This is a genomic window from Streptomyces sp. NBC_00250 (assembly GCF_036192275.1).
Taxonomy (GTDB): domain Bacteria; phylum Actinomycetota; class Actinomycetes; order Streptomycetales; family Streptomycetaceae; genus Streptomyces.
Genome location: NZ_CP108088.1, coordinates 7605375 through 7717944, shown reverse-complemented (window position 1 = coordinate 7717944; position 112570 = coordinate 7605375). Strand labels below are relative to the sequence as shown.

The window sequence follows — 112570 nt, the reverse complement described above, 5'->3', positions numbered from 1 at the left end:
GGTCGTGCGGGGCGCCTGGAGCGGCCGGCCCTTCGACTACGAGGGCGAGCACTTCCGCATCGAGGGCGGGCTCACCGCACTGCCGCCGGACCCGCTGCCCGAGATCTTCTTCGGGGGCTCGTCCGCCGCGGCCGGTCCGGTCGCGGCGGAGCACGCGGACGTCTATCTGACCTGGGGCGAGCCGCCGTGGCAGGTCAAGGAGAAGATCGACTGGATCCGGGGCCTCGCGGAGGAGCGGGGCCGGACGGTCCGCTTCGGGATCCGGCTTCACACCATCTCCCGGGACTCCGCGCGCGAGGCCTGGGCGACGGCCGACCGGCTGCTCTCCGATCTCGACGCCGAGACGGTCGCCGCCGCGCAGCGGGTCCTCGGCCGGAGCGAGTCGGTGGGCCAGCAGCGGATGCTCGCCCTGCATCAGGGCGGCTCCCTCGGCCGCGACCGCCTGGAGATCTCGCCGAACCTGTGGGCCGGGGTGGGACTCGTCCGGGGCGGGGCGGGCACCGCGCTCGTCGGCAGCCACGCCGAGGTCGCTGACCGGATCGAGGAGTACCACGACCTGGGCGTGGAGCATTTCGTCCTGTCCGGCTACCCGCACCTGGAGGAGGCGTACTGGTTCGGCGAGGGCGTGCGGCCGGAGCTGGCGGCGCGCGGTCTGCTGCCGTCCGTCCCGCCGTCGCCGCTGCTCGGTGTCCCGGCGGCGAACGGCCGCCCGGCCTCGGCTCCGGGAGGCGCGCCGCTCCTGGTGTCCGGCGGACGGTAGGCCCCAGGGCACAGAGGCCGGGGCGGGGGCGCGGGAAGATCCGCGCCCCCACCTCGGTTGGTAGAACCGTGAACGATTACGGGGTCGAAGAAGCCGGGACCGTGACAGCGGCGGAGGGGCCGACGTCGGTGGACGTCGTCGTCATCGGCGCCGGACAGGCGGGGCTCTCCGCCGCCTTCCACCTGCGCCGCGCGGGCCTTGAGCCCGACCGGGACTTCGTCGTCCTCGACCACGCCCCGCGGCCGGGCGGCGCCTGGCAGTTCCGCTGGCCCTCGCTCACGTACGGCAAGGTCCACGGGATGCACGCGCTGCCCGGTATGGAGCTGACCGGCGCCGACCCCGCCCGCCCGTCCTCCGAGGTGATCGGCGCGTACTTCGACACGTACGAGCAGACCTTCGACCTGCGGATCCACCGCCCCGTCGACGTCACCGCCGTCCGGGAGGGGGACGACGCGCGGCTCCTGGTCGAGACCTCCGAGGGGACGTACGCCACCCGTGCCCTGATCAACGCCACCGGCACCTGGGACCGCCCCTTCTGGCCGCGCTACCCGGGCCAGGAGACCTTCCGGGGGCTCCAGCTGCACACCGCCGGATACCCCGGCCCGGAGGAGTTCGCCGGGAAGCGGGTCCTCGTCGTCGGCGGCGGGGCCTCCGGCACCCAGCACCTCATGGAGATCGCGGACGTCGCCGCCGAGACGTTCTGGGTGACCCGGCGCGAGCCCGTCTTCCGCGAGGGCCCCTTCGGGGAGGCGGAGGGCCGGGCGGCCGTCGCACTCGTCGAGGAACGCGTACGGCAAGGGCTGCCCCCGAAGAGCGTCGTCTCGGTCACCGGGCTCCCGCTCAACGACGCGATCCGGGCGGCACGCGCGCGCGGGGTCCTGGACCGCCTGCCGATGTTCGACCGGATCACCCCGACCGGAGTGGCCTGGGACGACGGCCGGATCGTCGACGTGGACGTGATCCTCTGGGCCACCGGTTTCCGGGCGGCGATCGACCATCTGACCCCGCTGCGGCTGCGCGAGCCGGGTGGCGGGATCCGGGTCGAGGGCACGCGCGCGGTCCGGGACGAACGCGTCCACCTCGTCGGCTACGGTCCCTCGGCGTCGACGATCGGCGCCAACCGGGCCGGGCGCGCGGCGGTCTCGGACATCCGGCGTCTGCTGCGCCGCTCGCCGGCCGACGCGGTGACCGCCTCGGCGTGACGGGACTCAGTTCTTCTCGGCGCCCCGGTTGGCGTTGAACTCGGCCACGTTCTCCTGGTGGGCCGCGTAGTCGGCGGTGAAGCGGGTGTCTCCCGGGGCCACCGTGACGAAGTAGAGCCAGTCGCCGTCCGCCGGCCGGATCACCGCGTCCACGGCCTGGTCCCCCGGGTTGCCGATGGGTGTCGGCGGCAGGCCCTTCCGCTCGTAGGTGTTGTACGGGCTCTTGATCCGCGTGTCCTCGAACGTGGTGTCCACGGTGCTGCGGCCGAGCGCGTAGTTGAGGGTCGAGTCCATCTGCAGGGCCATGCCCCGGGCGAGCCGGTTGTGGACGACCCGGGCGACCTTGGCCATGTCCTCCGGGTTGTCGGCCTCGGCCTGGACGATGCTGGCGGCGATCACCGTCTCGTACACGCTCATGCCGTGCGCCTTCGCCCCCTCGACGATCCGCGCGGCCCCGAAGCGCTTGCCGGCCGTGTCGACCATGAAGCGGAGCAGCCCGTCGGGGGTGGTGGCGTCGAGCACGGGATACGTCGCCGGGAAGAGGTAGCCCTCGGGGTTGCCTCCGGCCTCCGCGGGCAGCGGGAGGGCGGTGGCGGATGCGGTCGCGGTCTTCCGTGCCGTGCCTTCGGGCAGTCCGAGCGCCCGGTCGACGGCCGTGTAGACCTGGCCGGCCCGCCAACCCTCGGGGACGAGCAGCGGCCTGGGCTGTTCGACGGCCGGTTCGTCCCGCGTCAGGAGCAGCGGGAGGGTGATCGCCACGGCCACCGCGACGACGGCCCCGAGCAGCAGCGCGAGGCGCCCGCGCCGGGTGAGCCGGGGACGGCGACGGGGCGGCCGGAGACCCCGGGGAAGGGAGGGGCGGCGGCGTGGGGGTGCGTACGGGGACGGCGGCCGGTACGTCATGGCCGCACGCTAACCCGCCGCGCGGGGGAATCCCGGGAACCCGCGCACGCGGCGGCGCCGCCGGCTCCCTGGGACGGGGAACCGACGGCGCCGGGGCACTGCGATCGTCAGACGAGCCAGCCCAGGAAGTGGACGACGCCGGCGAGCAGGTTGGTGATGACGTTCATGGTGGTGCTTCTCCTCGTACAGGTACATCAGTGGGACCGGTGCTTCAGTGGGACCACGCGGTCACGGTCTGCAGCCCGTCGATCGCGCACCGCAATCATCCGACGTCGTAGAGGAGTTGAGCAACGAATCCCGGCACGATCACACGTTCTGGGGAACAACCGCTCCCACGTTCGCCTGTTCGGCCTTGGCGGTGAGGTCCACGGCCCTCCTGGCGTCGCGGCGGACCAGGGCCGCGTACTTCCCGTCCCGGGCGAGCAGCTCGTCGTGCGTGCCGCGCTCCGCGATCCGGCCCGCTTCCAGGACGACGATCTGGTCGGCGTCACGGACGGTGGAGAGCCGGTGGGCGATGGTGATCGTCGTGCGGCCCGCCGACAGGGCGTCGATGGCCTGCTGCACGGCGTGCTCCGTACGGGTGTCGAGGGCGCTGGTCGCCTCGTCGAGGATCAGTACGGGCGGGTCGCGCAGGATGGTGCGGGCGATGGCGAGGCGCTGCTTCTCACCGCCCGAGAAGCGGTAGCCGCGCTCGCCGACCAGGGTGTCGTACCCCTCGGGCAGCGAGGCGATGTGCTCGTGGATCTGGGCGGCTCGGGCGGCGGCCTCGATCTCCTCGTCGCTGGCGTCCGGCTTGGCGAAGCGGAGGTTGTCGGCGACGGAGGCGTGGAAGAGGTACGTCTCCTGGGAGACGACGCCGACCGCGCGGGCGAGGGTGTCGAAGTCCAGGTCGCGGACGTCGACCCCGTCGAGGGTGACGCGTCCGCCGGTGACGTCGTACAGCCGCGGCACCAGGTAGCTGAGGGTCGACTTCCCGGAGCCGGTGGGGCCGACGACGGCCAGGCTGCCCCCGGCGGGGACGGTCAGCTCGACGGAGTCGAGGGTCGGACGGCCGGCGCCCTCGGGGTCGTAGTGGAAGTCGACCTTCTCGAAGGCGACCTCACCGCGCACCTCGCGGAGCCGGACGGGCTCGGCGGGCTCGGTGATGTCCACGGGCAGGTCGAGGTACTCGAAGATGCGCTGGAAGAGCGCGAGGGACGTCTGCATCTGCACGCCGGTGGAGAGCAGGCTGACGGCGGGCCGGAAGAGGCCCTGCTGGAGGGAGACGAACGCGACGAGGGTGCCGAGCGAGATCGCGGCCCCGCCGGAGCCCAGGGCGATGCCGGCGGCCCAGTAGATCAGGGCGGGCATGGCGGCCATGACGATGCCGATGGTGGACATCCGCCACCGTCCGGCCATGGAGGAGCGCACTTCGAGGTCGACGAGGCGCTCGGACTCCTCGGCGAAGGACTTCGTCAGGGAGTCGGCACGGCCCATGGTGCGGCCGAGCAGGATGCCGCTGACCGAGAGGGACTCGGTGACGGTCGCGGCCATGGCGGCCATCTGCTTCTGGCGCTGGGTGGTGATCCGCTTGCGCTCACGGCCGACGCGCCGGCTGATCCAGACGAAGACGGGCAGCAGGAGCAGCGAGACGAGGGTGAGGCGCCAGTCGAGGGCGAGCATGGCGACGACCGTCGCGACGACGGCGGTGAGGTTGGAGACGAGCGAGGTGGCCGTGGAGGTCACGGTCGCCTGCATGCCGCCGATGTCGTTGGCGATGCGGGACTGGACCTCGCCGGTACGCGTGCGCGTGAAGAACGCGAGGGGCATCCGCTGGAGCTGCTCGTAGACCCCGGTGCGCAGGTCGTGCATGACGCGCTGGCCGACGGTGGTGGAGATCAGGGTCTGGAGCACACCGAAGACGCTGGTCAGCACGGCGGTGGCGATCATGCCGAGGGCGAGCAGGCTGAGCAGCCCGGTGCGGCCCTGGGGGATCGCGGTGTCGAGGATCTCCTTGAGCAGGAAGGGTGAGGCGACCGTGACGAGCGAGGCGGCGCCGACCAGGAGGCCGACGAGCACCAGGCGGGCCCGGTAGGGGCGGAAGAGTCGCAGGATGCGCCGCAGCTGCGCGGGCTCCTTCGGCTGCGAGGAGTCGCGGGGCGGGGGCGTCCAGTCGGACTGGTCGTGGGGGCGCATGGGCTCCTTCGAGGGTTCGGCGATGCCGATGAGATCTTAGCTCATTGTTACCTATGCTCACAATGAACCAGGTCCTGATATTGTTCCCGCATGAGCACCTCCGCCGTCCCGACCGGCCCCGGCGGCCGTTCGGGGGAACCCGACGCCGACGGCCTCCTCGCCGAGCAGCTGCTGCGCCTCACCCGGCGTCTGCACCGCATCCAGAAACGCCACCTGGAGCCGGTCGGCATCACGCCCGCCCAGTCCAGGCTGCTCCGCACCGTCGCGCACTTCGGGGAGCCGCCCCGGATGGCCGACCTGGCGGCCCGGCTGGAGGTCGTCCCGCGCGCGGTGACCAGTCTCGTCGACGGCCTGGAGGCCGGCGACCGGGTGCGCAGGGTGCCCGATCCGAGCAACCGCCGGGTCGTACGGATCGAGCTCACCGACGCGGGCCGCGCCACGCTGCGAGAGCTGCGCAGCGCGCGCCGGGCGGCCGCAGAGGACATCCTTGCTCCATTGACCGCCGCACAGCGCGAGGTGCTCGGGGGTCTGCTGACCGCCCTGGTCGACCCCGGCCCGGAGGGCGGCTGCTGACCCCTCGGGCACGGGGACGCGCCGAAGGGGAGCCGTGACATGCCGTTGTTCGAGCCGAACCCGCAGGCCCTTCGCCCCGGTACGAAGCGGAGTCCGGCCCCGGACCGCGTGCCGGAGCTCCAGGCACGGGGAACGCCGAAGCGGCTGCGCCAGGAGCTCACCGAGCTCCTGGGTCCGGAGAAGGTCCTCTCCACGATCTCGGACCTCGTCCGGTACGCCTCCGACGCCAGCCCCTACCGCTTCGTCCCGCAGGTGGTCGTGGTCGCCGAGGACATCGACGACATCTCCACGATCCTGTCGTACGCGCACGGAAAGGGACGCGAGGTGGTCTTCCGGGCCGCCGGGACCAGTCTCAACGGACAGGCCCAGGGCGAGGACATCCTGGTCGACGTACGCCGCCACTGGGCGGGCGTCGAGGTCCTGGACGGCGGCGCGCGCGCCCGGATCCGCCCCGGCACCACCGTCGTACGGGCCAACGCCGCACTCGCCCCGCACGGGCGGGTCCTGGGTCCCGATCCGGCCAGCGCCATCGCCTGCACGATCGGCGGAGTCGTCGCCAACAACGCCTCGGGCATGACGGCCGGGACGACGAGGAACTCGTACCGGACGGTCTCCTCGCTCACCTTCGTGCTGCCGAGCGGGACCGTGGTCGACACCGCCGACCCGGCCGCCGACGAGGCGCTGGCGCACGCCGAGCCCCGGCTCTGCGCCGAGCTGATGGAGCTCAGGGCGGAGATCGAGGCGGACACCGAGCTGACCGACCGGATCCGCGCCAAGTACGCCATCAAGAACACCAACGGCTACCGGCTCGACGCCTTCCTCGACGGCGACACCCCGGTGAAGATCCTGCGCGGCCTCATGGTCGGCTCCGAGGGCACCTTCGGCTTCATCTCCGAGGTCGTCTTCGACACGCTGCCGCTGGACCGCCAGGTGTCCTCGGCGCTGCTCTTCTTCCCCTCGCTGCCGGCGGCGGCGGAAGCGGTGCCCCTGTTCAACGGGGCGGGTGCGCTCGCCGTGGAGCTGATGGACGGCAACACGCTGCGGGCCTCGGTGAGCGTGGCCGGCGTCCCCGCGGACTGGGCGGAGCTGCCCAAGGAGACGGCGGCGCTCCTCGTCGAGTTCCGGGCCCCCGACACGTCGGCCCTCGGGGCGTACGAGGCGGCCGCGGAGAAGGTGCTCGCCGGGCTCGATCTGGTGGCCCCGGTGGCCTCCGTGGAGAACGCGTTCACCCGCGACCCGAAGAGGATCTCCGGCTACTGGAAGGCCCGCAAGGCCTTCGTGACGGCGGTCGGCGGCTCGCGCCCCTCCGGTACGACCCTGATCACCGAGGACTTCGCGGTGCCCCCGGCCCGGCTCGCGGAGGCCTGCGCGGCGCTGCTCGACCTGCAGGCCCGGCACGGATTCGACGCGGCCGTGGCCGGTCACGCGGCCCACGGCAACCTCCACTTCCTCCTCGCCTTCGACGCGGGCGACCCCACCGACGTCGAGCGGTACGCGGGCTTCATGGACGAGTTCTGCAAACTGACCGTGGAGCGCTTCGACGGCTCCCTGAAGGCGGAGCACGCCACCGGCCGCAACATCGCGCCGTTCCTGGAGCTGGAGTGGGGGACGAAGGCGACCGAGCTGATGTGGCGGGTCAAGGAGGCCATCGACCCCGACGGGGTGCTGGCCCCGCGGATCGTCCTGGACCGCGACCCGCACGCCCATCTGCGAGGGCTGAAGACGATCCCCACGGTGGAGCTGATCGCCGATCCCTGCATCGAGTGCGGCTTCTGCGAACCGACCTGTCCCAGCCACGACCTGACGACCACTCCGCGCCAGCGGATCGTGCTGCGCCGGGAGATGATGCGGCAGCGGGACGGCTCCCCGGTCGAGGCCCGGCTCCTGGAGTCGTACGGCTACGACGCCGTCGACACCTGCGCGGGCGACTCCACCTGCAAGCTGGCCTGTCCGGTCGGGATCGACACGGGCGCCCTGATGAAGGAGTTCCGGCACGAGCGGCACACCTCGCGCGAGGAGCGGATCGCCGCGCTGGCCGCCAAGAACTTCCGGGCGACCGAGGCGTCCGCGCGGCTCGCGGTCGCCGCGGCGGACCGGATCGGCGACCGGGTCCTGGCGTCGGTGACGGGCCTGGCCCGTCGGGCGGTCAGCACCGACCTCGTACCGGCATGGCTGCCGGAGATCCCCGGCGCGGCGGCGCGGCGGCTGCCCCGCACCCACCGCCCCGCGGCGGTCGCCGTCTACTACCCGGCCTGTGTGAACCGGATCTTCGGCAATCCGGACGGCGAGCGGGGCCCCTCGCTCCCGGAGGCCGTGGTCGCCGTGTCCGCGCGCGCGGGGAAGCCGGTGTGGATCCCGGACGACGTGGCCGGAACGTGCTGCGCGACGATCTGGCACTCCAAGGGGTACGAGCGCGGCAACGAGGTGATGGCGAACCGGATCGTCGAGGCGGCCTGGGGCTGGACCGCGGGCGGGACGCTGCCCCTGGTCGTGGACGCCTCCTCGTGCACCCTCGGCATCGCGCACGAGGTCGTGCCGTATCTGACGGAGGAGAACCGGGCGCTGCACGCCGAGATGACGGTGGTCGACTCGCTGGTGTGGGCGGCGGACGAGCTGCTCCCCCGGCTCGACGTACGCCGCCGGGTCGGCTCCGCCGTGGTCCATCCGACGTGCTCGATGCGGCACCTGGGCGACGAGGACAAGCTGACGGAACTCGCGCGGGCCTGCGCCGACGAGGTCGTCGTCCCCGCCGACGCGGGCTGCTGCGCCTTCGCGGGCGACCGGGGCATGCTGCACCCGGAGCTGACGGCCGCGGCGACGGCCCGTGAGGCGGCCGAGGTGACGGCCCGGCCGTTCGACGCGCACCTCTCGGCCAACCGGATGTGCGAGATCGGGATGGACCGGGCGACGGGCCGGAGCTACGGGTCGGTGCTCCTCGCCCTGGAGCACGCGACCCGGCCCTGACCACTCCTCGGCGTGACGCTTCCTGACGGCCCCTCACCCCTCGTGGTGAGGGGCCCTTCGTACGTTCGAGTGAGGGTCGGCGCCCGGTACGGCTCGACGCGAGATCCGGAACAGTAAAGTCCAACTACCCGTCGCAAGAGTCCTATCGGCGCCCTTGCGCACCATCGGCCACCGGGGCCAGGGTCCTGTGCGGGATTCATGAAACAGCCGTGCCCACAGCTCCGGGAGGTTCCATGAACGAGCAGTCATCGCACGACCCGAGCCGCCGCAGAGTCCTCAGGACCACCGCCGCCGCGGCGGGGGCGGGACTCGGTGTCGGCGCCCTCGGCGTCCCGGCCGCCGAGGCGGCGACCCCGGCGGCCGCTCAGGCCGCCGCTCCGGCGGCCGGGGCCGCAGCCGCGCCGAAACGCCTCGGAGCCACCATGGCCGGCGTCCCCTTCGCGGGCCGCTCCACCGTCCGGGTCGGCATCGTCGGCTTCGGCAACCGGGGCGCAAGCATGATCGGCCACTTCCTGTCGCACCCCTGGGTCCGGGTGAACGCCGTCTGCGACCCCGTGCGCGAGAAGGCCGAACGGGCCGCGGCTCAGGTCGTCGCCGCCGGGCAGCCCGCCCCCGCCGTCTACGCGAACGGCGAGAACGACTACGAGAAGCTCTGCGCCCGCACCGACCTCGACCTCGTGTACGTGGCCACGCCCTGGGAGACCCACTTCCCGATCGCCCGCGCGGCGATGCTGAACGGCAAGCACGTCGGCGTGGAGTGTCCGGTCGCGATGCGGCTCGACGAACTGTGGGAGCTCGTCGACCTGTCGGAGCAGACCCGCCGCCACTGCATGCAGCTGGAGAACTGCTGCTACGGCCGGAACGAGATGCGGGTGCTCCGGATGGCGCACGCCGGCAAGTTCGGCACGCTGCTGCACGGCGCGGGGGCGTACAACCACGATCTGCGCGGCCTGATGTTCTCCCCCACGTACTACGAGGGCCCCTGGCGCCGCCTCTGGCACACCCAGCTGAAGGGCGACCTCTATCCCAACCACGGCTTCGGTCCCGTCGCCAACTACATGGACGTCAACCGGGGCGACCGGGCGGTGAGCATCAGCAGCTTCGGCACACCGGCGCTCGGCCTCGCCGAGTACCGCGCGGAGCACATGCCGTCCGGCGACCCCAGCTGGAAGGAGTCGTACATCGGGAGCGACCGGACGATCAGCCTGATCCAGACGGCCAAGGGCCGGGTCATCCGCCTGGAGCACGACGTCTCCACCCCGCACCCGTACAGCAGGATCAACAGCCTGGGCGGCACCCGCGGCGTCTTCGAGGACTACCCGGCCCGGATCTATCTGGAGCCGGACCACAAGGACGACCAGTGGGCCGACTTCTCGGCGTACGCGGCCGAGTTCGACCACTGGCTCTGGAAGGAGCACGCCGATCCGCCGGGCGGTCACGGCGGCATGGACTACATCATGATCTACCGCCTGATGCAGTGCATGCGGCTCGGCCTCGTGCCGGACTTCGACGTGTACGACGCCGCCACGTGGACGGCGCCGGTGCCGCTGAGCCACGCGTCGATCAAGGCACAGGGCGCGCCTCAGGAGATCCCCGACTTCACGCGCGGCGAGTGGCGCAAGGCCCGCTCGGGCGTGGACTCGGCGAAGCCTGCCTGACGGACGAGGTGCCCGGCCCCTCTGTACGGGGCCGGGCACCGCCGTGTTCGGTCAGCAGCGCCGCAGATCCTGGGTGACCGTGCCCTGAACGGTCGTCAGGCTCCGGTCGTGGCAGCCCTCGGAGCCGTACAGCCGGTAGCGTTCGTTCGTGGTGCCGACCGCGTGCCGCTGGTCACGCGGGACACCGGTGGTGTACGTCGCGTCCCCGGTGTAGGTGTCGTCGAGCCGCGACCAGGAGAGCCGCCGTCCGTCGCGCAGGACGCTGGTGTCGGCGCGGTCCCCGAGCGTGAGGACGGTCCGCAGTCGGTCGCCCGCGCCGATCGTCGTCTCGCCGTCCATCGTGTACGTCCGGTCGGCGCGGGTGACGGTCCGGCCGCTGGTCACGGTCTCCCGGTCGGTCCAGCGCGCGGTGAACGCGTCCGGGTTCTCCCCCTCGCCCCAGCGGTGCGCGGAGCCGTGGGCGACGGTCCGGTCGACGGTGGTGGCGACCCGCCCGTGCGAGGTGTTCAGGTGTCCGGCGACGGTGAGGCGGTGCCCGGCGTCGGTGTCGAGCCGGTGGAGGGAGTCCGCGGTGGCCGCCGTGTAGACGGAGGAGTTGCGCGGGGCGGTCTCCTCGTGGCGGTCGAGGCCGCCGGTGACGACCCGGCTGCCCTCGTCCTGCCAGAGCAGCACGTTGGTGGGGGTGGACCAGCCCGCCTGCCCGGCCGGGACCCCGGCGACGGTGACCTCCACGCGGTGGGCGCGGCCGTCGTTGAGGACGGCGGCGAACGGGGTCAGGTCGTAGAGGATCGGCTGGACGTCGAAGGCGCGCGGCCCGGGGGTGACGTACCAGAGGAAGGGGTTCGACCAGCCGCCGGTCCAGACGGTGGGGAAGGGCGCGGCGATGCCGGCGAGGCGTCCGTCGACGGAGACCCGGACCTCACGGTGCGGTCCGTCGCCGGCCCGGCAGGAGTAGGGGGCGGCGTCGGGGACGGAGAGGTACCAGTACTCCTCGCAGCCGCCGCCGGAGCCGGTGGCGTACACCTCGGCGAGGACGCGTTCGGTGTTGCGCGGGGTCGTGAGGGTGGGGCCGGTGAGGGGGATCACCCGGTCGGGCGTACCGGCGGCGGGTTTCACCCGGCCCTGGGCGGTGTGGAAGGTGAGGGTGACGCGGACGTCGAGGACGCCGGTGTAGGTCTCGTTCACGACATTGCCGATGAGCATCTCGACGGCGCCGGGGCGGCTGAGGGTGTCGCGGTAGCGGGTGACGTCCTTCTCGACCGACCAGGTGATGCCGTCGGGCGAGGGCTGGGGCGTGGAGGTGCGGAGGATCTCGACGCCGCCGACGGTGAGGTACCCGAGGCGGTCGTACTGGCGGCCCTTCACGTTTCCTTCGAGGCGCAGGACGACCTTGTTCCAGCGGGTGCCGCACTCCTTCGGCGGGGCGTAACTCCCCTGGTAGGGGGTGAAGTCGCGGAACTGCGCGGCGGCCAGGGTCACCTCGCAGCTGCGGGTGCCGGGGGTCTCGACGGGCGGGGCGGCGGTGACCGGGTCGTGCCAGTCGGCGGTGAACTCGGCCGGGGGCGTCGGGCCGTTCGGACCGTCGGCGGCGGCCGGGTGGGCGGTGAGGAGCGCGCCCGCGGCGAGGACCAGACCGCTGAGCATGCTCATGATCTTGAGTGATCTCATGGGGCTGGAGTGAAGCGCGCTCGGTGCCGTGCGGTCCAGAGGACGATGAGCGGACATGGCGCGATCTGTTCCCTCATGGGGAAAATCGATTGCCGCCTCAGGGCGAAAAAGCGAACCTTGCACGGTTTCCCCCTGCCATCGCACCCGCTCGCCGTCGCGCACCCCTGCCTTCGCACATCCCCGCCTTCACACCCCACGCGTTCGCACATCCCCGCCTTCACCCCCCGTTCGCACATCCCCGCCTCACACCTTCCCGCCGTCGCACACCCTCGCCGTCGCACACCCCCGGCGCGCGTTCCCCCCAGACAAGACCCGGAGACCCTGGGACGCCATGCAGATTCGAGATCTTCCCTACGCCGACCCTGGGGTCCCCGATGTCCGCTCGGGCACCCGGTTCCTCGTCTGGCTCGGCCGTCAACAGCTCGGCGGGCAGGTGAAGTCCATGCTGTGGGGGCTCCTGCACCACCTGGGAATCGCCGGACTGCCACTCGGCATCGGCATCGCCGTACAGTCGGTCGTGGACCGCGACGGCGGGCGACTCGCGCTCGCCGGAGGCCTGCTCGTGGTCCTCGGCGTCGCGATCTCGGCCGGTGACGTGATGCTGCACCGCACCGCCGTCACCAACTGGATCACCGCGGCCGCCCGGGTGCAGCAGCTCCTGGCCCGCAAGACCGCCGAACTGGGCTCGGTCCTCACCCGGCGGGTCGCCGCGGGCGAGGTCGTCGCCGTCTCCACCGGAGACGTCGAGAAGATCGGCTGGTTCGTCGAGGCCCTGTCCCGGTTCGCCGCGGGCGCCGTCGTGCTCGTCGTCATCTGTGTGGGCCTCGTCGTCTACCAGCCCGCCCTGGGCGTCGTCGTGGCCGTCGGCATCCCGATCCTGGCCCTGGCCGTCCTGCCGCTCCTCCCCCGCGCGACCCGCCGGGCGGACACCCAGCGAGAGAAGGCGGGCAAGGCCACCGAGCTGGCCTCCGACACCGTCGCGGGACTCCGCGTGCTGCGCGGCATCGGCGGCGAGGAGCTGTTCCTCGGCCGCTACCGCGCCGCCTCCCAGGAGGTCCGCAAGGCCGCCGTCCGCAGCGCGCGGATGTGGGCGATGATCTCCGCGATCCAGGTCGTGCTGCCCGGCATCCTGCTCATCGTCGTGGTGGCGTACGGGGCGCGGCTCGCGTTCGACGGGCGGATCACCGTAGGTGAACTGGTCACCGTCTACAGCGCGGTGGCCCTCACGTACCACCCACTGCGCAACTTCGAGGAGATCGCCATGGCCTTCTCCTTCTCCCGGCCGTCCGCGAAGCGGGCCGCCCGGGTCCTCGGCCTCGCCCGTACGACCACCACCGCCGCGGACGAGGACCGGGACGAGGACCGCAAGGCCACCGGTGACCTGTACGACCCGCTGACCGGGCTGCTGGCTCCGGCGGGGCTCTTCACCGCGGTCGTCTGCGGAGACCCGGACCTGGCCGGGCGGCTCGCCGACCGGCTCGGCGGCCACCCGGCCGAACCGGGCGAGGACCACACCTCGGTCCTCCTCGGCGGGGTCCCCCTGGACGAACTGCCGCTGGGGTCCGCCCGTACGGCCGTCCTCGTCCAGGACAAGGAACCGGTCCTGCTCTCGGGCACGCTCAGCGAGCTGCTCGACGTGCCCCGCTCCGGCGAGGTGCCGCCGGAGCGGGCCCTGGCCGCCGCCCGGTGCGAGGACGTCCTCGACGCGCTCGCCCAGGCGTCCGTGGACACCGACGGCGATCCGATGCGCACCCGCATCACCGAGCGGGGCAGGTCGCTCTCGGGCGGCCAGCGCCAGCGGCTCGCCCTCGCCCGGTCCCTGGTGACCGACCCGGAGGTGCTCGTCCTCGACGAGCCCACCTCGGCGGTCGACGCGCACACCGAGGCCCGGGTCGCCGCCGGCATCCGCGAACTGCGCGAGGCGAGAACCACCGTGGTCCTCGCCTCCTCACCGCTGCTCCTGGACCGCGCCGACCGGGTCGTCCTGGTCGACGACGGCCAGGCGGTCGCCGTCGGCACCCACCGCGAGCTGCTCGCCCGGGAGCCCCGCTACCGCGCGGTCGTCACCCGCGAGACCGACGAGGAGCTCGCCGCGGCGGCGCCGAGGGTCGGCACGGCCGCTGCTGTCGGCGACGTCGAAGCCGTCGGTGAACTCGAAGCACTGGAAGGGGAATCGGCATGATCGGCCTGGCGCCACCGGAGTACGACCCGGCGGCCCCGACGACGGCGACGACACTGCCCGTCGCCGCCGACTCGACGGTCCGCACCTATGTACGCGAGCTGCTGAGCCGCCACCGCCGGGCGTTCGCGCTGCTCATCGGGGTGAACGCGGTCGCCGTGATCGCCTCGATGGCCGGCCCGTACCTGCTCGGTTCGCTGGTGGACGAGCTGGCCACGGGCGCGCGTGAGCTCCATCTGGAGCGCACGATCGCGCTGTTCGCGGTCGCGCTGCTCGTCCAGACCGCGTTCGTCCGGCTCGTCCGGCTGCGCGGGGCGATGCTCGGCGAGGAGATGCTCGCCGATCTGCGGGAGGACTTCCTCGTCCGCGCGGTCGGCCTGCCGCCCGGCGTGCTCGAACGGGCCGGCACGGGTGACCTGCTGTCCCGTATCACCACGGACGTCGACCGGCTCTCCAACGCGATGCGCGAGGCCGTGCCCCAGCTGGCCATCGGCGTCGTGTGGGCCGGTCTGCTGCTCGGCGGCCTCGCGGTCACCGCGCCGCCGCTGGCGCTCGCCGCGCTGCTCGCGGCGCCGCTGCTCGTCGTGGGCTCCCGGTGGTACTTCCGGCGGGCGCCGGCCGCGTACCGCTCGGAGTCCGCGGGGTACGCGGCGGTGGCCGCCGCCCTCGCCGAGACGGTCGACGCGGGTCGCACAGTCGAGGCGCACCGCCTCGGCGGTCGCCGGATCGCCCTGTCGAACCGGCGCATCTCGGAATGGGTCGCATGGGAGAGGTACACCCTCTTCCTCCGCTCGGTGCTCTTCCCCGTCGTCAACATCACCCATACGACGGTCCTCTGTTCCGTGCTGCTGCTCGGCGGGGTGTTCGTGCTCCAGGGCTGGATCGACGTCGGTCAGCTGACGACGGGCGCCCTGCTCGCGCAGATGCTGGTGGACCCGATCGGGATCGTGCTCCGCTGGTACGACGAACTCCAGGTCGCGCAGGTGTCGCTGGCCCGGCTCGTCGGTGTCCGCGACATCGAGCCGGACGCGGGCGACAAGGAGGTACGGCCGGAGGGCCGGGCCGTCCGGGCGGACGAGGTCCGGTTCGGGTACCGCGAGGGCGTCGACGTGCTGCACGAGGTGTCCCTGAAGGTGGCGCCCGGCACCCGGCTCGCCCTGGTCGGCCCGTCCGGCGCGGGCAAGTCCACCCTCGGCCGCCTCCTCGCGGGCATCTACGCCCCGAGGACGGGCTCGGTCACCCTCGGCGCGGCCGAGCTGGCCCGGATGCCCGCCGAGCGGGTCCGCGAGCACGTGGCCCTGGTCAACCAGGAGCACCACGTCTTCGTGGGCTCCCTCCGGGACAATCTGCTCCTCGCCAAGAACGGGGCCACGGACACCGAGCTGTGGGCGGCGCTCACGGCGGTGGACGCCGAGGTGTGGGCCCGTGGTCTCGACGAGGGCCTGGACACGGAGGTCGGCTCGGGCGGCCGCTCGCTGACCCCGGCGCAGGCGCAGCAGATCGCACTGGCCCGGCTGGTCCTCGCGGACCCGCACACGCTGGTCCTGGACGAGGCGACCTCGCTGCTCGACCCGCGGGCGGCCCGGCACCTGGAGCGCTCCCTCGGACGCGTCCTGGACGGCCGTACGGTCGTGGCCATCGCGCACCGGCTGCACACCGCGCACGACGCCGATCTGATCGCGGTGGTCGAGTCCGGCCGGATCAGCGAACTCGGCAGCCACGCGGAACTGGTCGCGGCGGACGGGGCGTACGCGGCGCTGTGGAGGTCGTGGCACGGCTGACACCGGACTGGAGCGGGCCGGGCCGGGGCGTCGTACGACGTCTCGGCCCGGCCCGCTTCCGTCGGATTCCGCTCAGTAGCCGATCGTGAACCGGCGCTGGACGAAGCGGGGCAGTTCCGCCTCGTCGACGAGGGCCACGGCCGCGTCCTCCGCCGAGACGCGGCTGCGTCCTTCGGCGTCGCGAACCGGCTGGTCCTCGCCGACGCGGAAGCGGCCGGTGCGCTCGCCGGGTGCGATGTCCTCGGCCGGGCTGAAGTAGGTCCAGCGGCGGTTGGAGGTGCGCAGCACGTTCAGGGCGTCGCGGTGGCCCCGTACCGCCGCCGCGTAGGCGCGCGGAAGGCCGACGCCGTCGAGGGTCTCGTGGAGGCGTTCCTCCGCGTCGGCGAGCACCACACCCGGCTCGATCTCCAGGCTGCCCGCGCCACCGATCACGATGAGCCGGGTCCTGGGGTGACTTTCGAGTGCCTTGAGCAGGGCGCGCGCCGCGGTGGCGTAGATCCCGGCGTCGGCGATCGAGCGCCGGACGGTGTCCGCCATGTCCTGGGCGGCGTTTCCGGGCTGGAAGGCGCTGATGAGGACGTCGAGTCCGGGCAGGACGGCTGCGATGCCCGCGGGGTCGAGGACGTCGAGGCTCGCCCAGGTGATGTTCTCGCGGGTCTCCCGCGCCGCCGCCTCCGTGGCGTCGCGGCTGAAGGCCCTGATGTGGTGCCCGCGCTCCAGGGCCTCCGCGACGACGCGGCTGCCGATGGTGCCGGTGGCTCCGATGACGCCGATGTGCATGGCTCTCCCCCTGTGATCACAGCTCTGGCGCATCACTGACGTGACGCCGTGCGAAAACTATACGCCGTGAAGTTCACGCCGTGCAGTTTCCGTACACCCACCAAAGCAGCGATAGGCTGCCCGCATGACCGGGACATCGGAAGCACGGACAGAGGCGGCTCCGGCCGGGCGCGGGCGCCGTGAGCGGCTCCGGGCCGAGACCACGGCCGAGATCAAGGACACGGCCCTGCGCCTGATGACCTCGGGCGGTCCCGACGCGATCACCCTCCGGGCGATCGCCCGTGAGATGGGCATGACGGCGAACGCGATCTACGGCTACTTCGCCACCCGCGACGACCTGGTCACCACGCTCATCGACGACGTGTACTCGGCGCTCGCCGACGCGGTGGAGACGGCCTGGGCCACCGCGTCCGCCGAGACCTCCGCCGGGGACCCCGGCCCGAACCCCACCGCCCGGATCCTCGCCTGGGCCCACGCCTTCCGCACCTGGGCCCTGACCCATCCCGAGGGCTTCCGGCTCGTGTACGGCGATCCCGTGCCCGGCTACCGGGCCCCCGAGGAAGGCGCCGCCCCGGACGCGGCCCGCCGCGTCTGCACCGGCCTCGCCGGCCTCGCCGCGGCGGCCTGGCCGTACGCCGAACCCCTCTACCGGGACAGCGCGTTCACCTGGTCCGACTTCGACGCCGGACTCCTCGACAAGGTCCGCCCCGCCTTCCCCGAACTGCCGCCGGCCGGTGTCGCCCTCGCGCTACGCCTCTGGGGTCACCTGCACGGGCTCGTGGCCCTGGAGGTGTACGGACACCTCGGCCGCCAGACGGCCAGCCCGGACAAGCTCTTCCAGGAGGAACTGTCCCGGCTCGTGACGACGCTCGGCGTCCCGCGACGCGCGGACGGCGAGGACTGACCCCGGCCCCGGGCCGACCGGAACCGGATCAGGCGGTCGCCCACCGCCGCACCGTGTCGTCGTCGCGGGTGAGCCAGGTGCCGTCGCCGAGCGGCACGGCGGTGACGCCCGGCGGCCACGGGTAGTCGAGCTCGGCGAGGGGCATGAGCGTGCGGGCGTCGAGAAGGACGTGGACGCCCTCCTCCGCCCACTGTTCCTCGGCCGTCACGACCAGGATCCGCCGGTCGTCGACGAAGCCAGGGGTGTAGCCGATGAACATCCGGTCCGGGGGCAGAACCTCGCCGGCCTCCACCAGGACCTCGTCGGTACCGTCCTGGGTACGGATCAGGTATCCGCCGCCGACGTCCTGGATGACCAGCGCCCCCTCCGTGCCGACGCCGACGCAGGCTTCCGTGACGATGCCCGTCGCACGGACGTCGAGGCCGCCGTCCGTGCGGGTGACCAGGAAGCACAGGGTGCCGTCCTGTCCCATGGAGGCGGTGAGCAGGACGTCGGGGCTCCCTTCGGGAAACCCCTGGAACTCGTACGCCGCGACGCGGGACGGCAGGACGTGCTCGCCGAGCACCTCGCCGGTGGCCAGGTCGAGGGCCAGGCAGACGTCCCCCGCGTACGGTCTGCCGGGTTCGAAGGGCCCGGCCATGGCCACCAGAAGGACCCGGCCGGCCGGGTCTGGCGCGCACGCGCCGGAAGAAGCCCCGGTCCCCTGCGGCCGGTGCCGGTGCTCCCAGCGGACGGCCCCGTCGGCCTCGTGGACAGTGACGGACTCCGGGCCGCTGAAGGCCATGGCGCCGCCGGGCAGGGGCGAGCAGTACGTGTCGGACGTGCCCGGCTCCGGGTCCGTCCACGTCGCACGGTCGCCGAGCACCCGGGACGGATCGGCGTCGACCTTGCCGATGGTGATCGTGCCCTCGCCCCGGACGACGAGCCAGTGCGCCCCGTCGCGCCGCATCGAGCCGTCCAGGCGCCCCCAGGCCTCGGCGACCCCGGGTACGGGCTCACTGGCGAGCAGCCGTACGGGTACACGGGGACAGTTCACGGAACCCCCATTCCAGGGAACGTCTCAGAAGAGAAGGAACGTCTCAGAAGAAACCGAGCGCCGAGGCGCCGCCCACCCCGCCGAGCACCATGAACGCGGGCATCAGGACCTTGAGCTCCACCCAGCTGCCGGCCCGGAAGCGCATGCCCTTCGGCGGGCCGATCGGGTACCAGCGCTTCCGACCGACGGGGATGGGCCAGAGGATCGGGCAGCCGGAGACGGTCAGGGCGTCGCCGATGTCGTGGACGAGGGCGCCGAGCACGATCGGAAGCCCGAGCCACAGGTACTCCTGGCCGGGGCCGGTGAAGAACCAGTCCGAGCCGTTGCCGGGCTTGTCGAGGACGCCCGCCAGGATCCAGGCGCTGGTCGCGCCGAGCAGCCAGACCAGGACGTCGCTGGACATCCGGGCGGCCCGCCACAGCAGGCCTTCCACGGCGAGGACCAGGTGCACGAAGAGGATGGCGAGCACCGCCCACCGGCCACCGGTGATCGCCGCGACGGAGGCGCCGCCGCCGATCAGGACCGCCCAGAGCCAGGTGTGGGTGAGGGTCCGGTGGCCGCCGGACCTGCGGGGGTCGGCGGAGGAGCGGGTCGCCTTGTAGACGGCGTACGACAGCTTGTCGACGATCTCGCACAGCCCCTTGGAGACCGGTCCGAAGGCCCGCGAGATGGTCGCCGACTTGTGGTCCAGGTCGGGGGCGAGGGCCGCGCCCGCGCAGATGAGCGCGCCGACGACGAGAACCGGCCATGGCATCGGGCGGTCGAAGGCCGCCGCTGCCGCTCCGACACCCAGCCAGGCCGCCGCTCCGGACAGCGAGTGTGCCGGTCCCATCATGGTTGGCCCGCCCCGTTTCTCCCCTGCCGGCGCTCAGTTGACGACCGGTCGACGGACGAGCCTATCGTCCGTGATCTTCGTTCCGGTGGCCGGTTCCCTCATCCGAGCGGAATCCAGGCAAGATGGGGGCGTGACCCTTATCGATCAGCTGCCGCCGACCGCCGACCCCGACGCCCTCTTCGAGGCCTTCTCCTCCTGGGCCGAGGACCGGGGCATCACGCTCTACCCGGCCCAGGAAGAGGCGCTGATCGAGGTCGTCTCCGGGGCCAACGTGATCTTGTCCACGCCCACCGGATCGGGAAAGTCGCTGGTCGCCGCGGCCGCGCACTTCACCGCGCTCGCGAACGACCAGGTGACCTTCTACACCGCGCCGATCAAGGCGCTGGTGTCGGAGAAGTTCTTCGATCTCTGCAAGATCTTCGGCACCGAGAACGTCGGCATGCTGACCGGCGACGCCTCCGTGAACGCGGACGCACCGGTGATCTGCTGTACGGCCGAGGTGCTGGCCTCGATCGCGCTGCGGGACGGCAAGTACGCGGACATCAACCAGGTCGTGATGGACGAGTTCCACTTCTACGCCGAGCAGGACCGCGGCTGGGCGTGGCAGATCCCGATCCTGGAGCTCCCCCAGGCGCAGTTCATCCTGATGTCGGCGACGCTCGGCGACGTGTCGATGTTCGAGAAGGACCTGACCCGGCGCACGGGCAAGCCGACCTCGGTGGTCCGCTCGGCGACCCGGCCGGTGCCGCTCTCGTACGAGTACGTGCTCACCCCGATCACGGAGACCCTGACGGAGCTCCTGGAGACCAAGCAGGCGCCGGTCTACATCGTCCACTTCACGCAGGCGCAGGCCGTCGAGCGGGCGCAGTCGCTGATGAGCATCAACATGTGCACGCGCGAGGAGAAGGACAAGATCGCCGAGCTGATCGGCAACTTCCGCTTCACCACCAAGTTCGGCCAGAACCTCTCGCGTTACGTCCGGCACGGCATCGGCGTGCACCACGCGGGCATGCTGCCGAAGTACCGCCGGCTCGTCGAGAAGCTGGCGCAGGCCGGTCTCCTGAAGGTGATCTGCGGGACCGACACCCTCGGCGTGGGCGTGAACGTTCCCATCCGTACGGTGCTCTTCACCGCCCTCACGAAGTACGACGGCAACCGGGTGCGCACGCTGCGCGCCCGTGAGTTCCACCAGATCGCGGGCCGGGCCGGCCGGGCCGGCTTCGACACCGCCGGCTACGTGGTCGCCCAGGCCCCCGAGCACGTCATCGAGAACGAGAAGGCGCTCGCCAAGGCCGGCGACGACCCGAAGAAGCGCCGCAAGGTGGTCCGCAAGAAGGCCCCCGAGGGATTCGTCGCCTGGAGCGACACCACCTTCGAGCGGCTCATCGACGCCGAGCCGGAGCCGCTGACCTCCCGCTTCAAGGTCACCAACATCATGCTGCTCTCGGTGATCGCCCGCCCGGGCAACGCCTTCGAGGCGATGCGCAAGCTCCTGGAGGACAACCACGAGCCGCGCAAGGCCCAGCTGCGGCACATCCGCCGGGCCATCGCCATCTACCGCTCGCTGCTCGACGGCGGGGTCGTGGAGCAGCTGGACACTCCGGACGCCGAGGGCCGCACGATCCGCCTGACGGTCGACCTCCAGCAGGACTTCGCGCTGAACCAGCCGCTGTCGACGTTCGCGCTCGCCGCCTTCGACCTGCTCGACCCGGAGTCCCCCTCGTACGCCCTGGACATGGTCTCCGTCGTCGAGTCGACGCTCGACGACCCGCGCCAGATCCTCGCCGCCATGCAGAACAAGGCGCGCGGCGAGGCCGTCGGGCAGATGAAGGCGGACGGCGTCGAGTACGAGGAGCGGATGGAACGGCTCCAGGACATCTCCTACCCGAAGCCGCTCGATGAACTGCTCTGGCACGCGTACAACGTCTACCGGAAGTCGCACCCGTGGGTCGGCGACCACCCGGTCTCGCCGAAGTCGATCATCCGTGACATGTACGAACGGGCGCTGACCTTCACCGAGTTCACCTCCTGGTACGAGCTGTCGCGCACCGAGGGCATCGTCCTGCGGTACCTCGCGAGCGCGTACAAGGCGCTCGACCACACCATCCCGGACGACCTCAAGACCGAGGACCTGGAGGACCTGATCGCCTGGCTGGGCGAGATGGTCCGTCAGGTGGACTCCTCGCTGCTCGACGAGTGGGAGCAGCTGGCCAACCCCGAGATCCAGACGGCCGAGGAGGCCCAGGAGAAGGCCGACCAGGTCAAGCCGGTCACGGCCAACGCCCGCGCCTTCCGGGTACTGGTGCGCAACGCGATGTTCCGCCGGGTGGAGCTCGCGGCCCTCGACAACGTGGACGCGCTCGGCGAGATGGACGCCGAGGCCGGCTGGGACGCGGACGCGTGGGGCGAGGCGATGGACGCCTACTGGGACGAGTACGACGACCTCGGTACGGGCCCCGACGCGCGCGGCCCGAAGCTGCTCGCCATCGAGGAGGACGCGGCCCACGGCCTGTGGCGCGTCCGGCAGACCTTCGCCGACCCGAACAAGGACCATGACTGGGGCATCAGCGCGGAGGTGGATCTCGCGGCCTCCGACGAAGAGGGCCGCGCGGTCGTCCGCGTGACGGCCGTCGGACAGCTGTAGAGGAGAGACCTGACGTGACCAACCCCGCCGAGAGGCTCGTCGATCTGCTCGACCTGGAGCAGATCGAGGTCAACATCTTCCGTGGGCGGAGCCCGCAGGAGTCGCTGCAGCGGGTCTTCGGCGGGCAGGTCGCCGGGCAGGCCCTCGTCGCCGCCGGCCGCACCACCGAGGGCGGCCGGCCGGTGCACTCGCTGCACGCCTACTTCCTGCGGCCGGGCCGGCCGGGCGTGCCGATCGTCTACCAGGTGGAGCGGGTGCGGGACGGGCGCTCGTTCACGACCCGCCGGGTCACGGCGGTGCAGGAAGGGCGGACGATCTTCAATCTGACGGCCTCCTTCCACCAGCCCGAGGAGGGTGCCTTCGAGCATCAGCTGCCGCCGAGGCACCTGACGGACCCGGAGAGCCTGCCGAACCTCGCGGACGAGATCCGCGAACACCTGGGTGCGCTGCCGGAGGCCCTGGAGCGGATGGCCCGTCGGCAGCCGTTCGACGTCCGTTACGTGGACCGGCTGCGCTGGACCCAGGCCGAGGTCAAGGGCGCGGACCCGCGCTCCGCGGTGTGGATGCGGGCCGTGGGGCCGCTGGGCGACGACCCGCTGATCCACACCTGCGCCCTCACCTACGCCTCGGACATGACGCTCCTGGACGCGGTACGCATCCCGATCGAACCCCTGTGGGGCCCGCGGGGCTTCGACATGGCGTCGCTGGACCACGCGATGTGGTTCCACCGGCCGTTCCGCGCGGACGAGTGGTTCCTGTACGACCAGGAGTCCCCGATCGCGACGGGCGGTCGGGGACTCGCGCGGGGCCGGATCTACGACCGCGAGGGGCAGCTCCTGGTGTCGGTGGTCCAGGAGGGCCTGTTCAGGAAGCTCTGAGCGGGACGTGGCCGGGGCCGTGCCTGGCCCCGGCGACGTCCGACCCGGTCCGACCCGGCCCGGTCACTCGTACTCGGTGCCGCCCTTCCGCGTCAGGTAGGCCGGGCTGACCGCCTTGGCGATGGCCCGGCCGCCGACGACCGGGCTGTACCGCTCGGTCGCGGGCCGGATCACGACACCCTCCCGCAGGTGCGCCTCCCGCCCGGAGACGGTCTCCCGGCCGCTGGCGTGGGCGAGGACCGTGTCCAGGTCGTACGGGCCGGAGTACAGCCGCGGTACGAGCGGGACCTCACCGTCCTCCAGGACCTCGGCCGGGTCCAGCCACTCCACGCGGCCGTCGATCTCGGCCGACACGTCGAAGAGCGCGTACCCGACGGTCTCGGACCGGGCGTCGGCGCCGTACGCGAGGTCCTGCACCCCGGAGCCGTACACCTCGCCGAAGAACCCGACGCGGCGGGCGCCGAGGCGTTTCGCCAGCCGCTCGGCGACGGAGGGCAGCCCGTGACCGTGGACGGCGCGCCAGTACAGGTTGCGCGGGTCCTCCTGGAGGGCCAGGCCCTTCGAGCCGAAGCCCTTGGACGAGACCTGGACGCGGCCCTCCTCGGCGAGGTAGGTCATCAGACAGGCCGTGCCGTGGAGCTTCTCCGTCAGGACGACGTGCTCGCCGGGCTCGAAGATCTCCGGGTAGCGCTGGAGGTTCTCGATGTCGACCCAGGGCAGCAGGTCGGGCGCGACCTCCACGTCACCGCTCATGGTCGGCGGTATCGGCGGCACCCACTTGGTGATCCCCAGCGCCTCCGCGAAGTCGGCGCCCTCGGCGGCCGCCCGCGCCAGGTCGGTGCCGGCCAGCGCGCCCGGACGACAGACGATGCCCTGCGACAGCTCCCCGCGCAGCCGCACCGCCTTGACCCGGTCCGACTTCCCGCCGGCGAGCCGCCCGGTGAGCCCGAGCTCTTCGATGAGTCCGGCGGGCAGCACCGCCTGCTCCGGGATGTAGACGGCGGCATCGCCGGTCCGATAGGCACCCTTGGCGACCACGGCCCGATAGAGGCCGACCTGGGCCAGCTCAAGGGCGTCGGCGTTGGGGTGGGGATGGACGGTCAGGACTTCGGCGGTGACGCGCAGGGTCGACATATCAGCACTCCGGATGCTCGGGTTTCCTTCTCATCGCGGGTCACTGTGCCGGGCCACGAATCAGTTGGCCCAATGGTTTTGACGGCTGATAGCGTCGTGATCTTCGCCGGCGGGGTCCCGTCGGAGTCACATCGGGATCCGCTCACGACCTCTGCCGTCCCCTCCCCCGCCCTCGCCTCCGCGCTCCGCCGCGTCGAGGCCGTCTTCGGCGGGATGACAGCACCGCGTACGCCGAGCTCATCGCCTCAGCCGGCTGACGGGTCCAGGCCCGGCAGCGTGTCCTGGTCCACCTCGTGGCGGCGGGTGCGGATGTCGGGGGCCGGCGGGTGGAGCTTGGCGTCACATGTCGGACCGAGGCCGGTGCGGCGGGAGTCGGCGCCGGTGAGCGGGCGGCCGCAGAGGCGGCAGACAACCCGGCGCGGACCTTCCTCAGGTGCGGAATCGATCGAGATTGCCAGTGGTTCATCTCCCATGCTGAGATCAAACCTCATTCCGACGAGGAGCTGTCCATGAGCCTGTACGAGATTCCGCTGAAGAGCCTGACCGGTGATCCGGTCTCCCTTGCCGACTACCGGGACCGCGCGGTCCTGGTCGTGAACGTCGCCTCCAAGTGCGGTCTGACCCCGCAGTACGCGGGTCTGGAGAAGCTGCAGAAGGAGTACGGCGACCGCGGCTTCACCGTGCTCGGTGTGCCCTGCAACCAGTTCGCGGGCCAGGAGCCCGGCAGCGCCGACGAGATCCAGACCTTCTGCTCGACGACGTACGGCGTGTCCTTCCCGCTCCTGGAGAAGATCGACGTCAACGGCGAGGCCCGCCACCCGCTCTACAGCGAGCTGGTCAAGGTCGCCGACGCCGAGGGCGAGGCCGGTGACGTGCAGTGGAACTTCGAGAAGTTCCTGATCGGCCGCGACGGCCAGGTCACGCGCTTCCGTCCGCGCACCGAGCCCGACGCCCCCGAGATCGTCTCCGCGATCGAGGCCCAGCTTGTCTGACGTCGTGAGCGGTACGGGGGTCGTCGAGCGGCTGCGGGCCGCGGGCTGTGTCTTCGCCGAGGAAGAGGCGGAGATGCTGCTCGCGGCGGCGACCGGACCCGCCGAACTCGACCTGATGGTCGAGCGGCGGGCCTCGGGCCTGCCCCTGGAGCACGTCGTGGGCTGGGCCGAGTTCGCCGGGCTGCGCATCGAGGTCGACAGCGGGGTGTTCGTCCCCCGGCGGCGTACGGAGTTCCTGGTCGGGCACGCGGTGGACCTGGCCCGTCCGGGCGCCGTCTGCGTCGACCTGTGCTGCGGCTCGGGCGCGGCGGGCGCGGTTCTCCTCGACCGGGTCGAGGGCGCGGAGGTGCACGCCTCGGACATCGAGCCGGCGGCGGTGCGCTGCGCCCGCCGGAACGTCGAACCGCGCGGCGGCCGGGTCTACGAGGGCGACCTCTTCGCCCCGCTGCCCGCGGAGCTGCGGGGCCGGGTCGAGATCCTGGTCGCCAACGTGCCGTACGTACCGACCGAGGACATCGCACTGCTGCCCCCGGAGGCACGCGACCACGAACCGCACGTCACGCTCGACGGCGGCCCGGACGGTCTGGACGTGCTGCGGCGGGTCGCCGCCGAGGCGCCGGAGTGGCTGGCACCGGGCGGACGCCTCTTCGTGGAGACGAGCGAGCGGCAGGCCGAGCGGGCCGTGGAGGCCGTCGCGGAGGAGTCCGGGGGCCTGCTCGCGCCCGAGGTGATCACCTCCGAGGAGTGGTGGGCGACGGTGGTCGTCGCGACCCGGCGGTAGAGGCCCGCGCTCCTATGCCTCGGCTCCGGGCGAGCTCGGGACCGCCCGGGGCTTGAGGCGGCAGCGGGCCGGGCCGGCCGCCTGGAGGGTGATCGCGGGGGCGACCGGCACCACGGTGTCGACGGCCTCGAACTCGTGGCGCTGGAGGATCATCGCCAGCGCGATCACCGACTCCAGCATCGAGAAGTGCTGGCCGATGCACGCGCGCGGGCCGCCGCCGAAGGGGAACCAGGCGTAGCGGGGGCGGGCGGCCTCCGCCTCGGGCGTGAAGCGGTCGGGGTCGAAGCGCTCCGCGTCCTCCCAGTAGTCGGGGTGGCGGTGGGTGACCCAGGGGGCGACGATGACGTCCGCGCCGGCCGGGATGGTGACGCCGCCGATCTGCGTGGCGGCGACGGCGCGGCGCCCGATGGCCGGGGCGGCCGGGTAGAGCCGCATGGCCTCCTTGAGGACCTGGGTGACGTAGGGCAGCGCGTCGAGGTCGGCGGCGCCGGGCGTACGGCCTCCGAGGACCCGGTCGACCTCTTCGTGGGCCCGCTTCTGCTCCTCCGGGTGGAGGGCGAGGAGATGGAGGGCGAAGCCGAGGGAGGTGGCGGTCGTCTCGTGTCCGGCGAGGAGGAAGACGAGGACCTGCTCGCGCAGTTCGGTCGCGTCGAAGCTGCCGTCCTCGGCGCTCTCGGCCTCGACGAGGAGGGTGAGCAGGTCCTGGCCGTCGCCGGAGGCCTCGCCGGAGGTCCGCCGCTGGGCGATGATGCGGTCGCAGACCTCGTACAGCGCCTGGTGGACGGCGCCGGCGCGGCGGTTGCCGGGGGTGGGCCAGTCCCGGGGGACGTTGAGCGGGGAGTAGCCGCGGCGCAGGACGTAGGCGCCGAGTTCGGGGAAGCTCTTCTCGACGATCTCGACGGCCGTGTCGACGTCCGTGCCGAAGAGGATGCGGGCGACGGCGCGCAGGGCGAGGCGGGCCATGTCCTGGAGGACGTCGACGGATTCGGCGCCGCCGTCCCGCCACTCCTCGGTGAGGGTGGTGACCTCGGCGGCGATGGCGGAGGCGTAGCTGTCGACGCGGCGGCGGGTGAAGAGGGGCTGGACGAGCCGGCGCTGGCGCAGGTAGTCCTCGTCCTGGCTGGTGAGCAGCCCGTTGCCGAAGGAATCGCGGACCTCCTGGTAGAAGGCGTTGTCCTTGCGGAAGTTGGCCGACTCGCCGGCGAGGACCTGCTGGACTCCGTCGGCGGAGAAGACGCCGTAGACGGTGGCGCGGATGCCGGGCGGTCCCGCGACGATCCGTACGACGTCGCCGTGCTCGCGTTGGGCGCGCAGGAAGGTGCCGAGGGAGTCGTTCCTGAGGTCGAACATGGAGCCGAGGAGCGGGAGTCCCGGGAGTTCGGGCGCTTCGGTTCCGGTGGTGATGGTCATGAGCGGTTCCCCTCGATCGTCACCTGACGCGTGATTGTCCCCCCAGGAGGTGACCCACGGGTAGGGATGCCCGAACCGCCGACCGGTTCTGGCCTTGTTGGCTCGAATCAGCCGACTGTCAGTGGTGTCTGGGAAGCTCGTCGTATGGAACGCCCCGAGCTCACGCTGCAACTGACCATCGACTGCGCCGACCCTCAGCGGCTCGTGCCGTTCTGGCTGGAGGCCCTGCGGTACGTCCCCGACCCGCCGCCCGAGGGCCACGCCACCTGGCGGGCGTACTGGGAGGCGATCGGCGTCCCCGAGGACGAGCTGGGCCAGGACGCCGGGGAGCTTCCGGAATCCATCGTCGACCCGAAGGGCGTGGGCCCCCGGATCTGGTTCCAGGCCGTCCCGGAACCGAAGACCGTCAAGAACCGCGTCCATCTGGACCTCAAGGTCGGCGGCGGCCGCGGGGTGCCGCTCGCTGTGCGCCGCGAGCGGGTGGACGGCGAGGTGTCCCGGCTGACGGCGATCGGCGCGACGATCCTGTACTCGATGGACGAGCCGAACGGCATGGACTACTACGCGGTGGTCCTCCAGGACCCGGAGGGCAACGAGTTCTGTCTCGTCTGACCTCCCGCCCGGCAGGGCGGGCCGAGTCCGTGGCAGACCTGATCGCGCGGGATCTCGCGGGATCACGCGGGTGAGAGGAGCGGGAGACAAGGTGGCCGAGACGACGGTGGCCGAGGTGATGGCCGAGCTGGCCGCGCTGGAGGACCCGAAGGCGCGCGCGGTGAACGAGAGACACGGTGACGACCACGGTGTGAACCTCGGCAAGCTGCGCGCGCTCGCGAAGCGGCTGAAGACACAGCAGGACCTCGCGGAACGGCTATGGGAGACGGGCGACACCGCGGCGAGACTGCTGGCGATCCTGATCTGCCGCCCGAAGGCCTTCGGGCGGGACGAGCTGGACGCCATGCTCCGCGGGGCACGCACGCCCAAGGTGCACGACTGGCTCGTGAACTACGTGGTGAAGAAGAGCCCCCACGCCGAGGAGCTGCGTCTGGCGTGGACCGCCGACCCGGATCCGGTGGTCGCGAGCGCCGGCTGGGCACTGACCACCGAGCGGGTGGCGAAGAAGCCCGAAGGCCTCGACCTCGACGGACTGCTCGACGTCGTCGAGGCGGAGATGAAGGACGCCCCGGACCGTCTCCAGTGGGCGATGAACCACTGCCTGGCCCAGATCGGGATCGAGCACCCCGAGCAGCGCGCCCGGGCACTGGGCATCGGTGAGCGCCTGGAGGTCCTCAAGGACTACCCGACGCCCCCGGGCTGCACGTCTCCGTTCGCGCCCGTCTGGATCACCGAGATGGTGCGCCGCCGGGAGGCGAAGTAGCGCGGTCCGGGCCGTCCGGCTCTGCGGCGGCCCGGAAGGGCAGCACCCTCCACAGAGCCGGATCGGCCACGGCCGGGTTACTTCGCGATGGCCCGGCTGATCACCATGCGCTGGATCTCGCTGGTGCCCTCGAAGATCGTGTAGATGGCCGCGTCGCGGTGCATGCGCTCCACCGGGTACTCGCGGGTGTAGCCGTTGCCGCCGAGGATCTGGATGGCCTGGGCCGTGACCTTCTTGGCGACCTCGCTCGCGTACAGCTTGGACATGGAGCCCTCCGCCGCGGTGAAGGGCTTGCCGGCCGTCGCCATCCAGGAGGCGCGCCAGACCAGGAGGCGGGCCGCGTCGATCTGGGTGGCCATGTCGGCGAGCTGGAAGGCGACGCCCTGGTTCTCGATGATCGGGCGGCCGAACTGGACACGGGTCTTCGCGTAGTCGAGGGCGACCTCGTACGCGGCGCGGGCGGTGCCGACGGCCATGGCGCCGACCGCCGGGCGGGAGGCCTCGAAGGTGGCCATGGCGGCGTTCTTCACGCGCTCGCCGCCACCGGCCTTGGCCTTCTCGCGGGCCCGGGCCAGGCGCTCGTCCAGCTTCTCCTTGCCGCCGAGGAGGCAGTGGCCGGGGACGCGGACGTCCTCCAGGACGACCTCGGCGGTGTGGGAGGCACGGATGCCGTGCTTCTGGAACTTCTGGCCCTGGGAGAGACCGGGGGTGTTCGGCGGCACGATGAAGGACGCGTGGCCCTTGGAGCCGAGCTCGGGGTCGACGACCGCGACGACGACGTGGACGTTGGCGATGCCGCCGTTGGTCGCCCAGGTCTTGGTGCCGTTGAGCACCCACTCGTCGGTGGCCTGGTCGTAGACGGCACGGGTACGCATCGAGGCGACGTCCGAGCCGGCGTCGGGCTCGGACGAGCAGAACGCGGCGACCTTGACGTCGTTGGCGTCGCCGTACATCTGCGGGACCCAGGTGCCGATCTGCTCCTCGGTGCCGTTGGCGAGGACGCCGACGGCGGCGAGGCCCGTGCCCACGATGGAGAGCGCGATGCCGGCGTCGCCCCAGAAGAGCTCCTCCATCGCCATGGGGATGCCGAGGCCCGTCGGGTCGAAGAACTGCTGGGCATAGAAATCGAGAGAGTAGATGCCGATCTTGGCCGCTTCCTGGATGATCGGCCAGGGAGTCTCCTCACGCTCGTCCCATTCGGCGGCCGCGGGGCGCATCACATCGGCGGCGAAGCCGTGGAGCCAGTCGCGGACCTGCTTCTGGTCATCGTTGAGTTCGAGCGTGAACTCGCCCATAGTCCCTCCCAGCTGTACGTTACTTGCGGTAACACCAGTGTGTTACCGACGGGTACAGGCTGTCAACCTGCGGGGAAGCGGTTCGGCCCGATCGGCACCGAGGACCGGCCGGGTGTTACGTTGCGACAGCCTCACGGAATCGCACGGGCGGGGAGACACGCTTATGGACATCGCACACCGGACCACCGACCAGCAGACGCCCGCCGAACAGCGGCGCCGCGAGCTGCTGGAGGCGGCGGACCGGGTGGTGCTCCGGGACGGCCCCAAGGCATCGATGAACGCGATCGCGGCCGAGGCCGGCATCACCAAGCCGATCCTCTACCGCCACTTCGGCGACAAGGGCGGCCTCTACCGCGCCCTCGCCATCCGGCACACGGACGCCCTCCTCGCCGCCCTGCGGGCCGCGCTCGACGCGCCCTCCGACCGCCGTCGCCGCGTCGAATCCACCCTCGACACCTACCTCGCCTCGATCGAGGCGATGCCCCAGGTCTACCGCTTCCTCATGCACCCGGCGGAGGAACCGCACCAGACCGAGCAGGGCTTCGACGTGGGCCGCCACTCCGCCCCGCTGCTCCGGCGGATGGGCGAGGAGCTCGGCCAGGTCATCGCCGAACGCGTCGACCTCGGCCCCGGCGCGGAGGCCCAGGCCCGGATCTGGGGACACGGCATCGTCGGCATGATGCACGCGGCCGGAGACTGGTGGCTCGGCGAGCGCCCCTGCTCCCGCGCCGACCTCGTCCGCAGCCTGGCGGACCTCCTGTGGGGCCGGCTCGCCCAGGCACCGGACCTCCCGGGCGGACCCGGGTTCTAGATGCCTGCCAGACGTCGCGGGCCAGGCGGGACTCTCCGGACACGACCTGGCTTCCCGCCGGGACCTTCGGGCCCCCGCCCTCGGGCTTCCGGGCCCGCGAACCCCGAGAGGCCTCCGGGCCCCTCGGACTTCCGGCTCCCGTCAGCCCTCCAGCACCCCGGCCCCACTCCCCCACGGCTGCTTGCGGATCGCGCGGATCAGACGTGACTTGCGCCACCCCGTGACGTGGTCCGCGTAGACCCCACCCTCCAGGTGATCGGTCTCGTGCTGGAGGCAGCGGGCGAAGAAACCCGTGCCCTCCACCCGTACCGGAGTCCCGTCCACCCGTACGCCCTCGACCACCGCACGGTCGTAACGGGGCGTCGGGGCCTCAAGGCCCGGCAGGGAGAGGCAGCCCTCCGCACCCCGGAACAGGTCACCGTCCGCCTCCACCAGGCGCGGGTTCACGACATGTCCCAGGTGGCGGGTGTCCTCGTCGTCGGGGCAGTCGTACACGAAGACGCGCAGTCCGACGCCCACCTGGTTCGCCGCCAGGCCTACGCCGTTCGCCGCGTACATCGTGGCGAACATGTCCTCGACGAGCAGGGCCAGTTCGGGCCCGAAGTCGGTGACGGGCGCGCAGGGAGTGTGCAGCACGGGGTCGCCGAGCAGAGTCATCGCTCGGACCTGACCGGAACTGCCGGGGATGGGGCGGTTTCGCATGGCGGTAAGGGTACGGTCCGCCGTGACCTGGCTGTTTCGCGCGGCCGCTCGGCGGTGCCGCTGTTCGGGCTGCTGGCCGGATCTCGATAGGCTGAGCCCGGACCGACGCAAGGAGGAACAAGAACGATGTCAGGACACCCCGGTAATCCAGAGCCGCTGTCGCCGCGCGCCAAGCTGGCCGTGACGGCGGGCAGGGCCGCGGCCGCGGTGTCGCGTGCGGCGGGACGCGGCAGCGGATCGGTGATCGGCGGCAAGGTGGCGCTGAAGCTCGACCCCGACCTGCTCGGCCGGCTCGCACAGCATCTGGACGTCGTCCTGGTGTCGGCGACCAACGGCAAGACGACGACGACCCGGCTGATCGCGGAGGCCCTGCGCGCCGCCGGCCCCGTCGTCTCGAACGCCCTCGGCGCCAACATGCCCGCCGGCATCACCTCGGCGCTGGCCGGCGGCTCGGACTCCAAGTTCGGCGTCATCGAGGTCGACGAGAAGTACCTCGCCGGCGTCGCCCGTGACACCACGCCCAAGGTGATCGCGCTGCTCAACCTCTCGCGCGACCAGCTCGACCGTGCCGCCGAGACCCGGATGCTCGCCGAGAAGTGGCGCGAGGGTCTCAACGGCACGAAGGCCGTCGTCGTCGCGAACGCCGACGACCCGCTCATCGTGTGGGCCGCCTCCTCCTCCCCGAACGTGGTGTGGGTGGCAGCCGGCCAGGAGTGGAAGGACGACGCCTGGTCGTGCCCCGCCTGTGGCGGTGTGATGCAGCGACCGGGCGACGACTGGTTCTGCGGCGAGTGCGGCTTCCGCCGTCCCGCGCCGAGCTGGGCGCTCAGCGGCGACCACGTGCTCGACCCGCACGGTTCGGCCTGGCCGATCCGTCTGCAGCTGCCCGGCCGCGCCAACAAGGCGAACGCCGCGACCTCGGCCGCCGTCGCCGCCGTCTTCGGGGTCCCGCCGCAGGTGGCCCTGGAGCGCATGTACCAGGTGCAGGCCGTCGCCGGACGCTACGACGTCGTGTCCTTCCAGGGCCGTGAGCTGCGTCTGCTGCTCGCGAAGAACCCGGCCGGCTGGCTCGAAACGTTTTCCCTCATCGACGGGCCGCCCGCTCCGGTGATCCTCTCCGTCAACGCGCGCGGCGCCGACGGCACGGACACCTCCTGGCTGTGGGACGTGGACTACGGCCGGCTCGCCGGCCACCCGATCATGGTGATCGGCGACCGGAAGCTGGACCTCGCGGTCCGCCTGGAGGTCGCGGGTGTGGACTTCCGCGTCTGCGAGACGCTGGACGAGGCCGTCGCGATGGCCCCGCCCGGGCAGATCGAGCTGATCGCCAACTACACCGCCTTCCAGGACGTCCGCCGCCGCGTCGGCAACTGACCCGTAGAGGACTTGCAGCATGAGTGACAGCAGCCTGCGCCTGGTCTGGGTCTACCCGGACCTGCTCAGCACCTACGGCGACCAGGGCAACGTCCTCGTCGTCCAGCGCCGTGCCGAACAGCGCGGCCTCAGCGTCGAGCGCGTCGACGTCCGCAGCGACCAGCCGGTGCCGACCTCGGGCGACATCTATCTGATCGGCGGCGGCGAGGACCGTCCGCAGCGGCTCGCGGCCGAGCGGCTGCGGCGGGACGGCGGCCTGAGCCGGGCCGCCTCCAACGGCGCGATCATCTTCTCGGTCTGCGCCGGGTACCAGATCCTGGGCCACGAGTTCATCAACGACCTCGGCGAGCGCGAGGCCGGTCTCGGCCTCATCGACGTGATCTCGACCCGTGGCGAGGGCGCCCGCTGCGTCGGCGACGTCCTCGCGGACATCGACCCGCGACTGGGCCTTCCCCAGCTGACGGGCTTCGAGAACCACCAGGGCATCACCCATCTCGGCCCGACGGCCCGGCCGTTCGCACGGACCGTCTTCGGCAACGGCAACGGGACCGGCGACGGCACCGAGGGCGCGTACAACGACACCGTCTTCGGTACGTACATGCACGGCCCCGTCATGGCCCGTAACCCGCAGATCGCGGACCTGCTCCTGAAGCTGGCCCTCGATGTGAACGCGCTGCCGCCGACCGACGACCGCTGGTACGAGGCACTGCGCGCCGAGCGCATCGCGGCCGCCACCCAGCCCGCCTAGGACAGGTCCGAAGGCAACACACGCACCGCCGTTGGTCCCTCGTACGAACGTACGTTGTCCACTGTGCGGACATCCGGTTCGGCCCCGCCACCCTGCGGCGATAGGGTGGCGGGGATCCAGCCGGACGACGTGGTCCGGGAGTCGGCCCACGTTGCAAAGGTTTTTGGGCTATGCGCATTGGCGTGCTCACCTCCGGCGGAGACTGCCCCGGTCTGAACGCTGTCATCCGTTCCGTCGTGCACCGAGCCGTCGTCGACCACGGCGACGAGGTCATCGGCTTCCTCGACGGATGGAAGGGCCTGCTGGAGTGCGACTACCGCAAGCTCGATCTCGAAGCGGTGGGCGGCATCCTGGCCCGTGGCGGCACCATCCTCGGTTCCTCGCGGGTCCAGCCCGCGCACCTGGTCGACGGCGTCGAGCGCGCCCGCGGCCATGTCGCCGACCTGGGACTCGACGCGATCATCCCGATCGGCGGCGAGGGCACCCTCAAGGCGGCGAACCTGCTCTCCGAAGCGGGCCTCCCGATCGTCGGTGTCCCGAAGACCATCGACAACGACATCGCCTCCACCGACGTCACCTTCGGCTTCGACACGGCCGTGACCGTCGCCACCGAGGCCCTCGACCGGCTGAAGACCACCGCCGAGTCCCACCAGCGGGTCCTCGTCGTCGAGGTCATGGGCCGTCACACCGGCTGGATAGCGCTGCACTCCGGCATGGCCGCCGGCGCGCACGCCGTGGTGGTCCCCGAGCGTCCCTTCGACATGGACGAGCTGACCGCCCGGGTCGGCGAGCGGTTCGAGGCCGGCAAGCGGTTCGCGATCGTGGTCGTCGCCGAGGGCGCGAAGCCGCGTGAGGGCTCGATGGAGTTCAAGACCGCCGGTACCGACATCTACGGCCACGAGCGCTTCACCGGGATCGCAAACCAGCTCTCCGTCGAGCTGGAGCGGCGGCTCGGCAAGGAGGCCCGTCCGGTGATCCTGGGTCACGTCCAGCGCGGCGGCACCCCGACCGCGTACGACCGTGTCCTCGCGACCCGCTTCGGCTGGCACGCGGTCGAGGCCGCGCACCGCGGCGAGTTCGGCATGCTGACGGCGCTGCGCGGCACGGACATCACGATGGTCCCGCTGGCCCAGGCCGTGGAGAGCCTCAAGACGGTCCCCGCCGACCGCTACGCCGAGGCCGAGTGCGTGATCTGAGCCACGCCCGCCAGTGACACCGCCCCCGGTCGCAGTCGCGGCCGGGGGCGGTTCTAGTCTGGTGCGGACAACAAGCGCGAATCGGGCTCCAGGAGTGCACACGATGGATCACAGCGGGCACGGCATGACCACGGATCTGCCGCCGTTCACGCTGGGACGGGGCCTGGAGTTCTCTCCCGACCTGTTCTTCCTGATCGGCTGCCTCGCGGCGCTCGGTCTGTACGGCTGGGGCGTGGCGCGGCTGCGGCGGCGCGGGGACGCGTGGCCGGTGAGCCGGACGGTGTTCTTCGCGGTCGGCGTGCTGACCATCGCGCTCGTCATGTGCACCAAGCTCAACGACTACGGCATGGTCATGTTCAGCGTGCACATGGTCCAGCACATGGTGATCTCCATGCTGTCGCCGATCCTGCTGCTGCTCGGTGCGCCGGTGACGCTGGCCCTGCGGGCGCTGCCGGTGGCGGGCCGGGGCTCGACGGGGCCGCGCGAGCTGCTCCTGAAGCTGCTGCACAGCCGGTACATGAAGGTGATCACGCACCCCGGCTTCACGATCCCGATGTTCATCGCGAGCCTGTACGCGCTGTACTTCACGCCGCTGTTCGACTTCCTGATGGGCTCGAAGCCGGGCCACATCGGGATGATGGTCCACTTCCTGATGGTGGGCGTGGTCTTCTTCTGGCCGATCATGGGCGTCGACCCGGGTCCGCACCGGCCGGGCTATGTGATGCGGATGCTGGAGCTGTTCGCGGGCATGCCGTTCCACGCCTTCTTCGGCATCGCGCTGATGATGGCCTCGGAGCCGATGGTCAAGGCGTACCAGAGCCCGCCGGCCTCGCTGGGGATCGACGCCCTCACCGACCAGAACGCGGCGGGCGGCATCGCCTGGGCGTTCAGCGAGATCCCGTCGGTGCTGGTGCTGATCGCGCTGGTCTACCAGTGGTACCACTCCGAGCAGCGGCAGGCGGTCCGTCTGGACCGGGCAGCCGACCGGGACGGGGACAAGGAGCTGGAGGCGTACAACGCGTACCTCGCCTCGCTCCGGACCGGTGGTCGGTGACGATCCGCGTGCGGTGAGCGGTCCCGTGCCGGGCCCGGTGTCGGGACCGGGCCCGGTCCCGTTTCCGGCGCACGCCGGAGCGTCCGGGGAGTAGCGCGCGCCCCTCTCGGGGGGTCACGATGGCCTGGACGGCTTCCACGACCTCGGTCGGGAGGAGGGCGGACTGATGTCCGGTGGCACGAAGACGATGGCGGTGCTCACCTGCGCCGCAGTGGTGCTGACCACGGCGTACACGGTGGCGCTCGGCAGCAGCGGCTGGCTCTGGTTCGGCTCGGTGGTCCTCGCCGTGGCGACGATCGGCCTGGCCGCGTCGGACAGCGCGACCCCGTCCGGGCCGCAACCGCGGCCACCGGCCGGCCCGGGGGCCGCACGCCCTTAGGGACGCCCCTGGGCGGTCCGGCGAGGTGGATGTCCCCGGGCGGTCCCACAGCGGTCCGGCGGAGGCGAGTGTCCCCGGGTGCGGTCCCTCAGCGGTCCGGCGAGGCCGACCCTGCCCCGGTGGCCCCGTCCGGCCGTCCGGCGCCGAAGGTCACGTGCGGCCGAGGTCCGCCTCAGGACGGCAGGTTCTGCTCCGCCCAGACGACCTTGCCCGAGACCGTACGGCAGGATCCCCATCTGCGGCACAGCATGTTGATCAGCTGGAGGCCCCGGCCACCCTCGTCGCTGAGGTCCGCGTGCTGGATCTGGGGCAGGTCCGGGCCCGTGTCCGAGACCTCCACGACGAGCCGGTCGCCGCGCAGCAGCCGGAGCTCACCGGGGCCGTTGCCGTAGCGCAGCGCGTTGCCGACCAGCTCGGAGACGACGAGCTCGCACACGTCGGCCAGCTCCGCGAGGCCCCACGCGGCGAGCTGGTCCGTGACCAGGCCCCGCGCCACGGACGCGGCCCGACCCTCCTGGGGCAACCGCCAGACGCGGAGGTCGGCCGGGTCGGCCGGGGTGGTCGTCGCTCCGAGGAGCACCGCCTCGTCGAAGCGCGAGGCACCGGCCGGCGCCCGCTCCACCAGTCCGCCGCTCTCCACGGCGGCGGGCCCCAGGCCGCGCGCCGCCGTGCGCAGGAGGTCCAGCTGATGGTCCAGGTCCGCGTGCCGGGACTTGACGAGGCCGTCCGTGTACATGACCAGATGGCTGCTCTCCGGCACTGTCAGGCGCACCGGGTCGTAGGGGATCACACCCGCGCCGAGCGGGGCGCCGACCGGCACGTCCACGAAGTCGGCGCCGCCCCGTCCGTCGAGCAGCAGCGGCGGCAGATGACCCGCGCTGGCGAGCGTGTACGTGGAGTCGACCGGATCGTAGACCGCGCAGAGACAGGTGGCGACCTGCTCGTCCTCCAGGTCCCGGGTGGCGAGGTCGAGCCGGGCCAGGACGCGTTCAGGAGCCATGTCCAGGGCGATCAGGGTGCGGCCGACCGCGCGCAGCCGCCCCATCGTCGCGGCGGCGGCCAGACCGTGCCCCATGACGTCACCCACCATGAGGGCCGTACGGCCGCTGGGCAGGGCCATCACGTCGTACCAGTCGCCGCCCACCCCGTGCTGGGCCGCCGAGGGCGCGTACTCGGCGTTCACCCGTAGTCCGGGGGTGACCGGCGTCGCGCGCGGCAGCAGGCTGCGCTGCAGCGCGACGACGTGGGCGCGCTCGCGTCCGTAGAGCCGGGCGTTGTCGATGAAGACGGCGGCCTGCGAGGCGAGCTGCTCCGCGAGTGCCAGGTCCGTGGAGGAGAACGGGGGCGTGCCCGGACCGCGCACGAAGTCGGCACTGCCCAGGAGCAGCCCGCGGGCGATCAGCGGCACCGCCAGGTAGCTGTGCACCCCGGCGGCACGCATCTTCTCCGCGGCGCTCCGGGTCGGCGCGACCTTGATGAAGTCGTCCTGCCGCATGCGGCTCAGGAGGACCGGTCTCCCCTGCCGCAGGCAGTACCGGTGGAGCAGCGTCTCGTGCTGCTCCACGCGGACGGCGGAGGTCTCGCCCACCGGCGTGGGCTCCAGGGAGGTCAGCGACTCGATGGCACAGATGGCGGTGGCGCGCATCGGGGGGATGCCGGTGCCCGTCCACCGGGAGCCCTCCTCGCCCCGCAGGACGCCCTCCAGGATGTCCACGGCGGCGCCGTCGGCGAAGTCGGGGACGGTGAACTCGGCCAGCTCCTGGGCGGTGCGCTCCAGGTCGAGGGTGGTCCCGATGCTGGCGCTGGCCGAATTCAGCCAGGCGAGCCGCCCGCGGGTGGAGAGCGGGTCGAAGCCGGCTCCTTCACCGTTCCGGCCGGGCCTCCCGCGCCGCACGGCCGAGCGCAGCGCTGCGCTGCTTCCGGCCGTGACCCTGCTGGTCAGGCGCCGTCGCCGGTTGCCGCCGTACACTCTCTCGGCCTCCAGACGGGTACGTGACGCATCGTGATGCACAGCATGCACCGGAAGGGGCCGTTGTGCACAGACATACGGATTGGCCGGTATTCGTTTGGCCCCTCACCGTCTACGCCCGCGGTGCGAGGACCACCCAGACCTGGCCCGGGGCGAAGGTCATCGGCGCTCCGCTCGGGGTCGTGAACGTCGTGCCCGCCGTCGCCGAGGACCGGGACCAGCGGGCCTCGTGGGCGCGCCCGTCGCGCAGGACGAGCGCGGTGCCGCTGCCGACGGTCTCGGTGTACGGGGAGACGTTGCCGAGGAAGTCGTGGAAGCGCGAGGGGTGGATGTCGACGTACTGGACCACGACGGTCGTCGGCTTCAGCGACCCGGCGTCGGTGGTCCGGGCCGGGCGGCCGTCCATCGCGACCCGCCAGGCCTTGTCAGCCGGGGCCCAGGTGAAGGTGTACCGGGCGGCGGGATAGCGCACGGTGCGTTCGTGGACCGGGGTACCGCCCTCGGGAGCCGGGCCGAAGCGGAAGCCGATGTCCTGGGCCGTGCCGACTCCGGGGGCCGCCGCGAGGGCCCGTCCGGGCAGCAGGTACAGGTTGTGGGGTGCGGGCCGGGCCTCGCTGCGGACGAAGGCCCGGGGCGCGTCCTCCGGGGGCAGTGCGTGCAGCGGCGCCGCCTTGAGCAGCGGTTTGAGGGCGGTCTGGGAGCCGGAGTAGGCGAGTGCCGGGTCGTCGAACTGCGCCAGCAGCTCCATGTCGGACTCGCGGGCGCTGCGGACGGGACCCGTCCTGTCCGGGAGCCGGGAGGAGAAGACCGCGAGGAGCCGCGTCTGGCCGCCCTCGACCTGCTCGACGTAGACCAGGTCGGCCGCGCCGAGTCCGGTGTGGGGGCGGGCGGCGGCCACGTTGTCGATCTTGACGGCGAGGACCGGCGCCGGGCGCGCGGGAAGACCGGTGAAGGGGGAGCGCCCGGCGGGCACGGGGGTGGTCGGCGCGGGCGTGGTGGGAGTGGGGCTCGTGGTGGCGGGAACGGGAGTCGGCGTGGGGGCCGGTTCCGGCGGGCCCGAGTCGGAGCAGCCGTACAGCCCGGCCGCCGCCACCGCGCACAGCAGCGCGGTGAGGACGCGGCCGGGACGCCTGGTTCCGCGCTCGCCCGTCATGGTGACGCTCCCCCACCAGTGGACCACGGGCCCTCGCACGGATACAACGGGCTTGACGGACGACGAACGGGGGTCGCGGGTGTTCTACCACCTGATGAAGCACGTACTGCTCGGACCGCTCCTCAAGCTGCTGTTCAGGCCGCGGATCGAAGGTCTTGAGCACATCCCGGAGGAGGGCGCGGCGATCGTCGCGGGCAATCACCTCTCCTTCTCGGACCACTTCCTGATGCCGGTCGTCCTCGACCGGCGGATCACGTTCCTCGCGAAGCAGGAGTACTTCACGGGGCCGGGGATCAAGGGCCGGCTGACGGCCGCCTTCTTCCGGGCGGCCGGCCAGATCCCGGTCGACCGCTCGGGCAAGGAGGCGGGGAAGGCGGCGATCCGGGAGGGCCTCGGTGTGCTCGACAAGGGCGAGCTGCTGGGCATCTATCCGGAGGGGACGCGCTCGCACGACGGGCGGCTCTACAAGGGGAAGGTGGGCGTGGCGGTGATGGCGCTGACGGCCGGGGTGCCGGTGGTGCCCTGCGCGATGGTGGGGACCTTCGAGATCCAGCCGCCGGGGAAGGTCGTGCCGAGGATCCGCCGGGTCACGATCCGGTTCGGGGCGCCGCTGGACTTCTCCCGGTTCGCCGGGTCGGCGGGTGAGCGGGCGGTGGTCCGTGCGGTGACGGACGAGATCATGTACGAGATCCTCCGGTTGTCCGGACAGGAGTACGTGGACGACTACGCGGCGGTGGTGAAGGCGGCGGAGGCGGAGGGCTGAGCCGGGCGGGAAAGTTCCCGTGCCCCGAACGCTGTGAGCGGATCCGCGCTCGGCGCAAACCCTGGGCCGCCGCACCGGGCGGTCGTAGCGTCACGATCATGACCAAGGGAACCGCGTTCGTGCTGGGTGGATCGGGACAGGTGGGGCGGGCGGCCGTGCGGGCGCTCGTCGTGGACGGCTGGGAGGTGACGGCCGCCTCGCGGGGCGGCGGCAGGGACGAGAGGTGGCCGGCCGAGGTCCGGTCGGTGGCGCTCGACCGGACCGAGGAGGGCGCGCTCGCGGCGGGCCTGGGCGAGGGCGTCGACGTGCTCGTCGACATCGTCGCGTACGACGCCGGGCACGGGCGGCAGCTGACGGGGCTCGCGGACCGGATCGGTTCGGCGGTGGTGGTGTCCAGCGGCGCCGTCTACGAGGACGAGCAGGGGCGCAGCTTCGACACCCAGGACCGGCCGGACGGCTTCCCCGACTACCCGCTGCCGATCCCGGAGGACTGGCGGACGGTGGCGCCCGGCGACGGCACCTACGGCACCCGGAAGGTGGCGCTTGAGCGGGAGTTGCTGGCGGCGGGCGACGCCCTGCCGACGACGGTGCTGCGGGCGGGCGCGATCCACGGGCCGTACTCCCCTGGTCCGCGGGAGCTGTGGTTCGTGAAGCGGGCGCTGGACGGGCGGCCGGTGCGCCTTCTCGCGTACGAGGGCACCTCACGGTTCCACCCGGTGCACGTGGACAACCTCGCGGAGCTGGTCCGGCTGGCGGCGGCGAACCCGGGCAGTCGGGTGCTGAACGGCGGGGACCCGGAGGCGCCGACGGTGGCGGAGATCGGGGCGGCGATCGACGCGGTCATGGGTGTCAGCAGCGAGACGGTGCTGATCGAGGGCGCGCCGCCGCAGGACATCGTGGGGTCCACCCCGTGGACGGCGCCGCGTTCCGTGGTCTACGACATGGCGGCGGCGGAGCGGGAGTTGGGGTACAGGCCGGTGGTGTCGTACGCGGATTCGCTGCCGGAGACGGTCGCGTGGCTGACCGAGCGGGTGGCGGGCCGTGCGTGGCGGGAGGCGTTCCCCGGTCTCGCGAAGTACGGGGTGGACTTCTTCGACTACGCGGCGGAGGACGCCTGGCTGGCGTCGCGGGGGTGACACGGGTGAGGGGAGGGACGGCCGTCCCTCCCCTCACCGGGCCGTCAGCGTGTTACGGCTTCGGGGTGGCGTGCGGGGCGCAGGTCTGGTCCGTGGCGTCCAGCTTGCCGGTCAGCAGGTAGGCCTCGACCTTGGTGTTGAGGCACGGGTTGACCAGGCTGGTGATGCCGTGCGAGCCGGCGTCCTTCTCCGTGATCAGGCGCGAGCCCTTGAACCGCTTGTGCAGCTCGACGGCGCCCGCGTACGGGGTGGCGGCGTCGCGCTCGGACTGGGCGATGAGCACCGGCGGCAGGCCCTTGCCGGTCTTCACCTCGGTCGGGCGCTGGCGCGGCGCGGACCAGGTGGCGCAGGGCAGGTTCATCCATGCGTTGGCCCAGGTCATGAAGGGGTACTGCTGGTGGAGCCGGCTGTTGTCCCGGTCCCACTTCTTCCAGCTGGTCGGCCAGGGGGTGTCGGCGCACTCGACCGCGGTGTAGACGGCGTTGCCGTTCTCCGAGGCCGCGTTGCCGGCGGTGTCGGTCGGGTCCGAGGCCGCGTTGTCGATGAGCGGCTGCGGGTCACCCGCGGCGTACGCGCTCCACGCCTCGGCCACCGGGGCCCACATGGAGTCGTAGTAGGGGGCGTTCTGGAAGAAGCCGATGAGCTCGGCCGGGCCGACCTTGCCGCCCAGGGGCTCCTTCTTGGCGGCGGCGCGCAGGGTCACCCACTGCTGCTGGACCTCCGCCAGGGTGTCGCCGAGGTGGTACGTGGCGTCGTTCTGGGCGACCCAGGTCATCCAGTCCTTGAGCCGGCCCTCGAAGGCGATGTCCTGGTCGAGGTTGACCTCGTACCAGATCTTGCGCGTCGACGGGTTCACGACGCTGTCGAGGACCATGCGGCGGACGTGGGTCGGGAACAGGGTGCCGTAGACCGCGCCGAGGTAGGTGCCGTAGGAGACGCCGACGAAGTTGAGCTTCTTCTCGCCGAGGGCGGCGCGGATGACGTCGAGGTCACGCGCGGTGTTGCGCGTGTTGATGAAGGGCAGCATGTCGCCGCTCTTCTCGGCGCAGCCCTTGGCGTACTCGGCGGCGAGCTTGCGCTGCGCCAGCTTGTCGGCCTCGCTGTCGGGGACCGGGTCGAGCTTGGGACCCTTGACGAACTCGGCCGGGTCGACACAGGAGATGGGGGCCGACTTGCCGACGCCGCGCGGGTCGAAGCCCACGAAGTCGTAGGCCTTGGCGGCGCCCGCCCAGATCGCGTTCTTGGTGGTGACCCGGCGCGGGAAGCGCAGGCCGGAGCCGCCGGGGCCGCCCGGGTTGTAGAGGAGCGCGCCCTGGCGCTCGGCGGGGGTGCCGGTGGCGTTGATCCGGTCGACCGCGATCTTGATCTTCTTGCCGTTGGGCTTCGCGTAGTCGACGGGGACGGTGACCCAGCCGCACTGGATCGGCTTCTCCAGGCCCCAGTCGGCAGGGCAGTCCTGCCAGTCGATGCCGGCCTGGGCGGCCCGCGACGCGGCGACGGTGACGCCGATCGCCTCGGCGTCACGCAGGTGACGGTTGCTGTCGGCGTTCGCCGCCGGGGCCGCGAGTGCGCCCAGGACGAGCGTGCCCGATATCAGAGTGCCGGCCGAGCCGAGCACTGCCGTACGTCTCAAGTGTTCTCCCCCAAGATGAGCGCCACCCCCCGTGGCGACGCTGTGTGTTGGCTGTCCGGGGGATCCTTTCGTTCCGGAGGCTCCCGATGAAAGGGCGAACGCGTGTTTCTTTGCCGAACCAATAACCGGTGAACGGTGTACCGCTGAGCGGTGACCTCTCGGCGGCCGCGCAGGTCAGGTCAGAACGGGGCGAGTTCGGACAGAGCGGTGTCGAGCAGACGCCGCACCGTGAGGGCGTCCGGGGCGACGGCGGTGGCGAGGGCCGCGGGTCCCGCGAGCGGCGTGACGACGGCGTTCTCCCCGAGCAGCCGTGGCTCCACCGGCTTCCCCCCGAACGCCGGGTCGACGACGAGGAGCTGTCCGGTGGCCCGGTGGCCGCCGAGGACCGCGCCGCCGTCCCAGCCGCCGGGAGCGCCGGGGCCGAAGGCCAGCTCCTGGTCGAGGAGGGGGCGACCGGCCCGGTGGACGGTGAGGCGGGTGACGAGAGTGCCGGGCGGTTCGCCGTGTCGGCCGAGGATCTGCTCCTCGCGCAGGACCAGCCGTGCCGTGGCGGCGAGTTCGACGACCGTACGCATCCGCAGCTCCGAGCCGTGGACGGAGACCAGCTGTTCGGGCAGCCAGCGGAGCACGCCCTCCTCCCCGACGGTGATCCGGACGTCGTACGCGGCGGGCTCGGCGCTCCGGCCCGGCAGGGCGAGGGTGGCGGCGGCCGAGTCGACCAGGAGCCGGGCCCCGTCCCGTACCTCGGTCTCGATCGCGAGCCGGTCACCGCCGAGCGGGGCGCTCATCGCCCCGACGACGGTGACCCGGGTGTACGGCCCGGAGGCTCTGGTGCGACGCAGGGCGAAGGGCCCGTCGCTCACCAGGAGCGGCAGCCCGCCGTCGGCGGCGGCGGCGATCCGGGCGGTGGCGCGCAGGCTCACGCGGTCCATGCTCCGAGCTGGGCCCGGACCCAGTCGGCGACCGGGGCGACGCCGTTCTCGGCGCGCAGCGAGGTGAAGGCGACGGGCAGCTCGCCGCGCTGCTCCTCGGCGTCCCGCGCCATCCGTTCCAGGTCGGAGCCCACATAGGGGGCGAGGTCGGTCTTGTTGACGACGAGGAGGTCGGCGGTGGTGACGCCGGGGCCGCCCTTGCGCGGGATGTCGTCGCCGCCGGCCACGTCGATGACGAAGATCTGGGCGTCGACGAGGCCCTTGGAGAAGGTGGCGGTGAGGTTGTCGCCGCCGGACTCGACGAGGATGAGGTCGAGCGGGCCTACGGTGTCCTCCAGCTCCTCGACGGCTTCGAGGTTGGCGGAGATGTCGTCGCGGATGGCGGTGTGCGGGCAGGCGCCGGTCTCGACGGCCTGGATGCGCTCGGGAGGCAGGACGGCGTTGCGGAGCAGGAACTCGGCGTCCTCGCGGGTGTAGATGTCGTTGGTGACGACGGCGAGGGAGAGGGAGTCGCGCAGGACCCGGCAGAGGGCGGCGACGGTGGCGGTCTTGCCGGAGCCGACGGGTCCGCCGAGTCCGATCCGCAGGGCGCGGCGGGTGCCGTCGGGGCGGTGGGCGTCGGCGGAGACGGCGCCGAGGTGGTCGTGGGAGTGGTCGAGGTGCATGGGGCGGCTCCAGTGGTTCTCAGGATGCGAAGAGGCGGACGGGCCAGGCCGCGTGCTGCTCGGCGGTGATGTCGAGGAGGGGCGCGGAGGCGGCGGGCAGGGCGTCGATGCCCTGCCGGGCGGCGGCTGCCGCTTCCTCGGCGACCAGGTCCATGGCGGGGGCGAGGCGGGCGAGGACGGCGGTGGCCTGGAAGGGGTCCAGGCTCAGCAGCCGGACCGTGGCGGTGGCGGGGCCGCTGACGGTCTCGTACGCGACGCAGTGTGCGGCGTCCTCGGGGCCGAGCCCGGCGGCGCGGGCGGCGATGCCGAGGACGACGGGCTGGTGGGCGCCGCGCGGGAACGCGGCTGCGAGCGCGTCGAGTTCGGGGCACGGCCAGGTGGCGCGGGCCGCGCGCATCATCTGCCGGCCGAGCTTGCGGGCGGCTGCGCGCAGGGCGGGTGAGGGGGTGCGGGCGTCGGCGGCCGCGTCGAGGGCGTACGGGTCGTGGCCGAGCGCGGCCGCGGCGGCGAGCGCCGCCGCGGTGAGACCGGCGGTGTGCAGCCTGCCGCGGCAGAACGCGGCGAGGCTCGTCGCGTCGGTGATCCGGCCGGCCTTGACGGCGGCCTCGGCCCCGCCGGAGTGGGCGTGCCCGCCGGCGGGGAACCGCCCGTCGGCGAGCACGAGGAGGGCAGCGCGACTCGTCATCAGAAGAGGAAGTAGCGCTGGGCCATGGGCAGTTCGGCGGCGGGCGCGGGCTCGACCGGTTCGCCGTCGATCGTGACGGTGAAGGTGTCGGCGTCGACCTCGACCCGGGGCAGCGCGTCGTTCTCCCGCATGTCCGCCTTGGTCACCCGCCGGGTGGTGCCGATCGCCGTGAACCGCTTGTCCACACCGACCCGTTGGGCGATGTCGTCCTCGATCGCCGCCTGGGCGACGAAGTTGACCGAGCCGGCCGCCGCGGCCTTGCCGAGCGCGCCGAACATCGGGCGGGGCAGCACGGGCTGGGGGGTGGGGATGGAGGCGTTGGCATCACCCATCTGCGCGTAGGCGATCTGGCCGCCCTTGAGCACGGTGAGCGGCTTCACCCCGAAGAAGGCGGGCTCCCAGAGGACCAGGTCGGCGAGCTTGCCGGGTTCGACCGAGCCGATGAGGTGGTCCATGCCCTGGGCGACGGCCGGGTTGATCGTGTACTTGGCGACGTAGCGGCGCGCGCGGTGGTTGTCGGCGCGGCCGTCGCCCGGCAGGGCTCCGCGTCGCTTCTTCATGACGTGGGCGGTCTGCCAGGTGCGCATGATCACCTCGCCGATGCGGCCCATGGCCTGGGAGTCGGAGGAGATGATCGAGATGGCGCCCAGGTCGTGGAGGACGTCCTCGGCGGCGATGGTGGAGGGCCGGATCCGGGACTCGGCGAACGCGAGGTCCTCGGGGACTGCGGGGTTCAGATGGTGGCAGACCATCAGCATGTCGAGGTGTTCCTCGATGGTGTTGACGGTGTGCGGCCGGGTCGGGTTGGTCGAGCTGGGCAGGATGTACGGCTCCGAGACCACCGTGATGATGTCCGGCGCGTGCCCGCCGCCGGCGCCCTCCGTGTGGTACGCGTGGACGGTGCGCCCGGCGATGGCGGCGAGCGTGTCGCCGACGAAGCCCGCCTCGTTCAGGGTGTCGGTGTGGATGGCGAGCTGGGCGCCCGTCTCCTCGCAGACGCCCAGGCAGGCGTCGATGACGGCGGGGGTGGCGCCCCAGTCCTCGTGGATCTTGAATCCGAGGGCTCCGCCGCGCAGTTGGGAGTGCATGGCCTCCCGGGACATGGTGTTGCCCTTGCCGAGCAGACCGATGTTGACGGGGAAGGTGTCCAGGGCCTCGAACATCCGGGCCGTGTGCCAGGGGCCGGGGGTGACGGTGGTCGCCTTGGTGCCCTCGGCCGGTCCCGTACCGCCGCCGACCAGGGTGGTGACGCCGGTCGCGAGGGCCTGCTCGACGACGGTCGGCGAGATGAAGTGGACGTGGGCGTCGACGGCTCCGGCGGTGACGATCCGGCCGTTGCCGACGATGATCTCGGTCTCGGGGCCGATCACGAGGTCGGGGTGGACCCCGTCCATGGTGTCGGGGTTGCCCGCCTTGCCGAGGGCGGTGATCCGGCCGTCCCGGATGCCGATGTCGGCCTTGACGACGCCCCAGTGGTCGATGATCACGGCGCCCGTGATCACGGTGTCGGGGGCGCCCTCGGCGCGGGTGGTGCGGGCCTGGCCCATGGACTCGCGGATGACCTTGCCGCCGCCGAAGACGGCCTCGTCACCGGCGCGGCCGGGGCCGCCGCTGCGGTCCTCCTCGATCTCGACGAGGAGGTCGGTGTCGGCGAGCCGGATGCGGTCGCCGGTGGTGGGGCCGAACAGGTCGGCGTAGACGGCGCGGTGCAGCTCAGGCACGGTCGGCCCCCTGGGTCTCGTCGGCTTCGCCGGGCTCGCCGGCGACGTCGCCGGTCTGGTGGGCGGACGCGTCGAGCGGGCCCGCCGTCTCGCCGCGCAGGCCGGGCACGATGCGACGCCCGCCGAGCGGGACGAGTTCGACCTCGACGGGGATGCCCGGTTCGAAGCGGACGGCGGTCCCGGCGGCGATGTGCAGCCGTCGGCCGTGCGCGGCGGCGCGGTCGAAGTCCAGGCCGGGGTTGACCTCGGCGAAGTGGTAGTGGGAGCCGACCTGGACGGGCCGGTCGGCGGCGTTGAGCACGGTCAGGCGCGTGACGGGTCGGCCCTCGTTGAGGGCCACGGGGCCGTCCGCGTACAGGATCTCTCCGGGGATCATCGGCGCGGCCCGTTCAGAGGATGGGCTCGTGGACGGTGACGAGCTTGGTGCCGTCGGGGAAGGTGGCCTCGACCTGGACGTCGTGGATCATCTCGGGGATGCCGTCCATGACCTCGTCGCGGGTGAGCACCTTGCGCCCGGAGGCCATCAGCTCGGCGACGGTGCGGCCGTCACGGGCACCTTCCAGGATGTGGGAGGTGAGGAGGGCGACGGCCTCGGGGTGGTTGAGACGCAGACCCCGAGCCCGGCGCTTCTCGGCGACGTCCGCCGCCACATGGATGAGCAGGCGTTCCTGTTCGTGCGGGCTCAGTTGCACTCTTCCACCTCACAGTCGTCGACCGGGACACCCGGCAGCTGCGGACCCTACCGACCTTCAACACCTTGTTGAACTGCGGAGATGCGGCTCGCGGCCAGACATTGCACGTTAGGGCGGAAGTTTTTCCGGCTCGTTAACTCCGGCTTTGCGTTTTCATGATCGTCGGCCCGGACCCCCGATCGCCAGACCGCCCGATCGTCAGACCGGGTCGACCGACATGGACATCAGACCCCGGAGCCCGTCCTCCAGGACGTCGACGGCGACATCACCGAAAAGCGCCTGCTGGGCGATGAAGCCCTGGACGACGGCGATCAGCGTGCGGGCCACATGGTCGTCGGGGACGTCGGCGGACAGGATGCCGCTCTGCCGGTAGACGGCGACCAGATCCGCCCAGACGACGCGCATCCCGTTGTACCCCTCGGAGAGGGTCTGCGCGAGCTGCTCGTTGCGCAGGGTCTCCGTCCACACCTGGATGATCAGGCGCGCGAAGGCCTGCCGGTCGGCGCCCTCGATCCGCTCCTCCAGGAAGAGCCGGAGCACCGCGCCGATCAGCACGTCGGGGGTGGGCGGCGGCGTGGTCCTGGACGCCTCCTCGAAGGCGCCCCGGATACCGGCGAAGGCCTCGGTCGCGATGGCCGCGATGATCTCGTCCTTGCCGCGGAAGTACCGGTAGACCGCGCCGGCCGACAGGCCGACCTCGCTCAGCACGTCCTGCATCGAGGTGGCGTGGAAGCCGTTGCGGGCGAAACAGCGCGCCGCACCGTCGAGGATCTGCCGCCGCCGGGCGTCGAGGTGTTCCTGGGAGACACGAGCCATGACCCGAACCTAAAACGAATATTCATTCTTGACAACTTCCGACCCTCACAGGACAGTGAGGCTCATATAAAAACGAACGATCCTTCTCTTTGAATCGAGGACGCCATGTCCGCCAACGCCACCGCCGTCGACGCGGGGCGCAGGACCATCGCGGTGATGGTGCTGATCCCCGTCGTCGTCGCCCTGACCCTCTGGGCCTTCGCGTGGCCCGCCTCCCGGACGGCACCCCGCGACCTGCCGATCGGCGTCGCGGGTCCCGCCACGGTGGCCACGGCCCTGGAACAGGGCTTCGCCCGGCACGAGGGGGCCTTCGAGGTCCACCGTTACGAGGACGAGGCGGCGGCCCGCGCCGCGATAGAGGACCGGGATGTATACGGAGCGGTGGTCGTCACCCCGGGCGGTACGGAACTCCTCACCGCCTCGGCGGCGAGCCCCGTGGTCGCCGGACTGCTGCGGGAGGCCGTGACCGCACAGGCCCCGGAGGGCACGAAGGTCCTGGTCACGGACGTGGTCGCCGCCCCGGCGGGTGACCCGCGCGGGGCCGTGCTCGCCTCCAGCCTGCTGCCGCTCGCCCTGGCCGGAGCGGCGGCGGGAGTCCTCGCGACCCTCCTCGGCCTGCGCGGCGGGCGCGCGGTGGCCGCCCTCGTCGGCGCCGCCACGCTCGCGGGCGCCGTCGGCGCGGCCCTCGCGCACAGTTGGCTCGGCGCGCTCGGCGGGAACTGGTGGGCCGAGGCGGGCGTGCTCGGCCTCACCGTCCTGGCGATCGGATCGACGTTCGCGGGGCTCGCGGCGCTCGTCGGTAAGCCGGGCCTCGGGCTCGGGGCGCTGCTGATGATCCTCCTCGGCAACCCCTTCTCAGGGGTGTCGAGCGCACCGGAACTCCTGCCGACCGCCGTCGGCGCCATCGGCCGCTGGCTGCCGCCGGGCGCCGCCGGCTCGGCCCTCCGGTCCGTCTCCTCCTTCGAGGGCGCGGCGGCGGGCGGACCGCTTCTCGTCCTCGCCCTCTGGGCGACGGCGGGTCTCACCGCGACCGTGCTGGGATCCCGGCGGCGGCGCACGGAACCCACGGAACCGGTCTTTGCGGTGACCCCGATTCCTGCGCGCGCGGGCTGAGCCCGGTCCACCGAGACCGTAGCGCGAAGAAGACGGCCGCGTGCCCCCGCTGTAGCGGACGGGGGCACGCGGCTTTTCCGTATGCGCCTATGAGGAGGAGGGGCCGACGGGCGGGCGCGCTCGGGGGTGTCCCCGCAAGGCACCCCCTACGAGACGCCGGGCTCGCGGTGGTGGGCGGCGATGCCGAAGCGGCGCTGTTCGCCGGTAGCGGAGTCCAGGGAGTGGAGGCCGGAGACCGAGCTGATCACCTGCTCGTCGGCGGGCTTCTCGGCCGCCTCGAGTTCCTCCAGGTCAGCGGCGGAGACCAGGGCGACGAGGGGCTTCCCGTGGCGGGTGACGACGACGCGCTCACCGCCGTACACGACGCGGTTGATCAGGTCGGCGAGCTCGGCTCGCGCTTGCGTCACCGGGATCTCGTAGGTCATGCTCCCCATCTTACGGGTTGTACGTCCTGTACATTTTTTACAGATGGAGGTACCCGCCATGGAGGCTCGCCACGTCCTGCCCGAGTTCACGGAGCGGACCAGCTACGGAACCCGGACCCTCGACCCCTACTCCAAGCTCCTCGCGTCCCGGATCGTCTTCCTCGGGACGCCGATCGACGAGACGTCGGCCAACGACGTCATCGCCCAGTTCCTCTACCTGGACCACGCGGCACCGGACCAGGACGTCTCGCTCTACATCAACTCCCCCGGCGGTTCGATCAGCGCCATGACCGCGATCTACGACACGATCCGCTCGCTCCACTGCGACGTGGAGACCACCTGCCTCGGCCAGGCCGCGTCCACCGCCGCCGTCCTGCTCGCCGCCGGCACCCCGGGCAAGCGCATGGTCCTGCCCGGCGCCCGGATCACCCTCCAGCAGCCGACCGTGGACGAGCCGGTACAGGGCCAGCTGAGCGACCTCGACCTCCAGGCCCGCGAGATCCTCCGGCTGCGCGCCCTGGTGGCCGGGATGCTCACCGAGCACACGGGGCAGGACCGGGAGCGCATCGACGCCGACCTCGACCGCCTCACCGTCCTGGACGCGTCGGCGGCGGTCTCGTACGGCCTGGTGGACCACGTGATCACGAACCGGCGCTCGGGCGCCGGCGGCACGGCGGGGTGAGCCGACCATGGTCCCCGAGCTGCCGCCGCTGCCCGCGCTGACACGCGCCGAGGGTGAACTCGTCGACGCCTACCTCGAAGTCGTCGACCTCCTCGGGAAGATCAATCCATCCAGAGGCGCGCATACCTATGGAGCACTTCGCGCCGCACAAGCCCTGGTGGGGCGGGCGGAGGCGCTCCTCCAGGCCCTGACACTCATGCATATGCGGGGCGAGAGCGAGGTGCACGCGGACACGTTGGCGCGCGCCCTCAGGGTGTTGGACGGGGAGCGCAGAGCACACCGCGTCACCGTCCCGCGAACTCGGGCGAGTTGACATTTCCGCGTGTCGTGTCGAGGCCCGGACGGCCGACACGCGCCGCAGAATCGCTCCCCCGTTCGGCGTAGTTGACGAGTCGACAAATGTGTCGGACGAGTTGCGCAACAGATGTACGCATCTGGCGGAATGGGACGTTCCGCCGCTGGTGCGAGGCTCATAGGCCAAACCTCCGAAGATCACAAAGGCTGTCTGTCCACCCGAACGGATCAGTCGTGAGGAGCCTCACATATCGCCGTTTCAGCTCGGATTTCGACCTTGGTGTGGGTCAAGATCCCTGTCGACGACAAGCCCCCGCCACCACGGCGGGGCGGTCCGGGCGGACGCCGAGTCCTGCCGCTGTCCCGGACGTCTGGTCGACAGGATTGGATCGGCAGGAGTGGAGGACCCGATTTTTACGGGACGTACGCGCTGCTTCGGCAGCGGGGCCGTCCCTTGGGGTGAAGCCGCGTCAGCGGCCGGGCATCTTCGCCAGCCCGAACCCGACAGGTCATCCTTCGCAGGCGGCTGACGAAGGGTTGCGCATGACCGCGCAGATGCACGTCCCGTCCCTGCTGTCCCGGGCCGGAGCCGTCTCGGCTCTCACCCTCGCCGCCGTCGGCGGCACGTTGTTCGCACCCGGTGCGGCGACGGAGGCCCAGGCAGCCACCACGCACGCGAACAAGGCACTGAGCGTCGCCGCGTCCAAGAAGGGAGCTCCGTACCGGTACGGGAGCACCGGACCCACGAGGTTCGACTGCTCCGGTCTGACGCTCTACGCGTACAAGAAGGCGGGCAAGTCGCTGCCCCGCACCGCGCAGCAGCAGTACAACAAGACCCGGCACATCTCCGCCTCCACCAGGCAGAAGGGGGACCTGGTCTTCTTCCACTCCGGCGGGAGGGTCTACCACGTGGGCATCTACGCCGGCAACGGCAAGGTCTGGCACTCGCCCAAGACGGGCTCCTGGGTGAAGCTCGACAGGATCTGGTCGTCGAAGGTCTACTACGGCCGCGTCCGCTGATCAGGCAGCGGTAGCGGTTCGTCCGTGAGGGGTGCGGTGGCGCCGCCGTACCCCTGACCGACAGGACAGGAGACCCCTAGCAGCTGGCCACGGGGGCGACCGTCCACGGAAGAGTGATCCAGACCGTCTTGCCGCCGTCGTCGGTCGGTGCGACGGACAGCCGACCCCCGGCCTCCGCCGCCAGGACGCGAATGATGACCATGCCCCGCCCGTTGTCCTGCTGGACGGCCGCCGGGAGGCGCCGCGGCCGGCGCGGATGGCTGTCGGTGACGCCGATGCGGAGCCGTTCCTCCCGCTCCAGACGCACGTCGACCGTGAAGGTGGGCGACTGGCCGAGGGTGTGCAGGACGGCGTTGGTGGCGAGTTCGGAGACGATCAGACGGATCGCGTCCGCGATCTCCGCGGCATCGTCGAGGCCCCAGCCGGTGAGGACGTCCGCGACGTACCGGCGGGCCGTGGGGACCGAGGCGGGATCGCTCGGCAGGGTGACGGATGCTTCCTGGTGATCTGCCATGGCGACGCTGTCCCTTTCCCGCCGGGGCGGCTGCCCCGGATTGCGCTTCGCGTCAGAGTGCCACCGATCGTGCCGCGCCGGGCGGCGTTCCACCAAGATATGTCCCCATCTGTCGCCCGAAGCGGTGAACTCTGGGGTTCCCAAACGCTCTTGGGCGTCTCGTCAGTCCTGCCGGCCGGCCGGCGCCGTGCGCAGAATCGTCGCCACCGCACGCTCGATCTGCGCGTCCGTCAGATCGGCGCGGGCGGTGAGCCGGAGCCGCGAGATGCCGTCGGGTACGGACGGCGGCCGGAAGCAGCCGACCGCCAGGCCCTGTTCGCGGCAGTCCGCCGCCCAGCGCAGCGCCGCCTCCGGGGAGGGCGCGCGCACCGAGACGACGGCCGCGTCGGGCCGCGCGGCCGTGAGGCCGGCCTCCGTGAGCAGGCGGTACAGCGTGGTCGCGACGGTACGGGCCCGCTCGGCGAGGCCGGCCTCGGCCCTGATCAGGCGCAGGCTCGCGAGCGCGCCGCCCGCGGCGGCCGGGGCGAGCCCGGTGTCGAAGATGAAGGTGCGGGCCGCGTTCACCAGGTGCTCGATCACCCGGGCGGGGCCGAGGACGGCACCGCCCTGGCTGCCGAGGGACTTGGAGAGGGTCAGCGTGGCGACGACGTCCTCGTCACCCGCGAGTCCGGCCTCGTGGAGGGCGCCCCGGCCGCCTTCGCCGAGGACGCCGAAGCCATGGGCGTCGTCCACGACGAGTCCGGCGCCGTGCGCGCGGCAGGCCGTGGCCAGCTCCGGCAGCGGGGCCTTGTCGCCGTCGACGGAGAAGACGGAGTCGCTGACGACCAGGGCCCGGCGCCCGGGATGGGCGTCCAGGGTCTTGCGTACGGCCTCGGGGTCGGTGTGCGGTACGACGGCCGTCTCGGCGCGCGCGAGGCGGCAGCCGTCCACGATCGAGGCGTGGTTCGAGGCGTCGGAGACGATCAGGGAGTCCCGGCCGCCGAGCGCGGTGAGCGCGGCCAGGTTGGCGGTGTAGCCGGAGGAGAAGACGAGGGCCGCCTCGAATCCGCAGTAATCGGCGAGCTCGCGCTCCAGCCGGGTGTGCAGCCGGGTGGTGCCGGTGACGAGCCGTGAGCCGGTGGAACCCGCGCCCCAGCTCCTCGCCGCCTCGGCCGCCGCTTCGGTGACCTCAGGACGCCGGGTGAGGCCGAGGTAGTCGTTGCTCGCCAGGTCGAGCAGGTCCGACTCGGCCGCCCGGGGCCGCAGCGTACGGACGAGACCGGCGTCCGCGCGGCGGCGCGCCTCGGCGTCGGTCCAGTCGAACGCGGTCCGGCGCGGGCCCGCGGCCCGTGCGTCGTCGGCCTGTGGCATGCGGCGATCCTTTTGTAGGCAGCGCACAGACCCTAACCAAAGGATGCCGAGGTCGGGATGTGGTCATCCACACACCTCTATCGGGGGCGTTTGTTCGGATCCTCCTTGGCCCGGGGGTGGGCGGTAGGCGAGGATCAACGCTTATGGACCTGCTGAACACGCTGGTGGAGAAGGGGCTGCGGCGCGAGCTGCCGACCCGTGAAGAAGCGCTCGCCGTCCTGGCGACCTCCGACGACGAACTGCTCGATGTGGTGGCGGCGGCCGGCAAGGTGCGCCGTCAGTGGTTCGGGCGGCGGGTGAAGCTCAACTACCTGGTGAACCTGAAGTCGGGGCTCTGCCCCGAGGACTGCTCGTACTGCTCGCAGCGGCTCGGCTCCAAGGCCGAGATCCTCAAGTACACCTGGCTGAAGCCGGACGAGGCCTCCCAGGCCGCCGCCGCGGGTGTCGCGGGCGGGGCGAAGCGGGTCTGCCTGGTGGCGAGCGGTCGCGGTCCGACGGACCGGGACGTGGAGCGCGTCGGCAGGACCATCGAGGCCATCAAGGAGCAGAACGAGGGCATCGAGGTGTGTGCCTGCCTCGGTCTGCTCTCGGACGGACAGGCGGAGCGGCTGCGGGACGCCGGCGCCGACGCGTACAACCACAACCTGAACACGTCCGAGGCGACGTACGAGGGGATCACCAAGACCCACACCTACGCCGACCGGGTGGACACCGTGCAGAAGGCGCACGCCGCCGGTCTGTCGGCCTGCTCGGGTCTGATCGCGGGCATGGGCGAGACCGACGAGGACCTCGTCGACGTCGTCTACGCGCTGCGCGAGCTCGACTCCGACTCGGTACCGGTCAACTTCCTCATTCCCTTCGAGGGCACCCCGCTCGCCAAGGAGTGGAACCTCACCCCGCAGCGCTGCCTGCGGATCCTCGCGATGGTGCGGTTCGTCTGCCCCGACGTCGAGGTACGGATCGCCGGCGGCCGTGAGGTGCACCTGCGCTCGATGCAGCCGCTCGCGCTGAACATCGCGAACTCGATCTTCCTCGGCGACTACCTGACGAGCGAGGGCCAGGCCGGCCAGGCCGACCTGGACATGATCGCGGACGCGGGCTTCGAGGTGGAGGGCGCGGGCACGACCACGCTCCCGAAGCACCGTGCGGACGCGCTCGCCGCGGCGGGCGGCGGCTGCGGTTCCCAGGCGTCGGCGGGCTGCGGCTCGCACGACGCGGCGGAGGGTGCGGGCTGCGGTTCGCACGCCGAGGCGGGCGGCGGCTGCGGTCCGTGCGGGGGCCACGCGCCGGTCGCCGCCGACGAGACGGAGGCCGCGGCGAACCAGGCGCGGACCGACCTGGTCGCCGTGCGCCGCCGGGGCGCGGGCACGGACCTCGCGCCGAACGCGTGACGGCCGTGCGCAACGACGAACTGATCGCCCTCGACCGGGCCCACGTCTGGCATCCGTACGGCCCCATGCCGGGCCGTACGGATCCGCTGGTCGTCGAGTCCGCGTCCGGGGTGCGCCTCCGTCTCGCCGAACCCTCCGAGGGGCAGGCCGAGTTGATCGACGGCATGTCCTCCTGGTGGTCCGCGGTCCACGGCTACAACCACCCCGTGCTCAACGAGGCGGTGCGCGGCCAGCTGGACCGGATGAGCCACGTCATGTTCGGCGGGCTCACCCATGAGCCGGCCGTCCGGCTCGCCGCCCGGCTCGTCGAGATCACCCCCGAGCCGCTGCGGCACGTCTTCCTCAGCGACTCGGGGTCGGTCTCCGTCGAGGTGGCGGTGAAGATGTGCCTGCAGTACTGGCGTTCGCTGGGCCGCCCCGAGAAGAGCCGCATGTTCACCTGGCGCGGCGGCTACCACGGGGACACCTGGCAGCCGATGTCGGTGTGCGACCCCGACGGCGGGATGCACGAGCTGTGGACCGGAGTGCTCCAGCCCCAGGTGTTCGTGGACGCCCCGCCGGCGGCGTACGAGGAGTCGTACGCCGAACTCCTGCGGACCGAGATCGGGAAGCACGCGCACGAACTGGCCGCCGTGATCGTGGAGCCGGTGGTGCAGGGCGCGGGCGGGATGCGCTTCCACGACGCCGAGTACCTGCGGGTGCTGCGCGAGGCCTGCGACGCGCACGACGTGCTGCTCGTCTTCGACGAGATCGCCACGGGGTTCGGGCGTACGGGAACGCTGTTCGCCGCCGACCAGGTGGGGGTCTCCCCCGATGTGATGTGCCTGGGCAAGGCGCTGACCGGCGGCTATCTGTCGATGGCGGCCACGCTCTGCACGAGCCGGGTCGCGGACGGGATCTCGCAGGGCGAGGTCCCGGTCCTGGCCCACGGGCCGACCTTCATGGGCAACCCGCTGGCCTCCGCGGTGGCCCTCGCCTCGATCGACCTGCTGCTCTCCCAGGACTGGCGGGTCGAGGTCAAGCGGATCGAGGCAGGACTGCGGGAGGGGCTCGCCCCGGCCGCCGACCTGCCGGGCGTCCGCGAGGTGCGGGTGCTCGGCGCCATCGGCGTCGTCCAGCTGGACCACCCGGTCGACATGGCGGCGGCCACGCGCGCCGCGGTCCGGGCGGGCGTGTGGGTACGCCCGTTCCGCGACCTGATCTACACGATGCCGCCGTACGTGACGGGCGACGAGGACCTGGCCCGGATCTGCGCCGCGGTGTGCGCGGCGGCGGCCGCGGGCTGATCGGAAGAGCGGGGAGAACAGTGGGAATCATCGTCGTCAGCGGTACGGGCACGGAGATCGGCAAGACCGTCGTCACGGCCGCCGTCGCCGCGATCGCCACGGCCGCCGGCCGGTCGGTCGCCGTCCTGAAGCCCGCGCAGACCGGTGTCGGGCCGGACGAGCGGGGTGACGCGGACGAGGTCGTCCGGCTCTCGGGTGCCGTGGGCTCCGCCGAGCTGGGCCGTTTCCCGGAGCCGTTGGCTCCGGGGACCGCGGCCCGGCGGGCCGGGCTCGCCCCGGTCGGGCCCGCGGAGGTCGCCGAGGCCGCCGGGAAGCTGGCCGCCGAGTACGACCTGGTGCTCGTGGAGGGGGCGGGCGGACTGCTCGTCCGCTTCGACGAGGAGGGCGGCACGCTCGCGGACGCGGCGGCGCTGCTCGGCGCACCCGTCCTGGTGGTGGTCCCGGCCGGTCTGGGCACGCTCAACTCCACGACGCTCACGGCGGAGGCGCTGCGGGCGCGCGGGATCGAGCAGCTGGGCGTCGTGATCGGCAGCTGGCCGGACGCGCCGGACCTGGCGATGCGCTGCAATCTCGCGGACCTGCCGCAGGAGGCGGGCGCGCCGCTCCTCGGGGCCGTACCGGAGGGGTCGGGTTCGCTCGGCCCGGCGGAGTTCCGGGCGGCGGCGGGCGGCTGGCTGAGCCCGGCCCTGGGGGGTACGTGGGACGCGGGGGCGTTCCGGGAGCGGTTCGCGGAGCCGTACGCGGGAGCTTCGTAGCGAGGGACGTGGGGGGCCTCGTCACGAGGGACGCGGGGGTTGCCACTCCGTAGGCTGGAGGCATGCGCGCTCACGTTCAGGAGATCGTCTTCGACTGTGCCGATCCGGCCGCACTCGTCCGCTTCTGGGCCGGGCTGCTCGGCGGTGCTCCGGTCGACCGGAGCACCGACTGGTCGTACGTGGACCCGCCGGGGTTCGTCCGGCTCGCCTTCCAGCGGGTGCCGGAGGGCAAGTCGGTGAAGAACCGTGTCCATCTCGACCTGGAGGTCGAGGACCCTGTCGTGGCCGCCGACGAGGCGCTGACCGCGGGCGCGTCCCGGGTCGGCGGCCTCGTCAAGGACGAGCAGGGCTCCTTCCAGGTCATGCGGGACCCGGAGGGCAACGAGTTCTGCTTCGTGACGGGCTGAGGAGGCTCCGATGACACCGCCGAGCTCTTCCCTGCCCGTGCCGCCCCGTGTCCACCATCCGCTGTTCGCCCGCTTCTACGCCCGGTTCAGCGTGTCCGCCGACGCCAAGGGCGGGCTCGGTGAACTGCGGGAGGAGCTGCTCGCCGGGCTGTCCGGACGGGTGATCGAGATCGGAGCCGGCAACGGGCTGAACTTCGCGCACTACCCGGCCGGGGTCACCGAGGTGGTGGCCCTCGAACCGGAGTCCCGGCTCCGTCGACTGGCCCAGGAGGCCGCGGTCCTGGCCCCGGTCCCGGTGACCGTCCTCCCGGACACGGCCGAGGCGCTGCCGCTCGAGGACGCGTCCTTCGACGGGGCGGTGGCCTCGCTCGTCCTCTGTACGGTACGGAATCTCCCGCAGGCCCTCGCCGAGCTGCACCGGGTGCTTCGCCCCGGCGCCGAGCTGCGTTTCTTCGAACACGGCATGGCGGACACACCCGGCCTCGCGCGGGTGCAGCGGGGACTCGACCGGACGGTCTGGCCGCTGCTGTTCGGCGGCTGCCACACCTCCCGGGCCCCGCTCGCGGCGATCGAGGCGGCCGGATTCGCCCTGGGCCCGTACCGCTCGTTCGACGTTCCCGAGAAGGGCCCGCGGCTGCCGTCCTCCCCTTGTGTGCTCGGCGCGGCACGCCGGTAGCGCCGCCCTCCCCGCGGACCGTCCCGCATACCGGAAATCCCGGCGACGGCTCGGCCCGCGTGATGGGATCCGGTCATGATCGATCTGCAGATACGCGCCGCCACCCCCGACGACGCCGAGGCCGTGCTGTCCTTCTGGAAGGAGTCCGCCAAGGGGACGTCCATCTCGGACGACGTGAACGGGGTGACCCGGCTCGTCGAGCGCGACCCCGAGGCGCTGCTCCTCGCCCTGGCCGACGGTCTGATCGTCGGGTCCGTGATCGCGGGCTGGGACGGCTGGCGCGCCCACGTCTACCGGCTCGCCGTACTGCCTTCCCACCGTCGGCGTGGCATCTCCACCGCCCTCCTGCGAGCGGCCGAGAATCGTTTCGTCGCGCTCGGCGGGCGGCGCGTGGACGCCATGGTCCTGGAGGCGAACGAGACGGGACAGGGGCTCTGGACGGCGGCCGGGTACGGGCGCGAGGACCACTGGCGCCGCTGGGTGAAGCCGCTCACCGGCTGAGCCACGAACGAAGCCCCGAACCGAACCGTGCTGACCTGCCCCTGGACCGGTCACCACACCGTTTTGCCGATCCTTTACCATGGTCTCTCATCCAGACGACCCGACGACCGAAAGGTGTGAGCGTCCGCCCATGGGCGAGCCTCCCAGTAGTACCGATTTCCGTACTGCTTCCGAAAGCACCGGCTCCGACAGCCGACATCGAGCATTCCCCCTCCCCCTGGCTGATCATGGGACGGAGGTGAACCGATGACCGAAGTGCTTCTGCTCCTCCTGGCGCTCCTCCTCTCCGTCGCGTGCGGTGCCTTCGTCGCGGCCGAGTTCTCGCTGACCACGGTCGAGCGCCGCGAGCTCGAAGACGCCGTGGAGCGTGGCGAGCGCGGTGCGGCGGGAGCGCTCAAGGCCGTCAGGTCGCTCACCTTCCAGCTCTCCGGCGCCCAGCTGGGCATCACCGTCACCAATCTGGTCGTCGGCATGCTGGCCGAGCCCTCGATCTCCAAGCTCATCCGGGGCCCGCTCGAAGACCTCGGCCTCTCCTCCTCCGTCGCCTCGTCCGTGGCGCTGGTCCTGGGCACCGCCCTGTCGACCGTCGTCCTGATGGTGGTCGGCGAGCTGGTCCCCAAGAACTGGGCGATCTCCTCGCCCCTCGCGGTCGCGAAGGTCGTCGCCACCCCGCAGCGGGTGTTCACCGCCGCCTTCAAGCCGCTGATCAGCCATCTCAACAACACCGCGAACCGGATCCTGCGCCGCCTCGGCATGGAGCCGACCGAGGAACTGGCCTCCGCGCGCTCCCCGCAGGAGCTGGTGGCACTCGCCCGCCACTCCGCGAAGGAAGGCGCCCTGGAGGCGGACACGGCCGAGCTGTTCGTCCGCACCCTCAACCTCGCGGAGCTGACCGCCGAGAACGTGATGACGCCCCGCGTGCAGGTCACCGCCCTGGAGGTGCAGGCCACCGCCGAGGACGTCGCCAACGCGACCCGCGCGACCGGCCTGTCCCGATTCCCCGTCTACCGGGGCAACCTGGACTCCGTCGTCGGCATCGCGCACATCAAGGACGTCCTCGCCATACCGGCCGAGGAACGGCCCCACCGCCGGATCGGCGAGCTGCTGCGCGAGCCGCTGCTCGTCCCCGAGACGCTGACCGTGGACCGACTCCTGGACCGGCTGTCCGGGAAGCAGACGATGGCCGTCGTCATCGACGAGTACGGCGGCACCGCCGGGGTCGCCACCCTGGAGGACATCGTCGAGGAGGTCGTCGGCGAGGTGCGCGACGAACACGACCCGCACGAGACGCCGGACCTGGCGCGGGCGGGCGAGGATGCGGACGGGCGTGAGCTCTGGTCCGCCGACGGCGCGGCCCGTACCGACCAGTTGGAGGCGATCGGCCTCCGGGTGCCGGACGGCCCGTACGAGACGCTCGCGGGCTTCGTCGCCCATGAGCTGGGCCGCATCCCGGCCGTCGGCGACAGCGTGGAGCCGGCCGGCTGGCGGCTCGACGTCGTGGACGCCTCGGGCCGACGCGCCGCGCGCGTACTGCTCCACGCGCCCCTGACGCACGAGCACCAGGACACGACCGGGGAGGTCGGCCGATGATCGTCATCCAGCTGTTGATCGGCTTCCTGACCCTGGTCGTCAACGCCTTCTTCGTCGGCGCCGAGTTCGCCCTGATCTCGGTGCGCCGCAGTCAGATCGAGCCGCTGGCCGAGGAAGGGAACCGGCGGGCGCGCAGCGTCATCTGGGGCCTCGAACACGTCTCCGCGCTGCTCGCCGCGGCGCAGCTCGGTATCACGCTCTGCACCCTGGTGCTCGGCATCGTCGCCGAACCGGCCATCGCACACCTGCTGGAGCCGGTCTTCGACGCGGTCGGCGTGCCGCACGGCCTGGTCCACCCGATCTCGTTCGTGATCGCGCTGAGCGTGGCCACGTACCTGCACATGCTGCTGGGCGAGATGGTGCCGAAGAACATCGCGCTCGCCGAGCCGACGCGTACGGCGCTCCTGCTCGGCCCGCCGCTCGTGAGCATCGCGCGGGCCTTGCGTCCGGTGATCTTCGCGATCAACGCCTTCGCCAACGCGCTGCTCAAGCTGCTGCGGGTGGAGGTCAAGGACGAGGTCGCGGCGACCTTCTCGGACGACGAGCTGGCCCGCATGGTCACCGACGCCGGCGACGCCGGGCTCCTGGACGACCGGGCCGCCGAGCGGCTGCACGACGCCCTGGAGCTGGGCCGGCGTCCTGTACGGGATGTCGTGATGCCGGCGGAGAAGGTGGTGTACGCGCAGGTCGGCACCACTCCCGAGGAGCTGGAGGCGCTGGCGGCGCGGACGGGCTACTCGCGTTTCCCGGTGGTCGACGAGGAGCGCCGGATCCTGGGCTATCTGCACGTGAAGGACGCCCTGGACGTCTCCCCGCGGGACGAGCCGTTCCCGGTGTCCGCGCTGCGGCCGATCGCCCGGGTCCGGGCGGCCACGCCGCTGGACGACGTGCTGACGGCGATGCGCCGCAGCCGGACGCACCTGGCGGCGGTCCTCGACGAGGACGACAAGCCGGCCGGGCTCGTGACGATGGAGGACGTGCTGCGGGAGCTGGTGGGCCGCCCGGCGGCGCCGTAGCACCAGGGGAAGCACAGGAGGGCCCCGGGAGCGCGACGTTCCCGGGGCCCTCCCGTGTCCGGGCTCCGGCGGAACGATGCGCATACCGCGCGGTATGATCGCTCCGCCATGGAGATCAATGCCACGTACAACAGTTTCGTCGCCCTCGGCGACAGCTTCACCGAAGGCATGTCGGACCGGAAGCCCGACGGTTCCTACCGGGGCTGGGCCGACGTCCTCGCGGACCGGCTGGCCGCCCGCACACCCGACTTCCGGTACGCCAACCTCGCCGTACGCGGCAAGCTCATCGGCCAGATCGTCGAGCAGCAGGTCGACACGGCCGCCGCGATGAAGGCCGACGTCGTGACGCTCGTCGGCGGGCTCAACGACACCCTGCGGCCCAAGGTCGACATGGGACGGGTGCGCGGGCTGCTCACCGAGGCCGTCGAGAAGCTCGTGCCCTCCTGCGGGCAGCTGGTCCTGATGCGCAGCCCCGGCCGGAACGGGCCGGTCCTGGAGCGCTTCCGCCCCCGGATGGAGGAGCTCTTCGCGCACGTCGACGAGCTCGCCGCCCGGCACGGGGCCCTGGTCGTCGACCTGTACAGCGCCCCCTCGCTCGCCGACCCCCGGCTGTGGGACGTGGACCGGCTCCACCTCACCGCCGACGGGCACCGCCGGGTCGCCGAGGCCGTGTGGCAGGCGCTCGGTCTGGCTCCCGAGGAGGACTGGCGGACGCCGCCGCCCCCGACCCCTCAGCCGGGCTGGGCGAGCCGTCGGGTGGCGGACGCCCGCTTCGCCAAGGAGCACCTGGGGCCATGGATCGGGCGGCGCCTCACCGGCCGCTCGTCGGGCGACGGCCGCGCGCCCAAGCGCCCGGAGCTGCTGCCGTACGAGCCGACGACGGAGCCGTAGGCCCGGTGGGCGCCGCTCGGGAGCGGCGCCCGTGAGCTGCGTCTCGTAGCAAGCTCCAGGTCGGACCGTGGCGCTGGCCTGCAGAAACCGCCAGTAGAATCTGTCCACGTGACTGCTGTGACTGCGAAGCCCCGTATCCCCAACGTCCTGGCCGGCCGCTACGCCTCCGCGGAGCTCGCCGTCCTCTGGTCCCCCGAGCAGAAGGTGAAGCTGGAGCGTCAGCTCTGGCTCGCCGTGCTGCGTGCGCAGAAGGACCTCGGGATCGAGGTTCCGGACGCCGCCCTCGCCGACTACGAGCGGGTGCTCGACCAGGTCGACCTCGGCTCCATCGCCGAGCGCGAGAAGGTCACCCGGCACGACGTGAAGGCCCGGATCGAGGAGTTCAACGCCCTCGCCGGGCACGAGCACGTCCACAAGGGCATGACCTCGCGCGACCTCACCGAGAACGTCGAGCAGCTGCAGATCCGGCTCTCCCTGGAGCTGATGCGGGACCGTACGGTCGCCGTCCTCGGCCGCCTCGGCAAGCTGTCCGCCGAGTACGCGGAGCTGGTCATGGCCGGCCGCTCGCACAACGTCGCCGCCCAGGCGACCACCCTCGGCAAGCGTTTCGCGACCGCCGCGGACGAGCTGCTCGTGGCGTACGCGCGCCTGGAGGAGCTCCTCGGCCGCTACCCGCTGCGCGGCATCAAGGGCCCGGTCGGCACCGCCCAGGACATGCTGGACCTGCTCGGCGGCGACGCCGGCAAGCTGGCCGACCTGGAGCAGCGGATCGCCGGTCACCTCGGCTTCGCCCACGCCTTCACCTCGGTCGGCCAGGTCTACCCGCGCTCGCTCGACTACGACGTGGTCACCTCGCTGGTGCAGCTGGCCGCCGCCCCGTCGTCGATCGCCAAGACGATCCGTCTGATGGCGGGCCACGAGCTGGTCACCGAGGGCTTCAAGCCCGGCCAGGTCGGCTCCTCCGCGATGCCGCACAAGATGAACACCCGCTCCTGCGAGCGCGTCAACGGCCTCATGGTCATCCTGCGCGGCTACGCGTCGATGACCGGCGAGCTGGCCGGCGACCAGTGGAACGAGGGCGACGTGTCCTGCTCCGTGGTCCGCCGGGTCGCGCTGCCCGACGCGTTCTTCGCGCTCGACGGTCTCCTGGAGACCTTCCTCACCGTGCTCGACGAGTTCGGCGCCTTCCCGGCCGTCGTCGCCCGCGAGCTCGACCGCTACCTGCCGTTCCTGGCGACCACCAAGGTCCTCATGGGCGCCGTGCGCGCCGGGGTCGGCCGCGAGGTCGCCCACGAGGCCATCAAGGAGAACGCCGTCGCCTCCGCCCTCGCCATGCGCGAGCAGGGCACGGTGCAGAACGAGCTCCTCGACAAGCTGGCCGCGGACGAGCGCATCCCGCTGGACCGGGCGCAGCTCGACGAGCTGATGGCGGACAAGCTGTCCTTCACCGGCGCCGCCGCCGACCAGGTCGCGTCCGTGGTCTCCCGCATCGAGGAGATCCTCAAGCAGCACCCGGAGGCCGCCGCCTACGCCCCCGGCGCGATCCTCTGACCGGGAGCCCCCGGTTCACCAAGGAGCAGCTGGAGGCCGCCCGTGGCCGCGTCGTTCCCGACGTGGTGGCGGGCGGCCTCTCGGTGTTGTTCTGCGGGATCAACCCGGGTCTCATGACGGCGGCGACGGGCCACCACTTCGCCCGTCCCGGCAACCGCTTCTGGCCGGTGCTCCATCTGTCCGGCTTCACCCCACGGCAGCTGCGGCCGGACGAGCAGGAAGAGCTCCTCCTGCACGGTCTCGGGATCACGAACGTGGTGGCGCGGGCGACCGCGCGGGCCGACGAACTGACGCGTGAGGAGTACCGCGAGGGCGGGCGGATCCTGACCGGGAAGGTGGAGCGCCTCGCGCCCCGGTGGCTCGCGGTCGTCGGTGTGACCGCGTACCGCACGGCGTTCGGCGAACCGAAGGCGGCCATCGGCCCGCAGGAGCGCATGATCGGATCCACCCGGGTCTGGGCGCTGCCCAACCCGAGCGGCCTGAACGCGCACTGGACCGCGGCGACGATGGCCGAGGAGTACGCCCGCCTCCGGGAGGCCGCGCAGGCTCCCTGAGGAGGCTGGGCCGTCACGCAGGCCCGGTACTCACCGTCCCTCGGGCGGTTCCACCGTGGTGGTCACGGCGAGAAGCTGGAACGGCAGCTCCGTGTCCCACTGGGAGACGCCGAGGCCGATCCAGTACCCGTCGACCCGCCACAGGCACAGCTCCGGGGTGTGGCCACTGAGCGACGCCCAGGGTTCGGGTATCGGCTCCCCGTCCATGCTTCTCTCCAGTACGGGCCCGAGGTCGAGGTCCCGGGGCGGGCCCCAGCGCGCGGTGAGCAGGGCGGCGAGCCCGTCCCGTTCCGCTTGGTACTGGTCCTCGACGATCTCGCGGCGCGTGCCGTCGTCCTCCCAGAACTCCTCGCTCGTCGCGAGCTCCGCCAGATGGAAGTCCGGTCCGCCGTCGAACCCCCGGGCCCGAAGCACGTCGATCGCCGCCAGATGGCCTGCCGTGGTCATGCACCCAGTAAAGCCCCCACCACTGACAGTTGGCGCCGCGTCAGGAACGGCGGACCGACGGCGGCGGGCCCCGGGGCGGGGGCGGATCCGGTGCGTGGTGGGGGCGGCACTCGCCGCGACCGTGCCCATTGAGTACCATCCGCCGAAGAGGTGCACGAGCTGGGAGGACACACTGTGGGGCGGCTGACCGGCGGGGATCCGTCTCTGCTGCGGCGGATCAACTCCGCGGTGGTACTCCATGCGCTGCGTGGCGCCGACGCGCCCACGCTCACGGACCTGACCCGGATCACGGGCCTCTCACGGCCCACGGTCGAAGGGGTCGTCGAGGGACTCATGGAGGGCGGTCTCGTCGTCGAGGCGGCGCCCGAGGAGGGCGAGGCCCGGCGGCAGGGGCGTCCGGCGCGGAGGTTCCGCTTCCGCGCGGAGGCCGGTCATCTGCTCGGCATCGAGATCGGCCCGCACCGGGTCGCCGCGCTGCTCTCCGGTCTGGACGGGCGCATCATCGGCGCAGGGTCGCGCGAGGTGTCGGAGACGGCGCCCGAGGACGAGCGCCTCGACCGGGTGCGCACGGTCGTCGCCGACGTGCTGCGCAGGGCCGGGGTCGCCCGGTCCAATCTGCGGGCGGTCGGCGTCGGCACCCCCGGCATCGTGGAGGCCGACGGAACGGTCCGCCTGGGTACGGCCCTGCCGGGCTGGACGGGTCTCGCGCTCGGCGAGCGCCTGCGGCGCTCCTTCAAGTGCCCGGTGATCGTGGAGAACGACGCGAACGCGGCGGCCGTCGCCGAGCACTGGAAGGGTGCCGCGACCGACTCCGACGACATCGTCTTCGTACTGGCCGGGCTGAGCCCGGGCGCGGGTTCGCTGATCGGCGGCCGGCTGCACCGCGGCTTCGGCGGCGCGGCCGGGGAGATCGGCGCCCTGCACCTGCTCGGCCGGGGCGTGACCCCCGAGCATCTGCTGTCGACGACGGACGAGCCGCTGCACCCGCTGGACGAGCAGGCGGTCGCCGAGGTGTTCGCGCTGGCCCGGAAGGGCGACGCGCGCGCGGAGGCGGCGGTGGAGCGGTTCATCCAGCGGCTCGTGCACGACGTGGCGGCCCTGGTGCTCGCGATCGACCCCGAGCTGGTGGTCGTCGGCGGCTGGGCGGCCGGCCTGGACGGCGTGCTCCAGCCGCTCCGGGAGGAGCTGGCCCGGTTCTGTCTGCGGCCGCCGCGGGTGGTGCTGTCCCTGCTCGGCGAGGCCGCCGTGGGGACGGGCGCGCTGCGGCTCGCCCTCGACCACGTCGAGGAGCAGCTGTTCGCGGTCGACGGCACGGTGACGGCCCGCCGCTAGGTCGTATCCCTCGCGACGGGCCGTCGGGCCGGTGTTCGGTGTTCGTGGGAGGGGCGTTACGAGGCCATGACCAGGTCGACCGAGTCGCCGAAGGTGAGGCGGCAGGTGTCGGCGCGGTAGGTGGCCACGGAGACGGCGGCGGTACGCCCTCCGGAGAGGTAGCGGGTCGTCACGACGAGCACGGGCGCGCCCGGCAGCCGGTCGAGCTCCTTGGCGTCGTCGGCGCGGGCGGATCCGAGCTCCACGGAGCGGTCCTGGCCGTCGAGGGCGAGGTGCTGGAGTTCGCGGAGCACGGCGCGGGCGCGGGCGACTCCGGCGGGCGCGTCGATGGCGCTGAGGCCCGGGACGGATCCGGCGGGCACGTACAGCAGCTCGGCGGCGACGGGCTGGCCCTGGCTGACGCGGATGCGGCGGACGATGTGCACCCGCTCCTCGGCGTCGTTCTCCAGGACGCGCGCGACGGCGGCCGGGGCCACGTCCGCGGCGGAGTCCAGGGACTGCCAGGCCTCGTCCCCGACGCCCGGCCAGGCGTGCTGGGTGGTGGAGACGTCGACGCCGACGCGCGGCGGGGCGACCGTGGTGCCGACGCCGCGACGGCGCTGCAGTCGGCCTTCCAGCTCCAGCTGCTCCAGGGCCTGGCGGAGCGTGGCACGGGCGACGCCGAAGCGTGCCGCCAGCTCGCGCTCGTTGGGGAGGATCTCCCCGACCGCGAAGTCCGAGTCGAGTGCTTCGCCGATCACTGTCTTGAGGTGCTGGTACTTCGGCTCCGGTACCGATGCCAGCTGCGTGGTCCCCACCCTGATCCTCCGCAATTCGCCGTGTCCCGCGGCGTTTTTCCGCGCCCTTGTTTATTAAAGGTTCCTGCACTAACTCTGCGACCATAAGGCGAGCCAATCCCTTGGTCAAGACCAATCCTCTGTCGAACGCCCCTGAATGTGACCCTCTGACCTAGATCGTTCACAGGACGTTCGCGTCCCCGTGAGCCCAGCGCAGCAAAAAACCCCGCCTCCCGGGGTGGGAGGCGGGGCAAGTTCCGGCCGATCGGCGTGATCGGTTCGGTCGGGGCGGTCCTTCGGACCTCAGAGGGCCGCGGCGTCGGCGAGGCCCTGGAGCTTGTCGGGGTTACGGATGATGTAGACGCACTGGATGCGCCCGTCGAGCACCTCGATCTGGAAGACGGAGTCCGCCTGCCCGTCGGCGAGGGCGAGGAGGGCGGGGGCGCCGTTGAGTTCGACGAAGCGGAACTCGAAGCGCTCGTCCGCACCCTGGGCGGTGGCGTGGAGGAAGCGGCCGACCTTGTCGGCACTGTCGATGATCCGCAGCGGCGCCTTCGACTTGCCGCCGCTGTCGCCGACGAGCCGTACGTCCGGGGCGAGCAGGGCGAGCAGGCCGGCGAGGTCGCCGCCCGCCGCGGCGGAGAGGAAGCGCTCGGTGAGGTCGCGGCGCTCGTTCGGGTCGACGTCGTAGCGCGGCTTGCCCTCGTCGACGTGGCGGCGGGCGCGCCCGGCGAGCTGGCGAACGGCCGCCTCGGAGCGGTCCAGGGCGGTGGCGATCTCCCCGTACGGGAAGCCGAAGGCCTCGCGCAGCACGAAGACGGCCCGCTCCAGCGGGGAGAGGGATTCGAGGACGACCAGGACCGCGAGCGAGACGGAGTCGGCGAGCAGGGCACGCTCGGCCGTGTCGGGCGCGGTCGGGCCGAAGTCGGTGACCACGGGCTCGGGCAGCCAGGGGCCGACGTAGGACTCGCGGCGCGCCTGGGCCTGCCGGAGGCGGTCGATGGCGAGCCGTGTCGTGATCCGTACGAGGAAGGCGCGGGGTTCGCGGACCTCGGCACGGTCCTCGGCGGTCCAGCGCAGCCAGGCCTCCTGGACGACGTCCTCGGCGTCGGCCGCGCGGCCGAGCATCCGGTAGGCGACGCCGAGGAGCATCGAGCGGTGCTCCTCGAAGAGTTCGGTCAGGGTGTCGGTCGCAATGTCAGGCACCTGCCCATCCCAGCCCACGTTCGGCTCCGTGTCCAGTTTCGGCCGGAGGTCTTGAACTCCAGGCTACTGATCGGTAATTCTCACTGACAGGACGTCTAAAAGCTTCAGGACAGGGAGTCCGCATGCCCGAACGGATCGCGTTCACGATCGAGACCCCGGCGGGCCCCCGCACGGCCTCCCTCACGTACGAACGCCGCGGCTCCGGTGAACCGCTGCTCCTCCTGCACGGCATCGGGCACCACTGGCAGGCCTGGGAGCCCGTCCTCGACATCCTGGCCGCCGAGCGGGACGTGATCGCCGTCGACCTGCCCGGCTTCGGCGCCTCGGACGAGCTGCCCGACGGCTGCCCCTACGACCTGGCCACCGTCGGGAGCGTGCTCGGCGCCTTCTGCGAGGCCGTCGGGATCGAGCGCCCGCACGTGGCGGGGAACTCGCTCGGCGGGCTGCTCGCCCTGCAGCTCGGCCGGGAGAAGCTGGTGCGCTCGGTCACCGCCCTCTCCCCCGCCGGCTTCTGGTCGGAGGGCGAACGGCGGTACGCCTTCGTGACGCTACGGGCCATGCGGGGCGCGGCGAGGTCGCTGCCCGTACCGGTGATCGAGCGCCTCTCCCGTACGTCCGCCGGGCGCGCGGTGCTCACCAGCACCATCTACGCGCGCCCGGGGCGCCGTTCACCCTCGGCCGTCCACGCCGAGACGCTCGCGCTGCGCGGGGCCACCGGCTTCCGGCAGACCCTGGCCGCCGGCGGGAGCGTGCGCTTCCGCGACGACCTCCCCGCCGTGCCCGTCACCGTGGCCTGGGGCACCCGCGACCGGCTGCTGCTGCCCCGGCAGGGCATCCGCGCCAAGCACACCATCCCCGCCGCGCGGCTCGTCCGGCTGCCCGGCTGCGGTCATGTGCCCATGAGCGACGACCCGGCTCTCGTCGCGCGGGTGATCCTGGACGGCAGCAGCCTCTGACGCCTTCCCTGGCCGTCGCGCGAACAGGCCGGTGCCCACCGCGGCACCGGCCCCCACGAGCAGGCTGCCGACCGCCTGCGGGAGGCCGAAGGCGGCGCCCGCGACCAGGGCGGCGCTCAGCGCGGCGGCGACCGGGATCGCACCGGTGAAGAGGGTGGCCCGCTCCATGCCGACCCGCTGGACGCCCATGTAGAACAGGACGAATCCGACCACCGTGGCCAGGGCCGCCTGCCAGACCAGGGCGCCCGCCTCCACCGCCGTCGGCATCCGGACGAGACCCGCCCCGTCCACCACCAGGCCCACGAGCGCCGCCTCCGCCGCGCCGACCCCGCACACGGCGGCCGTCAGCAGCTTCGGCCCGAGCAGCCGGAGCACCGGCACGGCGAGCACGGTGAACCCCACCTCGCCCGCGAGCGCGGCCACCGACCAGCCGATCCCCGCCAGGTCCGTACGCCCCCAGCCCTGCACGGTGAAGGCACCCGCCGCGACGAGCAGCGCCCCGTACAGCACGGCGGGGGCGGGCCTGCGGCCCTCGGTCAGCGGGACCAGGACGGCGACGACGACCGGGGCGCAGCCGACCAGGACGCCGGGTACGGCGGGCTCGGCGGTCCGCTCGGCGGCGAGGATCGCCAGGTTGAAGCCGACCATGCCGACCCCCGCGAGGGCGGCGAGCCGCAGCCAGTGACGGGCGGTCAGGATCCGCAGCGGGGCGAGCCCGGCACGGCCGAGCAAGGGCAGGAGGAGCAGGCAGGCGGCCCCGTAGCGCAGGGCCTGGCCGCCCGCGTACGGATAGGCGCCGAGCAGGCTGTTCGCGGTGAAGGAGGCGCCGACGAGGGCGTAGGCGAGGGTCACGAGGAGGGCCCCTCGCAGGGCGTTCGCGTTCATGCCTCCGACGCTAGGAAGCCGCGCGGCCCCGGTTAAGGTCCACTTCTGTCACGCCATCGGGGACCACTTCTCGGTCACACCGCCGGGAGAACGCCGTCGGGGACCGCGTCTCCGTCACGCGGCGGGGCGCCGTCGGGGATCGCGTCTCCGTCACGCCACGGGGGGACGCCGTCGGGGGCTGCTCCGTCACGCCGCCGGAAACCGCTTCGGACCGGTTCGTGAGCGGAAGGTGCGGCGGTAGGTGTCCGGGGGCACGCCGACGGTGCGGTTGAAGTGCCGGCGCAGGGTCGTGGCGGTGCCCATGCCGGTGGCCGTCGCGATGCCCTCGACGCTCTCGTCGGTGGCCTCCAGCAACTCCTGGGCGTGGCGGATCCGCTGGGTCAGCAGCCACTGCAGCGGGGTCGTACCGGTCACCGACCGGAAGTGCCGGCCCAGGTTGCGCGAGCTCATCCGCGCCTGGCAGGCCAGGTCCTCCACGGTCAGCGGCTGGTCGAGGCGCTCCATCACCCAGGGGAGCAGGTCGCCGAGCGGGTGGTCGTCCCGGTCGGGCACCGGGGTGGTGACGAACTGGGCCTGGCCACCCGCGCGGTGCGGCGGTACGACCAGGCTGCGGGCGACGGTGTTGGCGACCGCCGAACCGTGGTCGAGGCGGACGAGGTGCAGGCACAGGTCCATCGCGGCGGCCTTGCCCGCGGAGGTGAGCACGCGGCCGTCGTCCACGTAGAGCACGTCCGGGTCGACCTCCACCAGGGGGTGGCGGGCGGCGAGTTCCTCCGTGTGGGCCCAGTGCGTGGTCGCGCGCCTGCCGTCGAGGAGGCCGGCGGCGGCCAGTACGAAGGCTCCGGTGCAGAGCGAGGCCACGCGCGCGCCTGCCTCGTGGGCGGCGCGCACCGCCTCGACGAGCTCCGCGGGCAGGGGCTCGTCGGTATCGGCCAGGGCGGGGACGATCACCGTGTCGGCGCGCGCCAGCCGGTCGAAGCCGCCGTCGGGCTCCACCCGGAACCGGCCGATCCGCACGGCGTCCGGTCCGCAGAGGGCGACCTCGTACCAGGGATCGCCCACACCGGCCGGGGCGGGGCCGAAGACCTCGTACGCCACGGACAGCTCGAAGTGCCGCATTCCCTCGGTGACGGCCAGCGCGACAGTGCTCACGTCCGTAATTGTACGCATGATGTCGTTCCGGACACTCGTGTGCGGGACGACGGCGGGCCAGGATTGCCGCAACAGATCAGCGAAAACGGTTCGAGAGCGGGGAAATTCATGGAATCGGGTCTCACTGTCGCGGTGTTCGGCGCCTACGGACACACCGGGCGGTTCGTGGTGGCGGAGCTGCTCTCCCGCGGGTTCGTCCCGGTGGCCTCCGGCCGCGACGCGGAGAAGCTCCGGGCTCTCGCGGCATCCCGTCCGGGGCTCGACGTCCGCCCCGCGTCGGTCGACGACCCCGCGTCGCTCGACCGCGCGCTGGCCGGTGCGGCGGCCGTGATCAACTGCGCCGGACCCTTCGCCGCGACCGGCGCCCCGGTGATCGAGGCGGCACTGCGCGCCGGAATCCCGTACGTGGACGTGGCCGCCGAGATCGAGGCCAACGTCGACACGTTCGCGCGGTTCGAGGACCGCGCCCGGGCCGCGGGCACGGTGATCGTCCCCGCGATGGCCTTCTACGGCGGCCTCGGCGACCTGCTGGCCACCACGGCCATGGGCGACTGGACGACCGCCGACGAGGCGCACGTCGCGTACGGGCTGAGCAGCTGGCACCCCACCGCCGGGACCCTCGCCGCGGGCAAGGTCTCCCGCGAGCGGCGGAACGGCCGGCACGTCCGCTTCACCCAGGGGCAGCTGGAGTACCACGACGACGAGTTCGCGGTCCTGGACTGGCCCTTCCCGGCCCCGATGGGCACCCGGCCCGTCATCGGCGAGTTCACGATGGCCGACGTCGTCACCATCCCGAGCCATCTGAAGGTGCCCGAGGTCCGCACGTACATGGCGGTCGACGCGGCCCAGGACCTGTCCGCGCCGGACGCGTCGGCACCGGCCGCGGTCGACGAGCACGGCCGGTCCGCGCAGACCTTCCTCGTGGACGTCGTCGTGCGCTCCGGCGGCGCGGAACGACGGGCCGTCGCCGTGGGGCAGGACATCTACGCCGTCACCGCGCCGCTCGCGGTGGAGGCGGTCGGACGGATCCTCGGCGGCCGGACCCGGACGACCGGCGTCGCCTCGGCCGGGGAGCTCTTCGACGCACCCGACTTCCTGCGCGCCCTGTCCCCGCACATCTCCGTCGAACTGCACCGGTGACGGACGCCCGGCCGGCTCGGCTCACTCCGAAGGGGCCGACGAAGGGAGAGGACGGGCCACTGCGAGCGGCCCCGGGCGGGCGCACCAGGAGTACCCGTGACGCGGCGGCGGCGCCTCCGCCGGGCCTCGCGCCGGTACGCGATCCGAGCAAGCCATCCGCCGCGCGTACGTCCCCTCACCGGTCCATGGCAGTCGACGGACCCCCGAAACGGGCCGACGCCACACCGTCGAGGCAGCCGATCGACGTAGGGGGCGCGTCAGGGGCCTCGGCATCATGGACCTCGACCTGGACAGGCCGGGGAAGCGCGACGAGCGGACGGCGAGATGGGGTCACACGGAATGAGCAGCCACGGACAGGCGGCCTGGGAGCTGCTCCTGCCGGCCGTCGGAGCCCCGGCGCGGCGGCGCGGCCGGGTCCTCCAGGAGGCGCTGCGCGAGGCGGTGCGCTCGGGTCGGCTCGCGGCCGGGACGCGGCTGCCGTCGACGCGCGCGCTCGCGGCCGACCTGGGCGTGTCCCGGGGCCTGGTGACGGAGGCGTACGAGCAGCTGACCGCCGAGGGGTACCTGCGCAGCGATCGTGGCGCGGGCACCTGGGTGGGTGACGCTGCGAGGGGGCGCCTCGTCGGCCGGAACGGGGCGGTGGTGGGGAGCACCGGGTCGGCGGGCCCCGGCCGGACCGGGTCGGCGGAGGGGAGCGGTGGGCCGCGCCCGCTCGGGGGTACGCACGCGCGTGGAGCGCGAGGCGCGTCCTCGGGCGGGTACCCGCATCGTGCGCACGGCCCGGCCCCGGGGGCGCCCGGTGTCCTGGTGGACTTCCGTCCGGGGACCCCCGATCTGTCGCTCTTCCCGCGGGCCGCCTGGTCGGCGGCACAGCGCGCGGTCCTGGCCCGGCTGGCCCACCCGGCGCTCGGCTACCCGGACCCGCGCGGGCTGCCCGAGCTGCGGGAGGCGCTGGCCGGAATGCTGACCCGGCGGCGGGGCGTGGTGGCCGATCCGGAGCGGCTCGTGGTCTGTTCGGGTGTGGCGCAGGCCTCGACGCTGCTCGGTTTCGTCCTGCGGGCGCGGGGTCTCGACGCGGTCGGCATCGAGGATCCCGGCAGCCCGGAGCACGGACGGCTGTTCGCCTCGACCGGTCTGGACACGGTGTGGCTGCCCCTGGACGAGGAGGGGCTGTGTCCGGCGCCGCTCGCGGCCTCCGGGGTACGGGCGGTGGTCGTGACGCCCTCGCACCAGTTCCCGTCCGGGATCAGCTGGTCGGCCGAGCGCCGTGCCGCGCTGCTCGACTGGGCGCGGGCGGTGGACGGGTACGTCCTGGAGGACGACTACGACGGCGACTTCCGGTACGACCGGGCTCCCGTCGGCGCGCTCCAGGGGCTCGACCCGGAGCGGGTCGTCTACGCGGGCTCGGTCAGCAAGTCGCTCGCCCCGGGGCTGCGGCTCGGCTGGATGCTCGTCCCCGAGGCGCTGCTCGGCGAGGTCGTCGAGCGCAAGCGGACGATGGACCTCGGCAACCCCGTACTCGACCAGGCGGTGCTCGCGGAGTTCGTGACGCGGGGCGGGTACGACCGGCAGCTCCGCCGCTGCCAACGCGCCTACCGGGAGCGGCGGGACGCCCTGCTCGCCGCGCTCGCGGAGCACCTGCCGGGGACCGGGGTGAGCGGCATCGCGGCCGGGCTGCACGTCATCGCGCGCGTACCGGCGCGTTACGGTCCGCCGGAGCGGTTCCTGGCGCGGGCGGCGGAGGCCGGGGTGGCGCTGCGGCCGCTTGAGGACTACGGAACGGCGCGGCCCGGGGACGGGGACGTACGGCTCGTCATCGGGTACGCGCATCTGACGCCTTCCGCCGTGACGACCGGGGTTCGGCTGGTGGCGGAGGCGGTCGGCCGGGAGTGATCCGTTCGAACGATCGGTCCGGGTGATCGGTCCGGGTGCTCCGTTCGAGCGATCGGTCCAGATGATCGGTCCGGGTGATCTGCTCAGGCGATCGGTCCCGGTGATCTGTTCACGCGGGGTTCGTGTGGGCGCCGCCCCCGGCCGTTAGGCATGGGGCGACGCACCGCCCCCCGCCCGGACACCCCACGGAGGCCCTTCCATGTCCCAGTCCGTACCCGGCAGTTCCCCCTCCCCGGCTCGACGCAGCGTGCTGCGCGGTTCGCTGGCCGCCTCGGCGGCGCTCACCCTGGGCGGTGCCGGTCTCGCGGCACCGGCGTTCGCCCTGTCGGGTCGCCCCCGCGCCGAGTGGGGGGTGCAGACGGGTGACGTCACCACGTCCTCCGGTCTGGTGTGGGTGCGCTCGGACCGGCCGGCGCGCATGCTCGTGGAGACCTCGGCGAGCGAGTCGTTCCGGCGGGTACGCCGCCACCACGGGCCGCTGATCGGCGCGGGCACGGACTTCACCGGGACCACCTCCCTGCGCGGACTGCCGGCCGGCGAGCAGATCCACTACCGGGTCACCCTCGCGGACCCGGACGATCCGCGCCGGACGGGCGAGCGGATCGTCGGCACCTTCCGCACCGCCCCCGACCGGCGTCGTGACGGCGTCAGGTTCCTCTGGTCGGGCGACATCGCCGGGCAGGGCTGGGGCATCAACCCGGACATCGGCGGCTTCCGCGCGTACGAGGAGATGCGCCGCCTCGACCCGGACTTCTTCCTGTGCAGCGGGGACTCGATCTATGCCGACGGGGTCATCCAGCCGAGCGTGACGCTGCCCGACGGCCGGATCTGGCGGAACGTCACGACGCCGGAGAAGTCGAAGGTCGCGGAGACCCTCGACGAGTACCGGGGCAACTTCCGCTACAACCTCCTCGACCACAACGTCCGGGCGTTCAACGCGCAGGTGCCCACGGTGACGCAGTGGGACGACCACGAGGTGCGCAACAACTGGTACCCGGGCCAGATCCTGGACGACGCGCGCTACACGGAGAAGGACGTGGACGTCCTCGCCTCGCGCGCGCTCCGCGCCTTCGGCGAGTACACGCCGGTGCCCACCCTCCACGCGCGCGGTGGCGGTCGCGAACGCCGGATGCACCGCGTGGTGCGGCACGGGCCGCTGCTCGACGTGTTCGTGCTCGACATGCGCTCGTACCGGAACGCCAACTCCCCGGGCCGGCAGGCCGACGACACCACCGGCATCCTGGGCGCCGAGCAACTTGCCTGGCTGAAGCGGGAGCTGGCCGCCTCCACCGCGGTGTGGAAGGTGCTCGCGGCGGACATGCCGCTCGGCCTGGTCGTACCGGACGGCACGGCGAACATCGAGGCGATCGCGCAGGGCGATCCCGGCGCGCCGCTGGGCCGTGAGCTCCAGATCGCGGAGCTGCTGCGGTTCGTCAAGCACCGGCGGATCACCGGCACGGTGTGGCTGACGGCGGACGTGCACTACACCTCGGCGCAGCACTACGCGCCGGAGCGGGCGGCCTTCCAGGACTTCGCGCCGTTCTGGGAGTTCGTGTCCGGGCCGCTGGCCGCGGGCGGCTTCCCGGCGAACGCGCTGGACGCGACCTTCGGCCCGGAGCGGGTGTTCGTCCGGGCGCCGGAGCGGGCCAACCTGTCGCCGATGGAGAGCCCGCAGTACTTCGGGGAGGTCGACATCGACGGCCACAGCGGCGAACTGACGGTCCGTCTGCGGGCCGAGGGCGGGACGGTGCTGTTCAGCAAGGTGCTGCGGCCGGGTCGCGTCGGACAGTGACGCCTGGTCGGAAATGGTGCGGGAACCGGGTCGCGTCGGACGGTAAAGCCTGGCCGGAATTGGTGCGGGAACCGGGTCGCGTCGGACAATAACGCCTGGTCGGAAGTGGTGCGGATGCCGGGTCCGGGCGGTCGTGAAGGCCGGACGGGTCCCGGCTCCCCGGTGATTGTCAGTGCCGGGTCCTAACGTCGTTTCCATGACGCGATCCGTACAGGCACTCGCCTATGTCCGCCCTTCCGCGCTGGAGTCGACCGGCTCCGGCCGGCTGCTCGGTCTGGAGACGGCGGGGGGTCTCACGCCCCGGGGGGCCGAGGCCCATCCCCGCTTCTTCGCCGGCTTCCTGGCCTCGCCGCAGGTCGCGGCCCGCGGTCTGCTCGCGGTCGCCGACGTGGCCGCGGCCCGTTACCACCAGCGGATACGGCCGGGGTCGCTCGACCCGGTGGTGACGGGGAACGGGGACCGGCTGCGGTTCGAGTCGTTCTCCGGCTGCGGCGGGGTGTACGCGCGCCTGGACGTCCTCGACGAGGGCCTCGGCGGTACGGAGACGGGGCACGGAACGACCAACGTCGACGTCAACAACCCGCTGCGTGAGGCGTTGTCGCGCATGACGGGGGACGATCCGCTGCATCTCCGGGTGGGTCCGGAGGAGATGGCGGTGACCACGCTCGCGGGAGCGGTCGTGGAGAAGAAGGTCCCGCTGCCGGACCGCTGGCTGCGGGGCTTCGCCGAGGCGCAGGTCGCCTCGGCCCGGTTCGATCTGCGGGCCGAGCTGAGCGGGGCGGAGGCCGTGCGATTCCTCCGGTCCCTGCCGCGCAACCAGGCCCGTGGACGCGGGCCGATGTGGATCGCGCAGTCCGGCCGGACCCTGCGGCCGACGACCCGGCCGGGCGCGGGCGCGGTGTGCCTGCCGGGACCCGACCGGCTCGTCGCCCTGGAGCGGGTGCTGCGGCACGCGACGGGGCTTCGGGTGTACGGGCCGGTGCCGGACGGCACTCTGGCCACGGCGAGCGCCTGGGAGGTGGTCCTGCCGGGCATGCGGCTCACACTGACGCTGTCGCCGGACCCCGCGCGGGGCTTCTCCGGCGAGGGCGGGGTCCTGGAGGCCCTGGCGACGGAGGAGGCCGCGCAGGACGCCGAGCTGATCGCGGTCCTCCTCGCCTGGGAGCCGCGGATCGATCCGGCCGATCTCGCGACGCAGGCCGGGCTCACCATCGACCGGGTGCGGGCGGCGCTGACCCGGCTCGGCACGGCCGGGCGGGTGGGGTACGACGTGGCGGACGCGGCCTACTTCCACCGGGAGCTGCCGTACGACGCGGACCGCGCCGAGCGCCACAACCCGCGCCTGGTGAGCGCCCGCCGACTGGTGGCGGAGGGCGCGGTGGCCCTCGAAGGGGATCTGGCGACGGTGACCTCGGGCGAACGGCGGTACCGGGTGCGGGAGTCGGACGGGGTGCTGAGCTGCACCTGCCAGTGGTGGGCCGACTACCAGGGCCGGCGCGGCCCGTGCAAGCACGCGCTCGCGGTGCGGATGCTCCGACGGAGTGCGACGCCCGAGCGCACAGGAGCCGTGGGTGGCGGCGCGACGGTCGCCGGAGCGGCGTGATGACGGGGAGGGCCGGGGTGGAGGGAAGCGCTGCGGTGACGGGGAGCGGTGGGGGGACCGAGGTGGGGGACGGCCTGGTGAACAGGGTGATGGACAGCATGATGACCAAGGTGAGGAGCGCCGTGGTGCGCGGGGCGGGGAACGACGCGGAAGGCGACTCGGGGAGCACGGGCGGCGACGCGGCCGGCACGACCGGTACGGAGGGGGGCACCCCGGTCGAGCAGCTGCTGGCGGCGGTGCGCGCGGGGCGTGCCCACAAGGTGCCGGCGCTCCTGGAGCCGCTGGACGCCGCCTCCCGGAAGACCGCCCTCGGACCGTTGAAGTCCCTGCGCTCCGAGGTGCGCGCCTGGGACTGGAAGCGGTGGAACGAGGCGACCGCCGTGCGGCGCGCGTTGTACGTGGCGGGCGCCGGCTGTCAGACCGGCGCGGCCGCGACGGCGACCTGGCTCGGCGGGCGCGACCTGCTGAGCTGGCGCTCCGAGGACGGCACCCTGGTCCTCTCGGTGCTCGCCGACCGGGACCCGGCGTGGACGGCGGACGTGGCGCAGCGGCTCGCGGCGCGGCCGGCCGTGGCGGAGAGCAGTTACGGCCTGATCCGGGGACTCGTGGAGCGCTCCGGGTGCGCGGTGCCCGCGACCGACGGCTATGTCCTCGCGTGGACGCGGGAGATCACCGACTCGCGCCTTCTGGAGCGGCTCCGGGAGGACTCGCACACGCGGGTGCTCGTGCCGCACGCGCTGGCCATGGCCGAGACGCCCGACCGCCTGACCTGGTCGGTCGGCCCCGAGGCGCCGACGCACTGGCCGACCGCGCTCGCGACGCTCGTCGCGGAGGGCGTGCTCGACCGGGCCCAGGTCGTGGACCTGTGCGTCTCCCGGCTGCTGCGGGGTGGTCGGGCCCGGGACCTGCGGTTCCCGCTGGAGGTGCTGCGGCTCGTCGAGCCGAGCGCGGCCGAGCGCCGGGAGCGGGTCCCGGACTGGATCGGGATGACGTCCGACGCGCCGTCCCCGGTCGCGGGGTACGCGCAGGAGGTCCTCGCGGGCCTCGCCGCCGAGGGCGCGCTGTCGGCCGGGGCGCTGGCCGAGATGACGGGCGGGGTGCTGTTCCGTACCGAGAAGAAGCTGGTGCGGGCTCAGTTGACGCTGGTCGGAAAGGTGCTGGCGCGGGAGCCCGGCGCGGTGGAGGAGCTGCTGCCGGCCGTGGCGGAGGCCTTCGGGCACGAGGACACCACGATCCAGGAGCGGGCCCTGAAGCTGGTGGGCCGTCATGCGGCGGCGGTGGACGCCTCGGTACGCCGTGAGCTCGCCGAGCAGGCCGGTCTGCTGAGTCCGGTGCACCGTCCGGCGGCCGTGGCGCTGTTCGGGAAGGATCTGGAGGTCGAGCCCGGGCTCCCGTACGAGGAGATCCTGCCGCCGGTCCCGGAGCGGGAGCCGGTGGCTCCCGCGGCGACGACGGTCGAGGCGCTGGTGGAGGAGCTCGTGACGCGGGGGCTCTCCCAGGACCCGGTGGCGTTCGAGCGAGCGCTCGACGGTCTGGTGCGGCTCGCACGGCAGGACCGGGCGGGGCTGGAAGCGGCGGTGCGCGAGGCGTTCCCGACGGAGCACTGGGAGCTCCAGCACTACTTCAGCCATCACACGCGCGGGGCGGAGGTGGTACTCGCGGGGCTGCTGGGAATGCTGCCGGGGTGGCGCGTCGACTCCGGGCGGGCGAAGGGCCCCGACCGGAAGGCCTGCCACCACGAGGCACTGTCGGGGATCCTGGACACGCGCCTGTGGGAGGCCGCCGGCCTGATCGGCACGGACGCGCTGCCGTTCCTGCTCGCCGCACCGACCCTGCACACCGGTGAGATCGACCCGGTGGTGCTGGTGGAGCGGCTACGCGGCTACCGGGACGCGGGCGTCGAGCCGGCCCCTGCCGACTTCGCCCAGGCGCTGCTCCGTGTCGGGCGCGGTGACCCGTCGGCCGGTTGGGCGGCCGAGGAGGGGGAGGCGCTCGGCACGCGGGCGGGACGACGGCTCGGCGCGTGGCTGCGGGCGGGGGAACCCCTGGGGACGAGGGTGCGGTTGCTGGCCAGGGGGAAGGACCCGGCCTCGCGGAAGTGGTGGCTGACGGACCGGATCGTCGTGGAGATCGACGAGCGAGCCGTGGTGCGCAAGGAGTTCCCGGCGGCCTTCCACTGGCTGGGCGGCGAGCTGCGGGCGACTCCCCGGCGCTGCTACCACTGGCTGGACACGCGGGCGCACTGGGCCACGGTGCTGCCCTTGGACCGTGAGTTCGTGGCGGCGTGTGTCCTGTCCTCCCTCGCTTCGGGGGCCGATGCGGACCAGCGCGGTGTGACCGAACCGCTCACCGCGCTCGCCGAGGCGGGCGGCCCGGCCGGCCGGGCCGTCCATCTCGCCCTGGCGTTCGGTCTGGGCTGTCAGGACGCGGACGACCGTCTGCGCGCGGTGGACGCGCTGCTCGTCCTGGCGTCGCGGGGCGATCTGAACCCCCGGCGGCTCGGCACGGAGCTGGCGTGGCTGGTCGTGGAGGGCTCGGTGAAGCCGAACCGCCTGGCGGACGCGCTCCGGACGACGGCCGCCACGGGCGCGTACGGCACGGTCTGGGCGGTCCTGGAGCCGCTCCTGCCGGAGCTGCTCGGCACGGAGAAGCCGGTACGGGGTCTGGGCGAGGTCCTCGCAGTGGCTGCGGACTGTGTGGAGCGGTGCGGGGCCCGGGGGGAGGTGGCCGGGCTCGATGCCCTGGCCTCGGCGCGGAGCGCCTCGCAGTTCGTCGTCCAGGCGAAGCGGCTGTCGGGCGCACTCCGCCAGGGGGCCGATCAGGCTCTGACAGAAACGGCCTGAATCGTTCCTTAAGCCGCCAGATGGGCGCTTAACCCGTCAGTCACAAAGCGTTCGTGATCACGCAACACCACTGGGTCACAGTGAGGTCATGACCGATGTGACGTCTTCGAAGAGCACCCGCCGTCCGCACCACTGGCGGCACGACCTGATCGAGCTCGCCGCCCTGTTCACCGCCGTGGTGGTGGCCGACACGATCGCCAAGAGCATCGTCAAGGGGCCGGACGGCCCCTACCTCCTGGTGTTCTCGGCGATCGCGCTGGTCGCCACCGCCGGCTTCCACACCTGGTGGGCACGGAGGCGCAGTCATGCGAGCCATGCTCCGCCCGCCGGTGACACCGGCGGGCCCTCCACCGCGACCGTCCCTGCGAAGACCGAGGAGGAGCACGACGAGACGGAGCCCGAGGTTCCCGTCGAGACGACGCTCTGGCGGATGCGGACCACCGTCGCGGACACGCCGGGCAGCCTCGCCGCGCTGTGCACCGTCCTCGCCCGCCTGGGCGTGGACATCCTCACCCTCCAGACGCACCCGCTCGCCGACGGCACGGTCGACGAGTTCCTGCTGCGCGCCCCCGCCGATCTCTCCGCCCACGCCCTCTCCCGTGAGACGGCGGCGGCGGGCGGCCGCGACACCTGGACCGAGCGGGCCGACGCCCACGACCTGGTGGACACCCCCACCCGGGTCCTCGGCCTGGCCACCCGTACGGCGCTCGACGCGGCCGAACTGCCGCTCGCGCTGCGCCAGCTCCTCGGCCGCTGCACCCTGCACTCCGTGCCCGCCGTCTCGCTCACCGGCCGCCCCACCGGCGAACTCGCCCCGGTCGAAGGCGTCCTGGAGGAGACCGTGATGCGGCTGCGCGACCCCAACGGCGGCACGCTCATCGTGGAGCGGCCCTACCTCCCCTTCACCCCCACCGAGTTCGCCCGGGCCCGCGCCCTCGTCGAGCTCGACGCGCGGCTCGGCCCGCGCGTCCCGCGCAGCCAGGACGTGCTGACCCTCCCCGAGGGCAACGAGATCACCGTCCGCCGCGCCGACCAGCGCGACCTGGCCGCCGCGCGCGCCATGCACGACCGCTGCTCGCCCCGCACGCTCGGTCTGCGCTACCACGGCCCGGTCGGCGACGCGGACCGCTACCTCGACCATCTGCTCAGCCCCCGCTTCGGGCGCACCCTGGCCGTGCAGACGACCTCCGGCCGGCTCGTCGCCCTCGGACATCTGCTCTGGGACGGCGACGAGACGGAGGTCGCGCTGATGGTGGAGGACGACTGGCAGCGGCGCGGCATCGGCTCCGAGCTCCTCGGCCGGCTCGTGGCGATGGCGGAGGAGGCCGGCTGCGCCAGCGTGTACGCCGTGACGCAGTCGTCCAACACCGGGATGGTGGCCGCGATGCGGGCGCTCAACCTGCCCCTCGACTACCAGATCGAGGAGGGCACCCTGGTGATCACAGCCCGGCTGGCCGCGGCACCGCGACCGGCCGCCCGGCCCCAGCAGGAACAGCGGCACGAAGGGATCCGGCGGGCGGAGCGCTGAGCGCCTGGGTCAGATCCCGCCAAAGGTCCTCGACGTCCTCGAGACCGACCGACATCCGCAGCAGGCGGTCGCTGACGCCCGCCGAGCGCCGGTCACCCTCGGCCACGATGCGGTGGCTGATGGAGGCCGGGTGCTGGATGAGGGTGTCGACGCTGCCGAGGCTCACGGCCGGGGTGATCAGACGGACGCCGGCGATGACGTCGTGCGGGTCGCCGTAGACCTCGAAGGCGATCATCGCGCCGCCGATCCGCGGGTAGTGGACCCGCGCGATCCGGGGATCCGTGGCGAGCCGCCGTACGAGCTCCGCCGCCGTGCCGGAAGCCGCACGCACCCGTACCGGCAGGGTGGACAGACCACGCAGCAGCAGATAGCCGGCGAGCGGGTGCAGCACTCCGCCGGTGGCGAAGCGGACCTGACGGAGGGTGCGGGCGAACTCCTCGTCGCAGGCGACGATGCCGCCCATGACGTCACCGTGACCGCCGAGGTACTTGGTGGCGCTGTGCAGCACGATGCGGGCGCCCTGCTCGACCGGGCGCTGGAGCACGGGCGTGGCGAAGGTGTTGTCGACCAGGAGCGGCACGGATCCGCAGGAGTGGGCGAGGGCGCGGATGTCCGCCTCCGCCAGGGTCGGGTTGGCGGGCGACTCCACCATGACCAGGCCGGTGTCGGGCCGTATCGCGTCCGCGACGCCCGCCGGGTCGGTCCAGGTCACCTCGGTGCCGAGCAGTCCGGCGTCCAGGAGGTGGTCGCTGCAGCCGTACAGCGGACGGACCGCGACCACGTGACGCAGACCCTGGCTCGCCCGGGCGAGGAGGACGGCGGTGAAGGCCGCCATGCCGCTGGCGAAGGCGACGGCCGCCTCGGCGCCCTCAAGTCGGGCGAGGGCCTCCTCGAAGCGGGCGACGGTGGGGTTGTCGAGCCGGGCGTAGACCGGCGGCCCGTCGAGCCGGGCACCCGTGGTGGCGAATTCGTCGATCCGGGCGGCCTCGGCCCGGGCGTCGTACGAGGGGTAGGTGGTGGACAGATCGAGCGGCGGGGCGTGCAGACCGAGCGAGGCGAGGTCTTCGCGGCCGGCGTGCACGGCTTCGGTGGCGAGGGCCCTCGGGGTGACCGAGGAGCCGTAGTCCATGGCGTCCATGGCGGCACTGTGAACGGATACCGGGAAGTAGCGGGAAATCGCCGTGCTACGTTCGCCAGATGGCCGATTCTGTCGTACTGGACGCGGTCGATCTGCACATTCTTCGCCTCCTGCAGAACGACGCCCGGACCACCTACCGTGAACTCGCCGCCGAGGTCGGGGTGGCACCCTCCACCTGCCTGGACCGGGTGGCGCGGCTGCGCCGCACGGGCGTGATCCTCGGACACCAGCTACGACTGGATCCGGCCAAACTCGGCCGAGGTCTTGAAGCGCTCCTTCTTGTCCAGGTCCGGCCGCACCGGCGGGAACTGATCGGTCCCTTCGTGGACCGGATCCGGGCCCTGCCGGAGTCCCGGGCGCTGTTCCATCTGACGGGACCCGACGACTACCTGGTGCACGTGGCCGTCGCGGACCCCGCCGACCTGCAACGACTCGTGCTCGACGAGTTCACCTCGCGCCGCGAGGTGGCCCGCGTCGAGACGCGGCTGATCTTCCAGCAGTGGGAGTGCGGGCCGCTTCTGCCGCCCTCGGCGAGCCCTTCCTTGTCAGCCGACTGAGGCCGGACGAGGGTGACGCGGGCCCGCCGGACGCGCCAGGATGACCCCCATGCCAGAGACTTCCAGCAGCGCGCTGCCCCGCCAGGTCGCCGACGAACACGTCGACGCACTCATCGCCCTCGACCCGATCACCGGTACGTACCTGGGAGTCAAGGAGAGCGCCGGACTGCTGCCCGACTTCTCGCCGGCCGGCCAGCGGGCCGTGGCCGACCTCGCCCGCCGTACGCTCGCCCGGCTCGACGAGGCGGAGCGCGCCCCGGGCGCGGACAGCGAGGCCGAGCAGCGGTGCGCCCGTCTGCTGCGGGAGCGCCTGACGGCGGAACTCGCCGTGTACGAGGCCGAGGAGGGGCTGTGCGCGGTCAGCAACATGCGCTCGCCCGCGCACAGCGTCCGCATCGTGTTCACCGTGATGCCGACGGAGACCGAGGAGGACTGGACGGCGGTCGCCGCCCGGCTGCGCGCGGTCCCGGCCGCCCTGGAGGGCTACCGGTCCGCGCTCGCGCTCGGTCTTGAGCGGAAGCTGTTCGGCGGGCCGCGCCCCACGGCCACCTTCGTCGAACAGCTCACGGAGTGGGCGGGCGCGGCGAGCGGAGGGCCGGGCTGGTTCGAGGAGTTCGCCGCCGCGGGCCCGGCCACCCTCCCCGAGGAGCTGCGCGCCGGGCTCGCCAAGGCGGGCCGGGCCGCCACCGAGGCCGTCGTGGCGCTACGGGACTGGATGCGGGACGTGTACGCCCCGGCCGTCGCGGACGCCCCGAACACGGTGGGCCGTGAGCGCTACCAGCGCTGGACCCGCTTCTTCAACGGCACCGACCTGGACCTCGACCAGGCGTACGCGTACGGCTGGACCGAGTACCACCGGCTGCTCGGCGAGATGCGGACCGAGGCCGAGCGGATCCTGCCGGGCTCCGACCCCTGGGAGGCGCTGGCCCACCTCGACGAGCACGGCACGCACATCGAAGGGGTGGAGGAGGTCCGGGTCTGGCTCCAGGAGCTCATGGACGAGGCCATCGAGGCGCTCGACGGCACCCACTTCGAACTCGCCGACCGGGTACGGCGGGTGGAGTCCCGGATCGCCCCGCCGGGCGGCGCCGCCGCGCCGTACTACACCGGCCCGTCCGAGGACTTCTCGCGCCCCGGCCGCACCTGGCTCCCGGTGGACGGCACGACCCGCTTCCCGGTCTACGACCTGGTGTCGACCTGGTACCACGAGGGCGTTCCCGGCCACCACCTGCAGATCGCGCAGTGGGTGCACGTCGCCGACCGCCTCTCCCGCTACCAGGCGACCATCGGCAAGGTCAGCGCCAACTCCGAGGGCTGGGCGCTCTACGCGGAGCGGCTGATGGACGAACTCGGCTTCCTGCCGGACGCGGAGCGGCGCCTCGGCTACCTCGACGGGCAGATGATGCGCGCCTGCCGGGTGATCGTGGACATCGGCATGCACCTGGGCCTTGAGATCCCGGCGGACTCGCCGTTCCACCCGGGCGAGCGGTGGACCCCCGAGCTCGCGCAGGAGTTCTTCCAGCGGCACAGCAGCCGTCCGCCGTCCTTCGTGGAGAGCGAGATGACCCGCTATCTGTCGATGCCGGGTCAGGCCATCGGCTACAAGCTGGGCGAGCGGGCCTGGCTGCTCGGCCGCGCCAACGCGCGGGCGGCGCACGGCGACGCGTTCGACGCGAAGGCCTGGCACATGGCCGCCCTCTCGCAGGGGCCGCTGGGCCTCGACGACCTGGTCGACGAGCTCTCGCGCCTCTGAGGGCAGCTGGGGTGAGATTCCCCGGCCGACCGCTTGATCGGCCGGGGAATCCCCTGCTATCTGTGCCGTATGACCACCGAGTACACCGCCGACGCCACCGACTGGCGCATTCTCCAGGCCCTCCAGTCCGAGGGCCGCGCCAGTTTCGCCGAGCTCGCCCGTACCGTGTCGATGTCGCCGTCCGCGGTGACCGAGCGGGTGCGGCGCCTGGAGGAGGCCGGGGTGATCACCGGGTACGCGGCGATCGTCGACCAGGACCGGCTCGGGCTGCCGATCCTCGCCTTCGTACGGCTCCGCTATCCGCACGGCAACTACAAGCCGTTCCACGATCTGCTCGACACCACGCCGGAGGTCCTGGAGGCGCACCACGTCACCGGCGACGACTGTTTCGTCCTCAAGGTCGCCGCGCGGTCGATGAAGCACCTGGAGGCGATCTCCGGGAAGATCGCCACACTCGGCTCCGTGACGACGAGCGTCGTCTACTCCTCGCCGCTCCCCCGGCGTTCACTCAGCCGCTGAGGGCGCGACCGCCCGCTCCTGAGCCGCCGGGAGTCACACCGCACGGGCCTCAGCCGCTGAGCGCGTCCGCGCCGGTGCGCAGCCGTACCGCCGAGCCCTGCCGCGCCTTGACGACCTCCAGCTGGGCCGGGATCCGGCGGCGCAGATCGCCGACGTGACTGACGATGCCGACGCTGCGGTCGCGTTCGCGCAGTGAGTCGAGGACGTCGAGGACCTCGTCGAGCGTCTGCTCGTCGAGGCTGCCGAAGCCCTCGTCGATGAAGAGCGTGTCGAGCCGTACGCCCCCCGCCTCGTCCGTGACGACGTCGGCGAGGCCGAGGGCGAGCGCGAGGGAGGCGAAGAAGGTCTCGCCGCCGGAGAGCGTGGCGGTGTCGCGCTCGTTGCCGGTCCAGGCGTCGACGACGTGCAGGCCGAGGCCGGCCCGCTTGCCGCCGGAGCGCGCGTCGGAGTGGACGAGGGTGTAGCGGCCGGAGGACATCCGCTGGAGGCGCGCGGTCGCGGCGGCCGCGACCTGTTCGAGGCGGGCGGCCAGGACGTACGACTCCAGGCGCATCCGGCGCTCGTTCTCGGCGGAGGTGCCGGCGGTGAGTGCGGCGAGGCGGGCCACCCGGTCGTACTCCTCGCGGAGCGGACCCAGGCGGCGGACCTCGGTGAGGGCCTGCCGGGAGAGTCCGGCGAGGCCGGTGGCGCGTTCGCGGGCGGCGGCCAGGACGGCGTCGGCCTCGCGGAGCGCGCGTTCGGCCGCCGTGTGGGCGGCCCCGACCGCGGCCGGGTCGGCGGGCGGAAGGGCGGCGGCGGCCGCGGTGCCGGGCTCGGCGAGCCGGTCCGCGACGGCGGCGGCCTCGGCCTGCCAGGCGTCCACGCGGTGCTGGTGGTCCCGGCGCTCGCCCTCGCGGAGGAGTGCGGCGGCGGCCTCGGCGGGGGTGGTGAAGCCCGCGCGGTAGGCCGCGTCGGCGAGCCGGTCGTCGGCCTCCTTGAGGTGCTGGGCGGCGAGTTCGGCGGTGCGTACGGCGCCGGTGGCGTCGACCAGGAGGCCGATCCGCCGTTCGAGGAGGGTGGCGTGTTCGGCCACGGTGGCGAACGCGCCGCGTCCCCGGGTCAGTTCCTCGTCGAGGGCGAGCTGTTCGCGGTCGAGGGCCTCGCGCCGCGAGGTCCGCGCGGCGACCCGCCGCTCGGCCTCCCGCTGCGCGCCGACCCGCTTCTCGTGCTCCCGCTCGGCCCGCGCGAGCGTCTCCCGCGCGCCGTGGGTCTGTCCGGCGAGCGCGTGCGCCTCGGCATGGAGGCGGGTCAACTCTTCGACTTCGAGAGCGAGTTCGCCGACGGTCGGCTCGGACGAACCGGCCGGGGCGCCCGCCTGGACCTCGGCGCGGGCCGTGGACCAGGACTCGTGGGTGACGGCCAAGTCGCGTTCGGCGGACGTACGGGTCTCCTCGGCGCGGGTGTAGGAGGCGTAGGCGGCGTCCTCGGTGGCCCGGTCGACATGGTCGGCGCCGGTGCGGGCGGGGGCCGGGTGGGCGGTCGAGCCGCAGACCTGGCAGGGGTCGCCCGGGGCGAGGGTGACCGCGAGTTCGGCGGCGATGCCCTCCAGGCGCCGTGACTTGACGTCCAGCCAGCTCTCGTGGGCGGTGTTGCGTCGTTCCCGTGCGTCCGCGAGGCGCGCCTCGGCCGCCCGGGTGTCCTCGGCGAGGGCGTCACGGCGGCGGGCCGCGTCGAACCGGCGGCGGGCGGGATCGAGGCGGCCCGCGAGGTGCTCCGCCCGGGCGGCGGCGTCCCGGGCGGCCTCGACGTGCTCGGTGAGCGCCGTCCGGCGCGGTCCCCAGCCGGCGAGCCAGTCGGAGGCGTCCCGGAGGACGTCGCCGTCGGCGCGCGCCTCGCGCACGAGGACGGCGCGTTCCCCGGCGATCGCGGCGGCGCGGCGCTCGGCGCGACGGGCCGCCTCCAGGCCTCCGAGTTCCTCGCGCAGCCGGCGTTCGAGGGCCGAGAGCTGCTCGGCCCCGGCGTCGGCGAGATCCGGGGGCAGCTGGGCGCGGGCGCGTTCGCGGGCGGCGTGCGCGGTCGAACGCTCGCGCTCGGCGTCCTGGCGCAGTCCCAGCGCGGGGGCCACCCGGTCCGCCTTCAGACTGCGGTCGAGGGCGGCCTGGAGCCGGTCCTTCTCCGGCGCGTGGGCGGTGAGCCGCTCCTGCCGCAGGAGCGCGTCGGCGTGCCGGGCCTGGCGGGCGGCCAGGTCGTTCTCGGCGTCGAGGGCGGCGCGCGCCGCGCCCTGCCGGGTCTCAGCGGCTTCGAGCCGTACGCGCGCGATGTCGAGGGCCTCGCGGGCCTCCGTACGGGCGACGGCGGCCCAGGTGAGGACCGTGTCGGCGAGGCCGGGGTCGCCGGGCCGCCCCTCGACGGAGGTACGGGCGACGGCGAGGCCCCCGGCGGCCTGACCCATCCGGTGGGCGAGTGCGAGGAGCCGCTCGTCGCCGTCCTCGACCTGCTGCTGAGCGGTCCGCCGCAGGTCGGCCAGGCGCTCTTCGACGGCGGCGAAGCGGCGGGTGTCGAAGAGGCGGCCGAGGAGCTTGCCGCGGGCCTCGGCGTCGGCACGGAGGAAGCGGGCGAAGTCGCCCTGCGGGAGGAGGACGACCTGACAGAACTGCTCGCGGCTCATGCCGACGAGCTGGGTGATCTCCTCCCCCACCTCCTGGTGGGAGCGGCTCAGGCCGTTCCACGCGCGCGTGGCGGGGTCGTACTCGCGCAGCCAGGTCTGGGCCTTCTCGGTGGTGAAGCCGCCGCCGCGCTTCTTGGGCCGCTGCTGGGCCGGGCGCCGGGTGATCTCCAGGCGCCGGTCCCCCACGGTGAGTTCGAGGACGACCTCGGTGGACGTGCCGACAGGGGCGTGGTCGCTCCGCAGGGAGCCGCCCGGAGTCTGGCGGACGCCGGGCACGCTCCCGTACAGGGCGAAGCAGACCGCGTCGAGGACGGAGGTCTTGCCGGCGCCGGTCGGCCCGTGGAGGAGGAAGAGCCCGGCGGAGGAGAGGGCGTCGAAGTCGACGGTCTGCGTGCCGCCGAAGGGGCCGAACGCGGTGATCTCCAGTCGGTGCAGCCTCACCGGCCCACCTCGCGCTCGGCGGTGTCGACCCGTACGTCGTCGAAGGCGCCGTACAGGACCGTCCGCTCGGCCCCGTCGAGGGCCGCGCCGGCGCGCACATGGGCCACGAAGTCCTCCGCGATCTGCTGGTCGGTGCGGTCCCGGAGCCGCTGGGCGTAGGAGGCGCCGGGGTCGTCCCCGGTGCGCTCGGGGTCGAAGACCAGGCTCAGGGTGTGCGGGAAGCGTTCGGTGAGCCGGGCCATGGGCTCGGCGGGGCGCACGGGGTCGGTGAGCGTGGCCTCGACCCAGGACTGCTCGTGGGGGGTGAGCGCGGGGTCGGCGAGGAGGTCGTCGAGCCGCCCCCGGATCCGGCCGAGGGGGCGCGGGACGGGGCAGTCGAGCCGTTCGGCGCCGGTGATCGCCCCGTCGGGGCCGGTGGGGCCCAGCTCGACGAGCCACATCGTCTTGCGGTGGTCGGCCTCGGAGAAGGAGTAGGCGAGGGGGGAGCCGGAGTAACGCACCCGGGGGGTGAGGGTCTGGCTGCCGTGCAGGTGCCCGAGGGCCACGTAGTCGACGCCGTCGAAGATCCCGGTGGGGACGGCGGCGACGCCGCCGACGGTGATGTCCCGCTCGCTGTCGCTGGGCGCGCCGCCGGCGACGAAGGCGTGGGCGAGGACCACGGAACGGGTTCCGGCGGGGCGTCCGGCGAGGTCGGCGCGGACCCGGTCCATCGCGGCGGCGAGCACGGCCTCGTGCCCGGCCTTCTCGGCGCCGAGCTGTTCCCGGACGAGGGCCGGTTCGAGGTAGGGCAGGCCGTACAGGGCGATGTCGCCGTGGGCGTCGGTGAGGACGACGGGGGTGCCGATTCCGGCCGGGTCGGTACGGAGATGGATACCGGCACGCTCCATGAGTCCGGCGCCGACGCCGAGGCGTCGGGCCGAGTCGTGGTTGCCGGAGATCATGATCGTGGGCACCCCGGCCTCGGCGAGGCGGTGCAGGGCGGTGTCGAACAGCTCGACGGCGGGGAGCGGGGGCACGGCCCGGTCGTAGACGTCACCGGCGACGAGGACGGCGTCCACCCGGTGCGCGTGGACGGTCGCGACGAGGTGGTCGAGGAAGGCGGTCTGGGCTTCGAGGAGACCGACGCGGTGGAAGGACCGGCCCAGGTGCCAGTCCGAGGTGTGCAGGAGCCTCACGATGCCGTCCCACCCCGCATGTGCGCCGCTCCTCGCCGCTGGTTCCCGTACGTGTGCGCCCACCACGCTATCCCGCCGGGGGGTGTGGTCGGGGCCGTACGGGACGGGAGGCCGGGGGGGTACGGGAGGGAGGCCGGGCGGTACGGGACGGGAGGCGGGGGCCGTACGCGCTTCGCCGTCGGAGGGCGCCGATCAGGCCTCGACCGTCACAGTTCAAGCGTCACAGTTCAGCGTCACAGTTCAAGCGTCACGCCTCAGGCGTCCCCGTACGCCTCGCCGCCGAGTTCGAACGAGGCCGTGCCCGCCGTGGCGTCCGCGAGCCAGGCGCGGAAGGCGGGGACGTCCGAGTCCGGGAGGCCGATCTCGATCGTGACGGCGTCGGTGTACCGCACGTCACGGACGGCGCGCCCGGTCGCCCGCAGGTCGTTCTCCAGCTTGCCGGCCCGCTGGTGGTCGACGGTGACGGTGGCCAGCCGGAAGCGCTGCCGGGTCACCGTGCCGAGCGCGTCGAGGGCCTCGCCGACCACCCCGCCGTACGCGCGGATGAGGCCGCCCGCGCCGAGCTTCACACCGCCGTAGTAGCGGGTCACGACGGCGACGACGTACCGCATCTCGCGGCGCAGGAGCATCTGCAGCATCGGGACGCCGGCCGTGCCGCCGGGCTCTCCGTCGTCACTCGCCTTCTGCACGGACGCGTCGGCTCCGAGGACGTAGGCGAAGCAGTTGTGGCTGGCGGTCGGGTGCTCCTTGCGGATGCGCGCGACGAACTCCTGCGCCTCCCGCTCGTCGGCGACGGGTGCGAGCGCGCAGAGGAAGCGCGAGCGGTTGATCTCGGTCTCGTGCACGCCCTCGTGGGCCGGCGTGCGGTACTGCTCCTGCATCCGCCCAGCCTACGTTCCGTGGGCCCGTGCCACTCCGGCGGCCGACGAGACCCCTAGCTCCTGTCGGCCTCGCGCTCCCCGGCGGCCGGTTCGGGCGGGGTGGCGAGCCCGGCGTACGGCAGGGCGCGCAGGGCCAGGGCCCAGCCGAGGCGGGCCTCGCCCGACTCGCTGGAGCGGCCGGTGAGCTCGGAGATGCGGCCGATGCGGTTGAGGACGGTGTTGCGGTGGCAGTAGAGCTGGTCGGCTGCCCGGGAGGCCGAGCAGCCGTGGTCGAGCCAGGCACGGAGGGTGGTGAGGAGCGCGGCGCGTTCGCCGCCGGTGGCGAGGACCGGGCCGAGGTGGACGGTCACGATGCGCTCGGCGATGTCGGTGCGCCCGCTGAGCAGCACCTGGGCGAGCCGGTCGTCGAAGACGCCGACCTCGCCGCTGCCGGCGGGGAGGGTACGGAGGGTCTGCTCGGCGAGCCGCAGGGCGCGCCCCGCCTGGGAGAGGCGCTCGAACTCCGGCGAGACCCCGGCGGTGGCCCCGGTCCGCTCGCGCAGTGCCGCGAGCAGCGCGCGCGTGGCGGGGTCGGCTCCGCCGCCCGGACGGGCCGAGGGAGTCCGCCCGGGGGGCGCGTCGCGGCGGGGCAGCCGGACGATGCCGGCGTACCGGCCGGAGCGGGGCCGCCAGTACGACCACATGCCCTGGGCCTCCAGGACCGGCGAGGGGTGCGGCGGGGCGGCGGGGTCCTGGGCGGCGACCACGACGACGTACCGGTCGACCGGAGGGACGCCGAGCGCGGCCGCGGCGGCCGAGGCGACGGCGGGGTCGTCGGCGCGGCCGTCGAGCAGCGCCTCGAAGAGGGCGACGCGCCGGGTGTCCTGGCGGCTCTGGAGTTCCAGCTGGGCGATCCGGTACGCGTCGGCCATCGCGACCGAGAAGCGGTCGATGGTCTCCCAGACGCCGCTCGCCATGTCGAGCTCGATGTCCCGGCTGTCGGATTCGCGCCCGGCCCGGACCCTGAGGTACTCGGCCATGACCTGCCAGAGGACCCGGCCGCCGCGCCGGTAGGCCTGGAGCACGGTGTCCAGGGGCACCCCCTGTTCGGCGCGGCGGCGGCCGGTCTCGCGGGCCGCCCACTCGAAGTCGCCGCCGGTCGGGGCGAGGCCGCCGAAGTCCTCCAGGGCGCGCAGCAGGTTGTCGCGGCAGATCTCCCAGAGGTCCTCACGGGTGACGGGCGCGCCGGACGCGTACGTACCGGAGTGGGCGCGGATGTCGTCGACGGCACGGTCTGTGAGCCGGTCGACGTCGGCGAGCATCGTCGTGGCGAGGGCGCGGCGCAGCGCGCCGGAGCCACCGGTGCCGCCGGAACCGCTCAGCGGAGTGTGGGCTCCGCCGGAGCCGCCGGTGGAACCCAGCGGGGTGCGGGGCCCGCCGGAGCCGCCCGCGCGGCCCTGGGAGGTGCGGCTTCCGCCGGAGTGTGCCCCCGGGGGCTCGCCGGGTGCGGCCGAGCTGTGCGTCATGGCTCGCACGGTAGCTCCGCAATTTGGCGAATGCCACGGGTCGGGCGCGACGGCGGGGCCACTGCCCAGCTCGCCGGCCCACATGGTGGGCACCTGCACATGGCGTCCGGGCGGGGTCGCGGCGGATTCTGGGCCGTGTCACCGATCGTCAACAGAGCTGTTGACTCCGCGTACCTGGAGCGTGCCATGTCACTGAGCGTCGCCGGCGTCCTCGGCGAGTCCGCCCGCCACTTCCCCGACCGGATCGCGGTCGTGGAGGGCGCGGCCCGGCTCACCTACGGGGAGCTGTGGACGGAGGCGCTGCGCTGCGCCGCCGGGCTGCGCGAGGCCGGGGTGAAGCCGGGCGACCGGATCGCCGTGCTGCTGCCGAACACCATCGAGTTCCTCCGGGTGTACTACGGGGCGCTCGCGGCCGGCGCGACGGTCGTCCCGGTGCACGCCCTGCTCGTCGCCGACGAGGTGCGGTACGTCCTGGAGCACAGCGGCGCCGTGGGCATCGTGAGCGGCGGTCCGCTGTGGGCGGTCGCCGACGAGGCGGCGCGCGCGGCCGGGGTGCGCGCCTTCCAGGGGGCGCCCTCGGCGGCGGAGCCGCTGGCCGCCGCCGAGCCGGCCGAGCCCTCGGACACGGCGGTGATCCTCTATACGAGCGGGACGACGGGCCGGCCGAAGGGGGCCCTGCTCACCCATCTCAACATCGTCATGAACGCGTCGGTGACCTCGCAGGACCTGCTCGGTCTCGGCGCGGGCGACGTGGTCCTCGGCTGTCTGCCGCTCTTCCACAGCTACGGCCAGACCTGCGCGATGAACGGGACGCTCCGGCAGGGCGCGACGCTCGTGCTGATGCCCCGGTTCAGCGGTCCGGCCGCCCTGCGGGTGCTCGCCGACGAAGGTGTGACGGTCTTCATGGGCGTACCGACGATGTACCACGCCCTGGTGGAGGCGGCGGCCGGGTCCGACGCACGGCCGGAGGCCCTGCGGACCGCCGTGTCGGGCGGCGCGGCGCTTCCGGTCGCCGTCCTGGAGCGCTTCGAGGAGACCTTCCGCACGCAGGTCCTGGAGGGGTACGGCCTGACGGAGACCTCACCGGTCGCGACCTTCAACCAGCCGCACATCGGCCGTCGGCCCGGCACGGTCGGGCACCCGGTCTGGGGTGTCGAGGTGGGCATCGCGGACGCGGCCGTGGACGCCGGGATCCTGCTGCTCGCGGACGGGGAGACCGGGGAGGTCGTGGTGCGCGGGCACAACGTGTTCGCCGGCTACCTCGACGATCCGGGGGCGACGGCGGCGGCGGTCGTCGACGGCTGGTTCCGCACGGGTGACCTGGGCGTACGGGACGAGGACGGTTTCCTGCGGATCGTGGACCGGAAGAAGGACCTGGTCATCCGGGGCGGCTTCAACATCTACCCGCGCGAGGTCGAGGAGGTGCTCGTGCGCCACCCCTCGGTCTCGGAGGTCGCGGTGATCGGGGTCCCCGACGAGGCGAAGGGCGAGGAGGTGTGCGCGGTCGTCGTACGCCGGAAGGGCGCGGCGCCGCTCGCCGAGGAGGAGCTCGTCGACTGGTCGCGCGAGCGCCTCGGCCGCCACAAGTACCCCCGGATCGTGCGGTTCGTCGAGGAGCTGCCGCTGGGCCCGACCGGCAAGGTCCTGAAGCGCGCGCTCGTGGCGCAGTCGCAGGCGTGGACGCGGCCACGGCCGTAGCCGTATCCGTAGACCTGCATGACCGGCAGTCGGAGGAAGGGTGGCATCGATGACGGAGCGGGGACCTGAGGTCCGCACGCGGTACGGAGCGCTGCGGGGCCGTCTGGAGGACGGCGTGGCCGCCTTCCTGGGGGTGCCCTACGCACAGGCCCCGGTGGGCCCGCTGCGGTTCCGCGCGCCGGAACCGGTCGAGCCCTGGGACGGGGTCCGGGAGGCCACGGCCTTCGGTCCGACGGCGCCGAAGCGCCCGTACGCCCCGCCGCTCGACGCCCTGCTCCCCGACCCGGACGTCGCGGGCGACGACTGCCTCAACCTGAACGTGTGGGCGCCGTGGGGGGACGGACCGGAGTCCGCTGAGGACGGCGGACGCCCGGTGATGGTCTGGATCCACGGTGGTTCGCTGATCCACGGCTCCTCGGCGGTCCCCGTCTACGACGGCACCGCCTTCGCGCGGGACGGGGTCGTCCTCGTCTCGGTCAACTACAGGCTGGGAATCGAGGGTTTCGGGGTCTTCCCCGACGCTCCCGGCAACCTCGGCCTGCGCGACCAGATCGCAGCGCTGACCTGGGTGCGGGACACCGTCGCGGAGTTCGGCGGGGACCCGGAGCGGGTGACGGTGTTCGGCGAGTCGGCGGGTGCGATCTCGATCGCCGCGCTGCTCGCCTCGCCGCCGGCGAAGGGGCTGTTCCGGCGGGCGGTGGTGCAGAGCGGGGCTCCGATCGCGCAGCCCCTCGACAAGGCCCGCCGGGCCACCGAAGCGGTGGCCGCCCGGCTCGAGGTGCCGGCCACGGCGGAGGCCTTCGCGCGCGTGGACAGGGAAGAGCTGCTCGGGGCGCAGACGGAGGTGACCGGCAAGGGCTCGCCGCTGACCGGCGGGCACTCCTTCCAGATCGTCGTCGACGGCGAGGTGGTGCCGCGCGATCCGGCGCAGGCGCTCGCGGACGGCGCCTCGGCCGAGGTGGACCTGCTGATGGGCACGACCACGGAGGAGTACCGGCTGTGGTTCGTGCCGAGCGGGGTCACGGACAGGGTGGGTCCCCTGGTCCAGCGGCTCCTGCTGTGGAAGGCGAAGGTGCCGGCCCGGGCGGCCCGGGTGTACCGCGCGGGCCGCCCGCAGGAGAAGCCGGGCGAGATCCTGGGCGCGCTCGCCACGGACAAGCTGCTGCGGATCCCGCTGAACACCCTCGCGGACGCCCGGCTGCGCTCCGGCGCGCGGGCGGGAACGTACATGTACGAGTTCGGCTGGCGCTCCCCCGTACTCGGCCTCGGTGCCTGTCACGCGCTGGAACTCGGCTTCGTCTTCGACACGCTGGACCTGCCGGAGACGCGCGCCCTGACGGGTTCGGACGCGCCCGGCGACCTGGCGGCGGCGATGCACGCGGCCTGGGTGTCCTTCGCCGCGACGGGCGACCCGGGCTGGCGGACCTGGGACCCGGCCCGTCCGGTGATGACCTTCGGCCCGGGTGTCCCGTCCCTGATCGAGGCGCCGCGGGAGGCCGAACGGCGCGCCTGGGACGTCTGAGGCCGCCGGCGGGAATCAGGTCAGGTGGTGGCCCGTTGACGAGGATGACGGGCCACATCGAAGAGAGGCAGCGAGCGCGATGAGCGTCGAGACCACGACCGCCGAACCGACCGGCTACTCCGCGGAGGAGACGGTACGGCGGATCCTCACGTCCACGGGCGACACCTGGGCGGTGGTCGGCCTGTCCACGAACCAGGCACGGGCCGCGTACGGAGTGGCGGCCGTCCTCCAGCGCTTCGGGAAGCGGATCGTCCCGGTCCACCCGAAGGCGGAGACCGTGCACGGCGAGCAGGGCTACGCGTCCCTCGCCGACATCCCCTTCCCGGTCGACGTCGTCGACGTGTTCGTCAACGGCGAGCAGGCGGGCGGGATCGCCGACGAGGCGGTCGCGATCGGCGCGAAGGCGGTCTGGTTCCAGCTGGACGTCATCGACGAGTCCGCCTTCGCCCGTACGCGCGCGGCGGGCCTGGACATGGTCATGGACCGCTGCCCCGCGATCGAGATCCCGCGCCTGGGCTGAGGCCCTCGCGGGATCCTCAGCCGACCGGGACGCCGAGCCCCTCCAGGACGACCGCCCCCGGCAGTTGGGCGAAGGCCTTCCCCGGCAGGATCAGCTTGCCGCGCCTGCGGCCGCTGCCGACCAGGACCCACGCGGTGTCGACCACGGCGGCGTCCACGAGCAGGGGCCAGTCGGCCGGGAGGCCGATGGGGGTGATGCCGCCGTACTCCATGCCGGTCTCGCCGGTCGCGGTGTCCATCGGCGCGAACGAGGCCTTCCGGGCACCGAGGTGCTTGCGTACGACCCCGTTGACGTCGACCCTGGTCGCCGACTTCACCACGCACGCGGCCAGGGTCGTCGTCTCGCCGCGCTTGCCCGCGACGACCACGCAGTTGGCGGAGTCGTCGAGCAGCGCGGGCCCGTAGTGCTCCACGAAGACGGCGGTGTCGGCGATGGCCGGGTCGGTGTCCACGTACAGCAGCTGATCGGCCGGTACGGGCCCGGTCCAGGCCCGGACGGCCGCGGCGACGGGGCCGGTCAGCAGGTCGAGGCAGTCGGGGGCGGGCCGGACGTCGTCGAAGTCTCCGATGGGTGCGCGCATGCGCCTCACGCTAACAACCACCGCTCGGTGCGCGGCCGATCGTCTCAGCGTACGGGCGGGCAGCGGTACGGGCAGGGCGTCGGCGTACGGACGGGACGCAGGCGGCCGTCGTCAGCGTACGGGCGGGATGGAGACGGCCATCGTCATCGCGGCGGGCTCGTCGCCGTCGTTGCGGTACTCGTGCGCCGTGTTGGCCTCGAAGACGGCGGAGGTGCCGGCCGGCAGGGTGTGCTCCTCGCCGTCGACGACCAGGGTGAGGACTCCGGCCGTGACGTTGAGCAGCTCGACCGTTCCGTCGGGGTGGGGGTCGGAGGCGCTGCCGTCGCCCGGCATGAGCGTCCAGGACCACAACTCCAGGGGGCCGCGGGCCTCGGTGCCGACGAGGAGCGTGGTGTGGCTGCCGGTGGAGGTGGACCACATGCGGACGGCCTGGTCCTGCGGGACGATCCGGACCTGGGGGCCTTGCTCGTAGTCGAGCAGGGTGGTGATGGAGACGCCGAGGGCGTCGGCGAGCTTGACCGTGGTGCCGACGCTCGGGTTCGTCCGGGCCTGCTCGATCTGGATGATCATGCCGCGACTGACGCCCGCCCGTGCGGCGAGGGCGTCCAGGGTGAGTCCCCGCTCCTTGCGCCAGCGCTTCAGGTTCCGGGCGAGCGACTGCGTGAGCTGATCGAGGTCCGACACATTCCGTCCAATATTTTGGATGACAGAGTTCAATGAACTGAACTACGGTGAGGTGTACCCGATTGTTCACTGCACTGTACTGCCGTCCGTGACTGTGAGGACCCATGACCGCCCTGTTCGCCCTGGCCACCAGCCTTCTGTGGGGCCTCGCCGACTTCGGCGGCGGGCTCCTCACGCGCCGCATCCCGGCCCTCACGGTCGTGGTGGTCTCCCAGCTCCTCGCCGTCGTCGTCCTCGGCGGCATCGTCCTCGCGACCGGCGCCTGGACCGAGGCGGGGCCGCAGCTCTGGTACGCGGTCGGGGCCGGCGTCGTCGGCCCGGCGGCCATGCTCGCCTTCTACAAGGCGCTCGCGCTCGGCCCGATGGGCGTGGTCTCCCCGCTCGGCTCGCTCGGCGTCGTCGTCCCCGTCTCGGTCGGCCTCCTCGTCGGCGACCGGCCCGGCCTCGTGCAGTTCGCCGGGATCGGCGTGGCGATCCTCGGCGTGGTCCTCGCCGGCGGGCCGGAGCTGCGCGGCGCGCCCGTCCAGCGCCAGGCCGTCCTGCTCACCCTGGTCGCGGCCTTCGGCTTCGGCTCGGTGATGGCGCTGATCGCCGAGGCCTCCACGACGGTCACCGGCCTCTTCCTCGCGCTGTTCGTCCAGCGGGTCACCAACGTCCTGGTGGGCGGCGGCGCGCTGTACGCCTCGGTGAAGCGGGGCGGCCGGGCCCTCCCCGAGGGCGGCCCGCAGGTGATCCGCGCGGCCCTCCCGGCCCTCGCGTTCGTCGGCCTCGCCGACGTCGCCGCGAACGGTACGTACGCGATCGCGGCCCAGCAGGGCCCGGTCACCGTCGCCGCCGTCCTCGCCAGCCTCTACCCGGTGGTCACGGCGCTCGCGGCGTACGGCGTCCTCAAGGAACGCCTGCGCGCCGTCCAGGCGGCGGGCGCGGGCCTGGCCCTGGTGGGCACGGTCCTGCTCGCGACCGGCTAGACCCCGCTCCGCCGGACAGGCCACGGCGTCGCGGGGGGCCACCGGGGCGGTCGCGGGGGCTCAGCCCGCCCGCTCGACCTCCCACTTGGCGAGCGCCGCGAGCTGTTCCGACGTCACGTGCTCCGGGATCGGGACCGGGGCGGGGGTCCGCAGCGGCGGCTGCCAGCCCTTCTCCGGGTCCCAGCTCCGTACGACCCTGGCCGGGGCGCCGGCGACCACAGAATGGTCCGGCACCTCGCCGCGTACGACCGCGCCGGCCGCGACGACCACGTTCCGGCCGAGCCGGGCGCCGGGGAGGATCACCGCGCCGGTGCCGAGCCAGCAGCCGGGGCCGATGGAGACCGGTTCCGAGCGGGGCCACTGGCGGCCGACCGGCTCGTCCGGGTCGTCGTAGCTGTGGTTGGTCGAGGTGATGTAGACGTACGGACCGCAGTACGTGTCCGAGCCGATGCTCACCTTCGCGTCGGCGATCACGTGACTGCCCCGGCCGAGGACGACCCCGTCGCCGAGCGTCAGCACCGTGTCCGCCCCGAGGTCCAGGCCCGGCAGCATTCCGGCCGTCAGCGTGACCTGCTCGGCGAGGATGCAGCACTCGCCGATCTCGATCCACCGCTCGCCGAAGACCGTGCCCTGCGGGAAGGCCAGCCGGGTGCCCGCGCCGAGCCGGCGGAAGCGGAGCTTCCCCGGGTGCTCGGCAGTGACGGAGCCGGTCTCCTGCACCCAGCGCCAACCGCCCTGTACGGCACGGTTGAGCATCCGGCGCCGCCAGGCGGCAAGGGACGAGAACGTGTTTCTGTTCCTGGGCACCCGGACACCGTAGTCGGCACCGTCGTGCCTGATCAGTGCGGTGCGCTGTGATGTCCGTCATGAGCACCGCATAGGCTGCGGCCGGGGGCACCCCCGGGCGTGACACGACGGCTGACGATCAGGAGCGAACCATGACAGAGGCGTTGATCAAGGGTGTGGGCGGCAAGGAGCCGCAGATCGACCCGACCGCCTTCACCGCCCCGACCTCCGTGGTGCTCGGCGAGGTGACGCTCGGCGCCCGCGCCAGCATCTGGTACCACACGGTGCTGCGCGCGGACTGCGGTCCCATCGCGATCGGCGAGGACTCCAACATCCAGGACAACTGCACCGTCCATGTCGACCCCGGTTTCCCCGTCTCGATCGGTGACCGCGTGACCGTCGGCCACAACGCCACCGTGCACGGCTGTGTCATCGAGGACGACGTGCTCGTCGGCATGGGCGCGACCGTCCTCAACGGTGCGCGGATCGGTGCCGGTTCACTGGTCGCCGCGCAGGCGCTCGTACCGCAGGGGATGGAGATCCCCCCGGGTTCGCTGGTCGCGGGCGTCCCGGCGAAGGTCCGCCGTCCGCTGACCGAGGAGGAGAAGGCGGGCATCCAGCTGAATGCCGAGATGTACCTGCTGCTCGCCAAGGGCCACGCCGAGGCGTTCGAGGACTGAGTCGAACGGCCCCGGTCGGCCACGTGGAGGAGGGCGGTACCCGTCGACGGGTACCGCCCTCCTCCACGTGCTTCCCGTGGTCAGTCCGCGACCGCGACCGGCTCCGCCTCGGGGGCGTCGGACCGCTCCGCCGCCGCCTTCTTCGCGCGGTTCTTGATGATCAGCATCGAGGCCACGCCGATCAGCACGGCGAGGACGAGCCCCAGCCACGAGAAGCGCTTGAGCCAGGCCTCGGCGACGATGCCGACCGAGTAGATGACGGCCGTCGTGCCGCCGGCCCACAGGATGCCGCCGAAGACGTTGGCGACGAGGAACTTCCAGTACGGCATGTGCAGCACGCCCGCGAGCGGCCCGGCGAAGATGCGGAGCAGGGCGATGAAGCGGCCGAAGAAGACCGCCCACATGCCCCACTTCTCGAAGGAGCGCTCGGCGAGCCCGATGTTGGCCTCGCTGAAGTGCTTGGGGAACTTCTTCCCCAGCCAGGCGAGCAACGGCCGGCCGCCCTTGCGGCCGATCGCGTAGCCGATCGAGTCACCGATGATCGCACCGGCGGTGGCGCAGGCGCCGAGCACGTACGGATTGATGTCACCGTGCTGCGAGGCGAGCAGCGCGGAACTCACGAGCACGATCTCGCCGGGCAGCGGGATGCCCAGGCTCTCCAGCCCGATCACCACCGCGACAAGGACGTAGACGGCGACCGCGGGGATCGTCTCCAGCCACTCCTGGACGTGCAACGCGGCTTCCTCCCGTTTCGACTGCTCTGCCGCGCCGGGCCCGTGGTCGGGGGCCGTGGCGCCGGCGTGCACCGCGGCGGGCACGCCGGGGCAGCCTACCCGGTCAGGGGGTACGCCCTCCGCCGTCGGCCGCCCGGAACGCGGCCGCCCCCGCACCCGGGACGGGATACGGGGGGCGGCTCGCGACGTCCGAGGTCGGGCGTGCGGGTCAGGCGTTCGGGCGCAGGGTCCAGACGACGGTCATCTCGCCGGTCACGGCGCCGTCCTCACGGGTGATCTCGATCCGCACCGGGAACTCCGGGCGCTCCCCCGCGTCGAGTTCGGCGACGACCTCGGCGGCCGGGCGGCCCAGGGTGGCGGTGGCCGTGACGATGCCCATGGCGAGCTTCTTGTAGCCGATCTCGGCCTTGACGGCGAGCGGTACGGCGCGGCTCAGCTGGTCCCCGAAGGCGGCGAGCACGATGGCGCCGCTGGCGGACTCGGCGAGCGTGAACATCGCTCCGGCGTGCGGGCCGCCGACGTGGTTGTGGTAGGCGGGCTGATCCGGCAGGCGCACGACGGCGCGCTCGGCGGTGGTCTCCAGGAACTCGAGGTTCAGGGTTCCGGCCATGGGGACCGTCGCGGCGAGCATCTCGCCGACGGTCATCTGGTCTGCGCTCATGGACCGTGATGTTACCCACGAGTAGCAGCCTTGGCCATACCCTCCCGCGCACCACGTCCGGGGGCGGACGTGGTCGAGCCGCCTCCGCACCTCTATGGTTACTGGCCATGTGGCCAGGACAGCAGCCGCCCGGGGGCGAGCAGAACCCGCAGGACCAGAATCAGAACCCCTACCAGCAGTCGGGGTACCAGCAGCAGCCGAACCCGTATCAGCAGCCGCCTGCCCAGCCCGGGTATCCGCAGCAGCCGCCGACACAGCCCGGCTACCCGCAGCAGCAGCCGACGCAGCCCGGCTACGGACAGCAGCCGCCCGCGCCGCCCGGATACCCGCAGCAGGGGTACGGACAGCAGCCGGGTTACGGCCAGTCGAACCCGTACCAGCAGCCGACCGTGGCGCAGCAGTACGCGGTGCCCGGACCGGGTCAGCCCGGCGGCCCCGACGACGGGAAGAAGAAGCAGACGACGCTCGTGGCGATCGTCGCCGCGACCGCCGTGGTCGTCGCGGCCGGCGTCACCGGCTTCCTGGTGCTCGGCAAGGACGACGACAAGAAGCAGGTCGCCGACGACCCGAAGCCGCCCGTGACCTCCGCTCCGGTGGACCCTTCCACCGACCCGTCGACGATCCCCTCGACGGACCCGAGCGACAGCCCGTCCGGGATCGACAACCCGCGCGACGGCGCCGCCCAGCAGCCGACGATCCCCGGCTGGAAGGTCGTCTACAACCCGAAGTACGGCACCCTCTTCGACGTACCGCCGGAGTGGGAGGTCCTGAAGCCGGGAATGATCACCTTCTTCGAGGACGAGAAGAAGAACGACGGCAGCCCGCTCGTCACCATGTCGTCGCCGACGCGCCTCAAGAGCGAGTGGTGCACGTACGACACCGACAAGAACGGCACCAACGAGACCTGGGGCCTGAGCACCGCCGGCACCAAGGGCGGCCAGGGCGCCAAGAACACCTCGGAGGCCGCGCGGAGCGAGGCCGGTACGTGGGTGTGGGGCGGCTACGCCCAGCACATGCCGCAGAGCACCATCAAGATCACCAAGCCCGTGGCGTACAAGACGAAGTCGGGTCTCACCGGCCACATGGCGACCGCTACGGCGCCTGGTGTGAAGAAGCGCAACAAGTGCGAGTCGGACGGCAAGTCGATCGCCTTCACCTTCAAGAACGCCAAGGGCGACTTCACGACCTGGGTGCTCTACGGGGCCGACGGCGTCAAGGACGAACTGCCGGACGCCACCATCAAGCAGATCCTCTCGACGGTCCGCCTCGCGCCGGCCTCCTGACCGTCCGACTGCCCCGACCGACCGGGCCCCGGCGCGTGGACGAACCACGCGCCGGGGCCCGGCCCGTCCGGCCACCGGCTTGCCCGCCCGCGCGCCCACCCGAGCCCCGGGCCTCTCCGTCCGAATATCGGTTTGGCATCCGAGCGGCCCGCCAGGGATAGTCCCGGGGTGAACAATCCCGCCGCCTCCCCGCGCCGACCCCCCTTCGGCTCCCGCCGACCCGAGTGGGCCGGACGCAACTACGTCCTCCTCACCGCCGCCACCATCGTGACCAACCTCGGCACGCACGGCGCGCTGATCGCCACGACCTGGGCGGTGTTCGAGGCCAAGGGCGACGCGGGCGACGTGGGACTCGTGGCGATGGCACGCTTCCTGCCGCTGGTCCTCTTCCTGCTGATCGGCGGCGCGGTCGCCGACCGGGTGCCCCGGCACCGGGTCATGGTCGCCGCCAACACCCTCAACTGCCTCTCCCAGGCCGTCTTCGCCGCCCTCGTGCTCTCCGGTGAGGCCCAGATCTGGCAGATGATGGTCCTCACGGGCCTCTGCGGAACCGGCCAGGCCTTCTTCAACCCGGCGGCCGAGGGCATGCTGATGTCCAGCGTCACGGGGGAGCAGGCGAGCCGCGCCTTCGCCGTCTACCGGATGGCCATGCACGGCGCGTCCATCGGCGGCGCGGCGCTCGGCGGTGCGCTCGTCGCCTTCGTCGGCCCCGGCTGGGTCCTCCTGATCGACGCGATCGCCTTCGCCGTCGCGGGCGGACTGCGCGCGTTCCTGGACGTGAGCGGCATCCCCGAGCGCGCTCCCAGCGGCGGTCTCTTCGCCGATCTGCGGGAGGGCTGGCACGAGTTCATCGGCCGGCCGTGGCTCTGGTCGATCGTCGCCCAGTTCTCCGTGGTGGTGGGACTGATCGGGGCGGTCGAGTCGGTGTACGGACCACTGGTCGCCAAGGCCGAACTGGGCGGCGCGCGCCCCTGGGGCATCGCGCTGGCCGCGTACGGCGTGGGGACGCTCGGGGGCGCCGTCCTGATGGCCCGGTGGAAGCCGCGCCGGCTGCTGTTCATCGGAACGCTCGGCGTCTTCCCCATCGCGCTGCCCTCGGCGGCGCTGGCCGTGCCGCTCGACGCGGTGGGGCTCACGGCCGCGATGTTCGTGAGCGGCGTGGCCATCGAGGTCTTCGGCGTCTCGTGGATGACGGCCCTGCACCAGGAGATCCCGGAGGAGAAGCTGTCCCGGGTCTCGGCCTACGACTGGTTCGGCTCGACGGCCCTGCTGCCGCTGACGACGGCGCTCGCGGGCCCGGCGGAGACCGCGTTCGGCCGGAGTGCGGCGCTGTGGGGCGCGGCCGGGCTGATGGTGCTGGTCACGGCTCTCGTCCTGCTCGTACCGGACGTGCGGAATCTGACCCGGCGTCCGCACACGAAGGAGATCAAGGGCCCTGAGGCGTCGGCCGCGCCCGCTCCGGCCGCACCCGCCTCAGCCGATGCCGAAGGCGCCCTCCGGCGGAACGGGTGAGGGCACGGCGCCGGCGTCGAGGACCGGTGCCGCGGCGCCGGTGAACCGGTCGAGCGTGTCCCCGTGCTCCACGCGCGCGGGGAAGGCGTCCGCCGCGGCCCGCCGCGCGAGGTGGGCGATGTCGATCTCCCGGCCGGAGGCGACCAGGACCGCGTTCCCGAAGCGCCGGCCGCGCAGGACGGCCGGTTCGGCGACCAGCGCGAGCTCGGGGAAGACGGCGGCGAAGGTGGCGAGCTGAGAGCGGAGGAAGGCGAACGGCGCCCCGTCCGCGAGGTTGGCGGCGTAGACGCCGTCGGGTCGCAGGACGCGCCTGACCTCGCGCGCGTACTCCACGGAAGTGAGGTGGGCGGGCACGCGCGAGCCGCCGAAGACGTCACCGACGACGAGATCGGCCGAAGCGTCGGGGGCCGCCTCCAGCCAGCGCCGGGCGTCGGCGCCGTGCACGGTGATCCCGGAGTCCTCGGGCAGCGGCAGGTGTTCGGCGACCAGCGCGAGCAGCCCCCGGTCCGCCTCGACCACGTCCCGGCGCGAGCCGGGGCGGGTGACGGCGACGTATCGGGGCAGGGAGAGCGCGCCGCCGCCCAGGTGCAGGACGTCCAGCGGTTCGCCGTCGTCGGCGGCGCCGTCGACGACATGGGCGAGCCGGCGCGCGTACTCGAACTCCAGGTACGCCGGGTCGTCGAGGTCGACGTACGACTGGGGTGCACCGTCGACCGTCAGGAGCCAGGCCCGCTCCCGGTCCACATCGGGCATGAGGCGCGCGGTGCCCTGGTCGACCTCGCGGAGGACGGGAATGTGCTCGTTCACGCTCTCATTGTGCCGGGGACGGTGCGACGGAAGGTCAGCCGGTGCCGGGCAGGGCTACTGCAGGCCGTCGGTCCCGGGCAGGGCTGCGGAAGGCCGGTCGGTCCCGGCGATGGCGCCACGCAGAGTCAGCCGGTCCACACGGCCGCGACGGCCTCCGCGTGGCGGGCGGCCTGGGAGCGGCCGGCGCGGGCCGCGGCGGCGCGGTGGGCGGGGTCGAGGGAGTTGCCGCCGATGGCCCTGCGGGAGTCGGCGTCGGGGGTGATCACCTCGACGCGCGCACCGCGGGCCGCGAGGTCGGCGCCCTGCCGGGCCGGGGAGAGCACGACCTTGTTGCCCTGACCGTTGGGGGCGACGACGACGACCCGGTCGTACCCGTCGGCGAGATGGGCGTTGGCCGTGGAGTGGATGCCGCCGTCGATCCAGCGGCGGCCGCCGATCGTGGCAGGGGGCCAGACGCCGGGAATCGCGCAGCTCGCCGTGACGGCATCGGTCAGCGGGACCCCGCTCCCGGCGTCGTACGCGACGAGTTCACCGCTCACCGCGTCGACGGCGGTGATCAGCAGCCGCCGTCCGGGCCAGTCGGTGACCGGGTCGAGCCGCCGGGCCACCGTCTCCCGACGCTCCGTCTCGTCGACGGTACGGGCGCCGAGGGCGAGCCGGCCGACCTTGCGCCCGTACGCCTCGGGAGTGCGGGAGCTGAGAACGGCTACGGCGTACCGCAGCACCGTGAGGATCCCGAGCCGGGCGGCGGGCTCGGGGACGGCCCCGCTCAGCTGCCGCTCGTACAGCCCCTCCAGGCCGGGAACCCCGGAGGCGAGCTGCGCCCCGACCACCGCACCCGCGGAACTGCCGACGATCAGATCGGCACCGGCCAGATCGGTCCCCGCCTCGGCGAGCCCCCACAGAACCCCGGCCTCCCAAGCGGCCCCGACGAGCCCACCCGCGCCGAGAACCAGAGCCGTCCGCTTCGCCTTCTGCGTCATGTACCCAGTCTGGCCGAGCAGTTGGGGCACTGTGCGACCGGGGTGGGATCAGAGGTGCTTGAGGGCCTCGCGGACCGAGAGCGGGGAAAGGCGGGCGGTGTTCGCGGTGACGAAGGCACGGACCTCGGCCGGGGCCGTCTTGGCGTACTCGCGCAGGCTCCAGCCGATGGCCTTGCGGAGGAAGAAGTCGGTGTCGGCGGCGCGGCGCAGGCAGTGGGCGAAGAGCCGGTCCGCGTCGGTGGACTCCTTGAAGCGCAGCTGGTGGAGGATCGCCGTACGGGCCACCCACAGGTCCTCGTCCTCGATCCACTCGTCCATGCGGTCACCGAGGGAGGGGTCGGCCGCGACCAGACCGCCGACGACATGGGCGGCGAGGTGGTCGACCGTGTCCCACCAGGAGACGGTGGTGACGAGCCGGCGGGCGACGGGCAGGAACCCGGACGAGCAGCGCTTCACATGGTGGCGCAGGTAGTCCACGGCGAAGTAGTGGTACTCGCGCTCGGGCAGGGCGAAGCAGCGCAGGGCGACGGCGGCGCAGTCCCGCTCGTCGGGGCGCGGAACGCCGTCGAGGACGGTACGGGACAGGGTCCGGCGCTCGGGGGTGCGAAGCCCGAGGAAGGGGGCGACACCCTTCATGTACGCGACCATCTCCTGCGCCCGGAAGGGGTTCCCGGCGGCCGGGTAGACGGTGGTGAGCCGCTCCAGGACGGTGTCGGCGAGGGCGCTGTCGGGGACGTCGACGAGGGTGTCGGCAGCGAGGCCGGCGGGGCCGCCGGCCGGTCGTGCGGTGTCGGTCATGGGACCCTCCCTGTCGTGCCCTGTCATGGGTGCTCCGGGATCCGGCCCCACGGACATGACGCACATTACGGCGATCATACGGACGCGTCCGCTACTCTCCCCGAATGCTCGCTCCCGTGCCCCGGCCGCCGGGCTCCGTCGCCCTCCGCTGCTCCCGGGCCCTGCTCGCGCCCCGCGCACGGCTCTCGATGCTCGCGCTGCTGCTGCTCTCGGCGGCGGCCCTCGTCGTGCTGTACGAGCCGCAGCGGCTGCTCTCATCGGGCTGGCCGCAGCAGACGAGCGGCGCCGGCGCGGTGATGCTGTTCGGGCTGGCGTACGGGGTGTGCACGGCGGCGTTCGTACCGCGCCCGGTGCTGAATCTGGCGGCGGGCGCGCTCTTCGGCTCGGCCTTCGGTCTGACGGCCGCGATCGCGGGGACGGTGCTGGGCGCCGGGATCTCCTTCACCCTCGGCCGCTACCTGGGGCAGGACGCGCTGCGGCCGATGCTGCGCGGCCGCTGGCTGACGGCGGCCGACGGGCAGCTCAGCCGGCACGGGTTCCGTTCGATGCTGGCGATCCGACTGTTCCCGGGGGTGCCGTTCGCGGCGGCCAACTACTGTGCCGCGGTCTCCAGGATGGGGTACGTACCGTTCCTGGTGGCGACGGCGCTCGGCTCGCTGCCCAACACGGCGGCGTACGTCGTGGCGGGCGCGCAGGCGGGCGAACCGGGCTCCCCGGCCTTCCTCTTCTCGGCGGGCTTCATCGCGCTGTCCGGCCTGGCGGCCGCCGTGGTCGCCTGGCGCAAGCGGCACCACCTGCGGGCCCCGGCTCCGGCCGTCGCGCCGAAGCCGGAGCCGGAGCCGGAGTCGAAGCCGGAGCCCGAAACGGTGGGCAGCCCCCGCTAGCGGCCGGGGTCAGAGGGCCTCGACGATCATCGCGTTGGCCAGGCCGCCCGCCTCGCACATCGCCTGGAGTCCGTAGCGCGCTCCCCTGGCCCGTAGCGCGTGGACGAGTGTCGTGGTGAGGCGGGTGCCGCTGGCGCCGAGGGGGTGGCCGAGGGCGATCGCGCCGCCGTGGACGTTGACCTTGGCCGGGTCCGCGCCGGTCTCCTGCTGCCAGGCGAGGACGACGCTCGCGAAGGCCTCGTTGATCTCGAAGAGGTCGATGTCGGCGAGGGAGAGGCCCGACCTCCTCAGCACCTTCTCCGTGGCGGGGAGGACGCCGGTGAGCATGAGCAGCGGGTCGGAGCCGGTGACGGCGAAGCCGTGCAGCCGGGCGAGGGGACGCAGGCCGAGGCTGCGGGCGGTGTCGGCGGCCATGACGAGGACGGCGGAGGCGCCGTCGTTGATCGGGCTGCTGTTCCCGGCGGTGACGGACCAGTCGATCTGCGGGAAGCGGTCGGCGAAGCCGGGGTCCTCGAAGGAGGGCCGCAGTCCGGCGAGGATCTCGGGGGTGGTCGTGGGGCGCACCGACTCGTCGCGGCGGACGTCCCCGTACGGCGCGACCTCGGCGTCGAAGAGGCCGGCCGCCCAGGCGCGGGCCGCCTTGGTGTGCGAGGCGGTGGCGAACGCGTCCATGGCCTCGCGGCCGATCGACCACTTCGCGGCGATGAGTTCGGCGCTGATGCCCTGCGGGACGAGGCCCTCGGGGTAGCGCTCGGCGACCCCGGGGCCGAAGGGGTCGGCGCCGGGCGGCACGTTGGACCACATGGGCACCCGGCTCATGGACTCGACTCCGCAGGCGACGGCGATGTCGTACGCCCCGGAGAGCACACCCTGGGCGGCGAAGTGGACGGCCTGCTGGGAGGAGCCGCACTGCCGGTCGACGGTGGTGGCGGGGACGGACTCGGGGAATCCGGCACCGAGCCAGGCGTAGCGGGTGGTGTTCATGGCCTGCTCGCCGACCTGGTCGACGGTGCCGCCGATCACGTCGTCGACGAGGGCCGGGTCGATGCCGCTGCGTTCGATCAGGGCGCGCAGGGTGTGGGAGAGCAGGGCGACGGGGTGGACATGGGACAGGGCTCCGCCCGGCTTGCCCTTTCCTATCGGGGTCCGGACGGCTTCGACGATGACGGCGTCGCGCATGGCAGGCTCCTGAGTTGGATAAGTGGACCAACACTCATCGGTAACATAGCCCAGTGAGTTTGCTTTTCAAACCCATGAGAGAGGGTGAGTTGGTTTTCCAAACCCACCCCGCTCGCGCTGCCCTACTCTTGACCCCATGAAGGCCGCCCCCCGCCCCTGCTCGATCGCCGACACCCTCGCGCTCGTCGGGGAGAAGTACTCGCTGCTCGTGCTCCGCGAGGTCTCCCTCGGTGTGCGCCGCTTCGACCGGATCGCGCGCAACACCGGCGCCCCCCGCGACATCCTCACCACCCGCCTCAGGCGGCTCGTGGAGGCGGGAATCCTGGAGAAGGTGCAGTACAGCGAACGCCCGCAGCGCTTCGAGTACCGGGCCACGGCCGCCGGCGAGGAGCTCCAGCCGGTCCTGGTGACCCTGATGGCCTGGGGCGACCGCCACCTCAACGCCGACGACCGGCCGATCGTCCTGGAGCACCGGTGCGGCGAGATCCTCAGCCCCCGCGTCGTGTGCGCCCACTGCGGGGACGAGGCCGACCGGGAGAGCCTCAGCGCCCATGTCAGGGCGCCCGGCTGGACGACAGCGGGCCCGGCGGGCCCTCCGGAGGCCTGATCACGGGCCCGTCACTTTGGGACGGTACGCTGCGCACGACCTTCTGACCGCACACGTACATAACGGGACGGCCCTAGCCCCATGAGTTGGTTCGAATCGTTCATCCTCGGACTCGTCCAGGGGCTGACGGAGTTCCTTCCCATCTCCTCCAGCGCACACCTCCGTCTCACCGCGGCCTTCGCCGGCTGGGAGGATCCGGGCGCGGCCTTCACCGCGATCACCCAGATCGGCACGGAGACCGCGGTCCTGATCTACTTCCGCAAGGACATCGCGCGGATCGTCACGGCCTGGTTCCGCTCCCTCACCGACAAGGCGATGCGCTCCGACCACGACGCCCAGATGGGCTGGCTGGTGATCGTCGGCTCCATCCCGATCGGTGTCCTCGGCATCACGCTCAAGGACCAGATCGAGGGCCCCTTCCGCGACCTGCGGCTCATCGCCACCACCCTGATCGTCATGGGCATCGTCCTCGGCGTCGCGGACCGGCTCGCCGCCCGCGACGAGATCGGCGGCCGCCACCGGGCGATCCGCGAGCGCAAGTCGCTCAAGGACCTCAGCGTGAAGGACGGCCTGATCTTCGGCGTCTGCCAGGCGATGGCCCTGATCCCGGGCGTCTCGCGCTCGGGCGCGACGATCTCCGGCGGTCTCCTCATGGGCTACACCCGCGAGGCGGCGGCGCGCTACTCCTTCCTCCTCGCGATCCCGGCGGTGCTCGCCTCGGGCGCGTACGAGCTGAAGGACGCGGGCGAGGGGCACGTCTCCTGGGGCCCGACGATCTTCGCCACGATCATCGCCTTCGCCGTCGGTTACGCGGTGATCGCCTGGTTCATGAAGTTCATCACCACCAAGAGCTTCATGCCCTTCGTGATCTACCGGATCCTGCTCGGCATCCTGCTCTTCGTCCTGGTCGGCACGGACGTCCTGAGCCCGCACGCGGGCGAGTCCGGGAGCTGACGGTCCCCGTGACCGGCGCGTCGGCACGCGAAGGCCTCGCGACGCGGGAGCGGGACGTGCTCGCGGCGGACGTGCGGGACGCCCTGGAGGGCGCCCGGACCGGCTCCCGGACCCGGCTGCTCGGTTCGCTCGCCGCCGGGACGGCCGACGCGTACAGCGACATCGACGTCGAATGACTCGTCCCCGACGAGGGGTTCGCCGATGCCCGGGCCCGGCCGGAGCAGGCCCGGGCACTGCTCGCACGCGGCTTCGCCCGGATCGGGGAGACCGGCGGCCGGGAGACCGGCGGCGGGGAGACCGGCGGCGGGGAGACCGGCGGCGGGGAGGCCTGCGGCCGGGAGACCGGTGACCCGGAGGTCGGTGGCGAGGAGGCCCGTGGCGAGGTGGCGTCCCCACCGGCCGCCGCGGGCGACCTGGTCCCGCAGATCGCCCGACTCGCCGAGGCGTACGTCCGGCGTGAGCCCGCCCTCGGGCCGCTCGCCGCCGAGGTCTCGGCGACGGCCCGCGCGCACCTCACCCCTGGCCCGGCTCGCTCCTGAGGTCTCGGCCCGGACTTCGGTCGCTCAGCCCTGGTAGGGCACGCGGGCGATCTCCCTGATGCCGCCCAGGGTGCCCCACTCGTTCTTGCCGAGCCTGGTCAGCGGGCGCATCAGCGCCATCTCGGGGTGGCCGTCGAGCATGACCGACTCGTCGACCGCCGCGTGCACGACCCGGCCGAAGACGACCGTCGAGTCGCCGATCCGCAGCGTGCTGTGCAGCTCGCACTCGAGCGCCACCGGCGACCCGGCCACGCGCGGCGGCTTCACCCGCAGGCTCGGCTCGCGCTCGACGCCACAGGCGTCGAACTCGCTGACCCCGCGCGGGAAGTCCGTCGCCGTCGCGTTGATCTGCTCGAAGAGCCCCTCGGGGGCGAGGTTGACCACGAACTCCCCCGTCTCCTCCACGTTCCGCAGCGAGTCCTTGCGGCCGACCGACGTGAACTGCACGACCGGCGGCGTGACCGAGGCGATGGTGAAGAAGGAGTGGGGGGCCAGGTTGTCCGTCCCGTCGGCCGAGGACGTGGAGACCCACGCGATCGGCCGGGGCACGACGGTGGCGGTGAGCAGCCGGTAGAAGGAGGTGCGGTCGCTCAGTTCGGGATCGATGTTCACGCGCATGCCGGACAGTATGACCGGGTACGGGAAGTCACCGCGCGCACGCCCCTTGGCCCCTGGCTCGGCCTGCCCGACACTGATCCGATGACGCAGCGCGTGGACCTCGCGACCGTGATGGACCGACTCGCCGTCGACGACCTGATCACCGGGTACGCGGCGGCCGTGGACGACGCCGACTGGACCGCCTACCGGGAGCTGTTCGCCCCGGAGGGCCGGGCCGACTACCGGGGCTCGGGCGGCGTCGAGGGCCCGGCGGCCGAGGTGGCCGACTGGCTCGCCGAGGCGATGACGCTCTTTCCCGTACGCCAGCACCTCATCGTGAACCGGCGGGTCGTCTTCCGTGAGCCCGCCGGCTACCCGCAGACCGGGGACGCGGCGGACATCCGCGCCGACTACGTCAACCCGATGCGGTTCACGTCCGGCGAGGACTTCGTCTGCGGGGGGCGCTACGCGTTCGGGGCGCTGCGGACCGCCGACGGCTGGCGGCTGAGCTCGGTCGTCGTCGACGAACGGTGGCGCCGACACAACTGAGCGGCGCCCGCCCGAGCCGCGCCGATCCCGGTCACACCCGACACTGAAGGCAAGGGCGGAGGCATGCCATGCGAATTCCGTTCGTGCACCGGGAGCGGGACCAGGACGGGGACCGGTCCCCGGACCAGCCCCCGGACCAGGGCGGGGGCCGGACCCCGGACCAGGACGGGGCGGACCGGCCCCCGGAGCACGGCCCCGGCCGGGCGGCCCGTGGGCCCGCCCGGCGGCGTGCCCTCGGCCGCTCCCTCCTCGCCCTCGTCTGCGGCGCGCTGCCCGCCCTCGCCTTTCCCGCCCCCGGACTCTGGTGGTGGGCGTACCTGGCTCTCGTCCCCTGGCTCCTCCTCATCCGTACGGCTCCGAGCGCGCGGCGCGCCGCCCTGGACGGCTGGGTGGGCGGGATCGGTTTCGTGCTCGCCGTCCATCACTGGCTGCTGCCCAGCCTGCACGTCTTCCTCCTGCCGATCGCGGCGCTGCTCGGCCTGCTGTGGCTGCCGTGGGGATGGC

General features: G+C 72.8%; 105 protein-coding genes and 1 riboswitch (2 of these 106 only partly in view). Of the genes, 62 read left to right on the top strand and 43 right to left on the bottom strand.

Going from position 1 to position 112570, the window contains the following annotated elements:
* Together OG259_RS35030 and OG259_RS35025 are read left to right on the top strand one after the other, a co-directional pair.
* Positions 1-760, top strand: the 3' portion of a protein-coding gene (locus OG259_RS35030) for an LLM class flavin-dependent oxidoreductase (RefSeq protein ID WP_328945884.1). It extends 452 nt beyond the left edge of the window; only the last 760 of its 1212 coding nucleotides appear in the window; its start codon lies beyond the left edge, outside the window; the stop codon is at positions 758-760.
* Between the two features lie 101 nt (positions 761-861).
* On the top strand, positions 862-1962 hold the full coding sequence (locus tag OG259_RS35025) for an NAD(P)-binding domain-containing protein (protein ID WP_328945883.1): 1101 nt from the start codon (positions 862-864) through the stop codon (positions 1960-1962).
* Positions 1963-1968: 6 nt separating this feature from the next.
* Here the strand turns inward: OG259_RS35025 and mltG are convergent, their stop codons facing one another.
* Together mltG and OG259_RS35015 are read right to left on the bottom strand one after the other, a co-directional pair.
* The gene (gene mltG, locus OG259_RS35020) at positions 1969-2865 is read right to left on the bottom strand and encodes an endolytic transglycosylase MltG (protein WP_328945882.1); all 897 of its coding nucleotides are present in this window, start codon (positions 2863-2865) and stop codon (positions 1969-1971) included.
* Between the two features lie 306 nt (positions 2866-3171).
* Entirely contained in the window at positions 3172-5040 is a 1869-nt protein-coding gene (locus tag OG259_RS35015; protein WP_328945881.1) for an ABC transporter ATP-binding protein, read from the bottom strand.
* Between the two features lie 90 nt (positions 5041-5130).
* Here OG259_RS35015 and OG259_RS35010 point away from each other — a divergent pair, with 90 nt between their 5' ends.
* The 3 genes from OG259_RS35010 (at position 5131) to OG259_RS35000 (ending at position 10235) form a co-directional block, all read left to right on the top strand.
* On the top strand, positions 5131-5613 hold the full coding sequence (locus OG259_RS35010; protein ID WP_328945880.1) for a MarR family winged helix-turn-helix transcriptional regulator: 483 nt from the start codon (positions 5131-5133) through the stop codon (positions 5611-5613).
* A 39-nt stretch (positions 5614-5652) separates the two neighbouring features.
* Positions 5653-8577 carry an FAD-binding and (Fe-S)-binding domain-containing protein gene (locus tag OG259_RS35005; protein WP_328945879.1) on the top strand — a complete coding sequence of 975 codons (2925 nt, stop codon included), beginning with the start codon at positions 5653-5655 and terminating at the stop codon, positions 8575-8577.
* Positions 8578-8810: 233 nt separating this feature from the next.
* The gene (locus OG259_RS35000) at positions 8811-10235 is read left to right on the top strand and encodes a Gfo/Idh/MocA family protein (protein WP_328945878.1); all 1425 of its coding nucleotides are present in this window, start codon (positions 8811-8813) and stop codon (positions 10233-10235) included.
* Between the two features lie 51 nt (positions 10236-10286).
* Here the strand turns inward: OG259_RS35000 and OG259_RS34995 are convergent, their stop codons facing one another.
* Positions 10287-11903 carry a peptide-N4-asparagine amidase gene (locus tag OG259_RS34995; RefSeq protein WP_328945877.1) on the bottom strand — a complete coding sequence of 539 codons (1617 nt, stop codon included), beginning with the start codon at positions 11901-11903 and terminating at the stop codon, positions 10287-10289.
* A 331-nt stretch (positions 11904-12234) separates the two neighbouring features.
* Between OG259_RS34995 and OG259_RS34990 the strand changes: the two genes are divergently transcribed.
* Together OG259_RS34990 and OG259_RS34985 are read left to right on the top strand one after the other, a co-directional pair.
* Positions 12235-14085, top strand: coding sequence for an ABC transporter ATP-binding protein (locus OG259_RS34990; RefSeq protein WP_328945876.1), 1851 nt, complete (start codon positions 12235-12237; stop codon positions 14083-14085).
* Entirely contained in the window at positions 14082-15863 is a 1782-nt protein-coding gene (locus OG259_RS34985; protein ID WP_328945875.1) for an ABC transporter ATP-binding protein, read from the top strand. Before OG259_RS34990 ends, OG259_RS34985 begins: the two co-directional genes overlap by 4 nt.
* Positions 15864-15935: 72 nt before the next feature.
* Here OG259_RS34985 and OG259_RS34980 read toward each other — a convergent pair whose 3' ends face one another.
* A complete protein-coding gene (locus OG259_RS34980) occupies positions 15936-16643 on the bottom strand; it encodes an NAD(P)-dependent oxidoreductase (RefSeq protein WP_328945874.1) in 708 nt (235 codons plus the stop codon).
* Positions 16644-16767: 124 nt separating this feature from the next.
* On the opposite strand from OG259_RS34980, the gene OG259_RS34975 reads away from it, so the two are divergent.
* Entirely contained in the window at positions 16768-17547 is a 780-nt protein-coding gene (locus OG259_RS34975) for a TetR/AcrR family transcriptional regulator (protein ID WP_328945873.1), read from the top strand.
* 28 nt (positions 17548-17575) lie between these two features.
* Here OG259_RS34975 and OG259_RS34970 read toward each other — a convergent pair whose 3' ends face one another.
* Both OG259_RS34970 and OG259_RS34965 read right to left on the bottom strand, forming a co-directional pair.
* Positions 17576-18583: a hypothetical protein gene (locus OG259_RS34970; protein ID WP_328945872.1), complete on the bottom strand. Its 1008-nt coding sequence runs from the start codon at positions 18581-18583 to the stop codon at positions 17576-17578.
* Between the two features lie 43 nt (positions 18584-18626).
* The gene (locus OG259_RS34965; RefSeq protein ID WP_266902670.1) at positions 18627-19418 is read right to left on the bottom strand and encodes a metal-dependent hydrolase; all 792 of its coding nucleotides are present in this window, start codon (positions 19416-19418) and stop codon (positions 18627-18629) included.
* A 70-nt stretch (positions 19419-19488) separates the two neighbouring features.
* On the opposite strand from OG259_RS34965, the gene OG259_RS34960 reads away from it, so the two are divergent.
* Positions 19489-22062 carry a DEAD/DEAH box helicase gene (locus tag OG259_RS34960; protein WP_328945871.1) on the top strand — a complete coding sequence of 858 codons (2574 nt, stop codon included), beginning with the start codon at positions 19489-19491 and terminating at the stop codon, positions 22060-22062.
* Positions 22063-22076: 14 nt separating this feature from the next.
* Complete coding sequence (locus OG259_RS34955; protein WP_328945870.1) at positions 22077-22940, top strand: acyl-CoA thioesterase; 864 nt, start codon at positions 22077-22079, stop codon at positions 22938-22940.
* 63 nt (positions 22941-23003) lie between these two features.
* Here the strand turns inward: OG259_RS34955 and OG259_RS34950 are convergent, their stop codons facing one another.
* Positions 23004-24074: an RNA ligase (ATP) gene (locus tag OG259_RS34950; RefSeq protein WP_328945869.1), complete on the bottom strand. Its 1071-nt coding sequence runs from the start codon at positions 24072-24074 to the stop codon at positions 23004-23006.
* A gap of 245 nt (positions 24075-24319) precedes the next feature.
* Positions 24320-24547 carry a DUF6011 domain-containing protein gene (locus tag OG259_RS34945; RefSeq protein ID WP_328945868.1) on the bottom strand — a complete coding sequence of 76 codons (228 nt, stop codon included), beginning with the start codon at positions 24545-24547 and terminating at the stop codon, positions 24320-24322.
* Positions 24548-24583: 36 nt separating this feature from the next.
* Here OG259_RS34945 and OG259_RS34940 point away from each other — a divergent pair, with 36 nt between their 5' ends.
* Complete coding sequence (locus OG259_RS34940; RefSeq protein ID WP_328945867.1) at positions 24584-25066, top strand: glutathione peroxidase; 483 nt, start codon at positions 24584-24586, stop codon at positions 25064-25066.
* Positions 25067-25070: 4 nt separating this feature from the next.
* A complete protein-coding gene (locus OG259_RS34935; RefSeq protein WP_328945866.1) occupies positions 25071-25847 on the top strand; it encodes a putative protein N(5)-glutamine methyltransferase in 777 nt (258 codons plus the stop codon).
* Positions 25848-25859: 12 nt separating this feature from the next.
* Here the strand turns inward: OG259_RS34935 and OG259_RS34930 are convergent, their stop codons facing one another.
* Positions 25860-27257 (bottom strand): cytochrome P450, encoded by a 1398-nt coding sequence (locus OG259_RS34930; protein ID WP_328945865.1) that lies wholly within the window; start codon positions 27255-27257, stop codon positions 25860-25862.
* A 144-nt stretch (positions 27258-27401) separates the two neighbouring features.
* On the opposite strand from OG259_RS34930, the gene OG259_RS34925 reads away from it, so the two are divergent.
* Both OG259_RS34925 and OG259_RS34920 read left to right on the top strand, forming a co-directional pair.
* On the top strand, positions 27402-27869 hold the full coding sequence (locus OG259_RS34925) for a VOC family protein (RefSeq protein ID WP_328945864.1): 468 nt from the start codon (positions 27402-27404) through the stop codon (positions 27867-27869).
* A gap of 91 nt (positions 27870-27960) precedes the next feature.
* Complete coding sequence (locus OG259_RS34920; protein WP_328945863.1) at positions 27961-28632, top strand: DNA alkylation repair protein; 672 nt, start codon at positions 27961-27963, stop codon at positions 28630-28632.
* A gap of 77 nt (positions 28633-28709) precedes the next feature.
* Here the strand turns inward: OG259_RS34920 and OG259_RS34915 are convergent, their stop codons facing one another.
* Positions 28710-29927 carry an acyl-CoA dehydrogenase family protein gene (locus tag OG259_RS34915; RefSeq protein WP_266902692.1) on the bottom strand — a complete coding sequence of 406 codons (1218 nt, stop codon included), beginning with the start codon at positions 29925-29927 and terminating at the stop codon, positions 28710-28712.
* Between the two features lie 163 nt (positions 29928-30090).
* Here OG259_RS34915 and OG259_RS34910 point away from each other — a divergent pair, with 163 nt between their 5' ends.
* On the top strand, positions 30091-30738 hold the full coding sequence (locus tag OG259_RS34910; RefSeq protein WP_266902694.1) for a TetR family transcriptional regulator: 648 nt from the start codon (positions 30091-30093) through the stop codon (positions 30736-30738).
* Positions 30739-30879: 141 nt separating this feature from the next.
* Here the strand turns inward: OG259_RS34910 and def are convergent, their stop codons facing one another.
* A complete protein-coding gene (gene def / locus OG259_RS34905; protein WP_328945862.1) occupies positions 30880-31440 on the bottom strand; it encodes a peptide deformylase in 561 nt (186 codons plus the stop codon).
* Between the two features lie 126 nt (positions 31441-31566).
* Between def and OG259_RS34900 the strand changes: the two genes are divergently transcribed.
* From OG259_RS34900 to OG259_RS34880, 5 genes are all read left to right on the top strand, one after another.
* A complete protein-coding gene (locus OG259_RS34900; RefSeq protein WP_266902698.1) occupies positions 31567-32814 on the top strand; it encodes a Mur ligase family protein in 1248 nt (415 codons plus the stop codon).
* A gap of 19 nt (positions 32815-32833) precedes the next feature.
* Positions 32834-33562 (top strand): type 1 glutamine amidotransferase, encoded by a 729-nt coding sequence (locus tag OG259_RS34895; RefSeq protein WP_189803859.1) that lies wholly within the window; start codon positions 32834-32836, stop codon positions 33560-33562.
* A 170-nt stretch (positions 33563-33732) separates the two neighbouring features.
* The gene (locus OG259_RS34890) at positions 33733-34758 is read left to right on the top strand and encodes a 6-phosphofructokinase (RefSeq protein WP_266902701.1); all 1026 of its coding nucleotides are present in this window, start codon (positions 33733-33735) and stop codon (positions 34756-34758) included.
* Positions 34759-34861: 103 nt separating this feature from the next.
* Positions 34862-35812, top strand: coding sequence for a cytochrome c oxidase assembly protein (locus tag OG259_RS34885; protein ID WP_328945861.1), 951 nt, complete (start codon positions 34862-34864; stop codon positions 35810-35812).
* 166 nt (positions 35813-35978) lie between these two features.
* The gene (locus tag OG259_RS34880; protein WP_266902705.1) at positions 35979-36191 is read left to right on the top strand and encodes a hypothetical protein; all 213 of its coding nucleotides are present in this window, start codon (positions 35979-35981) and stop codon (positions 36189-36191) included.
* Between the two features lie 172 nt (positions 36192-36363).
* On the opposite strand, the gene OG259_RS34875 is transcribed toward OG259_RS34880, so the two are convergent.
* Both OG259_RS34875 and OG259_RS34870 read right to left on the bottom strand, forming a co-directional pair.
* A complete protein-coding gene (locus OG259_RS34875) occupies positions 36364-38160 on the bottom strand; it encodes an ATP-binding SpoIIE family protein phosphatase (protein ID WP_328945860.1) in 1797 nt (598 codons plus the stop codon).
* Positions 38161-38272: 112 nt separating this feature from the next.
* A complete protein-coding gene (locus OG259_RS34870) occupies positions 38273-39313 on the bottom strand; it encodes a DUF3048 domain-containing protein (protein WP_328945859.1) in 1041 nt (346 codons plus the stop codon).
* 79 nt (positions 39314-39392) lie between these two features.
* On the opposite strand from OG259_RS34870, the gene OG259_RS34865 reads away from it, so the two are divergent.
* Positions 39393-40076: a lysophospholipid acyltransferase family protein gene (locus OG259_RS34865; protein ID WP_328947267.1), complete on the top strand. Its 684-nt coding sequence runs from the start codon at positions 39393-39395 to the stop codon at positions 40074-40076.
* A 98-nt stretch (positions 40077-40174) separates the two neighbouring features.
* Positions 40175-41212, top strand: a complete 1038-nt coding sequence (locus tag OG259_RS34860; protein ID WP_328945858.1) for an NAD-dependent epimerase/dehydratase family protein — start codon at positions 40175-40177, stop codon at positions 41210-41212.
* Between the two features lie 52 nt (positions 41213-41264).
* On the opposite strand, the gene OG259_RS34855 is transcribed toward OG259_RS34860, so the two are convergent.
* The 8 genes from OG259_RS34855 to OG259_RS34820 all read right to left on the bottom strand — a co-directional run bounded on the left by OG259_RS34855 (position 41265) and on the right by OG259_RS34820 (position 48356).
* Positions 41265-42845, bottom strand: a complete 1581-nt coding sequence (locus OG259_RS34855; RefSeq protein ID WP_328945857.1) for an alpha/beta hydrolase — start codon at positions 42843-42845, stop codon at positions 41265-41267.
* Between the two features lie 179 nt (positions 42846-43024).
* Positions 43025-43768 carry an urease accessory protein UreD gene (locus OG259_RS34850; protein WP_328947266.1) on the bottom strand — a complete coding sequence of 248 codons (744 nt, stop codon included), beginning with the start codon at positions 43766-43768 and terminating at the stop codon, positions 43025-43027.
* Positions 43765-44442, bottom strand: coding sequence for an urease accessory protein UreG (ureG, locus tag OG259_RS34845; RefSeq protein ID WP_266902717.1), 678 nt, complete (start codon positions 44440-44442; stop codon positions 43765-43767). Before ureG ends, OG259_RS34850 begins: the two co-directional genes overlap by 4 nt.
* A gap of 19 nt (positions 44443-44461) precedes the next feature.
* Positions 44462-45127 carry an urease accessory protein UreF gene (locus OG259_RS34840; RefSeq protein WP_328945856.1) on the bottom strand — a complete coding sequence of 222 codons (666 nt, stop codon included), beginning with the start codon at positions 45125-45127 and terminating at the stop codon, positions 44462-44464.
* The gene (locus OG259_RS34835; protein WP_328945855.1) at positions 45127-46848 is read right to left on the bottom strand and encodes an urease subunit alpha; all 1722 of its coding nucleotides are present in this window, start codon (positions 46846-46848) and stop codon (positions 45127-45129) included. Before OG259_RS34835 ends, OG259_RS34840 begins: the two co-directional genes overlap by 1 nt.
* Positions 46841-47224, bottom strand: coding sequence for an urease subunit beta (locus OG259_RS34830; protein WP_328945854.1), 384 nt, complete (start codon positions 47222-47224; stop codon positions 46841-46843). The genes OG259_RS34835 and OG259_RS34830 overlap by 8 nt, the downstream gene beginning before the upstream one ends.
* A gap of 13 nt (positions 47225-47237) precedes the next feature.
* Positions 47238-47540, bottom strand: a complete 303-nt coding sequence (locus tag OG259_RS34825; RefSeq protein ID WP_328945853.1) for an urease subunit gamma — start codon at positions 47538-47540, stop codon at positions 47238-47240.
* 198 nt (positions 47541-47738) lie between these two features.
* Positions 47739-48356 carry a TetR/AcrR family transcriptional regulator gene (locus OG259_RS34820; protein WP_328945852.1) on the bottom strand — a complete coding sequence of 206 codons (618 nt, stop codon included), beginning with the start codon at positions 48354-48356 and terminating at the stop codon, positions 47739-47741.
* A gap of 105 nt (positions 48357-48461) precedes the next feature.
* Here OG259_RS34820 and OG259_RS34815 point away from each other — a divergent pair, with 105 nt between their 5' ends.
* Positions 48462-49469, top strand: coding sequence for an ABC transporter permease (locus tag OG259_RS34815; protein WP_328945851.1), 1008 nt, complete (start codon positions 48462-48464; stop codon positions 49467-49469).
* A 146-nt stretch (positions 49470-49615) separates the two neighbouring features.
* Here OG259_RS34815 and OG259_RS34810 read toward each other — a convergent pair whose 3' ends face one another.
* The gene (locus OG259_RS34810; protein WP_030316684.1) at positions 49616-49894 is read right to left on the bottom strand and encodes a type II toxin-antitoxin system Phd/YefM family antitoxin; all 279 of its coding nucleotides are present in this window, start codon (positions 49892-49894) and stop codon (positions 49616-49618) included.
* Between the two features lie 58 nt (positions 49895-49952).
* Here OG259_RS34810 and OG259_RS34805 point away from each other — a divergent pair, with 58 nt between their 5' ends.
* The 3 genes from OG259_RS34805 (at position 49953) to OG259_RS34795 (ending at position 51890) form a co-directional block, all read left to right on the top strand.
* Positions 49953-50576 (top strand): ATP-dependent Clp protease proteolytic subunit, encoded by a 624-nt coding sequence (locus OG259_RS34805; protein ID WP_328945850.1) that lies wholly within the window; start codon positions 49953-49955, stop codon positions 50574-50576.
* A gap of 7 nt (positions 50577-50583) precedes the next feature.
* The gene (locus tag OG259_RS34800) at positions 50584-50889 is read left to right on the top strand and encodes a hypothetical protein (protein ID WP_328945849.1); all 306 of its coding nucleotides are present in this window, start codon (positions 50584-50586) and stop codon (positions 50887-50889) included.
* 399 nt (positions 50890-51288) lie between these two features.
* Positions 51289-51410: riboswitch (cyclic di-AMP (ydaO/yuaA leader) on the top strand.
* Positions 51411-51413: 3 nt separating this feature from the next.
* Entirely contained in the window at positions 51414-51890 is a 477-nt protein-coding gene (locus tag OG259_RS34795; RefSeq protein WP_266902737.1) for a C40 family peptidase, read from the top strand.
* 76 nt (positions 51891-51966) lie between these two features.
* On the opposite strand, the gene OG259_RS34790 is transcribed toward OG259_RS34795, so the two are convergent.
* Positions 51967-52404, bottom strand: coding sequence for an ATP-binding protein (locus OG259_RS34790; protein WP_328945848.1), 438 nt, complete (start codon positions 52402-52404; stop codon positions 51967-51969).
* Positions 52405-52566: 162 nt separating this feature from the next.
* A complete protein-coding gene (locus OG259_RS34785) occupies positions 52567-53754 on the bottom strand; it encodes an 8-amino-7-oxononanoate synthase (RefSeq protein ID WP_328945847.1) in 1188 nt (395 codons plus the stop codon).
* A gap of 143 nt (positions 53755-53897) precedes the next feature.
* On the opposite strand from OG259_RS34785, the gene bioB reads away from it, so the two are divergent.
* The 11 genes from bioB to mug all read left to right on the top strand — a co-directional run bounded on the left by bioB (position 53898) and on the right by mug (position 64372).
* Positions 53898-55145, top strand: a complete 1248-nt coding sequence (bioB, locus tag OG259_RS34780) for a biotin synthase BioB (protein ID WP_328945846.1) — start codon at positions 53898-53900, stop codon at positions 55143-55145.
* Between the two features lie 5 nt (positions 55146-55150).
* The gene (locus OG259_RS34775) at positions 55151-56431 is read left to right on the top strand and encodes an adenosylmethionine--8-amino-7-oxononanoate transaminase (RefSeq protein WP_328945845.1); all 1281 of its coding nucleotides are present in this window, start codon (positions 55151-55153) and stop codon (positions 56429-56431) included.
* 20 nt (positions 56432-56451) lie between these two features.
* Positions 56452-57186, top strand: a complete 735-nt coding sequence (gene bioD / locus OG259_RS34770) for a dethiobiotin synthase (protein ID WP_328945844.1) — start codon at positions 56452-56454, stop codon at positions 57184-57186.
* Between the two features lie 62 nt (positions 57187-57248).
* Positions 57249-57593 (top strand): VOC family protein, encoded by a 345-nt coding sequence (locus OG259_RS34765; RefSeq protein ID WP_328945843.1) that lies wholly within the window; start codon positions 57249-57251, stop codon positions 57591-57593.
* Positions 57594-57603: 10 nt separating this feature from the next.
* Positions 57604-58269 (top strand): class I SAM-dependent methyltransferase, encoded by a 666-nt coding sequence (locus OG259_RS34760; protein WP_328945842.1) that lies wholly within the window; start codon positions 57604-57606, stop codon positions 58267-58269.
* A gap of 75 nt (positions 58270-58344) precedes the next feature.
* On the top strand, positions 58345-58770 hold the full coding sequence (locus tag OG259_RS34755; RefSeq protein WP_328945841.1) for a GNAT family N-acetyltransferase: 426 nt from the start codon (positions 58345-58347) through the stop codon (positions 58768-58770).
* A gap of 246 nt (positions 58771-59016) precedes the next feature.
* On the top strand, positions 59017-60360 hold the full coding sequence (locus tag OG259_RS34750; protein ID WP_328945840.1) for a hemolysin family protein: 1344 nt from the start codon (positions 59017-59019) through the stop codon (positions 60358-60360).
* Positions 60357-61376, top strand: a complete 1020-nt coding sequence (locus tag OG259_RS34745) for a hemolysin family protein (RefSeq protein ID WP_328945839.1) — start codon at positions 60357-60359, stop codon at positions 61374-61376. The genes OG259_RS34750 and OG259_RS34745 overlap by 4 nt, the downstream gene beginning before the upstream one ends.
* Positions 61377-61484: 108 nt before the next feature.
* The gene (locus tag OG259_RS34740) at positions 61485-62267 is read left to right on the top strand and encodes an SGNH/GDSL hydrolase family protein (protein WP_328945838.1); all 783 of its coding nucleotides are present in this window, start codon (positions 61485-61487) and stop codon (positions 62265-62267) included.
* Between the two features lie 108 nt (positions 62268-62375).
* Entirely contained in the window at positions 62376-63818 is a 1443-nt protein-coding gene (gene purB, locus OG259_RS34735) for an adenylosuccinate lyase (RefSeq protein ID WP_187623649.1), read from the top strand.
* Between the two features lie 62 nt (positions 63819-63880).
* Positions 63881-64372 carry a G/U mismatch-specific DNA glycosylase gene (gene mug, locus OG259_RS34730; protein WP_328945837.1) on the top strand — a complete coding sequence of 164 codons (492 nt, stop codon included), beginning with the start codon at positions 63881-63883 and terminating at the stop codon, positions 64370-64372.
* Positions 64373-64402: 30 nt separating this feature from the next.
* Here the strand turns inward: mug and OG259_RS34725 are convergent, their stop codons facing one another.
* Complete coding sequence (locus tag OG259_RS34725) at positions 64403-64819, bottom strand: hypothetical protein (RefSeq protein ID WP_328945836.1); 417 nt, start codon at positions 64817-64819, stop codon at positions 64403-64405.
* 174 nt (positions 64820-64993) lie between these two features.
* Here OG259_RS34725 and OG259_RS34720 point away from each other — a divergent pair, with 174 nt between their 5' ends.
* Positions 64994-66151, top strand: coding sequence for an ROK family transcriptional regulator (locus OG259_RS34720; RefSeq protein ID WP_266902765.1), 1158 nt, complete (start codon positions 64994-64996; stop codon positions 66149-66151).
* A gap of 56 nt (positions 66152-66207) precedes the next feature.
* On the opposite strand, the gene OG259_RS34715 is transcribed toward OG259_RS34720, so the two are convergent.
* Both OG259_RS34715 and OG259_RS34710 read right to left on the bottom strand, forming a co-directional pair.
* Positions 66208-66948 (bottom strand): GntR family transcriptional regulator, encoded by a 741-nt coding sequence (locus OG259_RS34715; protein ID WP_328945835.1) that lies wholly within the window; start codon positions 66946-66948, stop codon positions 66208-66210.
* Between the two features lie 282 nt (positions 66949-67230).
* Positions 67231-68124 carry an RNA polymerase sigma-70 factor gene (locus OG259_RS34710; RefSeq protein ID WP_328947265.1) on the bottom strand — a complete coding sequence of 298 codons (894 nt, stop codon included), beginning with the start codon at positions 68122-68124 and terminating at the stop codon, positions 67231-67233.
* 131 nt (positions 68125-68255) lie between these two features.
* On the opposite strand from OG259_RS34710, the gene OG259_RS34705 reads away from it, so the two are divergent.
* On the top strand, positions 68256-69089 hold the full coding sequence (locus OG259_RS34705; protein WP_328945834.1) for an alpha/beta fold hydrolase: 834 nt from the start codon (positions 68256-68258) through the stop codon (positions 69087-69089).
* Positions 69090-70160: 1071 nt separating this feature from the next.
* On the opposite strand, the gene OG259_RS34695 is transcribed toward OG259_RS34705, so the two are convergent.
* The gene (locus OG259_RS34695; RefSeq protein ID WP_443052070.1) at positions 70161-71144 is read right to left on the bottom strand and encodes a helix-turn-helix domain-containing protein; all 984 of its coding nucleotides are present in this window, start codon (positions 71142-71144) and stop codon (positions 70161-70163) included.
* A 90-nt stretch (positions 71145-71234) separates the two neighbouring features.
* Between OG259_RS34695 and OG259_RS34690 the strand changes: the two genes are divergently transcribed.
* From OG259_RS34690 to OG259_RS34665, 6 genes are all read left to right on the top strand, one after another.
* Positions 71235-72266 (top strand): saccharopine dehydrogenase family protein, encoded by a 1032-nt coding sequence (locus tag OG259_RS34690; protein ID WP_328945832.1) that lies wholly within the window; start codon positions 71235-71237, stop codon positions 72264-72266.
* Positions 72267-72605: 339 nt separating this feature from the next.
* On the top strand, positions 72606-74159 hold the full coding sequence (gene pdxR / locus OG259_RS34685) for a MocR-like pyridoxine biosynthesis transcription factor PdxR (protein WP_328945831.1): 1554 nt from the start codon (positions 72606-72608) through the stop codon (positions 74157-74159).
* A 199-nt stretch (positions 74160-74358) separates the two neighbouring features.
* A complete protein-coding gene (locus tag OG259_RS34680; protein WP_328945830.1) occupies positions 74359-75951 on the top strand; it encodes an alkaline phosphatase D family protein in 1593 nt (530 codons plus the stop codon).
* A gap of 196 nt (positions 75952-76147) precedes the next feature.
* Positions 76148-77554: an SWIM zinc finger family protein gene (locus OG259_RS34675; protein WP_328945829.1), complete on the top strand. Its 1407-nt coding sequence runs from the start codon at positions 76148-76150 to the stop codon at positions 77552-77554.
* Between the two features lie 98 nt (positions 77555-77652).
* A complete protein-coding gene (locus tag OG259_RS34670; protein ID WP_328945828.1) occupies positions 77653-80397 on the top strand; it encodes a DUF7824 domain-containing protein in 2745 nt (914 codons plus the stop codon).
* An 88-nt stretch (positions 80398-80485) separates the two neighbouring features.
* Positions 80486-81925, top strand: a complete 1440-nt coding sequence (locus tag OG259_RS34665; RefSeq protein WP_328945827.1) for a GNAT family N-acetyltransferase — start codon at positions 80486-80488, stop codon at positions 81923-81925.
* Here OG259_RS34665 and OG259_RS34660 read toward each other — a convergent pair.
* Entirely contained in the window at positions 81837-83063 is a 1227-nt protein-coding gene (locus tag OG259_RS34660; protein ID WP_328945826.1) for a trans-sulfuration enzyme family protein, read from the bottom strand. The genes OG259_RS34665 and OG259_RS34660 overlap by 89 nt on opposite strands.
* Positions 83064-83122: 59 nt before the next feature.
* On the opposite strand from OG259_RS34660, the gene OG259_RS34655 reads away from it, so the two are divergent.
* The 3 genes from OG259_RS34655 (at position 83123) to OG259_RS34645 (ending at position 85892) form a co-directional block, all read left to right on the top strand.
* Positions 83123-83620, top strand: a complete 498-nt coding sequence (locus tag OG259_RS34655; RefSeq protein WP_015032075.1) for an Lrp/AsnC family transcriptional regulator — start codon at positions 83123-83125, stop codon at positions 83618-83620.
* Positions 83621-83669: 49 nt separating this feature from the next.
* Positions 83670-85373 (top strand): DUF885 domain-containing protein, encoded by a 1704-nt coding sequence (locus OG259_RS34650; RefSeq protein ID WP_328945825.1) that lies wholly within the window; start codon positions 83670-83672, stop codon positions 85371-85373.
* A 69-nt stretch (positions 85374-85442) separates the two neighbouring features.
* Positions 85443-85892 carry an Lrp/AsnC family transcriptional regulator gene (locus tag OG259_RS34645; RefSeq protein WP_266902793.1) on the top strand — a complete coding sequence of 150 codons (450 nt, stop codon included), beginning with the start codon at positions 85443-85445 and terminating at the stop codon, positions 85890-85892.
* Positions 85893-85941: 49 nt separating this feature from the next.
* On the opposite strand, the gene OG259_RS34640 is transcribed toward OG259_RS34645, so the two are convergent.
* From OG259_RS34640 to OG259_RS34625, 4 genes are all read right to left on the bottom strand, one after another.
* Positions 85942-88980: an SMC family ATPase gene (locus OG259_RS34640; RefSeq protein WP_328945824.1), complete on the bottom strand. Its 3039-nt coding sequence runs from the start codon at positions 88978-88980 to the stop codon at positions 85942-85944.
* Positions 88977-90155, bottom strand: coding sequence for an exonuclease SbcCD subunit D (locus tag OG259_RS34635; protein WP_328945823.1), 1179 nt, complete (start codon positions 90153-90155; stop codon positions 88977-88979). Before OG259_RS34635 ends, OG259_RS34640 begins: the two co-directional genes overlap by 4 nt.
* Before the next feature lie 254 nt (positions 90156-90409).
* Positions 90410-91036, bottom strand: coding sequence for a YigZ family protein (locus tag OG259_RS34630; protein WP_328945822.1), 627 nt, complete (start codon positions 91034-91036; stop codon positions 90410-90412).
* Positions 91037-91089: 53 nt separating this feature from the next.
* Positions 91090-92541 carry a PucR family transcriptional regulator gene (locus tag OG259_RS34625; protein ID WP_328945821.1) on the bottom strand — a complete coding sequence of 484 codons (1452 nt, stop codon included), beginning with the start codon at positions 92539-92541 and terminating at the stop codon, positions 91090-91092.
* A gap of 186 nt (positions 92542-92727) precedes the next feature.
* Here OG259_RS34625 and OG259_RS34620 point away from each other — a divergent pair, with 186 nt between their 5' ends.
* From OG259_RS34620 to OG259_RS34610, 3 genes are all read left to right on the top strand, one after another.
* On the top strand, positions 92728-94239 hold the full coding sequence (locus OG259_RS34620) for a long-chain-fatty-acid--CoA ligase (protein WP_328945820.1): 1512 nt from the start codon (positions 92728-92730) through the stop codon (positions 94237-94239).
* A gap of 49 nt (positions 94240-94288) precedes the next feature.
* The gene (locus tag OG259_RS34615) at positions 94289-95761 is read left to right on the top strand and encodes a carboxylesterase/lipase family protein (RefSeq protein ID WP_328945819.1); all 1473 of its coding nucleotides are present in this window, start codon (positions 94289-94291) and stop codon (positions 95759-95761) included.
* A 79-nt stretch (positions 95762-95840) separates the two neighbouring features.
* Positions 95841-96281, top strand: coding sequence for a CoA-binding protein (locus OG259_RS34610; RefSeq protein ID WP_328945818.1), 441 nt, complete (start codon positions 95841-95843; stop codon positions 96279-96281).
* 16 nt (positions 96282-96297) lie between these two features.
* Here the strand turns inward: OG259_RS34610 and OG259_RS34605 are convergent, their stop codons facing one another.
* Positions 96298-96861, bottom strand: coding sequence for a YbaK/EbsC family protein (locus tag OG259_RS34605; RefSeq protein WP_328945817.1), 564 nt, complete (start codon positions 96859-96861; stop codon positions 96298-96300).
* Positions 96862-96972: 111 nt separating this feature from the next.
* Positions 96973-97545, bottom strand: coding sequence for a helix-turn-helix domain-containing protein (locus OG259_RS34600; RefSeq protein ID WP_328945816.1), 573 nt, complete (start codon positions 97543-97545; stop codon positions 96973-96975).
* Between the two features lie 104 nt (positions 97546-97649).
* On the opposite strand from OG259_RS34600, the gene OG259_RS34595 reads away from it, so the two are divergent.
* Positions 97650-98513: a DMT family transporter gene (locus tag OG259_RS34595; protein ID WP_328945815.1), complete on the top strand. Its 864-nt coding sequence runs from the start codon at positions 97650-97652 to the stop codon at positions 98511-98513.
* Between the two features lie 60 nt (positions 98514-98573).
* Here the strand turns inward: OG259_RS34595 and OG259_RS34590 are convergent, their stop codons facing one another.
* Positions 98574-99320 carry an acyltransferase gene (locus OG259_RS34590; protein WP_266902816.1) on the bottom strand — a complete coding sequence of 249 codons (747 nt, stop codon included), beginning with the start codon at positions 99318-99320 and terminating at the stop codon, positions 98574-98576.
* A gap of 131 nt (positions 99321-99451) precedes the next feature.
* On the opposite strand from OG259_RS34590, the gene OG259_RS34585 reads away from it, so the two are divergent.
* Positions 99452-99979, top strand: coding sequence for a gamma carbonic anhydrase family protein (locus OG259_RS34585; RefSeq protein ID WP_328945814.1), 528 nt, complete (start codon positions 99452-99454; stop codon positions 99977-99979).
* Between the two features lie 80 nt (positions 99980-100059).
* On the opposite strand, the gene OG259_RS34580 is transcribed toward OG259_RS34585, so the two are convergent.
* Both OG259_RS34580 and OG259_RS34575 read right to left on the bottom strand, forming a co-directional pair.
* A complete protein-coding gene (locus tag OG259_RS34580; RefSeq protein WP_266903091.1) occupies positions 100060-100713 on the bottom strand; it encodes a DedA family protein in 654 nt (217 codons plus the stop codon).
* Between the two features lie 208 nt (positions 100714-100921).
* On the bottom strand, positions 100922-101359 hold the full coding sequence (locus tag OG259_RS34575) for a DUF4442 domain-containing protein (protein WP_266903093.1): 438 nt from the start codon (positions 101357-101359) through the stop codon (positions 100922-100924).
* A gap of 122 nt (positions 101360-101481) precedes the next feature.
* Between OG259_RS34575 and OG259_RS34570 the strand changes: the two genes are divergently transcribed.
* Together OG259_RS34570 and OG259_RS34565 are read left to right on the top strand one after the other, a co-directional pair.
* Entirely contained in the window at positions 101482-102657 is a 1176-nt protein-coding gene (locus tag OG259_RS34570; protein ID WP_328945813.1) for a hypothetical protein, read from the top strand.
* A gap of 168 nt (positions 102658-102825) precedes the next feature.
* Complete coding sequence (locus OG259_RS34565; RefSeq protein ID WP_328945812.1) at positions 102826-104169, top strand: MFS transporter; 1344 nt, start codon at positions 102826-102828, stop codon at positions 104167-104169.
* On the opposite strand, the gene OG259_RS34560 is transcribed toward OG259_RS34565, so the two are convergent.
* The 3 genes from OG259_RS34560 to OG259_RS34550 form a co-directional block, all read right to left on the bottom strand.
* Positions 104131-104976: a spermidine synthase gene (locus tag OG259_RS34560; RefSeq protein ID WP_328945811.1), complete on the bottom strand. Its 846-nt coding sequence runs from the start codon at positions 104974-104976 to the stop codon at positions 104131-104133. The two genes, OG259_RS34565 and OG259_RS34560, sit on opposite strands and share 39 nt — an antisense overlap.
* A 125-nt stretch (positions 104977-105101) precedes the next feature.
* Positions 105102-105959, bottom strand: a complete 858-nt coding sequence (locus OG259_RS34555; RefSeq protein WP_328945810.1) for a patatin-like phospholipase family protein — start codon at positions 105957-105959, stop codon at positions 105102-105104.
* 48 nt (positions 105960-106007) lie between these two features.
* Positions 106008-106757: a DNA alkylation repair protein gene (locus OG259_RS34550; RefSeq protein WP_328945809.1), complete on the bottom strand. Its 750-nt coding sequence runs from the start codon at positions 106755-106757 to the stop codon at positions 106008-106010.
* Positions 106758-106861: 104 nt separating this feature from the next.
* Between OG259_RS34550 and OG259_RS34545 the strand changes: the two genes are divergently transcribed.
* On the top strand, positions 106862-107641 hold the full coding sequence (locus OG259_RS34545) for a TVP38/TMEM64 family protein (RefSeq protein WP_328945808.1): 780 nt from the start codon (positions 106862-106864) through the stop codon (positions 107639-107641).
* Positions 107642-107650: 9 nt separating this feature from the next.
* Here OG259_RS34545 and OG259_RS34540 read toward each other — a convergent pair whose 3' ends face one another.
* Positions 107651-108820, bottom strand: a complete 1170-nt coding sequence (locus tag OG259_RS34540) for a thiolase family protein (protein ID WP_328945807.1) — start codon at positions 108818-108820, stop codon at positions 107651-107653.
* A gap of 136 nt (positions 108821-108956) precedes the next feature.
* Between OG259_RS34540 and OG259_RS34535 the strand changes: the two genes are divergently transcribed.
* The 4 genes from OG259_RS34535 to OG259_RS34520 all read left to right on the top strand — a co-directional run bounded on the left by OG259_RS34535 (position 108957) and on the right by OG259_RS34520 (position 110920).
* Positions 108957-109427, top strand: a complete 471-nt coding sequence (locus tag OG259_RS34535; RefSeq protein ID WP_328945806.1) for a winged helix-turn-helix transcriptional regulator — start codon at positions 108957-108959, stop codon at positions 109425-109427.
* Positions 109428-109508: 81 nt separating this feature from the next.
* Complete coding sequence (locus OG259_RS34530; RefSeq protein WP_328945805.1) at positions 109509-110381, top strand: undecaprenyl-diphosphate phosphatase; 873 nt, start codon at positions 109509-109511, stop codon at positions 110379-110381.
* Between the two features lie 8 nt (positions 110382-110389).
* Positions 110390-110557, top strand: coding sequence for a hypothetical protein (locus OG259_RS34525; RefSeq protein ID WP_328945804.1), 168 nt, complete (start codon positions 110390-110392; stop codon positions 110555-110557).
* Between the two features lie 207 nt (positions 110558-110764).
* Positions 110765-110920: a hypothetical protein gene (locus OG259_RS34520; protein WP_328945803.1), complete on the top strand. Its 156-nt coding sequence runs from the start codon at positions 110765-110767 to the stop codon at positions 110918-110920.
* 24 nt (positions 110921-110944) lie between these two features.
* Here the strand turns inward: OG259_RS34520 and OG259_RS34515 are convergent, their stop codons facing one another.
* Entirely contained in the window at positions 110945-111538 is a 594-nt protein-coding gene (locus tag OG259_RS34515; RefSeq protein WP_328945802.1) for a flavin reductase family protein, read from the bottom strand.
* An 81-nt stretch (positions 111539-111619) separates the two neighbouring features.
* Between OG259_RS34515 and OG259_RS34510 the strand changes: the two genes are divergently transcribed.
* Both OG259_RS34510 and lnt read left to right on the top strand, forming a co-directional pair.
* Positions 111620-112066 (top strand): nuclear transport factor 2 family protein, encoded by a 447-nt coding sequence (locus OG259_RS34510; RefSeq protein WP_328945801.1) that lies wholly within the window; start codon positions 111620-111622, stop codon positions 112064-112066.
* Between the two features lie 68 nt (positions 112067-112134).
* Positions 112135-112570: the beginning of an apolipoprotein N-acyltransferase gene (lnt, locus tag OG259_RS34505; RefSeq protein WP_328945800.1), read on the top strand. The gene runs 1286 nt beyond the window's last position; the window shows 436 of its 1722 coding nt (coding positions 1-436); its start codon is at positions 112135-112137; its stop codon lies off the right edge, out of view.

Coding starts and splice junctions, on each gene's coding strand:
- mltG (WP_328945882.1), bottom strand. CDS start 2,865: ATGACGTACCGGCCGCCGTCCCCGTACGCACCCCCACGCCGCCGCCCC.
- OG259_RS35015 (WP_328945881.1), bottom strand. CDS start 5,040: ATGCGCCCCCACGACCAGTCCGACTGGACGCCCCCGCCCCGCGACTCC.
- OG259_RS35010 (WP_328945880.1), top strand. CDS start 5,131: ATGAGCACCTCCGCCGTCCCGACCGGCCCCGGCGGCCGTTCGGGGGAA.
- OG259_RS35005 (WP_328945879.1), top strand. CDS start 5,653: ATGCCGTTGTTCGAGCCGAACCCGCAGGCCCTTCGCCCCGGTACGAAG.
- OG259_RS35000 (WP_328945878.1), top strand. CDS start 8,811: ATGAACGAGCAGTCATCGCACGACCCGAGCCGCCGCAGAGTCCTCAGG.
- OG259_RS34995 (WP_328945877.1), bottom strand. CDS start 11,903: ATGAGATCACTCAAGATCATGAGCATGCTCAGCGGTCTGGTCCTCGCC.
- OG259_RS34990 (WP_328945876.1), top strand. CDS start 12,235: ATGCAGATTCGAGATCTTCCCTACGCCGACCCTGGGGTCCCCGATGTC.
- OG259_RS34985 (WP_328945875.1), top strand. CDS start 14,082: ATGATCGGCCTGGCGCCACCGGAGTACGACCCGGCGGCCCCGACGACG.
- OG259_RS34980 (WP_328945874.1), bottom strand. CDS start 16,643: ATGCACATCGGCGTCATCGGAGCCACCGGCACCATCGGCAGCCGCGTC.
- OG259_RS34975 (WP_328945873.1), top strand. CDS start 16,768: ATGACCGGGACATCGGAAGCACGGACAGAGGCGGCTCCGGCCGGGCGC.
- OG259_RS34965 (WP_266902670.1), bottom strand. CDS start 19,418: ATGATGGGACCGGCACACTCGCTGTCCGGAGCGGCGGCCTGGCTGGGT.
- OG259_RS34950 (WP_328945869.1), bottom strand. CDS start 24,074: ATGTCGACCCTGCGCGTCACCGCCGAAGTCCTGACCGTCCATCCCCAC.
- OG259_RS34945 (WP_328945868.1), bottom strand. CDS start 24,547: ATGGGAGATGAACCACTGGCAATCTCGATCGATTCCGCACCTGAGGAA.
- OG259_RS34940 (WP_328945867.1), top strand. CDS start 24,584: ATGAGCCTGTACGAGATTCCGCTGAAGAGCCTGACCGGTGATCCGGTC.
- OG259_RS34930 (WP_328945865.1), bottom strand. CDS start 27,257: ATGACCATCACCACCGGAACCGAAGCGCCCGAACTCCCGGGACTCCCG.
- OG259_RS34925 (WP_328945864.1), top strand. CDS start 27,402: ATGGAACGCCCCGAGCTCACGCTGCAACTGACCATCGACTGCGCCGAC.
- OG259_RS34915 (WP_266902692.1), bottom strand. CDS start 29,927: ATGGGCGAGTTCACGCTCGAACTCAACGATGACCAGAAGCAGGTCCGC.
- OG259_RS34910 (WP_266902694.1), top strand. CDS start 30,091: ATGGACATCGCACACCGGACCACCGACCAGCAGACGCCCGCCGAACAG.
- def (WP_328945862.1), bottom strand. CDS start 31,440: ATGCGAAACCGCCCCATCCCCGGCAGTTCCGGTCAGGTCCGAGCGATG.
- OG259_RS34900 (WP_266902698.1), top strand. CDS start 31,567: ATGTCAGGACACCCCGGTAATCCAGAGCCGCTGTCGCCGCGCGCCAAG.
- OG259_RS34895 (WP_189803859.1), top strand. CDS start 32,834: ATGAGTGACAGCAGCCTGCGCCTGGTCTGGGTCTACCCGGACCTGCTC.
- OG259_RS34890 (WP_266902701.1), top strand. CDS start 33,733: ATGCGCATTGGCGTGCTCACCTCCGGCGGAGACTGCCCCGGTCTGAAC.
- OG259_RS34885 (WP_328945861.1), top strand. CDS start 34,862: ATGGATCACAGCGGGCACGGCATGACCACGGATCTGCCGCCGTTCACG.
- OG259_RS34880 (WP_266902705.1), top strand. CDS start 35,979: ATGTCCGGTGGCACGAAGACGATGGCGGTGCTCACCTGCGCCGCAGTG.
- OG259_RS34870 (WP_328945859.1), bottom strand. CDS start 39,313: ATGACGGGCGAGCGCGGAACCAGGCGTCCCGGCCGCGTCCTCACCGCG.
- OG259_RS34860 (WP_328945858.1), top strand. CDS start 40,175: ATGACCAAGGGAACCGCGTTCGTGCTGGGTGGATCGGGACAGGTGGGG.
- ureG (WP_266902717.1), bottom strand. CDS start 44,442: ATGCACCTCGACCACTCCCACGACCACCTCGGCGCCGTCTCCGCCGAC.
- OG259_RS34840 (WP_328945856.1), bottom strand. CDS start 45,127: ATGACGAGTCGCGCTGCCCTCCTCGTGCTCGCCGACGGGCGGTTCCCC.
- OG259_RS34830 (WP_328945854.1), bottom strand. CDS start 47,224: ATGATCCCCGGAGAGATCCTGTACGCGGACGGCCCCGTGGCCCTCAAC.
- OG259_RS34820 (WP_328945852.1), bottom strand. CDS start 48,356: ATGGCTCGTGTCTCCCAGGAACACCTCGACGCCCGGCGGCGGCAGATC.
- OG259_RS34815 (WP_328945851.1), top strand. CDS start 48,462: ATGTCCGCCAACGCCACCGCCGTCGACGCGGGGCGCAGGACCATCGCG.
- OG259_RS34810 (WP_030316684.1), bottom strand. CDS start 49,894: ATGACCTACGAGATCCCGGTGACGCAAGCGCGAGCCGAGCTCGCCGAC.
- OG259_RS34805 (WP_328945850.1), top strand. CDS start 49,953: ATGGAGGCTCGCCACGTCCTGCCCGAGTTCACGGAGCGGACCAGCTAC.
- OG259_RS34800 (WP_328945849.1), top strand. CDS start 50,584: ATGGTCCCCGAGCTGCCGCCGCTGCCCGCGCTGACACGCGCCGAGGGT.
- OG259_RS34795 (WP_266902737.1), top strand. CDS start 51,414: ATGACCGCGCAGATGCACGTCCCGTCCCTGCTGTCCCGGGCCGGAGCC.
- OG259_RS34790 (WP_328945848.1), bottom strand. CDS start 52,404: ATGGCAGATCACCAGGAAGCATCCGTCACCCTGCCGAGCGATCCCGCC.
- OG259_RS34785 (WP_328945847.1), bottom strand. CDS start 53,754: ATGCCACAGGCCGACGACGCACGGGCCGCGGGCCCGCGCCGGACCGCG.
- bioB (WP_328945846.1), top strand. CDS start 53,898: ATGGACCTGCTGAACACGCTGGTGGAGAAGGGGCTGCGGCGCGAGCTG.
- OG259_RS34765 (WP_328945843.1), top strand. CDS start 57,249: ATGCGCGCTCACGTTCAGGAGATCGTCTTCGACTGTGCCGATCCGGCC.
- OG259_RS34760 (WP_328945842.1), top strand. CDS start 57,604: ATGACACCGCCGAGCTCTTCCCTGCCCGTGCCGCCCCGTGTCCACCAT.
- OG259_RS34755 (WP_328945841.1), top strand. CDS start 58,345: ATGATCGATCTGCAGATACGCGCCGCCACCCCCGACGACGCCGAGGCC.
- OG259_RS34750 (WP_328945840.1), top strand. CDS start 59,017: ATGACCGAAGTGCTTCTGCTCCTCCTGGCGCTCCTCCTCTCCGTCGCG.
- OG259_RS34745 (WP_328945839.1), top strand. CDS start 60,357: ATGATCGTCATCCAGCTGTTGATCGGCTTCCTGACCCTGGTCGTCAAC.
- OG259_RS34740 (WP_328945838.1), top strand. CDS start 61,485: ATGGAGATCAATGCCACGTACAACAGTTTCGTCGCCCTCGGCGACAGC.
- OG259_RS34725 (WP_328945836.1), bottom strand. CDS start 64,819: ATGACCACGGCAGGCCATCTGGCGGCGATCGACGTGCTTCGGGCCCGG.
- OG259_RS34705 (WP_328945834.1), top strand. CDS start 68,256: ATGCCCGAACGGATCGCGTTCACGATCGAGACCCCGGCGGGCCCCCGC.
- OG259_RS34695 (WP_443052070.1), bottom strand. CDS start 71,144: ATGCGTACAATTACGGACGTGAGCACTGTCGCGCTGGCCGTCACCGAG.
- OG259_RS34690 (WP_328945832.1), top strand. CDS start 71,235: ATGGAATCGGGTCTCACTGTCGCGGTGTTCGGCGCCTACGGACACACC.
- pdxR (WP_328945831.1), top strand. CDS start 72,606: ATGAGCAGCCACGGACAGGCGGCCTGGGAGCTGCTCCTGCCGGCCGTC.
- OG259_RS34680 (WP_328945830.1), top strand. CDS start 74,359: ATGTCCCAGTCCGTACCCGGCAGTTCCCCCTCCCCGGCTCGACGCAGC.
- OG259_RS34675 (WP_328945829.1), top strand. CDS start 76,148: ATGACGCGATCCGTACAGGCACTCGCCTATGTCCGCCCTTCCGCGCTG.
- OG259_RS34670 (WP_328945828.1), top strand. CDS start 77,653: ATGATGACCAAGGTGAGGAGCGCCGTGGTGCGCGGGGCGGGGAACGAC.
- OG259_RS34665 (WP_328945827.1), top strand. CDS start 80,486: ATGACCGATGTGACGTCTTCGAAGAGCACCCGCCGTCCGCACCACTGG.
- OG259_RS34660 (WP_328945826.1), bottom strand. CDS start 83,063: ATGGACGCCATGGACTACGGCTCCTCGGTCACCCCGAGGGCCCTCGCC.
- OG259_RS34655 (WP_015032075.1), top strand. CDS start 83,123: ATGGCCGATTCTGTCGTACTGGACGCGGTCGATCTGCACATTCTTCGC.
- OG259_RS34650 (WP_328945825.1), top strand. CDS start 83,670: ATGCCAGAGACTTCCAGCAGCGCGCTGCCCCGCCAGGTCGCCGACGAA.
- OG259_RS34645 (WP_266902793.1), top strand. CDS start 85,443: ATGACCACCGAGTACACCGCCGACGCCACCGACTGGCGCATTCTCCAG.
- OG259_RS34630 (WP_328945822.1), bottom strand. CDS start 91,036: ATGCAGGAGCAGTACCGCACGCCGGCCCACGAGGGCGTGCACGAGACC.
- OG259_RS34625 (WP_328945821.1), bottom strand. CDS start 92,541: ATGACGCACAGCTCGGCCGCACCCGGCGAGCCCCCGGGGGCACACTCC.
- OG259_RS34620 (WP_328945820.1), top strand. CDS start 92,728: ATGTCACTGAGCGTCGCCGGCGTCCTCGGCGAGTCCGCCCGCCACTTC.
- OG259_RS34615 (WP_328945819.1), top strand. CDS start 94,289: ATGACGGAGCGGGGACCTGAGGTCCGCACGCGGTACGGAGCGCTGCGG.
- OG259_RS34610 (WP_328945818.1), top strand. CDS start 95,841: ATGAGCGTCGAGACCACGACCGCCGAACCGACCGGCTACTCCGCGGAG.
- OG259_RS34605 (WP_328945817.1), bottom strand. CDS start 96,861: ATGCGCGCACCCATCGGAGACTTCGACGACGTCCGGCCCGCCCCCGAC.
- OG259_RS34595 (WP_328945815.1), top strand. CDS start 97,650: ATGACCGCCCTGTTCGCCCTGGCCACCAGCCTTCTGTGGGGCCTCGCC.
- OG259_RS34585 (WP_328945814.1), top strand. CDS start 99,452: ATGACAGAGGCGTTGATCAAGGGTGTGGGCGGCAAGGAGCCGCAGATC.
- OG259_RS34575 (WP_266903093.1), bottom strand. CDS start 101,359: ATGACCGTCGGCGAGATGCTCGCCGCGACGGTCCCCATGGCCGGAACC.
- OG259_RS34570 (WP_328945813.1), top strand. CDS start 101,482: ATGTGGCCAGGACAGCAGCCGCCCGGGGGCGAGCAGAACCCGCAGGAC.
- OG259_RS34555 (WP_328945810.1), bottom strand. CDS start 105,959: ATGACGCAGAAGGCGAAGCGGACGGCTCTGGTTCTCGGCGCGGGTGGG.
- OG259_RS34550 (WP_328945809.1), bottom strand. CDS start 106,757: ATGACCGACACCGCACGACCGGCCGGCGGCCCCGCCGGCCTCGCTGCC.
- OG259_RS34545 (WP_328945808.1), top strand. CDS start 106,862: ATGCTCGCTCCCGTGCCCCGGCCGCCGGGCTCCGTCGCCCTCCGCTGC.
- OG259_RS34540 (WP_328945807.1), bottom strand. CDS start 108,820: ATGCGCGACGCCGTCATCGTCGAAGCCGTCCGGACCCCGATAGGAAAG.
- OG259_RS34535 (WP_328945806.1), top strand. CDS start 108,957: ATGAAGGCCGCCCCCCGCCCCTGCTCGATCGCCGACACCCTCGCGCTC.
- OG259_RS34530 (WP_328945805.1), top strand. CDS start 109,509: ATGAGTTGGTTCGAATCGTTCATCCTCGGACTCGTCCAGGGGCTGACG.
- OG259_RS34515 (WP_328945802.1), bottom strand. CDS start 111,538: ATGCGCGTGAACATCGATCCCGAACTGAGCGACCGCACCTCCTTCTAC.
- OG259_RS34510 (WP_328945801.1), top strand. CDS start 111,620: ATGACGCAGCGCGTGGACCTCGCGACCGTGATGGACCGACTCGCCGTC.